The sequence below is a fragment of the Fulverythrobacter fulvus genome, from assembly GCF_037154085.1.
Taxonomy (GTDB): Bacteria; Pseudomonadota; Alphaproteobacteria; order Sphingomonadales; family Sphingomonadaceae; genus Andeanibacterium; species Andeanibacterium fulvum.
Map to the genome: position 1 here is coordinate 510,844 of NZ_JBANRM010000003.1, position 84,769 is coordinate 595,612.

At 64.1% G+C, this 84,769-nt stretch carries 59 protein-coding genes and 1 pseudogene (1 of these 60 cut by a window edge); 25 read left to right on the forward strand and 35 right to left on the reverse strand.

Annotated features, from left to right (window positions below):
• Positions 1 to 576, forward strand: partial view of an arylsulfatase gene (locus WFP36_RS11945; RefSeq protein WP_336980727.1) — the 3' portion only. The gene continues 1,767 nt to the left of window position 1, outside the view; only the last 576 of its 2,343 coding nucleotides appear in the window; its start codon lies beyond the left edge, outside the window; its stop codon occupies positions 574 to 576.
• A gap of 41 nt (positions 577 to 617) precedes the next feature.
• On the opposite strand, the gene WFP36_RS11950 is transcribed toward WFP36_RS11945, so the two are convergent.
• From WFP36_RS11950 to WFP36_RS11995, 10 genes are all read right to left on the reverse strand, one after another.
• Complete coding sequence (locus tag WFP36_RS11950; RefSeq protein WP_336980728.1) at positions 618 to 2,036, reverse strand: TolC family protein; 1,419 nt, start codon at positions 2,034 to 2,036, stop codon at positions 618 to 620.
• A 10-nt stretch (positions 2,037 to 2,046) separates the two neighbouring features.
• Positions 2,047 to 5,238 carry an efflux RND transporter permease subunit gene (locus WFP36_RS11955; protein ID WP_336980729.1) on the reverse strand — a complete coding sequence of 1,064 codons (3,192 nt, stop codon included), beginning with the start codon at positions 5,236 to 5,238 and terminating at the stop codon, positions 2,047 to 2,049.
• Between the two features lie 21 nt (positions 5,239 to 5,259).
• On the reverse strand, positions 5,260 to 6,516 hold the full coding sequence (locus WFP36_RS11960) for an efflux RND transporter periplasmic adaptor subunit (RefSeq protein ID WP_419716631.1): 1,257 nt from the start codon (positions 6,514 to 6,516) through the stop codon (positions 5,260 to 5,262).
• A 384-nt stretch (positions 6,517 to 6,900) separates the two neighbouring features.
• Entirely contained in the window at positions 6,901 to 7,509 is a 609-nt protein-coding gene (locus WFP36_RS11965; protein WP_336980730.1) for a TetR/AcrR family transcriptional regulator, read from the reverse strand.
• Between the two features lie 250 nt (positions 7,510 to 7,759).
• Positions 7,760 to 12,541 carry a beta strand repeat-containing protein gene (locus WFP36_RS11970; RefSeq protein ID WP_336980731.1) on the reverse strand — a complete coding sequence of 1,594 codons (4,782 nt, stop codon included), beginning with the start codon at positions 12,539 to 12,541 and terminating at the stop codon, positions 7,760 to 7,762.
• A 332-nt stretch (positions 12,542 to 12,873) separates the two neighbouring features.
• Complete coding sequence (gene phnX / locus WFP36_RS11975) at positions 12,874 to 13,674, reverse strand: phosphonoacetaldehyde hydrolase (RefSeq protein WP_336980732.1); 801 nt, start codon at positions 13,672 to 13,674, stop codon at positions 12,874 to 12,876.
• A gap of 10 nt (positions 13,675 to 13,684) precedes the next feature.
• Positions 13,685 to 14,806: a TIGR03364 family FAD-dependent oxidoreductase gene (locus WFP36_RS11980; protein WP_336980733.1), complete on the reverse strand. Its 1,122-nt coding sequence runs from the start codon at positions 14,804 to 14,806 to the stop codon at positions 13,685 to 13,687.
• Entirely contained in the window at positions 14,787 to 16,040 is a 1,254-nt protein-coding gene (locus tag WFP36_RS11985; protein WP_336980734.1) for a DUF5690 family protein, read from the reverse strand. The genes WFP36_RS11980 and WFP36_RS11985 overlap by 20 nt, the downstream gene beginning before the upstream one ends.
• A 104-nt stretch (positions 16,041 to 16,144) precedes the next feature.
• The gene (locus tag WFP36_RS11990; RefSeq protein WP_336980735.1) at positions 16,145 to 18,091 is read right to left on the reverse strand and encodes a metallophosphoesterase; all 1,947 of its coding nucleotides are present in this window, start codon (positions 18,089 to 18,091) and stop codon (positions 16,145 to 16,147) included.
• A 32-nt stretch (positions 18,092 to 18,123) separates the two neighbouring features.
• Positions 18,124 to 20,262: a phosphocholine-specific phospholipase C gene (locus tag WFP36_RS11995; protein WP_336980736.1), complete on the reverse strand. Its 2,139-nt coding sequence runs from the start codon at positions 20,260 to 20,262 to the stop codon at positions 18,124 to 18,126.
• Between the two features lie 140 nt (positions 20,263 to 20,402).
• On the opposite strand from WFP36_RS11995, the gene WFP36_RS12000 reads away from it, so the two are divergent.
• The 3 genes from WFP36_RS12000 to WFP36_RS12010 all read left to right on the forward strand — a co-directional run bounded on the left by WFP36_RS12000 (position 20,403) and on the right by WFP36_RS12010 (position 25,166).
• Positions 20,403 to 20,954, forward strand: coding sequence for an HD domain-containing protein (locus WFP36_RS12000; protein WP_336980737.1), 552 nt, complete (start codon positions 20,403 to 20,405; stop codon positions 20,952 to 20,954).
• 462 nt (positions 20,955 to 21,416) lie between these two features.
• Positions 21,417 to 24,209: a TonB-dependent receptor gene (locus WFP36_RS12005; protein ID WP_336980738.1), complete on the forward strand. Its 2,793-nt coding sequence runs from the start codon at positions 21,417 to 21,419 to the stop codon at positions 24,207 to 24,209.
• 252 nt (positions 24,210 to 24,461) lie between these two features.
• Positions 24,462 to 25,166 carry a UTRA domain-containing protein gene (locus WFP36_RS12010; RefSeq protein ID WP_336980739.1) on the forward strand — a complete coding sequence of 235 codons (705 nt, stop codon included), beginning with the start codon at positions 24,462 to 24,464 and terminating at the stop codon, positions 25,164 to 25,166.
• 12 nt (positions 25,167 to 25,178) lie between these two features.
• On the opposite strand, the gene WFP36_RS12015 is transcribed toward WFP36_RS12010, so the two are convergent.
• From WFP36_RS12015 to WFP36_RS12030, 4 genes are read right to left on the reverse strand one after another with little or no spacing between them, the layout of a single operon-like run.
• Positions 25,179 to 27,188, reverse strand: a complete 2,010-nt coding sequence (locus WFP36_RS12015) for a TonB-dependent receptor domain-containing protein (protein ID WP_336980740.1) — start codon at positions 27,186 to 27,188, stop codon at positions 25,179 to 25,181.
• Between the two features lie 5 nt (positions 27,189 to 27,193).
• Positions 27,194 to 27,763: a cytochrome b gene (locus WFP36_RS12020; protein WP_336980741.1), complete on the reverse strand. Its 570-nt coding sequence runs from the start codon at positions 27,761 to 27,763 to the stop codon at positions 27,194 to 27,196.
• Entirely contained in the window at positions 27,760 to 28,707 is a 948-nt protein-coding gene (locus tag WFP36_RS12025; protein ID WP_336980742.1) for a glycerophosphodiester phosphodiesterase family protein, read from the reverse strand. The genes WFP36_RS12020 and WFP36_RS12025 overlap by 4 nt, the downstream gene beginning before the upstream one ends.
• Positions 28,708 to 28,742: 35 nt before the next feature.
• Positions 28,743 to 30,755, reverse strand: a complete 2,013-nt coding sequence (locus WFP36_RS12030; RefSeq protein ID WP_336980743.1) for a TonB-dependent receptor plug domain-containing protein — start codon at positions 30,753 to 30,755, stop codon at positions 28,743 to 28,745.
• 80 nt (positions 30,756 to 30,835) lie between these two features.
• Here WFP36_RS12030 and WFP36_RS12035 point away from each other — a divergent pair, with 80 nt between their 5' ends.
• The gene (locus tag WFP36_RS12035) at positions 30,836 to 31,510 is read left to right on the forward strand and encodes a helix-turn-helix domain-containing protein (protein WP_336980744.1); all 675 of its coding nucleotides are present in this window, start codon (positions 30,836 to 30,838) and stop codon (positions 31,508 to 31,510) included.
• Positions 31,511 to 32,308: 798 nt separating this feature from the next.
• On the opposite strand, the gene WFP36_RS12040 is transcribed toward WFP36_RS12035, so the two are convergent.
• From WFP36_RS12040 to WFP36_RS12115, 16 genes and pseudogenes are all read right to left on the reverse strand, one after another.
• The gene (locus WFP36_RS12040; RefSeq protein WP_336980745.1) at positions 32,309 to 33,856 is read right to left on the reverse strand and encodes an alkaline phosphatase D family protein; all 1,548 of its coding nucleotides are present in this window, start codon (positions 33,854 to 33,856) and stop codon (positions 32,309 to 32,311) included.
• 72 nt (positions 33,857 to 33,928) lie between these two features.
• Complete coding sequence (locus tag WFP36_RS12045) at positions 33,929 to 37,126, reverse strand: TonB-dependent receptor (RefSeq protein ID WP_336980746.1); 3,198 nt, start codon at positions 37,124 to 37,126, stop codon at positions 33,929 to 33,931.
• Positions 37,127 to 37,208: 82 nt separating this feature from the next.
• Entirely contained in the window at positions 37,209 to 38,267 is a 1,059-nt protein-coding gene (locus tag WFP36_RS12050; RefSeq protein WP_336980795.1) for a FecR family protein, read from the reverse strand.
• Positions 38,264 to 38,881, reverse strand: coding sequence for an RNA polymerase sigma factor (locus tag WFP36_RS12055; protein WP_336980747.1), 618 nt, complete (start codon positions 38,879 to 38,881; stop codon positions 38,264 to 38,266). The genes WFP36_RS12050 and WFP36_RS12055 overlap by 4 nt, the downstream gene beginning before the upstream one ends.
• Before the next feature lie 97 nt (positions 38,882 to 38,978).
• Entirely contained in the window at positions 38,979 to 41,276 is a 2,298-nt protein-coding gene (locus WFP36_RS12060; RefSeq protein ID WP_336980748.1) for a TonB-dependent receptor, read from the reverse strand.
• Positions 41,245 to 42,204: a FecR family protein gene (locus tag WFP36_RS12065; RefSeq protein WP_336980749.1), complete on the reverse strand. Its 960-nt coding sequence runs from the start codon at positions 42,202 to 42,204 to the stop codon at positions 41,245 to 41,247. The genes WFP36_RS12060 and WFP36_RS12065 overlap by 32 nt, the downstream gene beginning before the upstream one ends.
• The gene (locus tag WFP36_RS12070) at positions 42,201 to 42,818 is read right to left on the reverse strand and encodes an RNA polymerase sigma factor (RefSeq protein ID WP_336980750.1); all 618 of its coding nucleotides are present in this window, start codon (positions 42,816 to 42,818) and stop codon (positions 42,201 to 42,203) included. Before WFP36_RS12070 ends, WFP36_RS12065 begins: the two co-directional genes overlap by 4 nt.
• A 23-nt stretch (positions 42,819 to 42,841) precedes the next feature.
• Positions 42,842 to 43,456, reverse strand: a complete 615-nt coding sequence (locus WFP36_RS12075; RefSeq protein ID WP_336980751.1) for a class I SAM-dependent methyltransferase — start codon at positions 43,454 to 43,456, stop codon at positions 42,842 to 42,844.
• 10 nt (positions 43,457 to 43,466) lie between these two features.
• The gene (locus WFP36_RS12080; RefSeq protein WP_336980752.1) at positions 43,467 to 44,114 is read right to left on the reverse strand and encodes a tetratricopeptide repeat protein; all 648 of its coding nucleotides are present in this window, start codon (positions 44,112 to 44,114) and stop codon (positions 43,467 to 43,469) included.
• Between the two features lie 32 nt (positions 44,115 to 44,146).
• Complete coding sequence (locus WFP36_RS12085) at positions 44,147 to 44,902, reverse strand: SDR family NAD(P)-dependent oxidoreductase (protein ID WP_336980753.1); 756 nt, start codon at positions 44,900 to 44,902, stop codon at positions 44,147 to 44,149.
• Positions 44,889 to 45,227: pseudogene (locus WFP36_RS12090) on the reverse strand (iron-containing redox enzyme family protein); the annotation flags it as partial. The gene WFP36_RS12085 and the pseudogene WFP36_RS12090, both read right to left, overlap by 14 nt.
• Before the next feature lie 15 nt (positions 45,228 to 45,242).
• Entirely contained in the window at positions 45,243 to 46,961 is a 1,719-nt protein-coding gene (locus WFP36_RS12095; RefSeq protein WP_336980754.1) for an AMP-binding protein, read from the reverse strand.
• On the reverse strand, positions 46,958 to 47,506 hold the full coding sequence (locus tag WFP36_RS12100; RefSeq protein WP_336980755.1) for a thermostable hemolysin: 549 nt from the start codon (positions 47,504 to 47,506) through the stop codon (positions 46,958 to 46,960). The genes WFP36_RS12095 and WFP36_RS12100 overlap by 4 nt, the downstream gene beginning before the upstream one ends.
• 105 nt (positions 47,507 to 47,611) lie before the next feature.
• The gene (locus WFP36_RS12105) at positions 47,612 to 49,174 is read right to left on the reverse strand and encodes a DHA2 family efflux MFS transporter permease subunit (protein WP_336980756.1); all 1,563 of its coding nucleotides are present in this window, start codon (positions 49,172 to 49,174) and stop codon (positions 47,612 to 47,614) included.
• A 10-nt stretch (positions 49,175 to 49,184) separates the two neighbouring features.
• Positions 49,185 to 50,351: an HlyD family secretion protein gene (locus tag WFP36_RS12110; protein ID WP_336980757.1), complete on the reverse strand. Its 1,167-nt coding sequence runs from the start codon at positions 50,349 to 50,351 to the stop codon at positions 49,185 to 49,187.
• Between the two features lie 13 nt (positions 50,352 to 50,364).
• On the reverse strand, positions 50,365 to 51,795 hold the full coding sequence (locus WFP36_RS12115; protein ID WP_336980758.1) for an efflux transporter outer membrane subunit: 1,431 nt from the start codon (positions 51,793 to 51,795) through the stop codon (positions 50,365 to 50,367).
• Between the two features lie 101 nt (positions 51,796 to 51,896).
• Between WFP36_RS12115 and WFP36_RS12120 the strand changes: the two genes are divergently transcribed.
• Entirely contained in the window at positions 51,897 to 52,496 is a 600-nt protein-coding gene (locus tag WFP36_RS12120; RefSeq protein ID WP_336980759.1) for a TetR/AcrR family transcriptional regulator, read from the forward strand.
• A 54-nt stretch (positions 52,497 to 52,550) separates the two neighbouring features.
• Here the strand turns inward: WFP36_RS12120 and WFP36_RS12125 are convergent, their stop codons facing one another.
• Together WFP36_RS12125 and WFP36_RS12130 are read right to left on the reverse strand one after the other, a co-directional pair.
• Positions 52,551 to 52,943: a c-type cytochrome gene (locus tag WFP36_RS12125; RefSeq protein ID WP_336980760.1), complete on the reverse strand. Its 393-nt coding sequence runs from the start codon at positions 52,941 to 52,943 to the stop codon at positions 52,551 to 52,553.
• Positions 52,944 to 52,962: 19 nt separating this feature from the next.
• Positions 52,963 to 54,306, reverse strand: a complete 1,344-nt coding sequence (locus WFP36_RS12130; RefSeq protein ID WP_336980761.1) for a hypothetical protein — start codon at positions 54,304 to 54,306, stop codon at positions 52,963 to 52,965.
• Between the two features lie 144 nt (positions 54,307 to 54,450).
• On the opposite strand from WFP36_RS12130, the gene WFP36_RS12135 reads away from it, so the two are divergent.
• From WFP36_RS12135 to WFP36_RS12155, 5 genes are all read left to right on the forward strand, one after another.
• Complete coding sequence (locus WFP36_RS12135; RefSeq protein ID WP_336980762.1) at positions 54,451 to 54,984, forward strand: cytochrome b; 534 nt, start codon at positions 54,451 to 54,453, stop codon at positions 54,982 to 54,984.
• A 102-nt stretch (positions 54,985 to 55,086) separates the two neighbouring features.
• A complete protein-coding gene (locus WFP36_RS12140; RefSeq protein WP_336980763.1) occupies positions 55,087 to 55,374 on the forward strand; it encodes a hypothetical protein in 288 nt (95 codons plus the stop codon).
• Between the two features lie 183 nt (positions 55,375 to 55,557).
• Positions 55,558 to 56,202 (forward strand): RBBP9/YdeN family alpha/beta hydrolase, encoded by a 645-nt coding sequence (locus tag WFP36_RS12145; RefSeq protein ID WP_336980764.1) that lies wholly within the window; start codon positions 55,558 to 55,560, stop codon positions 56,200 to 56,202.
• Positions 56,199 to 57,125: a cysteine synthase A gene (gene cysK / locus WFP36_RS12150; protein ID WP_336980765.1), complete on the forward strand. Its 927-nt coding sequence runs from the start codon at positions 56,199 to 56,201 to the stop codon at positions 57,123 to 57,125. The genes WFP36_RS12145 and cysK overlap by 4 nt, the downstream gene beginning before the upstream one ends.
• Positions 57,126 to 57,134: 9 nt before the next feature.
• Positions 57,135 to 57,839 (forward strand): glutamine amidotransferase, encoded by a 705-nt coding sequence (locus tag WFP36_RS12155; RefSeq protein ID WP_336980766.1) that lies wholly within the window; start codon positions 57,135 to 57,137, stop codon positions 57,837 to 57,839.
• A 9-nt stretch (positions 57,840 to 57,848) separates the two neighbouring features.
• On the opposite strand, the gene WFP36_RS12160 is transcribed toward WFP36_RS12155, so the two are convergent.
• Positions 57,849 to 58,286, reverse strand: coding sequence for an RrF2 family transcriptional regulator (locus WFP36_RS12160; protein WP_336980767.1), 438 nt, complete (start codon positions 58,284 to 58,286; stop codon positions 57,849 to 57,851).
• Positions 58,287 to 58,926: 640 nt separating this feature from the next.
• On the opposite strand from WFP36_RS12160, the gene WFP36_RS12165 reads away from it, so the two are divergent.
• From WFP36_RS12165 to WFP36_RS12190, 6 genes are all read left to right on the forward strand, one after another.
• A complete protein-coding gene (locus WFP36_RS12165) occupies positions 58,927 to 61,323 on the forward strand; it encodes a TonB-dependent receptor (protein WP_336980768.1) in 2,397 nt (798 codons plus the stop codon).
• A gap of 10 nt (positions 61,324 to 61,333) precedes the next feature.
• Positions 61,334 to 62,701 (forward strand): MFS transporter, encoded by a 1,368-nt coding sequence (locus WFP36_RS12170; protein WP_336980769.1) that lies wholly within the window; start codon positions 61,334 to 61,336, stop codon positions 62,699 to 62,701.
• 41 nt (positions 62,702 to 62,742) lie between these two features.
• A complete protein-coding gene (locus WFP36_RS12175; RefSeq protein WP_336980770.1) occupies positions 62,743 to 63,696 on the forward strand; it encodes a TauD/TfdA dioxygenase family protein in 954 nt (317 codons plus the stop codon).
• Between the two features lie 89 nt (positions 63,697 to 63,785).
• Positions 63,786 to 65,636 (forward strand): arylsulfatase, encoded by a 1,851-nt coding sequence (locus WFP36_RS12180; RefSeq protein ID WP_336980771.1) that lies wholly within the window; start codon positions 63,786 to 63,788, stop codon positions 65,634 to 65,636.
• Positions 65,637 to 65,798: 162 nt separating this feature from the next.
• Positions 65,799 to 67,067, forward strand: a complete 1,269-nt coding sequence (locus tag WFP36_RS12185; RefSeq protein ID WP_336980772.1) for a DUF1254 domain-containing protein — start codon at positions 65,799 to 65,801, stop codon at positions 67,065 to 67,067.
• Positions 67,068 to 67,078: 11 nt separating this feature from the next.
• Positions 67,079 to 68,350: an anaerobic sulfatase maturase gene (locus WFP36_RS12190; RefSeq protein WP_336980773.1), complete on the forward strand. Its 1,272-nt coding sequence runs from the start codon at positions 67,079 to 67,081 to the stop codon at positions 68,348 to 68,350.
• A gap of 19 nt (positions 68,351 to 68,369) precedes the next feature.
• On the opposite strand, the gene WFP36_RS12195 is transcribed toward WFP36_RS12190, so the two are convergent.
• Positions 68,370 to 69,959 (reverse strand): GMC family oxidoreductase, encoded by a 1,590-nt coding sequence (locus tag WFP36_RS12195; RefSeq protein WP_336980774.1) that lies wholly within the window; start codon positions 69,957 to 69,959, stop codon positions 68,370 to 68,372.
• A 655-nt stretch (positions 69,960 to 70,614) separates the two neighbouring features.
• Here WFP36_RS12195 and WFP36_RS12200 point away from each other — a divergent pair.
• Together WFP36_RS12200 and WFP36_RS12205 are read left to right on the forward strand one after the other, a co-directional pair.
• Positions 70,615 to 72,978 carry an arylsulfatase gene (locus WFP36_RS12200; RefSeq protein WP_336980775.1) on the forward strand — a complete coding sequence of 788 codons (2,364 nt, stop codon included), beginning with the start codon at positions 70,615 to 70,617 and terminating at the stop codon, positions 72,976 to 72,978.
• An 80-nt stretch (positions 72,979 to 73,058) separates the two neighbouring features.
• The gene (locus WFP36_RS12205) at positions 73,059 to 73,910 is read left to right on the forward strand and encodes a TauD/TfdA dioxygenase family protein (protein WP_336980776.1); all 852 of its coding nucleotides are present in this window, start codon (positions 73,059 to 73,061) and stop codon (positions 73,908 to 73,910) included.
• Between the two features lie 101 nt (positions 73,911 to 74,011).
• Here WFP36_RS12205 and WFP36_RS12210 read toward each other — a convergent pair whose 3' ends face one another.
• Positions 74,012 to 76,111, reverse strand: coding sequence for a phosphocholine-specific phospholipase C (locus WFP36_RS12210; RefSeq protein ID WP_336980777.1), 2,100 nt, complete (start codon positions 76,109 to 76,111; stop codon positions 74,012 to 74,014).
• A gap of 132 nt (positions 76,112 to 76,243) precedes the next feature.
• On the opposite strand from WFP36_RS12210, the gene WFP36_RS12215 reads away from it, so the two are divergent.
• From WFP36_RS12215 to WFP36_RS12240, 6 genes are all read left to right on the forward strand, one after another.
• Positions 76,244 to 77,452, forward strand: a complete 1,209-nt coding sequence (locus WFP36_RS12215; RefSeq protein ID WP_336980778.1) for a phosphatidylinositol-specific phospholipase C1-like protein — start codon at positions 76,244 to 76,246, stop codon at positions 77,450 to 77,452.
• Between the two features lie 111 nt (positions 77,453 to 77,563).
• On the forward strand, positions 77,564 to 80,323 hold the full coding sequence (locus WFP36_RS12220; protein WP_336980779.1) for a TonB-dependent receptor: 2,760 nt from the start codon (positions 77,564 to 77,566) through the stop codon (positions 80,321 to 80,323).
• 89 nt (positions 80,324 to 80,412) lie between these two features.
• Complete coding sequence (locus WFP36_RS12225) at positions 80,413 to 81,051, forward strand: sulfotransferase family 2 domain-containing protein (protein WP_336980780.1); 639 nt, start codon at positions 80,413 to 80,415, stop codon at positions 81,049 to 81,051.
• Complete coding sequence (locus tag WFP36_RS12230; RefSeq protein ID WP_336980781.1) at positions 81,048 to 81,689, forward strand: aspartyl/asparaginyl beta-hydroxylase domain-containing protein; 642 nt, start codon at positions 81,048 to 81,050, stop codon at positions 81,687 to 81,689. The genes WFP36_RS12225 and WFP36_RS12230 overlap by 4 nt, the downstream gene beginning before the upstream one ends.
• The gene (locus WFP36_RS12235; RefSeq protein ID WP_336980782.1) at positions 81,686 to 83,605 is read left to right on the forward strand and encodes a tetratricopeptide repeat-containing sulfotransferase family protein; all 1,920 of its coding nucleotides are present in this window, start codon (positions 81,686 to 81,688) and stop codon (positions 83,603 to 83,605) included. Before WFP36_RS12230 ends, WFP36_RS12235 begins: the two co-directional genes overlap by 4 nt.
• 3 nt (positions 83,606 to 83,608) lie before the next feature.
• Positions 83,609 to 84,559: an aspartyl/asparaginyl beta-hydroxylase domain-containing protein gene (locus WFP36_RS12240; protein ID WP_336980783.1), complete on the forward strand. Its 951-nt coding sequence runs from the start codon at positions 83,609 to 83,611 to the stop codon at positions 84,557 to 84,559.
• Positions 84,560 to 84,769: the final 210 nt, after the last annotated feature.

Consider the following 84,769-nt stretch of genomic DNA (forward strand, 5'->3'; position numbering starts at 1 on the left):
TATGACGCCCTGCCCATCGACAGCCGCGGCTTCGACCGGCTGCAGGACCCAAAGACGTACCGCCCCAAGCCGCGCACCCATTATGTGCTGGAACGCAACCCCTTCTGGTATGAAGGTGGGGCATGGCCCGATGTGAAGAACAAGTCCTGGACCATGGCGACCTCCATCACGGTAGAGAGCGGCGCTGCGCAGGGCATGATCGCCGGGCAAGGCGGCCGCTTCTGCGGTTGGGGCCTCTATCTGATCGAGGGCAAGCCAGTGTTCCTCTATCGCTATTCGCACAAGGATGCAGACGCCACGCGCATCGCGAGTGCGGCGGCCCTCGCCCCCGGCAAGCACCGGATCGAGCTGAAGTTCGCCTATGACGGCGGCTACGGCAAAGGCGGGGAAGCGACGATCCTTGTCGATGACCAGGCAGTCGCCAGCGGGCGCATCGCGGCGACCGTGCCTGCATGGATCGCCGAACCCGGCACAATCGGGCGGGACGTGGGCACATCCCTGTCGGACGAATATGCCCTGCCCTTCAGCTTCGAGGGCGAGATCGACGCGGTGGAGTTCGACCTCGCACCGCGCTGAGCGGCGCCGGACCGGTCAGGCCCGGCACCGCTCCATCGCGATCAGGAACTCCACCCACCCGCAAGCGCGCGGAACAGGTCGATCTGGCGGCGGGAGACTTCGGCATCCTGATTGGCGAGTGCCGCTTCGGTTTCGGCATAGGTCCGCTGCGCATCGAGCAGGCGCAGGGAATCGATCGTCCCTTCGCGCAATTGCGCATCGGTGATGTCCGCTGCGCGCTTTGCCTGATCGCGCGCCGATTGCAGCGCGCGCCGCCGGTCGAGCGACCGGGCATAGCCGGACAGGGCCGTTTCCGTCTCCTCCAGCGCGCCCAGCACTGTCCCGTCGAACTCCGCCAGCCGAGCCTGAGAATCCGCCTCCGCCCCGGCAATCCGGGCGCGGACCGGTTCCTGATTGGGGAAGGTCCAGTTGAGCAGCGGGCCAAGCAGCCAGCGCAGGGGGCCACCGCCAAAGATATCGCCAATGTCGGACCCGGTCGAACCGCCAGAGGCTCCCAGAGTGATGCGCGGATAGAGGTCTGCCGTGGCAACGCCGATGCGGGCCGTCGCCGCCGCCAACCTGCGCTCCGCCGCCCGCACGTCGGGCCGGCGGGCCAGCAGTGCCGTGCCATCGCCCACCGGGATCGGATCGTCGATTTCCAGGCTTACCGCCCGCTCCGCCGCGATGTGCGGCAGATCTGCCGGAGTGCGCCCGGTAAGCGTGGCGAGGCGGAACAGGGCCGCCTGCCGTTCCGCTTCGATGGCGGGAATTTCCGCTGCCCGCTGATCGCGCAGGGCGGCGATCTGGGCAACATCCAGCCCGGTGGCAAGGCCTGCCTCCTGCCGCTTGCGGGTGAGGTCCAGCGACTTGTCGAGCAGGCCGACGATGCGGTTGGCGACAGCCAGCCGCGCCGCGCCCGATGCTGCATCGGCATAGGCACGGGTGGTATCCGCCACCACGATCACGCGCACGGCATCCGCATCGGCTCGCGCCGCATCCAGATCGCCGCGAGATGCTTCGATATCGCGGCTCACCCGGCCGAACAGATCGACCTCGTAAGCGACGTCGATTCCGGCATCGATAGACCAGCTTTCCCGGTTCGCACCGGGGGCACGCTGGGATTCGGGCAGGCGGCCATAGGTCGCGCCCGTGCCGATCGTGGCGTTGGGCAGGCGCCCTGCACGCGATCCGCGCAGGCCCGCCCGTGCCCGCTCGATATTGGCAATCGCCACCCGGATATCGGTGTTCTTTGCCAGCGCATCGCCGACCAGCCCGTCAAGCACGGGATCGTCGTAAAGGTGCCACCAGTCCTTTGCGGCAGTGTCCTGCGCAAAGGCCGGCTCGGCGGCGGAGAGGAACGGGCCGGACGACGTCTGGGGGGGGACGGGTGCAACGTAGTCCGGCCCGGCCGCGCAGGCGGCAAGCGCCAGCGCGGAAAGGGATGCGAGCAGGCCGCGAGTGGAAGCGCGGAAGATAGGCATGGTGCGTCTCCTATTCGGCGGGGTGAAGGACGTGGCCACTATCGCCGCCATCCTCGGCGGGGCGGCGGCGCAGGCGCGCGAGCCGTTCGCCGAGATTGCGGCAGACCACATAGAAGGTGGGCGTGAACAGCAGACCGAAGCCGGTGACACCGGCCATGCCGAAGAACACGGCCGTACCCAGCGCCTGGCGCAGTTCCGCCCCTGCCCCACTCGCGATCACCAGCGGCAAGGTGCCGAGGATGAAGGCGAAGCTGGTCATCAGGATCGGGCGCAGGCGCTGCTCCGCGGCGTGGACCGCCGCTTCGGCAGGGCTATAGCCGTGATGTTCCTCTCCCTGGCGGGCGAATTCCACGATCAGGATCGCATTCTTCGCCGCAAGGGCAATCAGCACCACCAGCCCGATCTGGGTCAGGACATTATTATCCATTCCCCTGACATTGATCCCCAGCATCGCAGCCAGCAGGCACATGGGCACGATCAGGATGATCGAGAGCGGCATCACCAGGCTTTCATATTGCGCGGCCAGCACGAGGAAGACGAACAGCACCGCCATGGCGAAGACCAGCCCCGCCGTATTGCCGGCGAATTTTTGCTGATAGGCAATGCCTGTCCATTCATGCGTGAAACCGCGCGGCAGTTCGGCCTTGGCCAGCGCCTCCATCGTGTCGAGCGAGTGGCCCGAGGCGTAGCCCGGCGCCGTATCGCCATCCACGGCGACCGCCGGGGCAAGGTTGTAGCGCGTGACGCGATAAGGCCCTGCCTTGTCCTCGAAGGTTGCCACCGCGCCCAGCGGCACCATGGCGCCATTGTCGGAACGGGTCTGGAGATTGGCGATGTCGGCCTTGGACTGGCGGAACTGCTCGTCAGCCTGCGCGGTCACTCGATAGGTGCGGCCCAGCAGGTTGAAGTCGTTCACGAAGGCCGACCCCAGATAGACCTGCAGCGCCTCGAACACCCGTTCCGGCGGCACGCCCAGCATCTCCGCCTTCTCGCGGTCGATATCGGCATAGACGCGCGGCGTCGCCGTATCGAAGAAGGTGTAGACGCCGGAGAAGCCGGGGGTCTGGTTCGCCTTGGCGATCAGAGCATTGGAAGCCTGTTCCAGCGCCTTGTACCCCTGCCCATCGCGGTCCTCCACCATCAGGCGGAAGCCGCCCGCAGAACCGATACCGCGGATAAGTGGCGGCTTGACGATCATCAGGCGCGCCTCGGTGATATCGGCAGTGGCCTTGCGCGCTTCCTCCATCAGGCTGTCGATCGTCTGGCCATGCTTGGCGCGCTCCTCGAAATCGTCGAGCACCCAATAGGCGGCGGCGGAACTGGCGTTGCGGGTCTCGGAGGCCCCGTCAAAGCCGGACAGCATCACCGAATTGTTGATGCCGGGGATCGGCAGCATACGGTCGGCGACCTTCTTCATCACCTCGTCGGTGCGCGCCGTGGCGGAACCCGGAGGCAACTGGATAATGGTGAAGAAATAGCCCTGGTCCTGCGCCGGGATGAAGCCCGTGGGCGTCCACCACAGCGAACCCACGGTCAGCGCGATCAGGGCGCCATAGGCCGCCATCATCCGTTTGGGCATACGCACCAGCCGGGCGGTGAGGCGGGCATAGGAAGCACTGAAGCGCTCGAAGGCCCGGTTGAAGCTGTCACCCGCACGCTCGATCATCCGGTGCCAGCGAGCATGGTCCGGCGCACGGCGCGACGGACGCAGCAGCAGGGCCGCAAAGGCAGGCGAGAGCGTGAGCGACAGGATCAGCGAGATGATCGTCGCGGCCGAAATGGTCACGGCGAATTGCTGATAGAACGCGCCCGAAAGTCCGCCGATGAACAGGGTCGGCACGAATACGGCGCACAGCACCAGCACGATAGCGACAAGCGCCGCCGCCACTTCGTCCATCGAGGCGCGAGCGGCCGCATAGGGCGAGAGCCCTTCCTCGATATTGCGCTCCACATTCTCGACCACCACGATGGCGTCATCCACCACGATGCCGATCGCCAGCACGAGGCCGAAGAGCGAGAGGTTGTTGAGCGAATAGCCCAGCGCCGCCAGCACCGCGAAAGTGCCGATCAGCGATACGGGGATCGCCAGCACCGGGATCACCGCCGCGCGCCATTTCTGCAGGAAAACGATGATGACCAGCACCACCAGCACGATGGCTTCGAACAGCGTGTGCACCACTGCGTCCACCGACTTGGCGATGAATTCGGTGGGGTTGTAGACGATGCGATATTCCATCCCTTCCGGGAATTCCTTCGCCAGCTCGTCCATTTCGGCCTTGATGCCTTCCGCAGCGGCCAGCGCATTGGAGCCGGGACGCTGGAAGGTGGGGATGATCACGGAATCCTTGTCGCCCAGATAGGCGGAGGTGCCGTAATCCTCGGCGCCCAGCTCAACGCGCGCCACATCGGACACACGCACCTGGCGGCCTTCGGCATCGGTGCGGATCACCACATCGGCGAACTGTTCCGGCTCAGTAAAGCGGCCCTGCGTCTCGACATTAAGCTGGAAGGCGCTGCCACCCGAAGGAGGCTGCCCCAGCGTGCCGGCAGCGACCTGCACGTTCTGCGAGCGCAGCGCGTTGACGATCTCGCCCGCAGTCAGGCCATAGGCCGCCGCACGAGTGGGGTCGATCCAGACGCGCATGGACAGGTCGCGCGAGCCGAACAGCTGCACATCGCCCACGCCGTCAAGGCGCGCCAGCCGGTCCTTGATCCGGGTCTGGGCGTAATTGGAGAGATATTCCCGGTCCAGCGAACCGTCGGGCGAGATCAGGTTCACCACCAGCAGGAAGTCCGGCGAGGTCTTCTTGGTGACGATGCCCAGTCGCTGCACTTCGGCGGGCAGGCGGGGCGTCGCGATGGCGACGCGGTTCTGCACCAGCACCTGTGCCTCGTCGAGATCGGTGCCCTGCTGGAAAGTCACGGTGATGACCACGCGGCCGTCACCCGTGGACTGGGATGTCTGGTAGAGCATCCCTTCCACGCCGTTGATTTCCTGCTCGATCGGGTTCGCAACCGTCTCTGCAACAGTCTCGGCCGAAGCGCCGGGATAGATGGCCGACACGGTCACGGTCGGCGGGACGATTTCCGGATATTGGGAAACCGGGAGGAAGAAATAGGAGATCGCCCCTACCACGGTGATCAGCACTGCGATCACCGCAGCGAAGATCGGGCGGTCGATGAAGAAGCGGGATAGGCGCATGGCTGTGGCCCCCTGTCCTGATCAGTTTGCGAAAGTGGCTTTGCCGGACAGCGGCGCAGCGATTGCGGGCTTCGGCTCGGCCTTGAAGGGGGCAATGGTGCCCTGGCGGGTTTCTACCTTGCTGCCAGGCGCCGCGAACTGGGTGCCGACAATGACCACGCGGTCGGTCGGCAACAGGCCGGAGCGGATCACGCGCAGCCCGCCGATCAGCGGCCCCAGTTCCACGGGCTTCGCAGCGACAGTGCCGTCCTTCTTGACGACGAGCAGGATCTTGCGGGCCTGATCGGTCTGCACTGCGGTATCGGGCACCAGCAGGGCATTCGCCTTGCCGCCGGTGGCCAGATGCATGTTGCCGAACATGCCGGGGGTGAGGAACAGGTCTGGGTTGTCGAAGATGGCGCGGGCGCGGATCGTGCCCGAACGCGGATCAAGGCCGTTATCGGTGAAGTCCAGGCGGCCCTGATGAACGTAATCGCTCTCATCCTGCAGCCGCACGGCCACGGGCAGGCCCTCACCCGCACCGTTGCGCCGGGCCTTGAGATAGAGCGCCTCCGAGCCTTCGAAAGTGAAGTAGATCGGATCGACCGCCATCAGAGTGGTGAGCAGAGTGCCCGACCCGCCATCGCCGGCAGAAACGAGATTGCCGGGATCGACGCGGCGGTCGGAAATGCGGCCGCTCATCGGCGCGCGCACGGTGGCGAATTCCACGTCGAGCGCACGTGAATTCACCCGAGCCTGCGCGGCGGCCAGCGACGCGGAAGCAGCCCGTTCGCGGGCACGCAGACGGTCGATCTCGCTCTTGGAAACGCCGTCGAACTCCACCAGCCGGCTCGCCCGTTCCAGCTCGCTGCGCGCAAGAGCGAGTTCGCTGCTGGCGGATGAAACATCGGCCTGCGCTTCACGCAAGGCAGCCGTGAAGGGACGCGGATCGATCGTGAAGAGCGGCTGTCCCTTGCGCACTATCTGACCATCGCGGAAATGGACGGCCGTGACCGCCCCCGACACGCGCGGACGGATTTCTACCGATCTGCTCGCTTCGAACCGGCCGACGAATTCGTCCCACTCGGTAATTTCCCGCTGCAAAGGCATGGAAACCGTGACTGTCGACGGCCCTGCGGGAGGGGCATCCTGCCCTGCACCCGCAAAGAGGAACCACGCGGCGATCAGCGCCACGATCAACGCCAGAATGGCGAACAGGCGCCCACGGTTTTCGCCCAGCACGCCGGGCAAAACCGAGTCTCGGCCGTCACGAAGCTCAATGGAAGTCAGCTCGTTCATAATCCCTACCCTGTTTCTGGACGTGCAGCGGCGCCGGAAGCACGACGCGAGGCCGCACGGCATCGCTCCGGGAAGCGTGTTCCCGGCTGCACAGTCCTCACCCGTGATTTTGCGAAGAGGCTGAGCGCCTTCCGCACATGCGCCCCGCACACATGGATGCGTGAGAGGCAGAGACACCATGTGCCCCCGGCGGCGCCATGTGGCCGTGCGCCGCCGAGGTCTCGCTGTCCGATAATCCTAAGTGTTGTTTAGGGCCCTGCCATCCGCCCCGGAGGGAGGGAATCGCAACGCCTCAATTTCATACCGATTGGTATATAAAGAGGCGGGAAAGTGGTCAAGCGATATTTATACTGGGCGGTAATGAATGTCTAGCGCGCTGTCCGCTCAGGCTGTCGGCCAGGTAGAAAGGCAGGTTTCGACAAGCTGTTCGAGTTCGGCCCGGCTGGCCCCCGCGCCCGCCTGCACCGACATGCCCTGCAGCACGGCGGTGAGATAGGCCGCCAGTCCCTGAGCATCGATATGAGCGGGAAGATCGCCTTCCTGCCTGGCTCTTTCGAACCGTTCAAGCAGCGCCTGCTTGGCGGCAGCGCCGCGCGCCACCACCTGCTCGCGGATGCTCTCCGCCTCGTCCCCGCAGGCGCTGGCGCCGATTACGGTCAGGCAGCCGCGGCATTGCTGGCCGCCATAAATCTCCAGCGCACCGCGCAGGAAATGCTCGGCCACGCCGCGAGCAGTGGGGGCCTTCAGCCCTTCGCCCACGTAAGCGAGCTTTTCCCGCTGATAGAGGTCCAGCGCCTTGGTGAAGAGCGCTTCCTTGTTCCCGAAGGCGGCATAAAGGCTGGGCTTGGTGATGCCCATGGCCTCGGTAAGGTCCGCCATGGACGCACCTTCGTATCCCTTGGACCAGAACACGCCAAGAGCCGCCGCCAGAGCCTGGTCGGTATCGAATTCGCGCGGACGCCCACGCGCGACGCATGCCGTGGAACTTTTCATAACGCTTGGTATATAACGCCTGTCGCCGGAAAATCCACGCTCTAATGCGTTCTCGGGTCATCGGCCATACGGTCGCGACGAAGATTTTGACAAAATGTCGCCAAAAGCCGCCGATCTGGCCGGCTGCTTGCCGTCTTGGCTTTCCTTTGCGAGGTCCTTGCCGAGGCCCGTCGCAACAAAAGGGGCGGGAGAATCGCTTCCCCCGCCCCCCCTGTTCAACCATAGGTGGTTCAACCAAAGGCAGCCTGGATCAGAACCCGGCAGTGATCGCCGAGGCTGCGTTGTTGCCGATCGCTGTGGCGCTGACGGTATTTCCGGTCACCGACAGCGAGCTGCCGGTAATGGCGCCGACACCGCTCTGGATACCGACCGTAACCGTCGTGACCGAGGCAACGACCGAAGCCGAGTTGGTCTGACTGTTGCCAATTGCCGCAGTCGGCATGCCGGTGTTGAGCGCAGTCACCGTCAACAGATTGCTGGCAGTGTTGCCATAGGCCGCTGCCTGCACGCTGTTGCCGATCACGCCCACACTGGCGTTTGCCATCGCCGCGAAATCGAGGTCCACATTGAACGCGACAAGATAGCTGGCATCCGTGCTGGTAGCCGAAACACCGTCACCGGAGTTCGACTGGACGTTGAGGATGGCTGCACGTGCGGTCACCACCGCATCGACATCGCTACCGGCCGCGATCGAGCTACCCGACGTTCCGAAGAACGACACATCGCCGTAACCCGCGCCCGCCGAATAGTTGAGCACGTTGTTGGCCGCATTGCCCCGGGCAAGGACACTGGTCGTGTTCTCGCCCAGTGAAATGCTGCTCGTCTGCAAGGCCGCAACCACCGGATCGTTGCCGTTGAGCACAATGCCCGCGGACATGGTGCCCGAGGCGGAGACCGTGGCGGTGCTGGCCTGTACGTTCAGCATGCCGGCACTGGCGCCAAGGCTGGCCGTCCCTTCGATATCCATCGAGTTGAAAGCCCGGTTACCCGATGCTTCGGCCGAAGTCGCATTGCCGGTCACGGTGACCGAGCTGAGATCGATACTGTCGAACCCAGGCAACGTGTCGCCATTGTGGACGCTGGTCACCGCAGTGGCAGTCACCACATTGGAGGCCAGCTGGCGGTTGAGCAGGACATGATCGCCCACCGCCACTTCATCGGTATCGGCATCGAGCAGCACGTCCCGCGCAAAGGTGACCGGGCCGGCATTGGTGGCACTGACGACCACCGAATTGCTGGCATTATTGATCGTGGCCAGAGCGAGGTTCGAATTGCCCGACATGCTGATGCTGGAAGCCGTGGCGGCCCCCGGCGCAGTCACGTCGAGGTTCGACACCGCGACAACATCTGCGGCACTATCCTGGTTCGAAACCAGTGCGGCACCGGCAGCAGTGTTGACCGCATCCAGTTCCAAGCTGTTCGAGACGGTGTTGGCCACGGCCCGCGAGGCCTGACTGTTATCGTCCACGCTCAGCGTCGTTTCCCAGATGTCGGCGCTGTCGGCCACTTCGATGGAGAAGCGACCATAGACAAGGCTGGTCAGATCCCGGTCGCCCACGATCTGCGAATTGGCCAGCATGTAATCGCCCAGCGCCGTAGTGCTTGCCCCATCGGTGGTCGCCCAGGTCGCGAAGTGATCGCTGCCGTCGGGCACATCGGTGCCTTCGGCCGTCACCGTATTATTGGCACTGTTGCCGGTGACCGAACCCGAAATTGCGTTACCGTCGACCGCGATGGTCGAATAGGAAACGTTCTCGGCAACCGACACCGTCACTCCGCCCGGATCGGCGAAGGGGGCAATGTAATCAAGCTGGAAGCCGGGCCCGCCCAGGACGTAGCTGAGGAAAGCCGCATCGAACTCTGCGCCTTCCGCGACCGTGATCACGGACGGCACCGAAGTGTTTTCCCGGCGCAGCTCGGTTCCGGATACAAACCATCCGTTGGCCAGCAGATAGTCATATTCCTCTGGCGAAAGCCGTGAAATGCTGACGACATCATAGGCCGATCCAGGATTGACGCAGAGATCGGGAGCGCAAGGAAGGATGCTGAGCGTAGTCCAGTAATCCAGCGTCTGTTCGGCTACGCCAATGCTGGACGTAATGTCCGCATCGGCGATCTGGTAGTTCGTCAGCGCACCGGTGGTAGCGAGGCCATTGGCCGACAGATCGACGAGATTGTCCGCCCGGTTGGCAGTGGCGCCCGACATGATCGTATTGCCATTGCTGACAACAGAGGACTCAGTCACTTCGTTGGCCACCTCGGTCATCACCCTCACCGGGCTGCTGCCGGATGCGTCGATCAGCGACACGTCGATAGTGCCACGGGCCGACTGGGCGTTGTTGAGACCGAAGGAGGCATCGGTCCGCGCCTCGCCGCCTAGCACGGAGGCTTCGCCGCGCGTGCCGCCGGGGAAGGAATCCGCCTCTGTGTCGATATTGGTCGCTTCGACCGCCACGGAATTGGTCGCCCGGTTGCCATAGGCAAGCGCCTGTACCGCATTGTCCGAAGTGGAAACACTGGAAGTGCTCACCCCGCCACCGCTGTAAAAGCCGATCTGGGTTTCGACCGTGTTGAAGCCCCCGACCTGCACGGTGATCGTGGAAGCAGTTCCCAGCGCCTGGACGCTGGTGACATTCATGACGGTGGCAAAATCCGGCTCCCCGCCGATCGCGCCCTCACTCGCCGTCAAATTGCCGGCCGCCAGACTGGCTGCGTTGGTCGCATCGTTGCCATAGGCCGCACCGACCAGGACATTCTCGTCAGTCGCCAGCGATGAACCGGAGACATTGTCGACATAGATGCCGAAGGCCGCGTCCGTTCCAACATAACCGAAAGCCTGGGCACTGATCGCAGCCGAGCTGGCCTGATCGTTGAGCAATCCATAAGCTGCGTCGACCACAGGAAGCACGCTGTTGTCGAACACGAAGCCATCGGTCGCCCCCGTATCGAGAGTGACGAGCGAACCGAGCTGGCTCTCATCCGAGCTGACTTCAAGAACCTCGCCCTCGACCGACAGGCTGTTGCCGACGGAGTTGCCATAGGCAATCGCCCGGCCCAGATTGCCGGTCAGTTCAAGATCGCTCGTATTGACGCTATAGCCCGCGATCCAGACTTCACCGTCCGAACTTGCGGAAACCGCACTGTTATCGGCGATGATCTGGACATTCGCGACGCCCGCGCCGGTGGCAAGATCCGTACCCGCAACAGACGCGGCATTCGAGCCGCTGTTGCCCAACGCCACCGCTTCCAGCACATTGCCGGTGGCGGCCAGCGAACTGTTATCCGCACTATCGGCGGAATAGTTGATGAAGACGAACCCTTCCTGATCGGCGACGACGTCCGCCGTGTACTGGCTCTGGAGGCTGGTCACGAGAGCGTTGCCGTCGGCGGAGAGATTGCCATCGGGCCCCGTACCGCCCGTCAGCACCACGCCCGTCAGCGGCGCGTCGATATCCGTCGCCGCGAGCGACAGAAGCTGGCTCACTTGGTTGCCATAGGCAGAAGCTGCCGAACGGTTTCCGTCCACCGTCACATCGCTGCCGGGCAGGGAACCCTGGCCATAATAGGCAACGTCGGCAGAGAGCGTGCTGGCAACAACCTGCGCCGTTACGTCCGTGTGGACGTTGGTCTGCTGGCTGGCCACGGCGACCGTGCCGGAAAACGACGCGGCGCCTTCCCCGCTTTGGAAAGCACTGCTGGCAGTGTTGCCGCGAGCGGTCGCCAGCGCATCATTGCCGGAAACACTCACCGATCCGTTCTCGATCGCCTGCACCCAGGTGGAGACGATCGGATTTATGTTGCTGGCGAGGATGTCAGTCCGAGCGGAGTCGCCTGTGCCATTGTTGCCCTGGCTGTTGTGAATCACGAGATCGGCAGCAACCGTGCTCGTCAAAGTGACACCGCTATAGACGGTATCCACTGCCGCGCCGGAGGAGCCCGCCCCCTGGAACGACATCCCGTCATCGAGCACGATGCGGTTGCCCGCCACGCCGTCGCCCAAGGCTTCGTTCCCGGTGGCGCTGGCGCTGACCGTGTTGTCGGAGACGAGCATGCTGCCGGTCAGCAAATTGGTTGCGCCAACGCTGGAGGTCCCGATGGTCGAATAGATCGAACCCTGCGTAGTGGCCTCGATCGACCCCGTGCCGCCGGTGTCATTGTTGATCTGGCCATTGGTGACAACCGCGCTGCCGGTGAAGATCGGCGCCCCGCCCGCCTGGACGGCAATCAGGGATGTGGAGACATTGCCCTTGGCAGTCGATCCGATCAGATTGTCGCTGACCACCAGATCGGCCGACACAGTGTTGTCGCCCGTGCTTGCGAGGTCGAGATAGATATTGTTGCGGCTGTCCGCACCGGCATCGGCAAGAACCTGAGGGTCAATCTGCAACTGGACCGTGCTGGCGACCAGACTGCCGGTCGCATCGAGCCAGTCCGCGGCAACCCCGGCGGTAAGGGTCGACGACCCGGCAGTGCCGGATGCGTAATCGTTCGGAATCTCGCCGGAAAGCGAGGTACTGCCGATATTGCCCGAGGCGCTTGCAGCGATCCGGTTATCGGTCACAGTGACTGAGCCGTCCTGGAAATCGTCGAGTTCCGCGCGGATCGCGTTGCCGGATGCCTCTGCGATTACCGAACTGAAATTGGTCTCGAAGCCCAGCGCTGCCGCACCGTCCGCGTTGAAATCAATCTCGATCACCGAAAGATCGATCGAGTTCACGAAGTTGTTGGCGCGCGCCACTGCCTGAACGTCGTTACCGTCCACCAGAAGGTCGCTGGTTGTGATCGGAGTTTCGGTCTCGACGACCCCGCCCCTGGTATCGACGATCTGCGAGGAAACGGTCGCCACATTGCTCAGCACCGCGTCCACGACGTCATGCGCATTGGCGTCAGTATCGGTTGTCAGCGGCCCCGGCAGTGTGGGCGAGATGGTCGTTTCCGCGGCCTGCGCGCCGGTGACGATCAGCGACGCGGCCATGGCCGTGCCTACCGAGACCATATAATTAATACGGCCCCTATTGGTCGATTTGTTCATGATGTGCCCCTTTTGAAGTCGCGGCGACCCGGATCGAACTTGCGAAGCTTCGATCCGAATTTTCTGCGACACACCCGTTAACTATCTTTAGCGGGGGCAATCAAGCGAAACTCCCTCTTTCGGTCAAAGAGACCAATCGAAAAAACACTTTTGACACAATGTAATATTCGGCGATCCTTAAATCGCCCGCGACAGGAGGGCCCTTGCGCCCACGACAATTTCCCGGAGCAAGTAGGCAATTCCGATAGCCGGAAAATCACACAAGGAGACGGGCCGAATTTGCGGGAATTCGGCCCGTGAACGATAATGGAATTGCCTTCACAGCGGGGCCATCACTCCGCCAGCGGCAATCCTTCAAGCGCCCCCGGCAAGTCTGCCACGCTGTCGATCACAAGGTGCGCCCCGGCTTTAAGCAGCTTCTTGCGCGCGCGGGAAAGACGCTCTTCCCGGTCGGCAGGAGCCAGGGCAGCAAGCTCTTCCGGCGTCAGGCCGATCTCATTGCCGCTGGCGGCCACGCCTACGGTCCACAAGCCCGCCGCGCGCCCTTCGGCAATGCCCACTTCGGTATCGTCCACCTTCACGCAGGCACTGGCGGGCCACACGCCCAGTTCGACGAGGTTCTTCCACGCCATCAGCGGCGAAGGGCGGCCTTCCGCGGTCTCGCCCGCGCAGACCAGGCAATCGGGGACATAACCCTGATCGGCAGCGAGCGGCAGGATTTCGTCCATCATCTCCCGCGTGTAGCCCGTGCAGGACCCGATCTTGACGCCCGCCTGCCGCAGATCGCGCACCACATCGGCCGCGCCGGGGATCAGCACCGCGCATTCGCGCGCCGCAGCGATCATTGCAGGGCCGATCACATCGAACAGGCGATAGGCGTCATCCGGCTGGGGCGGCACGCCCTTGGCTGCTTCCCACGCCGCAGCGATCCGCGGCTTGGCCAGCAGGCAGGCAATGTGATCCCACTTGGCCCGGCCCATATCCTCATGCGCTTCGGCTTCGGTGATCGGCACGCCGTGCTCTTCGAACAGCTTGACCAGCGCCATCACCGGCGCACGGCTGCCGAAATCGATCATGGTACCCGCCCAATCGAAGATGACCGCCTTGAGCGCGGGAGGGAAATTTGCCTGCATGGGATGCCTTTCAATCTTCGAGGAATGAGGAAATCACGTCTTCAGCCAGTGCGAACGACGTGGATGCGCCAGTGCCGCTGGTGACCACTACCAGCCGCACGCCCGGCAAGGGGCTGCGCACGATGCTGTGTTCGGGGCCGCTGGCGTATGTGCCGGTCCAGCGCTCAATCACCAGGGGCGCATGGCCGAACAATTCGGCGAACTCGCGCAGCATCAGTTCGTCGATCGCGGCATGGCTGAAAGGTGTGGGCGTGGGGCCGTAGACATGGCTGTCCCCCACCACCAGCGAGCCATCCGCACTCTGCACCGCGATCAGGTGGATGCCGTGCTCCAGTTCTTCGGCAGCATCGCGCATCAGGCGGCGGCGGAGCGGACCGGTGGCGCAAAGCTCGCTATAGCCGAGATAGCGCACCATGCTGAGATCGCTCATCACCGGATTGGGCAGGCGCCAGCCCGGTGCGGCAAGGCGCAACATCTGCAACTGGCAGCGCGTGATCCCTTCAGCCGCATAATCCGCGGGGAACAGACCTGCCCAATCGTCCCCCGGGCAAGCGACGATCCGGGGGGCGGCGAGACGGGTGCCGTCCGCCAGCAGCACGCTGCCCGGCCCGATCCGGCTAACAGAGGCGCCGCGCAGGATTTCCACTCCCATTGCCTGTTCCAGCCAGCGCGCCAGAAGCGGAATGGCCGTGCGGGATTCCACCCGCAGGTCTGCAGTGGAGAGCAGCGCCCCGCCGAACTCTGCCCTCAATTGCGGGCAATGGGCGCGCGCTTCCGCACGCGAGAGCAGCCTGCACTCTTCCCCCATCTCAGTGGCGGCGAAAGCCTCGATCACGTCCACGGCCTCGGGCCGATGGGCAACAAGCAGCAGCCCCTCCTGCTCCACGGCAATGCCCGCCTGTGGCGCGATCTCACGCCAGATGGCAGCGCTGCGCCGGGCCAATTGCCACACTCGCCCGCGCTGTTGCCCGGTAACGGTGACGAAGCCAAAATTGCGGATCGAGGCCCCGTTGGCCTGCGCGTCACGGTCAACCACCAGCACGCGCAGCCCCCTGCGTGAGGCGGCAAGCGCATGGGCGAGGCCGACGATCCCCGCGCCGACGACGATCAGGTCAGGCTGCGGCGACGGCATGGGCGTGCCTCCGGCCAAGACGCAGATGGAAATAGAGCGCGGAACAGACCGTCAGCAGCGCCACGGCCCCCGCCGTCCAATATGCGCATTCGATATAGAAGGGCAGCCAGTCCATCGTCGGCGCGCCGAAGCTGCGATAGAGCAGCAGGGCAACGCTGCCGACATAGCCGGAACTGTCCGCGATATAGATCAGGAAGCCAGCATTGCCCGCATGGCCGATCGCCGCGATCATCCGGTCGAACAGCATCGCGTTGAACGGCGTATAGGCAAAATAGAGCCCTGCCCCGGTGAGGATCATATAGCCCAGCGGCCCCAGCAGGCCTGCCTGGAACGCCAGCGTGGACAGGCCCAGCAGCACCGCCCCGGCAAAGATGATCGCATGCATGGCCAGCAGGGCCCGCATATTGTCGCGGATCAGCATCAGCGCGCCAAGCGCGGCCAGTGCCACGACCGCGACAGGCAGTTCGCTGGCGGAAAAGACCGAGGCGACCCCGCCATAACCCATGGCGGTCCACAACTCGGCGGCGAAATTGTCGCGGAAGTCGCGCATAGCGGTCAGCAGCACATAGCCGGAAACCAGTAGCACCATCGCCACGCCGTAATTGCGCAGGAAGGCAGCGCGATCCTTCTTCAGCATCGGCACGCGCACTGTCCGCTCCGCCTCGTCGCGCTCGTCAGGCGACGGCATGCGTTCAAGCAGGAAGAGCGAGACGAACAGGAGCGGGAAGAACAGTGCGCCGGTAAAGGCAGGCATCCAGATCTCGCTGACGCCCCAGCCCATTACCAGTACGGCGACCGACTTCACAGCGCCGGAAGAGATGATGAAGCTGGCACAGAGCACCGCGCCCAGCACTTCGGAGACGCGCCGCCCCTCGACATAGCTGAACACCAGCCCCCAGATCATCCCCAGCGGCAGGCCGTTGAGGAACATGCAGGCGATGTTCCACGGCTCCGGGATCAGGGCGAACAGGATCAGGGCCAGCCAGGACGTGACGATCAGGCCCAATATGGCCAGTGCCCTGCCCCGGCGGCCGAATTCCGCGATCACGCGAATGCCGATCAGCTTGGACAGGGCATAGCCGAGCACCTGCGCGATCAGCAGCACCGTCTTGTAATCCAGCCCGCCAAGTATGGTCGCATGATCGGCAAAGGTCGCCGCAGCAAAGGGCTTCCGGAAGGCATACATGGCGAAATAGGCGCTGAAGGCGGCAACGCCGCCCAGGATAAGCGCCATCTTGCGCCCGCCGGGGGAGGATGTGGGATGGATCAAGGAAACACCGTCAAACAGAAATGCGACATTCGATGATGTCGGGGAATCTGGTATAGGCCAGATTCACTTCATTTACGTGACAGCGCTTCCATGCCGGGCGCCCGATCTTCGCCTATTGGCGCCGCGCAAGTCGTCATGGCGGTGTTGTGCGGCGAGAAGGCTGCGCTATCCCGCATCCGCCCGTCAGCATCATACATCTCCAGTTCCAGCCGGCCCTGCCAGACCCGAACCAGCACGAAGTGAAAGCCGCTGAAGAGCGCTGCGGCAGTAGCGCTGGCGACCGGCATGGCGCGTTCCGTATCGCCGCCTCCGCCGCCGGCCTGCACATAGGTCACGCCGCCGCATGCAGGCCTGCCATCGCGCAGCGGCCATGATCGCTCATAGCTGTGAATATGGCCGGAAAGGACCAGATCGACGCCATATCGCTGATACAGATCGACGAAATCTCGCTGGATCTCGGGATCGCCACCGCTGGCGGGCGCGGAATAGCTGTCGCCATAATCGTCATCGTCGGAGCTGAAGGCGGGCTGGTGATGAACCGCGATCTTCCACTGCGCGCTCGACTGGGCGAGCGCCTGTTCCAGCCAGGCCCGTTGCTGCGCGCGAAAGCCCGGTTCCTGCCTTTCACGCAGATCGAGATTTCCATCGAGTACGAAGAAGTCGATATCCCCGATCCGGTAGGAGTAATAGCCGCGCCCATTGTCTGGCTGGTTGTGATAGCGATCGAAATTGGTGAACAATCGCAGATCGCTGGCCGGATCGACGACGTCCACGTCACCATTGCCGCGGGCGGCCAGTACCGGGACGCGGGCTACCAATGGGCCCATGCCCACGAAGAACTCATCCGTCCAATGCCAGCGCCGCTCATCCTCCTCCCCGCCGACCAGATCGCCGGCCAGAAGAAGAAATTGCGGGCGCTGCTGCCAGATCAACTGGCTCAGCAGGGCATTCATGAAGGGCCGTTCCTGCGTATCGCCCATGACCGCAAAGACCAGCGGAGCATCCTGCGGCGGCATCGTGCGGAAGGTCAGGATGCCGCTATCCACATGCTCTCCAGCCGCGTCCGTGCCGGTCACGCGATAGAAATAGGGCGTGCCGGGTTCGAGCCCGGACAGAGTGGCCCGGTGCAACCTATCCCCCGTAGCGAAATCGAGCCGATGCCCGAACGCGGCAGTCTCACCCCATTCGACCTTACCCGATGCCGGCCGGTCCGTTTCCCAAAGCAGTTGCTGTTCCCGCGTGCCCGGAGGCGTGAGGTATGGCCCGGCCGTGAAACGCAGATTTGCGCCCGATCCTCTCGCGGCGGCGGCGATTTCCTTCTGCCGCGCGGCGAATGCCTCCGCCACGTCCTGCGCGCTCATCGCCCGTTCCATTATCCAGGCACCGCGCACCAGATCGGGCAGCTTCATATGAGGCTCCGCCCCAAGATAGCCCACCAGATTGACGGACCGGAACGCCTGCCCCTCGCCGCGTGCTTCCCCCACCAGCAGACCGTTATGATATAGCCGCCAGTAAGTGCCGTCGAAACTGCCGACAATGTGGTGCAGGTAACGGCGATAGGGCGCAAAGTGGCTTGTCGAAGCCTCCGGCAGCCATTCCACCGGGCCGAAGCGAAGCGCCAAACCATTCTCGAACTTGCCGTTGCCCAGCACACTGAAATAACCGAGATTCCAGGCGAGCTTACCGTCTTCGCCGACACCGGCGAGCATTGTACCTACCGGGCGGTTCACATGATCGGACAGCCACAATTCAACGCTGAATGGCCCGGTTGTCGGAGCGGGCAACGCCATCGCGCCCTGCCTGACCTCCGATGCTTCCTGACCGAACATCAGCGGCGCTTGCCACTCTGGCGCATCCATCATCGGCGGCGCGATGGGCAGGGCCGCGTCCTCGGGCGCATCAGGCGGTGCAATGAGCTGGTAGGCCGGGCCATCGGGCACCCAGGCGAGCTCGGCCGGCGAAGCCCCAACCGCGAATAGCGCGCCCAATGCCGCGACTATTCTGCCCAGGCGCATAGCTGTTCCTGCCGCCGGCAAGGGGGCCACCGTCACGCCGTGACCCGTAAAACCCCGATTCCGGGGTCTGTCAGCCCCGCAAGCCCATTGTCCACCTTGCCCGCGAAGCGCCGCAGGAAGCCCTCGGCGCCTCGCACGGTCACGGCGACGTCGTACCAGCCCTGCGTGGCATCGAGTGGCCAGACGAGGTTCTCCGTCTTGCCTGGCGCTACCGAAACCTCGCGCCGTGACGGGCCGGAACCGGCATAGGCAGCGTCGATTTCAAGAATGAAAGTCAACGGCTTGTCGCCAGAATTGGCAAGCCCGATCCGGATTGCTCCACCCTTGCCATCCTCTTCCAGCATAACTTCCGGCACGGCCGTTTCAGGCGATCCGGCATAGCGTCGCCAATAGCCATTAGGCCCACGCAGGGTGAGGTCGTAGGGCGCAAGCGCTGCACCTTCCTGCCAGTCTTCGGCCGTGTGGCGGTCGCCCGCCCCGATCGTGAAATGGCTCGGCTCCTGCCGGTCGAGATTGTCATGCACGGTGAAGGTGGCGCCGACCGGCCCGTCATTCACGAACTCGATCCGCAGACCTCGCTCCGGGCTCACACTGCCCTGCACGGCAAAGCGATAGGGCAGTGGACGATGCGGGCGGCGGCCCTCCATCTGGCGCGCGGGCTGCTGCACAGTGGGAATCTCATTAGCAATTCCGGCAGCGGACAGGGCGACACGCTGCTTGAAATCCGCCGTGCCGGGCAGGGCGATGCCCTTCAACGCCTCATCGGGCCGGGCGAAATCGAATGCCGAGGACAGATCGCCGCAGACCGAGCGCCGCCAGTGGCTGATATTGGGCTCTTTCACGCCGAAACGCTCTTCCATCAGCCGCAGGACCGAGGTGTGATCGAACAGTTGCGAGCAGACGAAGCCGCCCCGGCTCCAGGGCGAAATCACGATGGTCGGTGTGCGGATACCCAGCCCGATGGGGTGCGGCCCCTGCACCTTTTCCGCTTCGGGGCCCCAGACCTTGGTTTCCCCGTCGAGCGGCACGGTGCTGTGCCCACGATAATCGCCCACCGGCGGCACCGGGGGCGGCATATGGTCGTAAAAGCCCCCAGCCTCGTCGAAATTGAGGATGAAAGCGGTGCGGGCGAAGACTTCCGGATTATCGACCAGCGCCGCGATCAGCCCGGCAGTGACATGCTCGCCCTTGGCGGGCTCGGCCTGCGGGTGTTCGGAAAGGTCTGCTGCCGTCACGATCCAGCTGATTTGCGGCAGGTTCCCCGATTCCACATCCGCCCGGAAAGCCGCGACCAGCTGATCCCCGTCAGAGCGGGTCCGGTCATCCCCTTCCTTGTGCTCGCTCACCCAGGAACGACCCCGGCGATAGAGTTCGGATTCCGGATCGCAGGGGCGGAAAGCCGGGAAGACGGACAGCAGATTGTCGCCGAAATTATCGTATTCCTGATAGACCTTCCAGTTCACTCCCGCCTGCTGCAGGCGCTCGGCATAAGTGGTCCAGGTATAGGCATCCGGGTCGAGGGGCCGGTCCTGGCGCATGTCGGCGCTGGGCGTCTCGTCCTCGCCGTAATTATGCATCTGCGGGTCGCGCCCGACCGTGCCGCCGCCATTGCACCCGCTGAACAGGTGCAGGCGGTTGGGATAGGTCTGCGTCATGGTTGAGCAGTGATAGGCATCGCAGACGGTGAAGGCATCGGCCAGGGCGTAATAGAACGGCAGATCCCCGGCCGTGTAGTGGAGCATGCGATTATGCAGCTCGTCCGTATGGCCCCAGCGGTCGTACCGACCGCGATTGAAGATCACCATGTTCTCCTGATGGGACTGGTCCGCACCATCGACCTTGAAGGAACGGGTGGTCTTCGAATCCCCGTGATAGGGCAGGACGTATCCGTCAGGATGTTGGCCAGAGGGCTGCGCCCAGACCGACCGGCCGCCCGGAAGCCGAAGGGGCCGCGGATCGCCCAGCCCGCGCACGCCGTTGAGCATGCCGAAATAGTGATCGAACGAGCGATTTTCCTGCATATGGACCACGATGTGGTCGATATCCTGCAGCGTTCCGGTACGGCGGCGGGCGGGAATGGCCAGCGCACGCTCGATCAGGTTCGGGTAGAGCGAGGCAATTGCCGCGCCTCCAGTCATTCCGAGAAATCGGCGGCGCGAACTGCGAAACATCTTTTCTTGCTCCTGACCTTACGCTAGATGGGCACGCCAATTTTGGTATAGTCCAAAAACTACAATTCTGCGACAATCAAGGGCTCTTCGCTCACCATTCGACCAGCTTGTCAGCAACGGTACGGGACAGTGACAAACCGATGATCGATTCCATCTTCTCCCTGTTCGACACGTTCGGCAGCGAGCATTACGGCGAGAATGCAAACCAGCTTCAGCACGCACTGCAATGCGCCAAACTGGCGCAGGACCATGGCTGCGAACCCAGCCTGATTGCCGCCGCCCTCCTCCACGACATCGGCCAGTTCATCGACGATGCCGGCAACGCGGCCGAAAAGCTCAATCACGACGCGCGCCACGAAATCACCGGCGCGGCCTTCCTGGCGCGCAGCTTCAGCCCGGACGTGACCGAGCCGGTGCGGCTTCATGTCGATGCGAAGCGCTACCTCTGCGCCCTTGATCCCGCCTATGAGGCCGGTTTGAGCGGTGCATCCCTGCTGAGCCTGCGCCTTCAGGGCGGCCCGATGAACGAAGAAGAAGTGGCGGCGTTCCGGGCCGAGCCCTTCTTCGAACAGGCCGTGCAACTGCGCCATTTCGACGATGCGGGCAAGCGCCCCGACTGGGCCGTTCCCGGCCTCGAGTCCTATCGCGGCATGCTGCAATCCTTGCTCCGCGAGGAACAACTCTCGGCCTGAGCCCTTCGCCTGAACTCACTGACCCGGCACTGCGAGGCGCCATGCCTTGACCGGCCAGTCCAGTCCCATCCCGCAGATCGCCCGCCCTCGCCTGACCGCGTGGCGCGGGCGTTTTTTGCGTGACCGGAACCTGCAGATCACGCCCGCCGCTTGATCTGCCCACTCGCCCTGCCGGCGCCCCACTTTGCCGCAGCGCAACAATTTTTTCCCACTCTATTTCATATAGATAGTGAAAATCCGGTCCGGATTTCCGCCAAACCTCCCGTCACTGTCATGCACGTGTAATTCGAATCTGGCCTATACCAGTTTACCGGCAGTGACGACTCGCCGTGGCAGGGAACCGGGGAGAGATCGGGTGTGGAACACATTTCCGCACACGATGCCGTGCGCCCTCGCCTCACATCAAACATCTGATTTCTGAGATTTTCTCTGGGAAACATGAGGGCTATCATGGAACATCCTGTGTCTCGCCGTGCTCTGAAACGGTCGCTTTTCTATTCCGCCGGCCTTGTCGCTTTGCTCGCCGCCGGCTCCGCACATGCCGAGGATAACGAAGGCGGCGCGATTGTCGTGACCGGCCAGAAACTCAGCGTCGAAAGCGCGATCGCAGCCAAGCGCGACGCAGAGACGGTGATCGACGAAGTCTCCGCCGACGATCTGGGCAAGCTGCCCGATGCCAACGTGGCCGATGCCCTCGCTCGCCTTCCGGGCGTGAACGTGGTGGTCAATCAGGACACGGGCGAAGGCGAATATGTCACCATCCGTGGTTTTTCCGGCACCTACAATGCCGTCACCGTGAACGGCGTGCGCGTGGCGCAGACCGATCCGAGCAGCCGCGACGTCTCGCTCAGCGTGCTACCACCCAATGGCCTTGCCGCGATCCGCGTGACCAAGACGCTCACGCCCGATCAGGAAGGCGATGCCATTGCCGGCGTGATCGATTTCCGCACGCCCACTGCCTTCGACTTCATGAAGCCGACCACGGTGCGCGTCTATGCCAATGCCGGCCTAAACGGCCGTGCCGACAGCGCAGGCGAAGACGCCGCGATTTATCAGGGGCAGCTCGATCTAGCCCACCGCTTCGCCGATGACCGCTTCGGCGTGTTCCTCTCCGCCAATTATGGCGTTTCCCATGGCAATGGCCAGGAAACCGAGAATGACGGCGAGTGGGAACCGCATATCTGGCGCAAGAACTCCGAAGAGACGATCTCGGAACAGAACATGCACCTGCCGGGTATCGACCTCGATTATCGCCGCGTGAAACAGACCCGTTACGGCGGCAACCTCTCCTTCGACTATCACGGTGACACCACGGAGCTTTACCTGCGCGGCCAGTATGCCCGCCAGGAACTGGTCGGCACGAACGACTATACCGACTACCGCAACCGCCCCACTCCGCGCCTGACGCAGGTCAATCTGGAAGACACTAGCCTGTTGCAGCCCGAAGACATGGTCATCGGCCACGATGACACGCTCGGCAATATCTACGGCTACACCACGGCCCAGATCGTCGACACCGACGAGGACGGCAAGATCACCGATGCCGACCGGTCTTCGAGCAAATATTGGTCGCTCAACGGCCGTTCGGGCGTCTGGGATCCGGAAGCCTTCCAGTTCGCCCGCAGCTTCTCGACCATCGACGTCACCCAGACGCTCGGCACGGTGGAATTCGGCGGCAAGAGCAAGTTCGGCGCGCTGACGCTGAACTACAGCGCCAGCTATTCCGGCGGCGCGCGGGAGAACCCGGACAGCTATTCGATCGGGTACAATTGCGACAAGTGCACCTATCCGCTCAATTCCACCGGGATCGACTGGGTATCGAACGATCCGCGCTTCCCGCATGCCAGCCTGCCCGCCTATGCCGTGGCGGTCGAGACCGACAGCTCGCTGCTGCCCTTCGACGGTGCCAGCCATTCGCGTTCCAAGCAGACCGACAACCGCTTTGCGGCCAAGTTCGATGCCCGCTACGACGTCGGCAATACGCTGGATTACTTCCAGGCCGGTGCCAAGTGGCTGCGTTCCAAGCGCGAATATGACAACACGCCGATCTGGGACGGCGATTTCTCCGGCACGGCGCTCGACGGGCTGAGCCTTGCGGAGTCAGGCTTGGTGGACAAGGAAGTCACCAGCATGCTCGGCGGCCAGTATTATTATGGCGACGTGTTCAGCCGCGATGCCGTGGTCGCCGCGATCCACGCCGCAGAGGCCGCCAATCCCGACAGCGTGAGCGAGGAAGACCTGCTGCGCGACGACAAGCGCGGGACGGAAAGCGTCTATTCGGCCTATGCCCTTGCCGCCTTCAAGTGGGATCAGCTCAAACTGATCGCCGGCGCCCGCCTCGAACATCGCGACATCCACAACATCTTCTGGGTGGATGACGGCGACGATAGCGGCTTCGGCAGCTCGGACAGCAAATATACCGTCGTGCTGCCGAGCATCACCGCCACCTATCGCCCGAACGACAAGGTCGCCATTCGCGGCGCCCTGTGGACCGGCTATTCGCCGCCGGAATATGGCTATGTCTCGGCCGGCCAGTCGATCACGCGCGACGAGGTGACCAAGGAAATCGTCGCCATCAGCCGGGGCAATCCGGACCTGAAGCCGGCCAAGGCCTATAACGCCGACCTCTCGCTGGAAGTCTACCCCGACCGGTCGAGCGTCGTCTCGGTCTCGGGCTATTACAAGCACATCACGGACTTCATCTTCACCAACGGCAACCAGGTGGACGCCAACACCACCATCGGCACGATCGAAATCACTCAGCCGAAGAACGGCGAGACGGCGACAGTCTACGGCGTGGAAATGAACCTCATCAAGGGCTTCGACGGTCTGCCTGCACCGTTCGACGGCTTCGGTTTCGAAGGCAATCTGACGCTGCAGCACAGCGAGGCCGAGAGCGGGCTGGACTATCGCGCGGGCGATAAGACACGCCTCGTGAACACGCCCCACGTGCTCTACAACGTCGCACTGACGTTCCAGAAATACGGGTTCGAAGCGAAGCTGTCCTACAATTATCGCGGCAAGTTCATCGAAGACCTGCGCGACAATGCGGTGGACAAGTGGGTGCAGCACAATCGCAGCGTAGACCTGCACACGCGCTACAACTTCACCCGGAACCTCGCGCTCGATTTCGACGTGGGCAACCTGCTGAACGACTGGAAATACTACACCACCAAGGGCGACAATCCTTCGTATCAGAAGGATTATCTGGAGCCGGGCCGGACTTTCCTCGCCCGCCTGAGCTACAGCTACTGATCGTCTGATCTTCGATAGTGGAGCGGCAAGCTCCGCGACACGGGCGGATGGAAGCCGGGGATGGTCCCCCTCGCGCTTTCATCCGCTCTCTTGTCTTTGGCACGCTGCTCGGTTCTATAGCCGGGATGGAGCATTGCTCCGGTTCCGCAAATTCCCGCGAAAGCCTGCCCGACCATGCCCCCACGGCCTGAACAGACATCCAGCCCACTGGGCGAAAGCCGCGGCAAGCCCGCCCGGGCCGGGGAGCCGCCAATGCCGCAATATCTGGCCCTGCGCGACCAGATCGCCGAGGGGATCGAACTCGGCAAGCTGCCGGCCGGGGCACGCCTGCCCTCGGAACGCCGGCTGCAGACCGATAGCGGCGCAGCACGCGGCACGATCCGCGAGGCCCTGTTCCAGCTCGAAGCAGAAGGGCTGATCTATCGCCGGGAGCGCAGTGGCTGGTACGTTTCCCCGCCGCCCGTCACCTACGATCCGACCCGTTGGGCGGGCTTCATGACCTATGTTTCCGAACAGGGCCGCACTCCCACGACCGAGACCCTGTCCACGGAGGAGCTACCCGCCCCGCCCGCCGTCGCGGACATTTTCCGCGTGGCACCGGGCACGCGGCTCTACGTCGTTTCGCGCCGCCGTTCGATCGACGGGCGCCCCGTTCTGGTCGAGCGTATCACTGTCGATCCGAGGCTCGCGCCGGGCCTGTTCGAACATTCGCTGGATGGATCGCTGACCCAGATCCTCAGCAAGAACTATGGCCTGTCCGTGGCCCGCAACCGTGTGACCATGCGCCCCTGCGCCTTGGTGAAATCCGCGGCGGACGGGCTTGGCGTCAAGGCCGGGACACCAGGCCTGCTGGTAGTGCGCACCTGCTTCGACAAGACCGGCCGCGTAGTCGAATACGATCAGGAATATTGGCGCCACGACGCCATTCGCATTCACGTGGACCTGGACGTCAGCTGATCCCGCCCGGCGTCAGAGCTGGCGCCGCAGCGACAGAAACAGGCCGGTGGTGGAGCGATACCAGCGCTCTTCCTCGAACAGCACGCGCCCGTCTGCCCGTGTCCCGTCATAGACTTTCCGGTCCCGCTCACGCTTGCGGCCTAGGATGTTTTGCGCACTAGCCTCGATGGTCAGGCGCGGCGAGGCGGTGTAGGTCCATTTCAGGCTGACATAGGGCTCGTCCGAAGTCTGGCGCCATTCCGCCAGTCGGCGATAGGTCAGTTCCTGTCCGAAATAGACGTCGATCGCGAAGCTGGACCGCAAGGACGGCCGGTCGAGCGTGGCGTGGATTTCACCCACGAAGGGCGCCAGTGCCGTGATCGACCGACGCGAACCATCGACCGGGTCGCGCACCGCACTGGAACGCCATTCGCCCGAGAAGGACACCCGTCCGCCCGAAATGCCAAGGGGATCGAGCGGCCATGTCACCTGCGCGCCCAGCGCGTTGATATGGCCCCGGCCGATATTGCCCGGCGCATCAAGCCCCTCGACCGGTATGAGGTCCAGCACATTGTCGATCCGGTGATGGCGATAGGTCAGCGTGACCACCCCGTCCTTGCCGAAACGGCGTTCGGCCGCCGCCTCCCCGATCCAGGCCGTCTGCGGCCGCAGGTCGAGATTGCCGGCATTGACCGTTCCGTCGATCAGCGAGGCCGAGCTGGCAAAATCGGTGAAGTCCAGCTGCCCCACTTCCCGTTCCAGCCGCAAGCGGATCTGACTGCGTTTACCCGCATCCCAGCGCAGGAGCAGCTTGGGTTTGAAGAAGCCGAAACGAGTGGTGTAGTCGAAGTGGGTGACGCGGTTCGTCTGGCCAAGGCTGGAATATTCGCCCCGCGCAGTCGCCTCCGCAGTCAGGCGCGGGGACAGGGGAACGGTCAGCTTGGCGGATGCATCGCCGCGCCATTCGGCGATCCGCACATCCGAATTCGGCAGCGCGACAGGCACGCCGTCGATCTCGAACGCACTCTGGCTGTCGAGCGCATTATAAGCCACTTCGCCATTGATCTCCCACGCAATGCCGCTGGTGGGCGAGCGGGCAAGGGTAGCGCGCAGGATGCGCTCGTCGGCGATGCTGTCGGCGCGATAAAGGCTCGAGCCATCCGGGCCCTCGCCCGCCGAACGGGTCGACACATCCTTGCGCGTGGCCAGAACGAGCAGCTTGGCCGAGAGGTTCGAGGCAAAGCTGCGAGACCATTCCGCCCCGGCCTCGCCGCTATTGGTCCGGATTGCGTCATCGGTGCGAGCCATACTTCCCGCAAGCGCCCCTTCGAGAAAGTCGAGCACTTCGTGCGTTCGGTAATCCTGATGAGTGAAGGACAGATTGCCGCGAATGACCCCGCCCGCGAAGCCTGTGTCGCCTGCCAGCCGGGCCTCAGCCCCCCGGATCGGGGAATCGATAGCCACTTTCGCCCGGTCAAGCACGGTGCCATCGGGCAATCGGGTGATCCGTTCGCCCTCCCCGCTTTCATCCTGGTTCAGCGACAGGAGGAACGAGGCTTCCCAGCCGCCCTTCGCATTGCGCCGCGACATCTCGCCGCGCAGCGAAGGCAACAGGGCACTGCCCGCATAGGAATAATTGGAGAGCGTAAGGGCCTGGCTGCGCGATTCCTCCGCCACACGCACCACATTCACCAGCAATTGCGCGCCCTGCTGATCGAGGCCCGGACGCGGGGTGCGGATCAGTTCGATACGCAGCACCTGCGCGGCGGGGATAGCCGTCAGCACATCGTCGATCGTGCGGTTCTTGGTGGAAGGACGCACCCCGTCGACCAGCACATTGCCCGCCGCCCCGGCAAAGCCACGGACAGCATCCCCGGAATCGATCACGAAGCCGGGCACCCGGCGGACCATGTCCAGCGCGGTTACCGGAGCGGCCTCGGCGAAATAGGCAGGTTCGAAGACAAGATCGCCGGCGGGCGTAGCACTGGTCGTTACGGCAGATGCGCCCTGCACGAGGGCAGTGGCCAGAATGAGTGTATTCAAGGAAATTACTTTCTCTTGCCCGATCGAGGCAGCATTGCCCGCAACGTCCGGTCGCCGGGGCGCAGGCCGTGCCAGAGGGCAGCGGCGATATGGAGCGCGGCAATGCCCAGCAGGGCAAACCCGCCCCATTTGTGGATATAGCTGAGCGCTATGCTGAAGGTCTGGTGCCTGGGCAGCGGGCTCGGCAGGGAAACCCCGCCGGGCAGCTCAAGCGCGGGATTGATCAGGGCATCCATCAGATAGCCGCTCACCGGCAGGGCGATCAGCAAGGCGAGCATCAGCCCCTGCGCCAGAATGGCGGCCGCCTGCATATGCGGCCCGCCCGTGCGCGGTGGCCGTGGCTTCAGGCGCCGCAGCGCGATCCATCCCGCTGCCAGTAGCAGGACCGCCAGCCCGCCAAGGCGGTGCCAGCCGATCCATGCCATGTAGCGATCGATGTAGAACTGGCTCCATTCGGGAGGGGAGAGCAGAAAGACGGCCAGCCCTGCGACGGCCAGAGTCAGCCCCCCGGTCACCCAGTGGAGCAGGATGACCGGCAGGCTCCAGCCCGAACTTCCGCTCTCGTCTTCCGTCACTTCGGCTCCATTCCCACAGCCTTGCACTGACGCAGCGCCGCCTCGATCGGGCGGACCTGGGCGATCTCGGCCTGTGCCGCCACCGCCCGGTCGGTCGCGAGCAGTGCGACGCCATCCTGCGCCAGTTCGGCATAAATGCCCTTGAGATCGAGATTCTCGACTGCCCCGTCAATAAACCACAGCGTGCCGTAAGACACGGTAAGGCCCTGCGCGCGCAGATCGTTCCAATAGGCCCGGTCGCGCTTGCCGATACCGGTCCAGGCGATCACGCGCTTCATGTCGATGCCCGCCTCCTTGGCGCGTGCCAGCGCGGCCGCATCGGCCATTTCGAAAGTGATGCTGATCGTGGGATCGAGTTCCTGCACCCGTTTGGCATCTTCAAGGCTGTTGACCAGCAGCATGAAATTGGCCTGCGCCCCGGCCGCGCGGATTTCCCGGATCATCTGGGGCAACGCATCGCTGTCCTTCACTTCCGCCAGCACCAGTGCGCGATTATGCGCCCATTCGGCCATCGTGCTCAGCCTGGGAATGCGGAAAGTGGTGAGGTTGCCGTCATTATCCTCAAGATAGAGCTGCGACAGTGCCGACCAGGTCTGCGCCTCCACCGGGCCGGTGCCGGTGCTGGTGCGGTCGAGCGTGTCGTCATGCATCAGCACCAGCACGCCATCCTTGGTACGGCGCACGTCCACTTCCACCAGAACGGGGAACTGCGATAAAGTATGCGCTGCAGTCTCGATGGCGTTTTCCGGATAGCCGGGCGCGGCGCCGCCGCGATGGGCGCTCACCAGCGTGCCAGTGTCGCGGGTGCAATCGAAAAGGTCGTGAACCGAGGCAAAGGGATTGGCCACCGGGACCTTCGGCTCGGGGAGCTTGGCGTCGGGCGCCGCGAAACCCGTTGCCGGAAGCAGGGCTGCGGCGAGTACGCAGGGCAGAATCTTACGCATGGGCATGTTCCTGATGTGAGTGGGGGAGAGACGGGTCAGAACCGCGCCCGCGTGCCGATCTGCCAGCTGCGCGGTGCACCGCGATAGCTGTCCGGCTCTTCGTAAGTCTGGTCGAAGGCATTGCGCATATTGGCGAACAGCTCGACACTGTCGGTCACGCTGTAGCGAGCCGAGAAGCTGACCAGATCGTAAGCCGTGACCAGCCCGTTGCCGACATAGCCGCCACCCGGCCCCCATGCGCTGCTGTCGTCATAGACGACGTCCATGCGCTGGCCGCGGCGATACCAGTCGGCCGAAAGGGAAAGGCGCTCGATCGGGTTGAGCGTGAGGCTGGCCGACCAGCTGTGCTTGGGCCGGCGCAGCAACTGGTCGCCGGTCGCGTCGTTGAAGGCATTGGTGCGGCTGTAATTGACCCGCAAATCCGCGATCCGGCCGATCTTCGCCTGCACGCCCAGTTCGAACCCGTCGATGGCGGCCTTGCCGACATTGCGGTTGGCAAGCGCGGCATAATCATATTCGATCAGATCGGCGATCTTGGTGTCGAAATAGGTGACGTTGAGCCCCACCCAGCCCTGCGCACCCACTTCGGTGCCGACGTCGGCGCCTGCCTCGAAGGATTTGCCGTGTTCCGGCACGAGGTCGGGATTGCCCACGTTCCACGCGCTCTTGGTGAAGCGTTCGCTCAGGGTCGGCGCCTTGAACGAGGTACCATAGGAGACATAGGCCCGGCCGCCGACTTCGGGCAGGTGCAGGACACCGCCCGCATTCCAGGTCGTGACGGCATCGAAGCTTTCCGGATTATCGTGCCGCAGCGATCCGTTGAGATCGACCCGGTCGGCAATCGTCACCTGCGCAAGGCCATAGAAGGCAGTCTGTTCTTCCGAGCTGGACAGCGCATCGCTGTAGCCGTCAAAGGCGTCCACCTTGTCCTTCTGCCATTCGAGACCGGCGGAAATGGTCGCCTTGACCGCATCCGAAGGGCGGACTTCCAGCCGGTTGCGCCAGGCAGCGAATGTCCGCAGGCCACTTGCTTCCGTATCGGCGCCGCCGAAGCTGTCATTGGTGTCGGGGTGGTTCCATTCCGAGCGCTGATTGTCGACCTGCCCGAATTCCAGATCGCCCTGATAGCGGCCATCGAGAGCCGTAAGGCGCGGGGCGATCCGCCAGAGGAAATAGCGGTCACGCCCGCCGCGCCCTTCGCGGTCCAGCGCGGCATCGTCGAATTCCGACTTCGCCCGGCGATAGCGGGCCAGCCCGCGGATCGTGAGTCCATCGGTCAGCGTCAGTTCGCCATTGCCGGTGATAGTGAAGAACCGGCTGCCGTCGCGCTCGCCCAGATCGTCGGCAATGCGCGCGGCGACATTGTCGTAACCGCCCGTCTCGAAATATTCGGCAGTCACGCCATAGGCGAACATCCCCGCCGTGCCGCGCGCGCCGGCCAGCCCGCGATAAGTATCGAGATTGCCCGCTGCGATTTCCGCATAGGGCATGAAGGCGCGTTCGCCGCCGATGCGCGGGATGAAGTTGATGACCCCGCCGATCGCATCGGACCCGTAGACGGCCGAGGCAGGGCCGCGCAGCACCTCGATCCGTTCCAGATCGCCCAGCGTGTCGGAGCCGAAATTGAACTGGCCATTGGGGGTGGAGGCATCGTTGAGGCGAATGCCGTCATACAGGGCCAGCGTGTGCTTCGAATTGGTCCCGCGCGAGAAGACCGAGGTCAGCCCGCCGGCACCCCCGCTCTGGACCACGCTGAGGCCCGGCACCGATTTGAGCGCATCGGCCGCGGTGACGAGGCCCTTGCGCTCGATATCGTCGCGCGAGATCACTTCGGTACGCGCGGCGACGCTTTCGACAGCGGCATTGCCGCGCATGGCGGTGACGACGATCAGTTCGCCCTCGGGCCCGGAGGCGAGAGTCTCGGCCGCTACGGTCTCAGTGGCCACGGTCTCGGCAGCCATAGTCTCGGCATGGGCAGAGACGGCCAGGAAGGGGAGCGTCGCAATCGGGAGCGAGAGTATCACAATGTTGTAACGGGACACGGTCATGGAGGGGGCTACCTGCTGAGGACTTTCTCGCGTGCCCCTAGAGTGCCGCCATGACCGGTAGATTTCCCTTCGATGATCGCTTGAAGAATCTCGCGTATAAAAGCGTATCTTCGCGCCCCACGCAGAATGTTCGCAGTGTTCGCAACGAACCGCGCTGGCCGCGCCTGATCCGACAGGTCCGTCACCAGATGGGGCTGACGCAGGCTGCCTTCGCAGAAATGATGGGCGTGAAGCAGGCATCGGTTTCCCGCTGGGAGAACGGCCATGACACGCCCTCTCTCGCCCAGCGCCAGCGGATCACCGATCTCTGGCGCGCGGCCGATGCGCCCCGGTTGCGGCAACAGCTGAAGGCGCGCATGATCTATGCGCCCAATCCGATCAGCATCGTCGGCCGCGGGGCGCATTTCCTGGAATTCAGCAACAGCTTCGCGCGCGAGGCCGGCGTCACCACGGATCAGCTAAGGGGCTGCCCGGTCTATGGCCAGTTCGGCGACATCGTGGATCGCACCACGGAGGCGTGGGAGCAAAGCGGCATTTTCAAGGGCGACATCGCCTTTACGCTGACCGTCCTGACCCTGACCGACGTTGCCGGGCAAACCATCCACCTCAAGAATTTCGACACGCCCTACCATCTCGATGACGAGATCGTCTCGGTCTGCGAAGTGAAACGGATCGACGAGGCGGAGTATGAGCAGCACATGCGCGCTTATGGCGCCCCGGTATTCAGCCTGAGCTATGACGATCTGCCGCGTTAGCGGGCTGAGGGATTTCGATCTGTGGCGACAATGGTGACTAACCGGGATTTGGGCTCAAAGATTGCCAATCCGGATACGACAACATTGCGGACGATGAGCGTAAGACCGTATGTGATTACATGAATGCTGCATCTCGCACCTCTTGGAAGGCGCTACCCCTTCCTGCCAAGCGTGTGTCCTTAGTGCTCACTCGACAATTCTCTGATGCTGAGGGCGATCAATTGCGGTTGGGCCATGTGCCCGCCGATATGGATGATAAATGGTTCATTTTCTTTGAGAATGGCTGGCTCTATTTTCACAGGTCATGGACGGGGCATTGCATATATGGCGTCCGCCTCGACGGCTCACCGAATGGTGTGCGGATCACGGAGGCGTGGGTGAACGGGGATGAGGGCCAATATCGCTCACCCGGTCAGGAAGCTGACATACGGTTTGTGCAGCAGCTAATTGACACCCGTCTTCTCACTTAGGAACGTCCGCTCCCCACAACAAAGCTGCCAAATGCCGCCATTCCGGACACAACATGATTGCGGACATCCCCAATCTCCGCTCGTCCTGAGCCTGTCGAAGGACACGGGAAACCGCCAGCCCCACATCCCGTTGGCGGGGCAAGTGCCGCCGCGTGTCCTTCGACAGGCTCAGGATGAGCGGTTGTGGTGAGTGGGATTAGGCTTTTACTCGAGTACCTTCGTCATTCCCGTCATTCGCTCTACCCAACGAAGTTCGCCGATAGCGGGCGAGCATTCATGCCGGAGCTGAACACGCTGCTCCGCGTCGGCAGTTGCGGCGCATCACGCCCTAGGCGGGATCGAGGGCCACGCGGCCCCGGCTGACTGTGAAGCTGGCGAGAGTCGAAATGGCCCCGCCCGGTGTGCTCACCCGGTCCATCACCTTCACATCCGTGCGCCAGAGTTCGGGCGTGATCTCGAACAGCTGATATCCGCGCCGGTCGGTCATCAGCTTGATGTGCGGATTATTCGCCAGCTGGAACTCGGCATCGGGGATCTCCATCCCGTCGCCATTCGAGCTGATCGACGTCGCGAGGAATTCCACTGCGGCCATCTCGCCATCCAGCCGCTCGTCATCGAGCGGGACAGTGCCGGCGAAGTGGCGGTGGAAATCGCCCGAGGCAATCACCGTGTTGCCCTGCCCCTGCCGCGCGATGCTTTCCATCAGCCGCTTGCGCGCGGGGCGATAGCCGTCCCATGTGTCGAAGGCGTAATCGGGCGTAGCAGTGGCGGATGGGCGGCGATCGTAGGGCATCGTCAGCACCTGCTGGGCCAGCAGGTTCCAGCTTGCATCCCCGGCAAGGCCTGCGTCGAGCCAGGCTTCCTGCGCCTTGCCAAGCATGTCGGACGAGTTGTGGGCGTCGAACGAACAGGGAAGCGCCTTGCCATCCGCGCAGGGCTGGTCGGACCGGAAGCTGCGCGTATCGAGCACATGCATGCTCAGCAGCCGTCCGAAATTCAGGCGGCGGAAGACGAGCACCCCGCCCAGCGCGGGCATTTGCGCGCGGCGCAGGGGCATGTGTTCATACCACGCCTGAAGCGCGGCCAGCCGGCGCAGGGCGAAGATTTCGGGCGGCGTCCCGTCACGGTCGAACTCTCCCGCCCAATTATTGTCCACCTCGTGATCGTCGAAGGAGACGGCAAAGGCGCAGGCCGCATGAGCCGCCTGCAAATGCGGATCGGCCTTGTACTGGGCGTAGCGACGCCGATAATCGTCGAGGCTGTAGAGCTTGTCGCCCAGATGCTGACGCGGGATATAGGGGCCCAGCGGGGTCGGCGCCCCTTCATAGATGTAATCGCCGTAATGGAAGACCAGATCGAGGTCCGGTTCTGCCGCCAGATGCCCCCAGGCGTCGAAATAGCCATGTTCCCACTTTTGGCACCCGGCAACGCCGATCCGCAGCCTGTCAGGCATCTCACCCGCCGCAGGGGCCGTGCGGGCCATGCCCACGGGGCTGACATCGGCGGTCCCGGCCATGAAGCGATACCAATAGGGGCGGCGCGGCAGCAGGCCGTCCAGCTCGACATGGACGGAATGGGCAAGCTCGGGCCGCGCCAGTGCCTCGCCGCTGCGCACCACGCGGGCGAAGCCTTCATCCTCGGCCACTTCCCAGCGCACCGCGACAGGCGCCATCGGCATGCCGCCATGTTCGCCCAGTGGATCGGGCGCAAGCCGGGTCCAGATAACGAAGCCGTCCGGCCATGGATCGCCCGCCGCCACGCCCAGCGTGAAGGGATAGGCGCCCGGCATGGCCGCGAGGGCCCGCACAGGCGCAAGGGCGCCCATGATCGCCAGTTGCCCGGCACTGCGGATCAGGGTGCGGCGATCGAAACGCATGGCCGAATTCCAGTCTCAATGGCGAAAGCTCCACCGGCATGAGGGTCGCCGGTGGAGCCCCTCGCCCTACGCTTAGAAGCGAACCTTCGCGCCCAAGAAATATTCGGCGCCCAGCGCATCATAGGTCGAAGGATAGCTATTGGCCTGCTGCTGCGACGTGCCGATGGCCTGCGGCTGAGTGTCGAACAGATTGTTCACCCCGCCATAGAGTGTCAGCTTGCCATCGACGATCTCGTAGCTGGCCGAGAGATCGAAATAGTTGCGCGAGTGGAGCACCGGCACCGCGTAATCGGCCTCGTTGCCGCCGCCCACGACGATGCGGTCATCCGTCACCGGCCCGATATAGCGATGCTGCAGCGTGGCGGTGAACGCGCCGGAGTTCCAGCCCAGGCGGGTCACGGTCTTGAACTTGGGACGCACTTCATAACCGCACAGGGCGCCGAAAGTACCCGCGCAATTGTTCACTTCCTCCGGCAGGTCCTGCAAGGGCATTACGTCATAGCTGTGGAGCCAAGTGCCGCGCAGGTCCAGGCTCACCTCGCCGCCCGCCAGATCGTGGGCCCAGCCAAGCTGGAAATCGATGCCCGACGTGGCGATCTTGCCGATATTGGTGTTGAAGGCCTCCACGCTGTAGGGCGAACCGATGCTGCCATCTTCCGGATCGCGGCGGATCGCCTGACAGGCCGCGCTGGCAGCATCCTGCAGCACGTTATAGCACAGGTCGAAAATACCGGCGACCGAAGAGCCCAGCGGCGCGATCGCGTCCTTCACCTCGATGTTGAAGTAGTCCACCTTCAGAACGAACTCTGGCAGCACCTCGGGCCGCAGCGTGACGCCGAAGCTGATCGTGTTCGAGCTTTCCGGCTTCAGGTCCGGATTGGAGCCGTAGAGCACGTCCAGCCGCGAACTGGGTTGCAACGCGGCCTTGCCCACCATGCTCTCCGGCACGCCCGTGGCGATGCACAGGGCCCGCACCACCGGATCGGTCGCCGCCGAAGCCAGCGCGCAGGTATCCTGCGCGGATGGGCTGTCGGAATACTGGCCGCTGAACAGCTCGCCGATATTGGGAGCGCGCACGGCGTGCTGCCACTGGCCCCGCAGTTCCAGCCCCTCTACCGGCGACCATTCCAGCCCGCCCAGCCAGGTCCACACATTGCCGGCACCGCTGAGATTGTAATGCGAATAGCGCAAGGCCCCATTGGCCGTGACGCGCCCGATGGCGGAATCCTGCGACAGCAGCGGCAGGCGCGTTTCGCCGAACAGTTCGAACACTTCGATCCCGCCCGATGTGGGATAGAAGGGGTCCTGCCCGATGGCATCGCCGCTCTGCTGCGCCGGGTCCGGATTGGATTCGTCATAGGCCTTGCGCCATTCGGTACCCAGCGCCACGCTCAGCGGCCCGGCGGGCAGCGAGGCGACATCGGACGAGAACGTGCCCATCGCAGTGTGCAGGCTGCTGAAGTTCTCGTTATGCGTGTTGATGGTCAGCGCCTGGACAGCGGCATCCGACATGCCGAAGCCGAACGGGTTCACCAGCGGCGCGGCGCCGTTAACGCTGAGCAGGCCGGCCGTATAGGCAGAGCGGGAGACCATGCCGGTGAGGTCGGACGATCCCTTGGCCTCGCCATAGAAATAGGAAATGTCGAACCGGTTGTTGCGCAGGAAGCTGTCGCTCGCATCCGGCAGCGAACCCTTCAGGCCCCCACCGATGCGCAACGTATCGGTGTTGATGAAGACGTTGCGCGGGCCGATTTCCTCGAAGCGGCGGGCGAAGCGAACGCTGACCAGGCCATTATTGGCATTGGCCCCGGTTTCCAGCAGGTCCAGCTGATGGAACACTTCCTGCATTTCCGGCGAGACATAGGGATTGTCCACGTCGATCAGATAGGCGGTCACGCCGTGGGTCGTCGGCGCCAGCTGCATCGTCACCTGAGTGCGATACCACGAGCCTTCGCCATAGAGCGTGACATTGTCGCTGACGTCGAAATGAGCGAAGCCCGACACGCCTTTGCGCTCTTCGGGGACCTGCAGATAATTGTAGCCCGCGAAATTGTAGCGGTCCTCCGGATCGCGGAACAAGCGGGCATCCGAACCGGCGCCATCGAATGTGAAGCCCAGCGAAGTGAGGCCGGAAAGGCCCGCCGCATTCAGCGCCGAGGCAAGGCCGGCATAGGCGGGCGTACCCGACTGCAGCTTCGCTAGTTGCGCCGCGGTCAGCATGGGAAAGCTGCCATCCGGAGTGGAAGTCGCCGCGCGGCTGACCAGCCCCGGAGCGCCATCCACCATGCCATCGGCCAGCGGGACATTCGAATATTCGCGGTCAGCCTGCGTCACCGCGCCGCGCTTGTAGTAATTTCCCGTGAGCACGATGTTGCCGCGGCCATCCGCGAAATTGGTGCCGGCCGTCAGGTCCAGACTATAGCTGGTGGCATCGCCCGCCACATCGCCGCCATATTGGGCCTTGCCTTCCACGCCGTCGAAATCCGTGCGCAGGATGAAATTGGTAACGCCCGCAATGGCGTCGGAACCATAGACGGCGGACGAACCGCCCGTGACCACGTCCACGCGTTCAACCAATGCGGCGGGAATCGTGTTGATATCGGTCGTCTGGTAAGAGCCGGAGAAGACGTAGCGGCGGCCGTTCACCAGCACCAGATTGCGCCCGGTGCCGAGGCTGCGCAGATCGATCTCCGCTTTGCCCGTGCCGGGATTGTTCGAACGGCTGGTGCGGCCGCCCGCGAATTGCGGCTGGCGGATCAGGAAATCTTCCAGCGCCAGCGCACCGGTGCTCTCGATCTCCTCACGCCCGACGGACGAGACCGGCGTGGAGCTTTCCTCCGCCACGCGGGCAATGCGCGATCCGGTCACCACGATCGGCGCGGCCTCCACTACCGCCGCCTCGCTCACTTTCGCGGGCGACGCGGCAGGGGCTGGCGTGGAGGCCGCACCACGGGCAGCGCGCAGCATCACCGTGCCCGAACTGCCCTTCGTCACTTCCAGCCCGCTGCCCGCGATCAGGGTGCGCAGGGCCTGGCTGGCCTTCATCTCGCCCTTGATCGGAGTGGAGCGGATCGCGCTGATCTTCTCGCTGGGAAAGAATATCTGCACACCGGCCTGACGGGCGTAGAGATTCAAGGCATCAGGAAGCGCCTGCGCCGGAATATCGAAATAGACATTCTTCTCTTCCTTCGCCTCGGCCGCATATGGCGCAATTACGACAGGAATAAAGCAGGCATATTTCAGCGCGGAAATCAGCGACCTGTTCGACATGAAATTCTCCGTTGCCCCGGTGATGGAGGAATTTGGGCTTCAACCATCATGACGAGCGGGGCAGACCTCTCCGCCAAGCCGATCAGTTATTTTTTCGCGTGAGCAGGAAACCCTCGTCGGACGGCGAGGCCTGGATATCGAGCGTAGCATCGAGCGCTTCGAAGAAGATCGTGGGATCGGTGGAGGTGAAGCGCCCGCCAACGCGGATCGCCCCCAGCGCCGGATCGGCAATGACGATCTTGCGCTCGAGATAGCGGTTATATTCGCCGATCGCCGCGGAGAGCGGCTCGTCCTGAAAGAGGATTTCCCCGCTCTGCCAGGCAAGCGTGGCGGCGACCTGCAATTCGGAAGCCGGGCTGATGCGGGGCCCGGCATCGGTGAGGCTGAGCATGCGATAGGCGCCTGCCGCCTCGGGCCTGAGGTCGCTTCCATCCGCCTGCCCCGCGCTGCGAGCCACTCCCCGCAGCACCATCACGTCGATCCCGCCCGGCATCAGCCGCGCGTTGAACAGCCCGCTGGTCAGGCTGATCTTCACATCCTCCCCTTCCAGCAGGAGCGGCGGCCCCTTGGGCGAGACCTCCAGCGCCATTTCCCCCCGTTCGAGGCGGAGGATGCGCTTCCCGCCTTTCACGCGCCAAGCGACCGAACTGTCCGTGTTGAGCGCCAGCAGGCTGCCGTCGGGCAGGCGCAGCTTGCGCGTCTCTCCGATCCCGGTCTCGACCCGGTCCCACGCATAGGCTCGTGAAACCGCCATGCCGCCCCCGGCGAGCACGATCAGCCCCGCCGCACCGGCGGCCCGCATCATGGCGCGGCGCGAAAAGGAAAGGTCTGCGCGCGCAGCGCCCTGCTCCGCTTCCAGGCCAATCCCGGGACCGACCTTTTCCCATGCGGCATAGGCGCGCGCGAAGGCCAGCGCATGAGCCGGGCTGCGGCCTCGCCATTCTTCGAATGCGGCAGGATCTACCGTGCCCAGATCGTGCCGTGCCACCCATTCGGCGGCTTCCGTGGCAAGGCGATAGGGCTCGGATCGGCGTGGAAGATCTATGTTTCCGCTCCCATGCAGGGCGGGCTCCCCGCGAGCCCTTCTATAAGGGGACGAGCGGGAAGCGGTTTGCCGCCAACTGTCCGAAAAATATTTCAGCCTTGGGCGACTTCGTCCCGCTGCAGCGCGTCTTCGGCCTGGGGTTCCGCCGTGTCTCTGTCCATGTCTCTGCCAATGTCTCTGGCCGTGTCTCTGGCCGCGTCCGGGTTAAGCGCCCGGCCCAGCAGCACCACGGCCCGCGCAAGCCGCTTCTCCATGGTGGACAGGCTGATGCCCAGTTCACTGGCGATTTCACGGGGTGGCTGCTCGTCGAACCGGCGGCGGATGAACACCGTGCGGCAGCGTTCGGGCATGGAGCCGAGCGCGGCATTGACCCGCACCATCATTTCCCGGCCGGACAAGGTGCGGAACTGATCCGGCGCATCGTCTTCCACGTCGAAATCGTCGATCTCGGAAATACGCTGGAATTCGACGATTTTCGCCCGGCGCAGCCGCTCGATCGAAATGTTGCGCAACATGCGCAGGACATAATGGCGCGGATTGCCGATCGATGCCCAGCCATCCATGGCAAACAGCCGGACGAAGGCCTCCTGCACCAGATCGGAGGCGGCATCCGGATCGCGCTCGAGCCGCCGCGCGGCGTCCAGAAATGCGGGTTCGTGAGGCAGAACCTCGTCGATGAACCAGCGATCTATGGGGCGCAGAGCGGACATCGGGCCTGACGAAAGGATGGAGTTCCGCTGGCCGCTAGGGGGCGATTGTTGCCGCCCGGTGACAGGGGCTCGGCGAGGGGCTCGGCGCCCCCCGGCCTCAGAACTTGCAGTGCGCTGCCAGGCTCAGGCTGGTCGGTGCCTGCGGCGTATATTGCCGCATCGCCGAAAAGCGCAGGGGATTGCCGAATGCGAACTGGTCGGCACTGGAAGCGAACAGATTGTCGAGGTCCAGCGAGAAATCGACGCGGCCAAGATCAATCCGGGCCTGCAGGCCGCTTTCGAGATAATTGCCGATCGGGCGATCCACTGCCGGATCAAAGCTCAGCCTCGCCGGGCCGACATAGCGCAGCCTGACCCGCAGCGAGGCTTCCGCATCGCCCAGCGCGAAGGAATAGGCCAGCGCAGCGCGCAAGGTATATTCCGGGACCACGGGAAGCCGCCGATCCTCCAGAGCGATGCCCAGATCGTTCCGCACAAGGCGCGCGTCCTGATACGACCCGCCGGCAGTGAGCAGCCACGCTGCATCCAGCGGCAGGCTTAACGATCCTTCGAAGCCGATGATTTCCGCATTCCCCGCATTCTCGGTCTCGATCAGTCCGTCGGGTTGCAGCATGTCGGACTGAACGTCTTGCCAGCGCGTGAAATAGGCGCCCAGATCCAGATGCCCACGCCCGCCGATCTGCTGGCGCCAGCCGGCCTCGAAAGTTTCCAATTCGTCGCCCTTCAGGCGGTCGAGTTCTCCGGAACCATTGATGTCCAGCCCGCCCTGCCGGATCGCCGAACCATAGCGCAGATAGGCCAGATGGCTGCTGTCAGGTCGCCAGGACAGGGCAAAAGCGGGCGTCATGCCGCTCCGCCCCAGATCGCTCGTCTGTGGGCCGGATGCAAGCAGGCGCGTTTCCGAAACGCTGCTGTGGAACAGGCGGGCCCCCGCATCGACGGCAAACCCGGAACCGAGCGGCACGGAAAGGTCCCCAAAGGCGGAAAGGTCGGTCGTGATCCGGCGATCGTCGTCAATCGACAGGCGATCCGCGGCGGAGGCCAGGAACCAGATGTCGTGCTGGCGTGCCTCAAGGGCGGAAAGGCCCGCCAGCCACTTTACGCCGCCCAGCTCTCCGCTGATCCGCGCTTCATTGTCCCATACGCGATAGGTCCGCTCCATATTGAGCGTGAGCGGATCGGGAAGGCCGAACCCGGCCGCGCCCTGTGTCGCATCGTAAGTGTCGTTCACTTCGTGCCAGGTCATCGCGCTGCTGAATACGATGCTCGCCCTCTCGCCCTCGCGTGCGATCTTCAGCGAGACATGGCGCAGGTCATTATCGTGCGGTTCCGGCAACTGGGCCGGGCGCGAGCGGGCGTTGGGCCGATAGACATATTGGCTGTCCTGCGCCTCGCGCCATTGGCCGAAGCCCGTCAGATCGACTTGCCAGCCCCCGCCCGCATCCACTGCCAGCCCAAGCCGCGCACCCAATGTCCGGCCGGAATTGCTGTCCTTCCGGCTGCCCGTGTCGATCCAGCCGGCATCCTTGCGCGAATATCCCACCAGCCTGACACCCGCCACGCCGGGCTGCAGGGGCAGGTTCGCGACTGCCGCAATGTCGTAGCCAAGGCCTCCCCCGGCCAGCACCTCGGTTCCTCCGGAGAGCGAGAGAGACGCCTCGTCCAGATCAGGCTTGCGGGTGACGAGGTGATAGATGCCGCCCAGCGCGCCGGTGCCGTAGAGCGCGCCCTGCGGGCCCTTGAGCACTTCCGCGCGCTCCATATCCACCAGCAGGATATCCGGGTCCGGCGCGGCATAGGTCAGGCGTGCCTCGTCAAGGACGACGGCGACGGTCGACTGGCTCTCGCCATTGAAGGCGCTGTCTGAGACCCCGCGCAGAAACAGCCGGTTGCGGCCATGCCCCGAGGCGGTGAGCGTCATCCCGTCGATCTCGGAGGCCACGTCCGCCGTCTGGCCGCCCGCTCCCGGCGGGATCGCGGCACCATCGCCCAGCTCCACGACTGAGGCGGCCATGGGCAGGTCGAGCAGGCGGGAAGCGCGCTTGGTTGCCGTGACGATGATCGGCGCGCCGACGCCGTCCTCCGCGCGAGTGAGCCGTGGGGCGGGCTGGCGCGCGGGTGCGACGCGCGGCGCATCGCGCTCGATCCGCCAGGCTGTGGGGCCGACTTGCCGGGCATGATAGCCGGTGCCCTTGAGCAGCGCCTTGAGCGCGGCCTCCGGGCTCAAGCTGCCCTTCACGGGGCGGGTGCGGATATGCGGCAGAGTGCCGTCCGCCCCCACCGAGATGCCCGCCTCTCGCGAGAGCAGGGCTATTGCATCGCCGAGGGTGGCGGCGGGAATGTCGAGCCGGTGGCGCTCGCCCTCAGCGCTGGCCGGACTCCAGGCGATAGCCATCGCCACTGCGGCCAAGCTCAAGGTCCATGAGCTGGGAAAGATCGCGCAGCGCCGCCTCACCATCATGGATGACCAGGGTTCCCGTAAATCGCCGGGTGCGCACAGAATCCGCCACCGACACCTTGACCCCCGCATAGCGGCTGAGATCGGCCGCGACCAGCGGCAAGGGCGCGGCATCGAAAGACAATCTGCCCTGGCGCCATTCGCCCGCCTTGCCGGCGGGGATGGCCGCGACCTGCGCCGTGCCTCCGGCTGGATCGAACGTCACCCCATGGCCCGCGGCAAGCCGCAGCGGCTGGCCCAGCGCCTCGGACGAGACGCGCACTTCGCCCTCTGCCACCTGCACCCGCACCTGCCCGGCGGCGGACTGGACATCGAACTGAGTACCGATATCGCTGATTTCCAGCTCCCCGGCCGTGATCGCCAGAGAGCGCGAGGGATCGTGGCGAATGTCGAACCATGCACCGCCTTCCAGCGCGATGCGTTCCTCTTCGCGGCCTTCGATCCGGATGGTGCTGTGCGGCGCCAGTTCGATGCGCGAGCCATCCTCCAGCGCGATCAGCCGGGAATCCATCCCTGTCGCATAGGTCGCGGCCCCGCCGCCGCCGAACTGCCAGACAGCCAGCGCGGCCACGAGCGAGGCAGCAAGTGCGCCCCCAGCCCAGCGCATTGCGGAAAACCGCCGCACTGGCGCGGGGGGCGCATCCTCGCCCGCCCAATCGTCATTCGCGACAGCTTCTGCGGGAGCAAGCAGGTCCGCGTGATCCTCCAGCAAGGCATCGGCCAGCGCCACCTGGTCGAACGCCGTGCGATGGCGCGGATCTGCCTCGAGCCACTGAGTGAAGGCGTCCCAATCCATGGCATCGCCAAGGCTGGCCAGATGCCAGGCTGCCGCCTGTTCGATAATCGCCTGTTCCGTATCCGTCATGTCACTTGCCCCGCAGGCGGAACCTGTCCGCCGGGCGTCCCCGCTTTTCCAGACGCCGCCGCGCCATACAATCCACAGTCCGCCAGTGCATTGCGCAGATGTTTCATCGCCAGCGCCAGATGCTTTTCCACCCCGCTGCGGCTGATACCAAGGATTTGCGCGATTTCCCCCTGCGACTTGCCCTCGAAACGATAGAGCCGCAACGCCTCGCGAGCACCCGGCGGCAGGCTGGCCACGGCCTTGCGCACCAGTTCCGCCTCCTGCCGGCGGGACGCTTCCTCTTCCGCATTCGGCGTGGGATCGGGGCGGTCTTCCGGCACGGCGTCTGCCCCGGCTTCCTCCACGATCCACTTGCGGTCGCGAACCATTGCCCGGCGCCGCATCTTCAGCGCATCGAGCACGATATTGTTCGCCATGCGAAACAGATAGGCCCGCCCATCGCCGATCGGGCCGCTGGGCTGGCGCGAGGCCTTGATCCACAATTCCTGCAGGTGATCCTCCGCCTCGGCGGGATCGCCGCAACGCGCGGCAAGGAAACGCAGCAATTCCCCGCGATGCTGTTCCAGCACCCGGGCAAGGCCTGCTGCCTGTGCCGCGCTGTCATCGGGAACCATTGCTTCCCCCGGCCCAAATGGCTTCATCGCACCGCCCTGACCAGCAGTCCACGGACCGAGCGCGTTACCGGCACTTCCTGCACCCAAATACGTTCCGGCACAAATCCCCCCGCGACAAGGGCCGCCGCGAGTTCCTTCCGGTCGAACAGGCGGTGCCTGCCCGCGCGGGCGAATTGCCAGCGGGCCATGGTCTCGCGATGAGTGACATAGGCGACCAGCCGCCCGCCGGGCTTGAGGGCACGGTGGATGGCGCTGGCCATCCGCCCCTGCCGGTCCGCGAAATAGAGCACGTTGAGCAGTAGGGCCGCATCGAAGGATTCTTCGGCCAGGGGCGCAGTCTCGACCGCGCCCGAAATCAACAGCGCCCGGCCCCGCAGGCGGCGCGTGGCAGCTTCCAGCATCGTCACCGACGGGTCGATGCCGACGCCCCGGATATCGGCCCGGCGCAGCAGGCCTTCCAGCGCCGCGCCAGTGCCGCATCCGGCATCCAGAATCCGTTCCCCATCGCGTGGGGCCAGCAGATCGAGCGCCAGCCGGGTAGGCACCCGGTTGGCAATGTCCATCGCCCCGCCCAGCAAGCGGCCCATCATCCCCTGAGGCAGGGCCAGTTGCCCTGCCAGCCCTTCGGAAAATCCCACTCGCCGGGCCTTACTTCGCCTTGGCGAGCAATGACTGGACTTCGCGGCGGCGGCCCGCATCCCATGCCGGGCGCGCCGGATCGTGCGGGGCCTTCAGTGCCCTTTGCAGATAGGATCGCGCGCCTGCCTTGTCGCCCTGATCGAGCAAATAATCGGCATAGAAATAATTGGCATCCAGCCCGTTCGGATCGAGCGCCAGCGCTTCCTTGAGCAATTGCTGGGCGCGGCTCTTGTCACCGAAGCCGAGAGGCGAGCCGGGCACCTTGTAATACAGCACGCCCAGGCTCATCGCCGCGCCGCCATGGGCAGCCTTGGGATCGATCGCATAGGCCTTTGCCAGAATGTCATGCGCCTTCTTCGCCAGCCCCAGCTTGTGGAAGATGTTGGCGCGATTGGCCTGTTCGCTGGTGACGATGCCCTGCCACAGCAGCGGCTCCGCCTTGCCGGGATAGCGCGCCACGAGAGTGGCGGCATCCTTCGCGAGCTTGTCCAGCGCCTGCGTCTGCGTGCTGGAGCCGCGCACTTCATAGGCGATATGCGCCCAATTATCGTTCACGGCCTTCACGTCCTCCGTCATCCCGGCAAAGGCGGCGCCGGGCATGGACAGGGCCAGCGCCGCGGCCAATGCGGCAACCATGGTGGGGCGAGTGATCTTCATGCGGAAATTCCTTCTGCAACGGTCGGGAAGGGTCAGGAAAATTCGGCGCGGGCGCGCCTGATCTGCGAATTGAGGCCGCTGTCGACCAGCCTTGGAGCAAGCGCGTTGAGCGCCGCATAGAAGCGCTCCATCGCCCCGATATTCAGCGTGGGACGGCGTGAGAGGATCGCCGAAGCGATCCTCTGTGCGACCCATGCGGGCTCATCGGCTTTCATGCCGGTGATCTGGAGAAAGCGGGTAACCTCGCCATTGTTGAACGGCGTGCGCGCCGCGCGCGGATTGATATGCGTCACGGCAATTCCGCTGCCCTGCAATTCGCGGCGCAGGCTCTGGCTCAGTGCCGCAAGGCCCGCCTTGCTGGCGGAATAGGCCGCGAACCATGGATAGGGGATAGCACCGAGCACCGATCCGACATTGACGATCTGCCCGCCGCCGCGCCGGCGCATCGGGCCCGCGACCGCGCCGCACAGCACGGAAGGAACCAGCAGGTTCACCCGGTAGCATAGCGCAAGGGCATCGGCGGGCTGGCTTTCATGCAGGCCGAAACGCATCACGCCCGCGATGTTCACCAGAATGTCGGGCGGGCTTTCGGACAGGCGCCGCGCGAGCGCTTCGAGTGGCTCGTCGCCTGCCAGATCCACGATGATGGACTGATCGCAGGCCGGGCATTCCACCCGGTCGACCCCGACCGTGCAGGCACCCGCTTCGCGCAGCAGGCGCGCCACCGGGGCGCCGATCCCGCCTGCCGCGCCCGTGACCACCACGGTTTGCCCTTCAAGCGGCTTCATGGGCAGGCTCCAGCTCGATCGAGGCGAAGACGCCGCCGAACAGGCCGAACATCTCCCTTGCCATCCGCACGACCGCATCCCGGTCGGCCGGATCGGCGAAGGAATTCACCAGCCGGGCAAAGAAGGCCATGTGGTGCTGATCGAGCGCGCCGTGGGACGTGAGGTACGTGAAGGCCTGAGGCGGCAGGCCGAGATTTTCGGCCACCGCGCTTGCCCCGCGCTGCGCCAGTGCCACGCTGACGCTTTCCAGCACATAGACCGTGCCGAAGAAGGACACCGGATTGCCCTCGCGGATGGAGCGATAGGCATGGTTCACCATGGCGCGGGTGGCAGGTGCGGGCTAGCCGTGGCGCACGGCCTCGGCATTGCCGCCCGCAGCCGCGATATCGGAAAGTATCCACTCCTCGTGGCCTTCTTCCTCCTCGATATAATCGTCGAGCGCGGCAATCAGTTCGGGCCGGTGGCGCAGCCGCTCATGCGCGGCGCACATCAGCGGCACTGTGTGTTTCACATGGTGATAGGCCTGCGTCAGGTAATCGAGATAGGCCTGCCGGGTGATCGTACCGGTGAGCCCGGCCTGCAATTGCGGGATGGCAAGGAAGGCCAGCCTCTCGCGGACAGTGGCGGCTTCCAGCACAGTGAAGAAGTCGGGCTCGCCCGAGCAATAGGCGGCGAGGATTTCCTTGCGACGCAGGCGGCCATTGCCGGTCAGCCGTCCGTTTCCGGGCGTGAAATGCGCCGTCTCGCGCCAGCGGGCGATCCGGGCATAGGGCGGCAATTGGGCATTGACCGCCGCGACCGCCGCAGACAGGTCCGCAACCGGGCTGGCGGGCACCAGCAGCGCCTCGGGAGCGGGCAAGCCGTCGCCATAGACCATGGCCTGTGCGATCTCGGGGCGGGCAGCCAGGCTCGCCTCGATCCATTCGGGCGAGATGTTGCGGCCGAAGCTGGTGACGATCAGGCTGGACTTGCGCCCTTCGATCCATAGCCGCCCCATATCGTCGATCCGGCCGATATCGCCGGTGGCGAATGGCCCCGGCTGGCGGTCCTCGCCGCCCGTGCCACCCACTGTGCCAAGGCAGAGCGGACCATCGAGAACGATCTCGCCATCGTCGGCGATACGCACCTGCATGTGGCCGAGCGGCTTGCCGACGGAACCGGGCTCGCTTGCGCTCCCATCCTCCAGCGCGACGACCGAGGCGCATTCGGTGAGGCCATAGCCCTGCCGCACTGGCAGGCCGAGCGCCCTTGCCCGTGCGAGCAGGGCTGGCGGAACATGCGCCCCGCCCACTGCGACCAGCGTCAGCTGCGGCAGGCGCGTGCCGCTCCGCTCCATCGCGGCGACAAGCCCGGCGAGATATTCCGGCACCAGGATCAGCGATGTGATCCCGAACCGCCCGATCGCCCGCAGCATCTCCGCGAAATCGGGGCGGAAAGGATCGGCCAGCCCGACGTCGGCCTGTGGCGGGCAGACATAGGTGCCCCCGGCCAGCAGCGTGGCGAAGAAGCCCGCGACCGTTTCCAGCAGGATACCCGGCGGCAGCAGGGCCAGATGCCGGCCTGCATGGCGCATGCCGACCGCCTCGACCACCGAAGCGGCCACGGCAAGCATGTGATCGGCCGACAGGCAGACGCCCCTGGGCGTGCCGGTGGAGCCGGAGGTAAAGGTTATCCGCGCCGTCCCGGGGGGCAATGGGGGGGACGGCGCGGTCTCACGGTGCCCGGCGCGCTCACTGGGGACACGATCGGAGATCATCCGGGCACCGCAAGCCGTAATCGCGTGTCTGGTCTGCTCTGGCGTGAAGAACAAAGGCAGGGAGAGGACGGGAATGGCCGCCTCCAGCAAGGCAAGGTCGCTTATGGCCTGCCGCACGCCGTGATCGAGCTGCATCGCCGCCGGGACATCCGGGGCCATGTCGCGCGCCAGCACGCGGGCCGTATCCGCAACGATGCGGGCCAGTTCGGCATAAGTGACAGGCTCGCCCGCACCGGGATCGAGCGCGATGCGCCGGGGATCGGCGGCGGCATGGGCCGCCAGGGCTTCGAGCAGGATGGTCATGCCGCCTCCCGCCGATTGCGCCGCGCCATGAAGGCCGCGATGGCGCCCTGCCCTTCGCGGATAATCCCGGCGCAGACCTGCGGATCGGTCTGGTAATAGCGCCCCCATTCGGCCGCGGCGGCGCCCAGCCGTTCGGGCCGGGCGGGCGCGAGCACGATCAGCGGCACGCCGATGCGGGCGAAGATGCGGCGCAGCGGCGCGGTCAGGGTCGCGACGGCGATCTCGCTGCCTCCGGCAAGGTCGTTCGCGGCGGCGCCCCACAGCTCGATCATCGCCATGGCATTGTCTGCGGCGAAATTGCCGATCTCGACCACGTCGCTTCGCTCGATCCTGCGGCCGAGAGCGGCCTCGAGACAGGCCTCGACCGGGCAGTCCAGATAGGCTTCGAGAAACAGGCCAGCCTCATCGGCCCGCCGGTAGCCGAGCATCGCGCCCGTACCTCCGGAACCATGGGCGAGATAGTCGCGGAACGAGGGAGCCGGCCGGGCCCCGAAGACGTCCATATATCTGCGGCCGATTAGCGAAATGTCGGTGATCTGGGGCATCCATTGCTCCTCGCTGTCGAGGGCAAGACGCCGCCGCCGGACAACCTCCACAGTCCGGCGGGACGCAAAAATGCCGCGGGGCGACTTGGGGCCGCTTGGGGCCGCTTAGTGCCCGGAAGTCGTGTCGATCGGCCCTTTAGGCTTGGGAGCGAGCCAGATCAGGGTTGCGGATGCAAAGAACACAAGCGCAATGATCGCAAAGATATTAAGCGTCGCCAACATCAGGCTCTGCCCTTCGACCAGATAGGAAAGATTGGCCACCGCGGCTTCGGGCGGTGCGCCCCCGGCAACCATCCCATCCACCACATCCTGCGCATGCGGCATGGCACCGGCCAGCTCGGTCTGGTTCGTGCGTGCGGCATTGCTCCACCCGGTCTGGGCAAGAGCGGCGGCAAAGGCGCCCGCCAGCGTGCGCATGAAGTTCGATACGCCCGCCGCATTGGCGGCCTCCTCCGGGTCCACACTGGCCATGGCGAGCCCTGTAACGGGGATGAAGAACATCACCATGAACAGGCCCGAGGCCAGAGTGGGCCACGCCATCTGCCAGAAGGTGACATCGGGGGTAAAGCTCATGCGCCATACATGGATCGCGCCCAGCCCGATCAGGCCGAAACAGATAATCAGGCGAGCATCGATCCGCTCTACCGCCTTGCCCACCGCAGGCGCGCTCGCAATCGCCAGCAAGCCCATCATGCCTGTCGCCAGCCCGGCCCAGGTAGCGGTGTAGCCCATATTGGTCTGCAGCCAGAGCGGTATCAGCACCAGCGAGGCGAAGAAGGCCGCAAAGCCGGCGCTGTATGTGATCGCAGAAGCAGTGAAGCCGCGATGGCGGAAAATCCTCAGGTCGACGATGGGGTTGGGCTCGGTCAGTTCCCAGATCAGGAAGGCGAGGAAGCCGACCACCGCGACGATGGCGAGAATGACGATCTCGCTGGAGGCGAACCAGTCATGATTGCGCCCTTCGTCCAGCATGATCTGCAACGCGCCCACCCATACAATCAGCAGAACGAGGCCTACCACGTCGATCGAGGCACGCTCGCGCGGATCGGGCTGCCCGCGCAGCATCGACCAGGCAATGAAGCCCCCGACCAGCGCGATGGGTACCTTCATATGGAAGATCCACGGCCAGCCGATGCTATCGCTGATGATCCCCCCAAGGATCGGGCCCGCGACCGGGGCGATCAAAGTCGTCATGGCCCAGATGATGGCAGCGATGGTCGCCTTCTGCGGCGGGAATATGCGCAGCAGCAGCATCTGGGACAGCGGCATGAGCGGCCCGCCGACAAGGCCCAGCAGCACTCGCCCCGCCAGCAACATGCCCAGCGAATGGGCAAGTCCGCAGAGCAGGGAGATGACGCCGAACGCCAGGTAGCAGGTGATGAACACCCTTTGCGCGCCGAACCTTTTGGTCAGCCAGCCGGTCAGCGGAACCGTGATCGCCTCCGCCACGGCATAGGAAGTTATGACCCAGGTGCCCTGACTGGCCGAAACGCCCAGCGATCCAGCAATGTTCGGCACCGAGACATTGGCGATGGTCGTATCGAGGACGACGAGGAAATTGCCGAAACCGATGGCCAGCGCGGCGATCAGCAGCCGCAAGCCGGTAAGCGGAACCGGGCCGGCGGGGGCCTGCCCCGCCGCCGATGGAGTGATCGCGGTGCTGGCCATGGGACCGGACCTATTCGGAAACGTCGACGGTGACGTTCATGGACAGGCCGACCCGCAGCGGATGCCGGGCAAGTTCCTTGGGATCGAGCGCGATCCGGACAGGCAGCCGCTGGACCACCTTGATCCAGTTGCCGGTCGCGTTCTGCGCCGGGACGACGGAGAACGCAGCCCCGGTGCCACCCGAGAAACCCACGACCTTGCCGTGATATTCAACATCGCTGCCATAGAGGTCCGAATGAAGAGTCACTGCCTGGCCCGGACGGACCTTGGCCAGTTGCACTTCCTTGAAGTTGGCATCGACATAGGCCTGCTGCGTGGGGACAATCACCATCAGCACTGCACCCGGCTGGACGCGCTGCCCGATCTGGACCTGACGGCGCGTGACGACGCCATCCACTGCCGCGCGGATCACTGTCCGTTCCAGATCGACCTTCGCCCTGTCACGGCGCGCACGGGCTGCTGCCACTTCGGGATTGGTCTCGATGGTCGAATTCTCGATCAGCGCGGAATTGGCACGCTGCTGGCTTGCTGCCGCAGACTGGTTCGCCGCCGCCAGTGCCTGTTCGGCTTCCGCCGAGCGCAGATTGGCCGAGGCGATGTTGAACGCATTGCGGGCAATGGTCAGTTCCTCGCCCGATACCGAGCCGGAAGCGGCCAGAGCTTCGCGCCGTTCGAGATCGATCCGGGCCTTGTCGAGATCAGCCCGGCGGGAGGCGAGCCGGGCGGCTGCCTGAGCCCGCTCGGCACCGCGTGCAGCCACCTGCGAGGCAAGCCCGCTATCGGTAGCCACGATGCCGCGCACTCGGCGTTCTGCCGCCTGCAGGGCAGCCTCGGCTTCGGCCAGAGCCAGCCTTGCATCGGTGTCGTCGAGTCGGACGAGCACATCGCCCCGCTTGACCGCCTGCGTATCCTGCACCGTCACTGCGACCACCGGCCCGGCAACCAGCGGAGTAACCTGCGCCACATCCGCCCCGACATAGGCATTGTCGGTCGAAACATAGCGCGAGGCAAAAACGGAATCGTAAGCCAAGTAGAGCCCGCCCAACACCGCAACGCCCGCTGCAAGCGCCAAGAAGAGCCGCTTGCGCTTGCCCTTGCGCGCGGTTTCCTCAGCTGGGCTTTCTTCCTCGGTCGTGGTGTAGACGTCATGCTCGACGACATGGGTGATCTTGGTCATCTGCTTTCCCCAATCAGGAACGGTAGCCGCCGCCGAGCGCGCGGATCAGTGCGATATCGAGAGCGAAGGCACGGGTCTGGAGAACGGCCACTCCGCGCCGCGCCGCGATCAGCGCATCTTCCGCGGCAAGCACGTCGAGATAGGTCGCAAGACCCCCGCGATAACGATTGTTGGCAACGGTCCATGCGGCCTCTGCCGCCTGTTCCGCCTGGGCTGCGAGGCGCAGCCTTTCCTCTAGCGAGCGTTGGCTGGTGGCAGCATCGGCGACCTCGCGCAGCGCCTGCACCAAGGTCCCGTCGTACTGGGCGACAGCGGCCGAGTAATCGGCCTCCGCAGCGCGATACTGGCCATTAAGCCGCCCACCGTCGAAGATCGGCAGGCTGATCGCCGGGCCGGCGGTCCCGAATTCGGAGCCGGACTTGAACACGTCCCCGATGCCAAGTGCCTGAAAACCGATCAACCCGGCCAGATTGACGTTGGGATAAAAGGCGGCACGCGCGCTCTTGATCCGGCTAGCCGCCGCCTCTGCGCGCAAACGGGCCGCGACGATATCCGGCCGCCTGCCGATCAATTCAGCAGGCAGTTCGGCAGGCAGGGAGAAATCGCCATGCGCGGCAGGAGTGGTCCGCCCGATCGCAAGGCCGCGGTCCGGCCCGGCGCCCATGAGCGCGGCAATACGGTTGCATGTGATCGCCAGCGCCTCGTCGAGAGCGGCAAGATCGCCCTTTGCCCCGGCCAGGTTCGCCACTGCACGATCTACGGCGCCCTGATTTTCCAGCCCTTCCGCCTTGCGCTGACTCATCAGGTCCAGAGTGAGGGCCCGCACGGCGACCGCACGCTCGGCAGAAGCGCGTTCGGCTTCCAGCCCCGCCATATCGGCATAGGCAGAGGCGATGCCTGCCGAAACCGCGAGCCTTGCCGAAGCGGCTTCGGCCCCGGCAGCTTCCGCGTCAGAAAGTGCGGCCGCCAGCGCCGACCGGTTGCGGCCCCAGAAATCCAGTTCCCAGTTGAGCCCCAGACTGGCCTGTCCGTAATCCGGCCAGCCTTGAGGAGCGACTTCCTTCGGGAACAGGTAATTGTAGCTCTGCTTCGTAACGCCGCCCTCTGCGGCGAGCGTGGCGGTCGGCAGCATCCGGCTGCGCGCCTGCCGAACGAGCGCCTCCGCCCGGTCGAACCGGGCTTGGGCGACGCGCAGATCGGTGGCACCGGCCAGCCCTTCCTCGATCAGGGCCGAAAGCTGCGAATCCCCCAGCCCTTCCCACCAGCGATCCGAGGGCCATGCACCGGCCGGCGCGGCAAGACTGCGCGTGGCGGCCAGGCTGTCCGGCACGGCTGGCGCCGGCAGATCCGCTGCATGAGGCGGTGTGACGCAGCCCGCCAGCAGCAGGGCACCGGCAAGCACCCCGAGTTGCCGGCCCGGCGCGCAAAAATCCCATCGAATCATGATCGAGCTCACATAACTGAACCGTACAGTTCAATTATGGAAAGCGACTTGTCAGTCAAGTCAAAACTGTACATGCTGGTTCAGAAAAGGAGAGGCGCGAGATGCGTGTAAGGACGGACGATCGCCGCCGGGCGATCCTCGAAGCGGCAAAGGACATCTTTCGCGAAGTCGGGTTCGAGCGGGCAAGCATGGCGGCGATCTCGGCCAGGGTCGGCGGATCGAAGGCCACGCTGTACGGCTACTTCAAATCGAAGGAAGAACTGTTCGCGGCGGCCATGATCGACGCACTGGAGGAACAGGGCCAGGAATTGCTGGACCTGCTCAACACGTCCCGACCAGATGTGGAGGAAGTGCTCCACCGCTTCGGCATCGCCTATCTGCGACTGCTGACCTCGCCCGATGCACTTGCGATAACGCGCACTGCCCTTGCCGAAAGCCCGGGCCGGGAGAAACTGGGCGAGCATCTCTACGCGCTGGGCCCGCAGCGCGGTCTGGACGCGATCACCGATTACATGCGAACGCTGGGCGAGAGAGGCGAACTGGAGATCAGCGATCCTGTGATCGCCGCGCACCAGTTCAAGGCACTGCTGGAAGCCGGGATCATGGAGCCCCTTCTCTTCGGCGCCCCTCCTGCCTTCCCGGCAGACAAATGCATCTCGGCGGCGATCTCGACCTTCCTGAAGGCCTATCGCCGGAATTAGCGGCTTGGAGGGCGACGAGCCACACTGAGCCGCCAATGCCGGAGATCCCCCGCATCAATCGGGATTGACGAGATAAGCGATGACATTGGCGCGATCCGCCGGCTTCGCCAGCCCCTTGAACTTCATGATGCCGCCGGGAACCACCGCCTTGGGGTTGGCGAGATAGGCAGCGATCTTGTCCGGGGTCCACACGATGCCGGAGGCCTTCATCTGTGCCGAGTAGGAAAAGCCGGATATGGTCCCCGCCTTCCGCCCGATTACCCTGTAAAGCGAAGGCCCCTTCTTGTTCGTCCCCCTTGGCGAGACGGAATGACAATCCGAACAATAGCTGTCGAAGACATCGCCGCCGGCATCCGCATCGCCCGCCGGCTGGGACCGGGCGGGCATCGATATGCCGAACCCTGCCAGGACCAGAGCCAATGCCATGACTGTTGCTGTCTTTCGCATGGGAATTACCTCCATCGGCTCAGAACGCCGTCCACACGAAGGCCGTGAGGGTATTGTTGTCACTGGCAGCGCGGCCCGAGCCGTCATAGTCCTGACTGGCGCCATTGAACTTTGTGTAGCCACGATATTGCAGGCCCAGCCGCAGGTTGGCGAAGGTGGACTGGCCCTCGCCTCCCCAGGGGGAATAGTCGGCCTGGACAATATAGCCGGTCGTGTCAGGCTTGCCCGTGCGGCTGCCCTCTTCGGCGGCCGGAGCGAACAGATCCGCATCGCGCGTGCCGGTAGTGCTGAAACCGCCCAGCGTCAGGCCGAAGTGCTTCTTGTAATACCAGCTCACATCGCCCGAAATCGTGTCGAGACTGTGCTTCGCCAGGCTGGTTTCCCCCGCAAAGACGGCATGATCCAGCGTCTGGTTCTCGTGGATGTAGGAGGCATTGACGCTGACGATATTCTGGCGGTTACCCAGGAACTGGTAGGTCGCGTCGACGCCGACATCGCTATATTTGTCCGTCGGGCCACCATCGCGATCCGGATTGAGATGCGCGCTCATCCCGATCAGGCCGATCGACGCATTGGAACGGCCGAAATCCTTCGCATAGGCAAGGCGCCAATAGGGCGCGACGCCGCTGAGGCTGCCTGCTTCGGCTCCGATACCGAGGGAGCCGAGCAGCGAGGGTTGGAGCGACCTGTAGCCACCGGCCTCGGCATAGAGCCCGTCGGCAAGCGAGAGAAAGGCCGTGGCACCCACCGCCTGATGCTCGATCCCGCCCTGCAGCAGCGGTGCAGCGGCGCTTTCGAAACCGAGGTCCGAACTCGTGTAGGGGAAGCTCCAGGCGCCGACCGAATTGAACGGATCCGACAAGGTCGGGTTATTGTTGATATCGATGCCGATTACCGCATCCGCGCCCGCAATCTTCACCGGGTGGGCATAGCGGACCTCGGCATGGTCCAATGCAGTTGCGCGATCCACTTCCGAATAGGTCGTCTGGACGAAAGTCCCCAAGCCCTTGGCCAGGCGGCCGGCCAGGAAGACAGAGGCTTCCTGCAGGGCCACATTGTCATTGCGCCCGTCATGGCCGGAAATCACGTCCGCCCGATCTTTCGCGGTGTGAGTAAAATTGGCGACCGCCATGCCTGAAAGCGGGATCTTCGTAGTTCCGTCTGAGAAGCCATTGATCTTGAAATCGCGCCCGTGCGGGGTGAGTTGCGGCCCGAAGCCGCCGACATGGCAGGCAGCGCAGTCCTCGCCGGTCTGGCGTGCGTAAGAAGGCAGCGCACGAGCCGGATCGGGCGCTAGCCAGCCCGGGCTCATCAAGGCCGCAGCAAGCAGGGCACTGGCACCGCCAAGCAGATAATACCGCATATAATTCCCCTCATGAGAGCTCTCACTATTGCGGCAGACGCCGCCGGGTAGAGCCCTCCCCAGTCGCACGGAAAATTTTTTCGAGCGGCTGGGGAAGATGGAAAACGGCGGCGTCTGCCCATTGGAAAATCAGGGAGTATCCGAATGACGAAGGGGCATGCGCTGCGTGTGGCGTTTCACTGGATCAGCGCCGTGCTGATCGCCGCGGTTTTCGCAATCGGCTTTGCCCATGAAGGGATGGAGGATGCGGACAGTCGCCTGTTCTGGCTAGACATGCACAGGGCAATCGGCCTTGCCATCCTGGCATTCGCGGCGCTGCGCCTGCTGTTTCGCGTGGCAGTGCGTTTTGAGCGCCTACACGAAACCAGTCCACTGCTGCGCCTTACGGCGGGCGCTTCCCATATCGCGCTCTATGCGGCCATGCTGGCCATGCCTCTGCTCGGCTGGGCGCAATCGAGCGCCAAGATGCGCAAGTTCAAGCTGTTCGGCATCAAGCTGCCCGCACTGGTAAGGCATGACAGCGATCTGGCAGACAGGATCGGCGAGTGGCACGAGCAACTCGCCTGGGTATTGTTGGGGCTCATCTGTCTGCATGCAGCGGCAGCGCTTTATCACCACTTCATCCGGCGCGACGGCGTGCTCCTGAATATGCTGCGCTTCCGCCCGACGCTTCCCTGAGTGCGGAACATCGTACCTCGAACCCGCGCTCGGCGAACGATATTGCGCGTGTTGGCAGGCGGGCTCTGTGCGCTCGCCATATTCGCCGCCCTGCCTCACTGGATGGCGGAGCGCGCTGCCCTTGCCGCACGACAGGAAGGTCTGCTTGGCAGGATCGCAGGGGCGAAGCTGGTTTACCGCAATGCCACGCTTGGCGATGCCATTGACGATATCAACGGCTATTCCGAGCTTCGCCTGGTAACACCGCCGCAATTACGCCGCAGGGCCTATACGGGCGAACTGCCGGGTCCGCCCGAGGCGATGCCCGCCGCCCGCCAATTAGCCGGACAGACCGGACTAAAGCTTGTCCGGGCAGGCCCGCATTGGGCTCTCGTTCCACCGCCGGACTGACGCCCTCGAACAGCCTGACCAAAGGCCCAGGCAAGGGCATCCATTATCCCGCCAACTTTTCCTTCACCCTAAACTCTACCAATTTAATCGACAAAATCCCTCACCTCATCTAACTCTGATTTCCCTATCGACTCGATAGGGATAAATCGTCAGCCGTGAGGCCAGACTCAGAGGAGCTAGATTATGGCGGATTTGCATGATGGCAGCCCGGACAAGCCTCTGGTGCTGATTGTTCCGGGTCTCGACAATAGCGGGCCTGATCACTGGCAGACTCACTGGGAACGGGATCGCGACGATTGCCGCCGCGTCGATCTCGGCATGTGGAACCAGCCGCAACCGGCGATCTGGGCTGACCGCCTCGGTGCGGCCATCGAAGAGACTGCCCGGCCGGTCGTGCTCGTGGCCCACAGCCTCGGCTGCCACGCCGTTTCCTGGTGGAACGCGCTCAGGCGGCCGGTCGCCGACAATGTAATCGGCGCGCTGCTCGTGGCCCCGCCCGAAGTGGAAGATGCGCCGATCGATTCCCGACTGGCCCCTTTCGCGCCCCTCTCGCGTGGAAGGCTGCCTTTCCCGTCGATACTCGTGGCGAGCGGCAACGATCCCTATGCCAGCTTCGGCCGCGCCAAGCGCATGGCCCGGGTCTGGGGTAGCCGGCTAATAGATGCCGGGCCGCTGGGTCATATCAACGCGCAATCGAACATCCGGGACTGGCCTTATGGCCGCTTCCTGCTGCGCCGGCTGATTTCCGCGGCCACGCCGCCGCCAGCAGCGCTGATCGAGGGCGGATCCGTAGATACATTGTCCCGCGCTGGAGGAACCGGTCGATGAAAGCGAATTCAGTTCTGGAAACCATCGGCCGCACGCCGCACATCCGCCTGGGCCGGTTGTTCCCGCAGGCGGAAGTGTGGGTAAAGTCCGAGCGGACCAATCCCGGCGGCTCGATCAAGGATCGCATTGCGCTGGCCATGATCGAGGCGGCCGAGGCAAGCGGCCAGTTGCAGCCCGGCGGCACGATTATCGAGCCGACTTCCGGCAATACCGGCGTGGGCCTCGCCATGGTCGCGGCAGTGAAGGGCTATCAGCTCGTGCTGGTCATGCCTGAATCCATGTCGCTCGAAAGGCGGCGGCTGATGCTGGCCTATGGCGCCCGCTTCGAGCTGACTCCGCGCGAAAAAGGCATGGGCGGCGCATTGGCGCGGGCGCAGGAACTTGCGGCGGAAACACCCGGCGCTTGGATTCCCCAGCAATTCGAAAACCCCAACAATATCGACGCGCATGTGAAGACCACGGTCGTCGAGATCCTCGCGGATTTCAACGATCAGCCCTTCGACGCGCTGGTGACGGGTGTCGGCACGGGCGGGCATCTGACCGGCGTGGCCCGCGTGCTCAAGACGAAATGGCCGCAGCTCAAGGTCTTCGCGGTGGAACCCACTCTCTCTCCCGTCATCAGCGGCGGACAGCCTGGGCCGCACCCCATTCAGGGCATCGGCGCGGGCTTCATTCCCGCCAATCTCGACACTCGCCTGATCGACAAGGTCGTGCAGGTAGAGGCAGAAGACGCACGCGAATGGGCCCGGCGCTCGGCACGACGCGAAGGCTTGCTGGTGGGGATCTCTTCCGGCGCGACTTTGGCGGCAATCGACAAAGTTATCCCCGAATTGCCGGACGGCGCCCGCATTCTGGGCTTCAATTATGACACCGGGGAACGCTATCTCTCCGTGCCTGATTTCCTGCCTGAAGGGGATTCCTGAGGACGTGTGATGGGCGCAAAGCGTGCATTGATCATCCGCCATGTGCCATATGAAGGGCTCGCCGGTTATCGCGATCCCATCGAGGCGGCAGGCTATGATGTTGACCGGATCGACGTGGCCGATCCGGCCTTCTCCTCGCTCGATCTCAGCGAGCCGGACCTGCTCATCATGATGGGCGGGCCGATGGGCGTCTATGAACAGGACGTCTATCCGTGGATCGCCTGCCAGCTGCGTCGTCTTGCGCGCCGGCTCGAAGCCGACCGGCCCACGCTGGGCGTGTGCTTCGGCGCACAGATGATCGCGCAGGCGCTGGGCGGGCATGTCTATGCCGGCCCCCACAAGGAAGTGGGCTTCCACCCGGTGACCGTGCACGATCACGTCAATGATAACCCGCTCACCCCGATTGCGGGCCAGCCCATTCTGCACTGGCATGGCGACACCTTCACCCTGCCCGACGATGTCGAACTGCTGGCATCCAGCCATGTCTACGATCATCAGGCCTTCCGCCGGGGGCGCAATATCCTGGCGCTGCAGTTCCACGCCGAAATGGGGCTGGACCCGCGCTTCGACGCCTGGATCGAGGAATGGCCGGAATCCGTGATCGAGGCGGGTGGCTGCGAAGCCTCGCTGCGCGCCGCCCATGACGAGCATGGCCCCGGTGCGGTGGCGGCCGGCCAGTCCGTGATCACGAACTGGCTGGGTGGGCTGCGCTAAGCCGCGCCCTCAGTCCTCCAGCGCGAATTCCGGCACCGCAGCGATCGGATCGGCGAGCGTGATCGCGTCGAGGATCGCTGCCGTCTCGTCCCGCACTTTCAGCATCAGGGCGCGCAGGCGGCACTCGCTTTCCGGCAGGCAATGGTCGCAATGTTCATGCGCATAGCGACTGGCGCAGGGAACCAGCGCCAACGAGCCGCGAGTGATGCGAATGATGTCGCCATAGCGGATATCCACTGGCGACAGGGCCAGCTGATATCCCCCCTCGCGCCCGCGCTGGGACAGCACGATCCCTACCCGGACCAGCTCGGACAGGATGACTGTCAGGAATTTGGGCGGGATGTTCTGCGCCTTCGCGATCTCGCCCATCTGGGCACGGCCATCCGGATAGAGGTCGGCAAGGTGCTGAAGGGCGCGGATCGTATAACGGCTTTTCTGCGAGAGCATGAAACCAGCCTATCTGTTGTCACCACATTTTCAAGTGAAACGATTGAGATTTCCCCGCGCGCTCAGCCCGGCGCCCAGTTGCAACGGCCTATCCAGACTTTGCCAGGACAAACCAAAGCTTTCATTGACGGCATAATCTCTACCAACTAGATAGGGATTAAGCGAAGGATGTGATTCCGCCCCTCGCCGGAAAATCAGGAATCCGCGGCTTTTGATCGGGAAGCAGCTTGCTCCGCGTTACCAACAGCTAAAGCGCGCGATGCTGGGGCGACAGCGCCAGGCATCGTGTCCCTCTCGTAACGATGAGGTGAAGCGATGCGTATGCACAATCACGAGTTCTAGGGCAGTCCGGGCATCGGGGCGCTGAGCCCGGGCCTGCTGCCGTGCCGGTGGGACAATCCTTCTCCTTCCCGCTGGCGCGTCTGCCCGGCTTTCGTTCCCCATGACGCCTGCTCCGGCCGGCCGCGCCCTATGCGCGTGGCCGGCCACACAATCCCCGTCCGGCCACATGTGGCTGCGCCGGCTGAGATCGTGCGCCCGAACGGCGCGCCCTGTTCCCGGGCTCGGGAGCGGGAACGGTCCTCTGCGCCCGCCATCCGCGCCGGACCCCAATACATTTTCAAGGTTCAGGGAAATCCAGATGTCGCAGTTTCTTTCTTCCGTTGCCTTCCGCCGCGCCGCCCTTGGCACCACTGCCCTTGCCGGCCTGATCGCCGCCATCCCGGCCCATGCCGAGGAAGTGGCCGCGAGCGAGGTTTCCACCGCCGTCGAAGCCAGTGTTGCGGAAGGCCCAGCCATCATCGTCACGTCCTCGCGCCGCCGCGACGAAAACGCGCAGGACGTGCCGATCGCGCTCAGCGTTGTGAGCGCGGAAGCGCTTGAAAAGCGGGGCGACTACACGCTCGGCCAGATCCAGCAGCAGGTCCCCAGCCTGCAGGTGTTCAGCTTCAACCCGCGCAACACCAATGTGAACATTCGCGGCCTGGGCAGCAATGTGGCTCTGACCAATGACGGGCTGGAAAACGGCGTCGGCTTCTACATCGACAACGTCTATTACGGCCGCGTCGGCCTCTCGCAGTTCGACCTTGTGGACCTTGACCGGATCGAGGTGCTGCGGGGGCCGCAGGGCACGCTGTTCGGCAAGAACACCACGTCCGGCGTGATCAACATCACCAGCCGCGCGCCCAGCTTCACGCCCGAATTCTCCGGCGAACTGTCCTACGGCAATTACGGCTATGTCCAGGCTCGCGCCTCGGCTTCCACCGCGCTGGTGCCCGATCTGGTGGCCGTGCGCGTCAGTGGGGCGCTGACGAACCGCGACGGCTTCCTGTTCAACACCACCAAGAACACCGATGCGCAGGATTATTACAACGCGTCCGTGCGCGGGCAGGTGCTGATCACGCCGAGCGACAATCTCGAACTGAAGCTGATCGGCGACTATTCGCACCAGAAGCAGAAATTCGCGCTGACCGTATTCGTCGATCATCACGAGACCTACGAAAACGGCGCCGCCATCCCCAACAACTTCCTCGTCCGCGCAGCCCGCTTACCCGGCTACACCCTGCCCAGCTTCCAGCCCTTCGATCGCGAAGGCGAGGCCGACGGGCATTATCAGGCAAACATGGAAGGCTATGGCTTTTCCGGTCAGCTCGACTGGGATCTGGGCGGCGCCAAGCTGACTTCCATCACCGCCTATCGCTGGTGGGACTGGTATCCGGCCAATGATGGCGACGGCACATCGCTGCCCAACATCACGGCAGCCCAGCAGGAGAATTTCCAGCGCCAGTTCTCGCAGGAACTGCGCGTCGCTTCGGACAACGACGGCCCGCTCAACTACGTCGTCGGCGCCTATTACTTCTGGCAGACCGTGCGCGGCTATGGCTCGTTCGGCTATGGCGAGGCCGCCGGCTTGTGGAACCGCCCGCCAGCCTCGCAGCTCCCGCTCAGCACCTGGAACCGCGCGCTCGACGGGTTCACGGCCGCTTCTTACTCGGAACCGGTCACCAAGAGCCTGGCCGGGTTCGGTCAGCTCGACTGGGCGATTACGGACAACCTCAAGCTAACTACAGGTCTGCGATATACGCACGAAAAGAAGTCCGGCACCTACGAACAATGGTGGACCGGCGGCACCGATCTCGCCGATCCGACGCTGGCGGCAATCCGCGGTCAGTTCAACCCGATCACCAGCTACGAAACCAGCTTCACCGACAACAGCGTCTCGGGCCTTGCCTCGCTCAGCTGGAAGGTAGCGGACAATGCCCTGCTCTATGCCAGCTATTCGCGCGGCAACAAGTCGGGCGGCCTCAACCTTACCACCTTGCCCGTCGGCGTTTCGCCCGATGTCGCGCCGGAAAAGGTCGACGCCTATGAGCTGGGCTTCAAGTCCCAGGCCTTCGACCGCCGCCTGACCTTGAACGGCGCGTTCTACTGGACCGAAATCTCGGACTATCAGACCGCGATCACCGAACAGGTCCCCGATACGGTGACCTTCCGCCAATATATCGCCAACATCCCCAAGGTCCGCTCGCGCGGGTTCGAGGCAGATGCCGTCTTCGCCATCAGCGATCGTTTCAGCATCAATGGCTCGCTTGCCTACGCCGATGCGACCTATGTCGAATATACCAACGCCCCACAGGCGGTGGAACGGCTGAACATCTCGGCGATCCAGGACCTGTCGGGCGAACAGCTGCCCGGCATTCCGAAGTTCACCTACACGCTGGGTGCCGATGCCAATACGCCGCTGGGCGATTGGGGCGGACGCGGGCTGGAGCTTTATGCCCATGCCGACTGGTCGCACCGTTCGTCCTTCAACACCTCCTCGTCAAACTCGGCCTGGGCCGAAGTTCCCGGCTACGGCATCGCCAATGCCCGTATCGGCCTGCGCAGCGACGATGGCCTGTACGACATCTCGATCTGGGCCAAGAACCTGTTCGACAAGGAATATTTCAGCACGCTTTCGGCCGCCAATACCGGCGCGATCACCGGCCAACTCGGCGATCCGCGCACTTATGGCGTGACCTTGCGCACCAAGCTGTGAGGCACGGGCAATGACGGCTTCCCCCTTCTCGCTCCATGAGCCCACGCTGTCCGGTTGGCGGCTGGCACGTTTCTCGGCCATCGCCCTGCCGGTCTCGGCAGCCAGCCTTCCGCTGGCCGTCTATCTCCCGGCGATCTTCGCGCGCGATTTCGGGCTCTCGCTGGGTTCGATCGGCGCGGTGTTCCTGGCCGGGACCCTTTGGGGCGCGCTGCTCGATCCACTGATCGGCGCGCTCAGCGACCGCACGCGCACCCGGTTCGGGCGCCGCAAGCCGTGGATCGTGGGGGGGAGCCTGCTGTTCAGCCTGGCGTCGATCTTTCTGTTCTTTCCGCCTGTGAACGTTACACCTGTCTATCTCGCCGTGGTGCTGGTCGCCTTCTATCTCGGCTGGACGGCAGTGCAGATTCCGTTCCTGGCGTGGTCGGGCGAGATTTCGGGCCAGTATCACCAGCGCACCCGCATTGCGACTTACCAGACCGTGGCCGGATCGGCGGCCCTGTTCGTCACGCTGGTGCTGCCCACCATTGCCGACCAGTTCCGCCCCGGCGACGGACGGCTGCAGATGACGCTGATGGGCGGCCTGGTGCTGGCCACCGCGCTGCCCAGCGTCCTGCTGTCGCTCACGGCCTTCCGCGAGGAGCCGCCGGCCTATGAACCGGTTCCCTTCTCGCTGGGCCAGTCGCTGCGCGCCGTGTTCGCCAACCCGCTGCTGCTGCGCGTGCTCGGTTCCGACTTCGCGGTCTCGCTCGGTCAGGCGATCCGCTCAGCCCTGATCGTGTTCTTCGTGACCTTCTACATGGGCCGGCCGGACTGGGCGGCGGGGCTGTTCCTGTTCCAGTTCGTGTTCGGCATCCTGGCCGGCCCGATCTGGCTGCGCATCGGCCTGAAGCTGGGCAAGCACCGCACGGCCATCCTGGGCGAAGTGGTGCAGGTGGCAATCAATCTGGGCCTGCTGCTGGTCACGCCCGATCGCTTCGGCCTGCTGCTGGTGCTTACTTTCGCGCAGGGCCTCGCACAGGGTTCCGGCAATCTGATGCTGCGCGCCATCGTGGCCGACGTGGCGGACAAGCACCGGCTGGAAACGGGCGAGGAACGGACCGGGCTCTACTTCTCGGTCTTCGCCCTCGCCGGCAAGTCCGCAGGCGCCGCTGCGGTGGGCATCGCGCTGCCGCTGGTGGGCTGGCTGGGCTTCGACCCCAAGGTCGTCAACTCGCCCGAGGCGCTGACCGGCCTGCTCTACGTCTTCGCGCTGGGCCCTGCGCTGGCCCACGCAGTTTCCGCCGCGCTGCTCGCCCGCTTCCCGCTGGACGAGGCAACGCATTCCGAAATTCGCCGCCAGCTCGATGCCGGACCCACCGTGCTCGTGCCCGCCGAATAAACCCCGAACGGTCCCTCAACCCTCAATCGGAGTATTCCCCCATGGCTACCATCGTTCCTTCCTATCCGAACGCCAAAGACCCCTCCTCTCCGCTGGACATCGTGCCCCTGACCGGCCGCATCGGCGCCGAAATCCGCGGCGTAGTCCTCTCGGGCGATCTTGACGCCGCCACCGTGCAGGCCATCGAAGCCGCGCTGGTGCGCCACAAGGTCATCTTCTTCCGTGGCCAGCAGCATCTCGACAATGCCGAGCATGAAGCCTTCACCTCGCTGTTCGGCGATCCGGTGGCTCACCCCACCGTGCCGGTGGCCGAAGGCTCGAAATACCTGCTCGAGCTGGACAGCCAGGAAGGCTACGCCGCCTCCAGCTGGCACACCGATGTGACCTTCGTCGACGCCTATCCCAAAGGTTCGATCCTGCGCGGCATCACCATCCCCGAAGCGGGCGGCGATACCGTGTGGGCCAATGGCGAGACCGCCTATGACGAACTGCCCGAAGCCCTGCGCCAGCTGGTGAACAACCTCTGGGCAGTGCACAGCAACGATTACGATTATGCTGCCGTGCTGGGTGCCAACCGCGCCAGCGATGCCCAGCAGGAAGCGGTCAAGCAGCACAAGAACGTGTTCGCCTCGACCATCTATGAAACCGAGCATCCCGTGGTGCGCGTCCACCCCGTCTCGGGCCAGTGCAGCCTTCTGCTCGGCCATTTCGTGAAGCGCTTCGTCGGGCTGAACCAGTCGGATTCCCAGCGCCTGTTCAACCTGCTGCAGGATCACATCACCAAGCCGGAAAACGTGGTGCGCTGGCGCTGGCAGCCGGGCGATGTCGCCTTCTGGGACAACCGCTCCACCCAGCACCGCGCCGTGGCCGATTTCGCCCTGCAGCGCCGCACGCTGCGCCGCGCGACCATCCATGGCGAAGTGCCCGTGGCGATCGACGGCCGCACCAGCCGCACGGTCCGCAAGGAAAAGGCCCGCGAATACGAAGCGGCCTGACGCATTCAGGGGCCGGACCATGTGTCCGGCCCCTCCGCGACAATACCAGCCAATGGCCCGCGATGAGGCCGGGCAGCAGGGGTTCAATCATGCATAAACGAGTACTTCAGTCCGTCACCGCGCTGGTTTCGGTAGTATCGCTTGCGGGGCAGGTCCACGCACAGGAACAGACCTATCAGGGCAAGGTGGGCCGCACGCTGGCCGAATCCACCGAATGGTGGCCCGAACCGGCCAAGGCCCCGGCAGGCGCGCCGAACATCGTCTGGATTCTGCTGGACGATGTCGGCTTCGGCGCATCCAGCGCATTCGGTGGCGCCATCGCCACGCCTACGCTCGACCAGCTGGCGCAGCAGGGCCTGCGCTACACCAACTTCCACACCACGGCAGTCTGCGCCCCGACGCGCGCCTCGCTGTTGACGGGCAAGAACAGTTCCTCGGTCCATGTCGCCGGTTTTTCGCATACCATCCTTTCGGCGGGCTTCCCCGGCTGGGACGGGCGCATTCCGGCGGAAGACGGGACGATTGCCGAAATCCTGCGCGATCAGGGCTACAATACCTTCGCGGTCGGCAAATATGGCGTGACGCCTGACGAGGATTCCACCGATGCCGGCCCGTTCGACCGTTGGCCCACCGGCAAGGGTTTCGATCATTTCTTCGGCTTCCTCGGTTCGCAGACCGATCAGTACAAGCCCGATCTGGTGGAGGATCAGGTGCATGTGCAGCCTGACGGACGGCACCTGAGCGAGCAGATGACCGACAAGGCCATCGGCTATATCGAGCGGCAGCAGAAGGCCGCCCCCGGCAAGCCCTTCTTCCTCTATTACGCCCCCGGCGCCACGCACGCGCCGCATCAGGTCGCCGCCGAATGGAGCGACCAGTACAAGGGCAAGTTCGACGGTGGCTGGGATGCCTATCGCGAACAGGTGTTCGCGCAGCAGAAGAAGCTGGGCATCATCCCGGCCAATGCCGTGCTCCCTGACCGCGACCCCGGAGTGAAGGCCTGGAACTCCCTGCCCGCCGATCAGAAGAAGCTCTATGCCCGCTTCATGGAAGTCTATGCCGGCTTCCTGACCTATACCGATCACGAGATCGGCCGTCTGGTGGATCACCTCAAGCAGACCGGCCAGTATGACAACACGCTGTTCGTGGTGATCGTGGGCGATAACGGCGCCAGCAAGGAAGGCACCGCCTATGGCGATATCGACCGCAGCCTTGTTGCCCCCGCGCTGAGCGAGCAGGAAAACATCGCCTATAACCTCGCCCGCATCGACCAGCTGGGCAAGCCGAGCGCGATCGAGGGCAATTACCCCATCGGCTGGGCGCAGGCGACCAACACGCCGTTCCGGCGCTGGAAATCGGATGCGAACAGCGAAGGCGGCACGCGCAATCCGCTGATCGTTTCCTGGCCGCAGCAGATCAAGGATGGCGGCACGTTCCGCACGCAATATGGCCATGTGATCGACATCCTGCCGACCACGCTGGAACTGGCGAAGCTGAAGACCCCCACCAAGATCCGGGGTGTGGAGCAGCAGCCTGTCGAGGGCATTTCGCTGGCCTATTCGGTGAAGGACCCGGCCGCGGAATCCCGTCACAAGACCCAGCATTATTACATCTTCGGATCGCGGGCGATCTATCACGATGGCTGGAAGGCCGGGCTTGCCTTCCCCAACCGCTTCGTCACCGGCAGCCCCGGCGGCGACAAGCCGTTCGATGAAAATGCCTGGGAACTCTACCACGTCGACGAGGACTTCAACGAACGCTTCGACCTGGCCAAGAAGCATCCCGAAAAGCTGGCGGAACTGAAGGCCCTGTTCGAGCAGCAGGCCCAGAAATACGATCTCTATCCGCTGATCACCTGGGACGATATCGGCAAGATTCATCGCTCGCCGGACAGCGGGACGCTCGAGGAAGAGCTCCGCAAGATCAACCCCAACCACTGACCGGCATCGGCCTGGCGGCGTCATTGCCGTCAGGCCGATCCTGACAGCCATCGACCAGATTCGCACAGGATTCGTCCCATGCTCGATTTTGCCCCCTCCCGCCGTCAATTCCTCGGTGCCGTAGGCCTCGCAGGGGCCGGCGCCTTGCTTCCCCTGTCATCCTTGCGCGCTGCGGACAGCCTGTCGCAACTCGCCGAAGATGCGTTCATCTGGGGCCTGCCGCTGGTGCTGAGCGGGCGTTATATCGAAATCGCAAGAAAGGCCGGCCTGAGCTTCAACCAGTTCTATCTGAGTCCCGATCTTGCCACTCCCGCGACGCATGCGGCGGGACCGAACATCGACACGCTCTATGGTTTCGCCTGGCTCGACCTTACGGGCGGGCCGCAGGTGATTGCAGTGCCGGATACGCACGACCGCTACTATTCGATCCAGTTACTCGACACCTATGGCGATAGCTTCTCCTATATCGGCAGGCGGGTGACCGGCACCAAAGCGGGCGCCTACGCCATCACCGCACCGGGGTGGAACGGCACACTTCCGCCCGGCGTGACAGGAATTGCCGCACCGACCGGCAAGATTCTCGCGCTGGTGCGCACTCTGGTCAGCGGATCGACCGATCTCCCGGCAGCGCAGGCCATCCACGCCTCCTATTCCACAGGGCCGCTGTCCGCCTGGCCACAAGGGCGCCTGCCCGCCATTGCCCGTGCCAACTCGATCAACGTGATCCCTGCACTCGACCTGACGGCCTTCGATGCCGGCTTCTTCGACGAGCTCGACGCGCTGGTACACCAGTATCCTCCGGTACCGGAAGATACTGCCAACCTCGCACGTTTCGCACCGCTGGGTATCGGCAGCGGGACGCCGCGCGGACCCCAGTTGAGGGCGACACTCGCTGCCGCGATCCCCGCAGGCCTCGCACGCATCCAGGCGGCGCAGGCCGCATCGTCCACCGTGATCAACGGCTGGCGCAGCAACCTTTCGATCGTGCCATTTATTCGCGATCCTCTCGCGCGGGCAGCGATCAACACCTTCGGCCCCGGCGCGCACATTGCCAAGGAAGCGCTCTACTTCAGCGCGGCGCAAGGGCCTGACGGCAAACCGCTTGACGGCAACCGCCGTTACCGGCTGCACTTCGCGCCGGGCCAGACACCGCCGGTGGACGCGTTCTGGTCGCTGATCCTCTACGACAGGAACTTCTTCCTGTTCGACAATCCGGCGAACCGCTACGCATTCAACGACCGCAGCGAAGGCCTGATCTACGCGCCCGACGGGTCGCTGGAGATCGTGATCGGGGCCGACCAGCCGCAAGGCCGGATCAACTGGCTGCCCGCCCCGCGCGACAGCTTCCAGCTCATAACGCGGTTCTACCAGCCGCGCCCTTCGGTGTTCGACGGAAGCTACAAGCTGCCCGCCCTCGAACTGGTGGGCTGAGGGTCTCCGCGATGACACAAGCCTCGATCGATACCGCGCGCCCAAGCACGGCAGGCTTTCACGTCATGGCCAAGCCCAGCGGCCCGGCGTGCAATCTCGACTGCACCTATTGCTTCTATCTGGAGAAAGAGGCGCTGTTTCCGGGCAAGAAGATGCGCCGCATGTCGGACACGGTGCTGGAAGCCTATGTCCGCAACACTATCGCTTCGACCCCCGCCGGCCATCCGGTCCACTTCACCTGGCAGGGTGGCGAGCCGACCCTGCTGGGCCTCGATTTCTATCGTCGGGCAGTCGAACTGCAGCAGCTTTACGGGCCGGGCCGCCAGATCGAAAACAGCTTCCAGACCAACGGCACGCTGATCGACGAGGAATGGGCAGCCTTTCTGGCCGAGCACCGCTTCCTTGTCGGCCTCAGCCTCGATGGCCCGCGCGAGATACATGACCGTTATCGCCGCTATCGCTCAGGCGCGCCGACCTTCGATCTGGTGATGGCCGCGCTCGAACGGCTGCAGCGCCATGGGGTGGACTATAACGTCCTTGCCTGTGTCGACCGCCATTCCGCGCAACACCCGCTTCAGGTCTATCGTTTCCTCAAACGACAGGGCGTAAAGTTCATCCAGTTCACACCGGTGGTGGAGCGCCTTGCCGGCCCGCGCGAGAAGGAACTGGGGCTGGACCTTTCAGGGCCCGGCGCGGCTGAGGAAGGGGAAGCGGATAGTGGCATGGCGCCGTTCAGCGTGCGCCCGGCAGACTGGGGGCGCTTCCTCTCGGTCGTATTCGGCGAATGGTCGCGTCAGGATGTGGGCGACGTCTTCGTGATGAATTTCGAATGGACCCTTGCCTCTCTGGTGGGTGCGCCCGGCGTCGTCTGCGTCCACCAGCCGACCTGCGGCCGCGCGGTAGTGGCCGAGCATGACGGCACGGTCTATTCCTGCGACCATTTCGTCTATCCCGAATACCGCCTGGGCAATCTTGTCGAAACCAGCCTCACCGCAATGATCGACAGTTCGCAGCAGCAGGCGTTCGGACAGGCCAAGGCCGACACCCTGCCCGGACAATGCCGCACCTGCCCCTGGCTCAACCTGTGCTGGGGCGGATGCCCGAAGCACCGCTTCACCAGCACCGCCGATGGCGAAGCGGGCCTCAATTATCTGTGCGAGGGCTACGCCCGCTATTTCGCCAGCGCGACGCCTACGCTGCAACGCATCGCCGACCTGCTGGGCAGCGGCCGGGATGTGCGCGAAGTGATGGGCACAGGAACAACTGGGCCGGCCGGAGCCTGATCCCCCGCCCCGGGCCCGCTCAGCGCGCCCGGGCGATCAGATCCGCCGCCTTTTCCGCAATCATCACCGCAGGCGCGTGAGTATTGCCGCGAATGACGTCGGGCATCACCGAGGCATCCGCCACGCGCAGGTTTTCCGCGCCCAGCACGCGCAGCTGGCTATCGACCACACTGCCCATGGCGCAAGTGCTGGTGGGATGGCCCGCGCTGATCAGCGATGCGCGCAGCCATGCGTCGATCTGCTCATCGCTCTGCAAGTCGCCCCCCGGGGCGAGTTCGAATTCGGCAATATCCTTTGCCGGGGCAGTGGCGAAAAACTGGCGGATGAAGCGAAAACCCCGGCGCAGCCGTTCCCGGTCACCCTCGGCGCTCATGAAGTTGAACTGGACACGGGGGAGATCGAGCGGATTGGCAGATGCCAGCGTCACTTCGCCCCGGCTCTCGGGATCGAGCAGGATCGCCCCGCAGGAGAACATCGGCGTGGGCTGCTTGCGCCACAGGGGGAACCACAGCTGCGCATCGTAGCCGCTATGGACGATCTGGAACTGGATATCGGGCCGCTCCTGATCTTCCCCGGAACGAAGGAAGCCCTGGATCGACATCGGGCTCTGGCTCATCGGCCCCTGCCCGCTCAATTTCCACTGCAGGAAATTGAGCGCCACCCGATCGAGCCGGATATCCCGGTTGAAGCCGATCGGCACGGCCGATTTCCAGATGCCCATGGCAATGGGATGGTCCTGCAGGTTCTGCCCCACGCCCGGCAGATCGATCAAGGGATCGATCCCGGCAGCTTTCAGCGCCGCAGCGGGGCCGATGCCCGAATGCATCAGCAGATGCGGGCTGTTCAGCGCCCCTGCCGAAAGGATCACTTCCCCCCGGCATTCGAGCACACGGTGCGCACCGCCAGTCACGATCTCCACACCGGTCGCGCGCTTGCCCTCCAGCCGAACCCGCAGCGCGTTGCTATTGGCGATCACGTCCAGATTGGGCCGGTTCTTCACCGGATCGATGAAGGCCCGCACAGTGCTGGCCCGGCGCCCCTTGCGAATCGTGCAATCCGGCATGCCGAAACCTTCCGGCTGCGGGATCGTGAAATCAGGGCAGGCCTCATGCCCAAGCGCCTGTGCCGTCTGGAGGAAGGCAGGGAACAGTTGCGGGTCCGGCGCCATGGGGGTGACGTGCATCTCTCCACTGCCGCCATGGACCGCATTTTCGCCGCGCCAATTGGTTTCGGAGCGCTTGAAATAGGGCAGCACGTCCTCATAGCCCCAGCCTTCGTGGCCGGCATCGCGCCAGGCGTCATAATCCGCAGCGGCGCCGCGAATATACATGGTCCCGTTGATGGACGAACATCCGCCCAGCACCTTGCCGCGCGGGATCGGCTGCTGACGGCCGTCAAGACCGGGATCGGGCTCGCTCTCGTAACCCCAGATGAAGCGCGGATTTGCCGCAGCCTGCATCCAGGTGAGCGGCATGTCGATCAGGGGGTGGCGACATTCCCCGCCCGCCTCGATCAGCGCGACCCGGACGGACGGGTCGGCACTGAGCCGGTTGGCCAGAACGCAACCTGCGCTTCCCGCGCCCACAACGATGTAATCGTACACCTTCACCAGACATGCCCCTCGGATTCTGTTTGGCCGTGCCTAGCGCATAAGCGCGGCGACGGGGAAGGACGATCCGCCCTTTGCCCTCCGCTTGCGCCCCAATGGAAGCGGAGACTTTGGCCCTGGCGTAGCCCGTGAGCCACCGCCTGCCTTAGATTTTCCTGTATTGACGGCATAATCTCTACTAACTAGATAGGGATTAAGCGAAGGATGTGATTCCGCCCTCGCCGGAAAGTCAGGAATCCGCGGCTTTTGACCGGGAAGCAGCTTGCTCCGCGTTACCAACGGCTAAAGCGCGCGATGCTGGGGCGACAGCGCCAGGCATCGTGTTCCCTCACTGTTGTGACGGGGTGATACGATGTCAGTATACAAGACAGGTTGATCGGGCTCAGCCCAAGGAGCCGCTCCGGCTAGATGGGCGGCGCCTGCCGCCATCCGTGCGGCCTGGACATATCCGGAAGAACAAGCGGGTCCTGTCGTCCCCCACGGGTATGGCACTCTGCCCGCGTATCAGCAGCGCTCGCGCGATGCGGGATTGTGTCCGGAATCCCCAAGCCCCGCCAGGCGACCACCCCATGGGAGCGGAACGCATGCACACCCTTTCCTCGTCCCTCTGACCTCCTTTGCCGAGCCCGGCACATCACCTCACCGGAGACCATACATGAAGACTGTTATCGCGCGGACCGTGTTGCTGCTGGCGGGCACTACTCTCGCTTCGGGCCTTGCTTCGACGGCGACGGCCCAGACCGCGCCTGCAGGCGGCGGGTTTTCCCCGGCAGCGCTTGCGGCGCGGCTCGGCGCGCAACCCGGCTTTCCGCAGCAGCCCAAGGCGCCAAAGGGTGCTCCCAACGTCCTCATCGTGCTGCTCGACGATGTGGGGTTTGCGGCGTCTTCCGCCTTTGGCGGCCTGATCCCGACGCCGAATATCGACAAGCTGGCCGAACAAGGTGTGCGCTACAACCGCTTCCACACTACCGCAATCTGTTCGCCTACCCGTGCGGCCTTGCTGACCGGGCGCAATCACCATCAGGTCGGTTTCGGCAATCTTGCGGATATCGCGGCCGGCACTCCCGCCTATGACTCGGTCTGGAAGCCGGAAACAGCCTCCATCGCCCGCATCCTGCAGAGTAACGGCTATTCCACTGCCGCCTTCGGTAAATGGCACAATACGCCGCGCTGGGAAGTTTCGGCCGCCGGCCCGTTCGACCGCTGGCCCACCGGGCTGGGCTTCGACCATTTCTATGGCTTCCAGGGCGGCGAGGACAATCAGTGGGAGCCCCATCTCTACAACGACACCACCCCGATTGCCGCACCCGCCACGCCGGAACAGGGCTATCACCTCACGACAGACCTGGTGGATCGGACGATTGCCTGGGTCGACGATCATAACGCAGCGGCGGCCACCAAGCCATATTTCGCCTATTTCGCGCCGGGCGCCACGCATATGCCGCATCACGTGCTCGAAGAATGGATCGCGAAGAACAAGGGCAAGTTCGACAATGGCTGGGACAAATATCGCAAGCTCGCTTTCGCCCGGCAGAAGAAGCTGGGTATCGTGCCGCAGGATGCACAGCTCACCCCGCGCCCCGAGGGGCTGCCTGAATGGTCGAGCCTGAGCCAGGAAGAACGCCGTCTCTATGCCCGGCAGATGGAAGTCTATGCCGGATTCCTTGAACAGACCGATGCCGAGGTCGGCCGCCTGATCGACGAGTTGAAGGCCCGGCCCGGCGGCGACAACCTGCTGATCTTCTACATCATCGGCGACAATGGCGGCAGCAGCGAAGGCGGCTTGCAGGGCTCGATCGCAGGAGAGGCGGCTTCGGCCGCCGGCGCTCCGCATGACGTCGCCACGCAGACGCGCAACCTTGCCAGCTTCGGCGGACCCGATCTCGCCAACCACTATGCCGCAGGCTGGGCCTGGGCAACGACCACGCCCTTTCAGTGGATGAAGCAGGTCGCCTCGCATTTCGGCGGCACTCGCAATCCACTGGTCGTCAGCTGGACCGGCCACACCGCCGATCCCGGGCAGGTACGTACCCAGTTCGGCCATGTGAACGACATTGCCCCCACGATCCTCGACGCTGCGGGCATTCCCTTCCCCGCCGAAGTGGACGGCGTGCGGCAAACTCCGTTCGAAGGTCAGAGCCTGGTACCCACCTTCACCAATGCGAAGGCGCCGGATCGCCACACTACCCAATATTTCGAGATTTTCGGCAACCGCAGCATCTACAAGGATGGCTGGGTTGCCGCTGCCAAGCGCAAGTTCGCTCCCTGGACGCTGATCGACAATATCACGCAGGCATTCGCGGACGATACGGCCACCGATAATTGGGAACTCTACAACGTGGTTGAAGATTTCAGCGAGGCGCGGGACCTGGCCAAGGCCAATCCTGCCAAGCTGGAGGAACTCAAGGGGGCATTCGCCAGCGAAGGAAAGCGCAACGGCGTGTTCCCGCTGCTTCCCCTGCCCTTCGGGGCCCCGACGATCGTCGACGCGAACCAGAAGCTCTTCTCATGGCGCCCCGGCATCAGCACCCTGCCACAGAACGGAGTGCCCGAACTGACCGGCCGGAGTCACCGGGTCGAAATCGACATCAAGGGCGATTCCTCGAAGGGCACAGGCGCACTCGTTGCATTCGGCGGGCGTCTGGGCGGCTTTGTGCTCTATGCCGGGGACGGCCATCTGCAGTTCGAGAACAACGCCTTCGGCCAGCAGCGCGACCGTGTCACGTCTACCATCCCCTTGCCCGCAGGCCCGGCGACGGTCGGCTTCGAATTCATTCCGGACAGTGCCGACCAGCAACCCTTCGCCCTGCTGCGCAAGCTGGGCGGCGGCAAGGTTCGCCTGTTCGTGAACGGCAATGCTGCGGGCGAACTGGCCGTGCGCCAGTATCCGACAGCCGTCGGCTCGTTCAACGAAGGCTTCGATATCGGACGCGATACCGGATCGCCGGTAAGCGACGAGACAAGCGCGCAAGGCACCTATTCTCAGGCCCTGGGTGAAACCAGAATCCAGCTCAAGTGAGTTGAGGGGCGGCAGGCGGGCGGACGGCAAGGGGGCATGTGCCGTCCGTTCGCCTGTTGGGAAAGCGAGGAATGATAGAAATGAGTTTGGAAATCAGGACGGCCGGCAATGTCGGCGTCGAAATTCTCGGTGTGGACCTGTCTCGGGAGCTGGACGACGAGACCTTCGAGGCCATCCGCCGCGCCTTTGTGGAGCATGGCGTGGTCTTCTTCCGCGACCAGACGCTGGATGAAAAACAGCATATCGCCTTTGCCCGGCGATGGGGCCCCATCAATATCAACCGGTTCTTCGCCGCCCATCCGGCCTATCCGGAAATTGCCCTGGTGGTGAAGGAACCGGCGCAAACGCAGAATATCGGCGGCGGCTGGCACACCGATCACAGCTATGATCGCATCCCCGCCCTCGGTTCCATTCTGGTGGCGCGCGAAGTCCCGCTCAGCGGCGGAAACACGGCCTTCGCATCGATGTACGCCGCCTACGATGCCCTGCCAGCCGGGTTGAAGCGTGAAGTGGAAGGGCTGAAGGCCGTTCATTCCGCGCGCCATATCTTCGGCAGCAAGGCCGTCGAAGCGATCCGCGAGAGCGAAATGCGCAAGGATGGGCGGCTCGGCAATTCCTCTGCTGCCGACATGCTCGAGGACGTCGAACATCCGCTGATCCTCGTCCATCCACTGAGCGGGAAACGCGCCATCTACGTCAACCCGGCTTTCACGATCGGCATAGCGGGATGGGACAAGGAAGCGGCCGGGCAATTGCTCGTCGAGCTTTATGCCCATTGCATCAATCCCGATTTCATCGGGGAGTTCGTGTGGCAACCCGGATCGATCGCCTTCTGGGACAATCGTGCAACCTGGCACTTCGCCCGAAATGACTATCACGGGCACCGGCGCGAGATGCACCGCATCACGATCGAGGGAGAAGCATTGGCCTAGCTCGTGAACTCAAAGCACCAACACGGGGTCTCAAAGGGAGGACCTCGCGCCGGATCGGGGAGGCTGGAAAGCTTGCCTCCCCGGAAAAAACAGGATCGCGCCTAGGCGGTCAGGGTGAGCGGCCCCATCCCGCCCGCGGCGGGATCGGAATAGGAGCCTTCGCCATTCTCGACATGGCCCGCGATGCGCCAGACCTGACCGCCCGCCGCGAATTGGCGGTCGTACCAGCCATGGCTCTTTGCGAGATCGAGCGGGATGCTGCGAGATTTCCCGCCAGCCAGCTCGATTGTCTGGGGCGCGGCGCCATAGGCCTGGTCCGTCATGGCGATGGACAGTGGCTTTGCAGTGAGATTGACGAGTTTGAGCATGGGCCGGGAGGCCGAGGCTTCCTCGACGCTGACCGAGAAGATGCCCCCTCGCCCGATCAGGCGCCGGTGGAAACCGTTGGGGCCGAGGATGAAGAGATCGGTGCCCTCGTCCAAGCCGGCCAGCGAGTGGGCCAGTTCCTCGCCCGCGCCGACCGTATAGCGGGCAGGAACCTCGTCCAGCCGCTTCACGTCATAGACATGGAACACCGCCGCGCGTTCCGACGAGTGGTTGGCGAACAACACCGCCGCACCGCTTTCCCCGACCTGCAACCGGGCATCGAGCCTGTAGGGCGTGGCACGCCGCCGCCGCAGGCCGGTTTCCTGCACGGGCGCGGTGAGGTTTTCCGGAAGCGGCGGGGGAACTTCCTCCAGCTTCGACGCGCGTTCAGACAGGGCAGCAGTGGCCGGAAGCGTCGCCATGAATTCGACAGTGTCGGGCAGGCTGAAGTCGAAGCAGGACGTCAGGTCCCCGCATACCGCACGGCGCCAGGCGCTGATGTTGGGCTCGTAGACGCCGAAGCGCGCTTCGAGGAAGCGCAGGATGCTCGTATGGTCGAAGACCTCCGAAGAGACATATCCGCCCTTGCTCCAGGGCGATATCACATAGAGCGGCACTCGCGGCCCGAGACCATAGGGCCGGTCCAGATAGGCCGCATCTTCGGCCGCCTGCGAATGGACGTGATATTCGTCATCTGCCGGGATGCTCGTCGCGCCAATGACGCGCCCGGAAACGCGCGCGGGCGGAGCCGGAGGCGGCACATGGTCGAACAGGCCGTCATTCTCGTCAAAATTGATGAGCAGTACCGTGCGGGCCCAGACGTCCGGATTGGCGGTGAGCGCATCGAGCACCTGCGCCGTATAATCCCCACCCTGCAGCGGAGTGGAGGTGCCCGGATGTTCCGACAAGGCGGCGGGCGCGACTACCCATGAAACCTCCGGCAACCGGCCGGCAAGGACATCCTGCTTCAGATCGCCCAGCGCGCGCGTCGTGGTGGTCCGGCGGGCAAGAAGCCCCGCCTCGCCCTCGGACACGCCTTGCGCCTCGCGATAGCGCCGGAAGCCGACCACCGGATTGTCCGAAAAATTGTCGGCCATGTCCTGATATATCTGGAAGCCGATGCCGGCCGCCATCAGCCGTTCCGGATAGGTCGTCCAGAGATAGCCGCCATGGCCCAGCGGATCGGCGCCCAGCGTGTCATAGCCATTGTCGATGGCCGGGCCATTGCCGCGCGCCAGCGGATCATGCGTGCCGGTCCAGATGAAGAGCCGGTTCGGGTTCGTGCACAGGTGCAGCGCGCAATGATAGGCGTCGCACAGAGTGAAGGCTTCGGCCAAGGCATATTGGAACGGCAGATCTTCACGCGTGAAATGCGCCATCGCGTGATTGTGCTTGTGGAGCGGCCATGCGCCCATCCGGCCATTGTCCCACGCGGCCTGGCTATCGGTGAAGCCATGGGGCGTACCGAGCGGGCGATAGAGGCGGAAATCCGCCGAGGTGTCGAGCCGGAAGGGGGCGATCAGTGCCGGCTGCGCTCCGAGATGCTCGTTAGGCTGGACCAGTACCGTGCGATCAGGTGCGGAAGGAAGCGGCGGGGCGGGAATGGCGAAGCGGTCTCCGTAACCCCGAACGCCGCGCATCGTGCCGAAATAATGGTCGAACGAACGGTTCTCCTGCGTGAGGATCACCACATGGCCGACATCCTGCAACGTGCCTGTCCGGCGAGCGGCGGAAATCTCCAGCGCGCGGGCAATCGACGGAGTGAAGGCCGAGGCCGCCCCCGCAGTCGCCATCATGTTGCGGATGAAGCTCCGGCGATCCTGCATCGTCACCATGCTCGGCCTCCCGAAAGCGCATGGGGGAGGATAATCGGGAAGCACGCCCTGCAATCTGTCACTGTCATCTCCACGTCTTGGCGCCGTGGTCTAGACCATGGATATGGCGATTGGGTGACGGAGAGGCCTGGAATGTGGAAGATTGCGGCCGTTTTTCTGGCGCTTTGCGCTTTGCCCGGCGGTGCGCAGGCCACCGGAGGTGATTGCGACCTTGCCGCGCCGGATGCCGCCAGCGCAGGGGCTGGATGCCAGCGCGCATGGATGGACCGCAATCTCAAGCTCAACGATCTTCTGATGGTCGGCACGCATAACAGCTACAAGACCCAACTGCCCGAGGCTGTCCTCGCCTTGTTGCGGACGGCATCTCCCGGCGATGCAGTGGAACTCGACTATCGGCACCGCCCGCTGGTGGAGCAGTTGGATGCAGGCGTGCGCCAGCTCGAAATCGACATCTACTACGATCCCGAAGGCGGGCGCTTCCTCGATCCGGCCGGGCTGCGCACAGCGGGCATCGAGCTGGATGCCGAGCATAAGGCGGAACTTGCCGGCCCCGGCTTCAAGGTAATGCATGTACAGGACATCGACGTCCTCAGTTCCTGCGCGACGCTGAAGGCCTGTCTGCACATCGTACGGAACTGGTCGCTGGCTCACCCGGATCATGCGCCGATCCTGCTGATGGTGAACGCCAAGACCGACCCCGCACCACTGCCCGGCGGGGTGGACGCCCTGCCCTTCGATGCCGCCGCGTTCGACGCGCTGGATCGCGAGGTACACGCGGTTTTCCCGCCCGCAGCGCTGATAACGCCCGACGATGTGCAGGGGGCCTATCCGACATTGCGAGAGGCAGTGCTAGACAATGCCTGGCCAACCCTCGGCGAGGCGCGGGGTAAAGTCCTGTTCGCGCTCGACGAGGGCCCGGAGAAAGTCGAAGTCTATCGCGGCGGACGGCGCTCGCTGGAAGGCCGGGTGTTTTTCGTCAACACCGACGAAAGCTCTCCAGCCGCAGCCTATCTGACGCTCAACGATCCAATCGCGGACGGGGAGCGTATCCGCAAGGCCGTTGCGGCAGGCTTCATCGTCCGCACTCGCGCCGATGCGGGCACATTGGAAGCCCGCGCGAACGATACCGTGCGGCGCGATGCCGCGCTGGCATCCGGCGCGCAATACGTGTCGACCGACTATATCTGGCCGGAACCAAGGCTGCATAATGATTACCGGGTGCGCCTGCCCGGCGGCGCGGCGGCACTGTGCAATCCGGTGCGAGCAGCCGACCGCTGCGATGGGTCTGCCGTGGAGGCTGGGCCGCAGGAGGCGCTTCGGCCCGCAGAGGCTTCCGATTGAATATCGTTTCAGCCGACACTGTCACAGAGATGTAGCCGCAACCTGCTTAAGGCCCCTGGTCCAGACCAAACTCATGGGGTAATTACAATGCATGCACTTCCTGTTCGGGCAATGCACCCGAGCAAACGCGGCCTGTTGCTGGCTGGCGTTGCGACCATCATTGCAGGCGCCATCCCGGGCACGGCATTCGCACAAGAGGCCAGCGAACAGCCCGACGATGCCATCATCGTAACCGGCTTTCGCAAGTCGCTGAGCGAAGCGCGCGACATCAAGAAAGAGGAAGTGATCCAGAAGGACGTCATCGTCGCTGAAGACATGGCGAAGTTCCCGGAACTGAACCTGGCCGAATCGCTGCAGCGCCTGCCGGGCGTGCAGATCACCCGCGAAGCGGGCGAAGGCCGCCGGATTTCGCTGCGCGGCCTGGGTTCGGACTTCGCCCGCGTCCAGCTCAACGGCATGGAAGTGCTGGGCAACGTCGACTCCGCGCAGGACAGCCGCGGCCAGCGCACGCGTGACCGCGCGTTCGACTTCAACATCTTCGCCTCGGAACTGTTCTCGCGCGTGGAAGTCGAGAAGACCTTCCAGGCTGCCCAGAACGAAGGCGGCATGGCCGGTACGGTCGGCCTGTTCACTGGCAAGCCCCTCGAATATGGCGCGGGCACCAAGGGCGCGGTATCGCTCAAACTCGGCACGAACGAATATACCGAAGATGCGCAGCCGCGCATTGCCGCCATGCTGAGCCAGAACTGGGACGACAGGTTCGGCATTCTGCTCTCGGTCGCCTATTCCAAGCGCAAGACCACCGAGCAGGGCCACAATACCTATAATTACGACAACCCCGGCGCCGACACCATGCAGGAATTGGTCGACAAGGGTCTGGACATCTCCGGCCTGACCGCCGAGCAACAGGCAAAGTTCCTCTCGGGCGACCTGTATTTTGCTGACGGCAATCGCATTTCCTCATGGAATGCAGAGGCCGAACGTCTGGGCCTGACGGGTGCGATCCAATGGAAGCCCAGCGACGACGTGCTGCTGACGCTTGACGTGCTGCATGGCGAATTCACAACCCACCGCAACGAAATGCACCTCGCCACGCGACCGCTCGCATCGTCGGGCTCCATTGCATTCGACACGCCCGCCAGCGCGGTCTGGCCGGACATTTTCCAGACGGCATCGGTCATCAACGATCTGGCCTGGGACAGCGACAATTACGTCACCATGACCGACGTAACCGGCACGACCTTCGGCAGCGAACATCGTCGCTCGCTGAACAAGAGCCGTTTCGATCAGATCGCGCTGACCGGCAATTGGGAAGCCTCGGACAGCCTCACATTCGACGCGCATGTCGGGTACGAGAAGTCGACCTACAAAACCCCGTATGACGACAAGTTCTACATGCGTGCCAAGGGCAATCTGGTCGCCAATTACGGCGCCGATGGTCAGTCGGCTTCGTTCGAATATCCAAATTGGGACCCCACCGATCCGGCGAATTACGCGATGGACGATTTCTACTATCGCTCGTTCAACAATTCGTCGGAACTGCGCGAAGGCGTGGCGAACCTGCGCTACAAGCTGAACGATGCCCTGACACTGCGCGCGGGCGTTGCCTATCACCGCTTCTCGCAGGACGGCATCGACCTGTTCTATGACGGCAACGTCAACGGCACCCGCCCCAAGACCCGTGGCACCTCGGTCGGTGATATCACCACCGTATTTACCAACAGCTTCGGTTCGTGGCTGATCGGCGATTACGATCTGGGCTTCGCGAAATACGACGAATATCATCGTCTCGAGAAGAACAAGGATGGCTCGGGCGGCGACCTCCAGGACATCGAGAACGTCTATACCACCTCTGAAGAGACGATTTCCGAATACGCCCAGATGGATTGGGACAGCCAGCTGTTCGGTAAGCGCTTCCGCGGTAATATCGGTCTGCGCGGCTACCACACCAAGACCAACAGCACCGGCTGGATCCAGGGCGACAGCTACGCCTATCTCGGCACGACCGACGTGGATGGCAGCTATTCGGGCGTATTGCCCGCGATGAACGCTGTGCTGGAAATGACGCCTGACATGCTGCTGCGCTTTGCCGCGACGCAGAACATCAACCGTCCCGGCATGGGTTCCATGGCGGCCAAGGGCAGCGCCTTCAAGAACGAGGATTCCGGCGAGATCACTGCGTCGCGCGGCAACCCCGAACTCAAGCCCTACAAGGACACCACGCTGGACTTCTCGGCCGAATATTACTTCGGCAAGGTCGGCCTGATTTCGGCAAGCGTGTTCCACAAGTGGATCAAGAACTTCATCGGTTCCGAGACACTTGAGGACATTCCGTTCAGCGAAACCGGCGTGCCCTACAGCACGATCCCCGGCGCGACTGCCGACACGATCGTCTCCGAATTCTCGATGCCGGTAAACATCGCCGGTACGAGAAGCCTGACCGGCATCGAACTGGCCGCACAGGCGCAGTTCTCCTTCCTGCCGGCCCCCTTCGACAATCTGGGCGCGGTGGCGAACTTCACTTACGTGGACGCCGACGAGGATATCACCGGCATTTCGAAAACCAGCTACAACGCGACGATCTATTACGAGACGGACCGTTGGGGCCTGCGCGGTTCCATGAGCCATCGCAGCCGCTGGTATTCGGGCCGCAGCGACTCCGTGATGAGCGCCAGTACGAGGGGCTTCGAAGCCACCACCTATGTGGACGCCTCGGCCTTCTACAACATCTCCGATGCGTTCCAGATCTCGCTCAACGCGATCAATCTGACGAACGAGAAGGACACCCAGTTCTGGGGTCAGAACCGGTATCTCTACAACCAGACCCAGAGCGGCACGACCTACATGGCCGGCCTCAGCTACAAGTTCTAAGGCATCCGCCTGAACCACATCACGCGCCCCCTCCCTGCGAGGGGGCGCGTTCTTTCCCGGTGTTACGAAACATGCCTGCGTGAGGAACCATGATTGTCTCTCATCGCCACCGTTTCATCTTCGCGGCTGTGCCCAAGACCGGCACCCATGCCGTGCGGCAAGCATTGCGCGAGCAAATGGGGCACGAGGACGTCGAGCAGGTAGGCCTGTTCGTCAACAAGCGCTTCCCCTGGCCGGATCTGGCGGCGATCCAGCACGGTCACCTCTCCTTGCTGCAATTGCGCCCTTATCTCGGCGAGGAAGCCTTCGCCGGCTATTTCAAGTTCGCCTTCGTCCGCAATCCGTTTGCCCGCTTCGTGTCCTACTGCGCCTTCATGCTGCGCGGCAATGACATCTTCCAGCGGCAGCCGCGCGAGGCAATGTATCACTTCCTGTTCCGGGAACCGCCTGAGCTGCACATCCTGTTCCAGCCCCAGGCATCGCTGCTGGTGGACGAGGATGGCAAGACGCTGCTGGCCGACACGATTGGCCGGGTAGAGGACATGCAGGGCTCCTACGACGCCATCTGCGCGCAGATCGGCATCCCTTCCCGCCCGCTGGAGCGCGTGAATGGCAGCAGCCATGGCGATTATCGCAACTACTACGACCGCGCCCTGATCGAGGGTGTCACGGCCCGCTACGCTCAGGACCTGGATCTGTTCGGATATTCCTTCGAGGGCACGCGATGACCCTTCCCCAGCCCACTCCTCCTGTTCGCCCGACCGCCAATCCACGCAAGACCACCACGGTCCGCAAGCTCGGCCCGGTCGATATCGCTGCATTGCAAGAAGCCGTGCTGGCCATCCCGGAAAACGTCTGGGACGCCGCGAACGCCGCCAAGCCGAACAAGTTCGAAGTGCTGGACCAGACCCGCCACATCGTTTTCCGCTTCATCCACAGCCCCCGCGACTGGCGCGGTTCTTACGATTGTCCGGCATGGCCCGAATGGCAGGAGATACTGGAGCCGGTGCTGGCGCAGGCCGTCCAGCCCTATGGCTACAAGCGCGGGGCATTCCCGCGAGTGATGCTGGCCCGGCTTCCTGGCGGGGGACTTATTCACCCACACATCGATGCCAATCCCGCGGCGAAATGGCCGCACAAGATCCATGTACCGCTCGTCACCAATGCAACGGTCGTCTCCTGCTTCGGCGGCGCGGAACACTATTTCCCGGTGGGTGAGGCCGTTGAGGTGAACAACCTTGGCCCGCACTGGGTGCGCAATGGCGGGGACGCCGACCGCATTCACCTGATCTTCGAATATTACGACACCGATCAGCCGGAGCCGGATTGGTTGAAGCCTTTGCTACTTGCCGGCCAGTCGCGATGACATCCCCTGCTGATACCGGCGAACGCGACGCCCTGCTTCAGGAAGCCAGGAACCTGCGCGTCAACAAACGGGCTCACGACGCGCTCGCCGTGCTTGCAAGGCTTCAGGCGCTCTATCCCCGCTTCAGCCGGCTCTATCAGGAACGTGGGCATTGCCACATCCTGCTTCAGGATGCCCCGGCCGCCATGGCCGCCCTGCAGGACGCAGTGAGCCTCAACCCGACGCTGCCGGCCTGCTGGGATATGCTCGAACAGCTTTATCGCATGCTGGGCGACACTGCCCAGGCGACGAAGTCGGCGCAAAACCTATCCATGTTGCGGCAGCTGCCACCGGAAATCGTAGTAGCCAACAGCCTGTTTGCCGATGGCGACCTTGCGCCTGCCGAGGACGTGCTGCGCGATTATCTGCGCAAGGATGGCGACAACGTCGGCGCGCTGCGTCTGCTGGCGCGTATATGCAAGGATCGAGAGGCCCCCGGCGAGGCGGAAGCGCTCCTGGAGGAAGCGATCGAGTTGGCGCCCGACTATCACGAAGCGCGGCTCGACTACGCGATGGTTCTGTTGCAGCAGCAGAAGCACCTGCAGGCCCGCCAGCAGGCCGAATGCCTGCTGCGGCACGACCCCGGCCATCGCGAATATCTCAAGCAATATGGGGCGGCCTGTGTGGGGCTTGGCGATCATGAGCCGGTGATCGACCTCTATGCGGGGCTTTTGGAAGGCCAATCTCCCAATGGGCTCGAAACAGCCGAACTGCGCTTGTGGCGGGCGAATGCCCTGAAGATCACGGGCAGGCAGGAAGAAGCCATTGCGGATTATCGCGCCTCCCTCGCGGCCAGCCCTGACTATGGCGTGGCATGGTTCGGCCTTGCCAACCTCAAGACCTACCGCTTCACCGACGATGAGATCGCGCGCATGCGCGCGGCGGAAGCCCATCCTGACACACAGGACATGGACCGGATCTACCTGTGCTTCGCACTGGGCAAGGCCTTCGAAGACCGGGGCGAATATGCATCCTCATGGCACTATTACGAGCGCGGCAATGCGGCTCGGCACCTCTCCTCCCGTTTTAGCCCCGAAGTCGCGGAAACCTGCGTCGATAGACTGAAACAGACCTTCACCGCAGAATTCCTGGCCGACCGGTCAGGCTGGGGAGTGGACGACCCCGCCCCCATCTTCATTCTGGGCCTGCCGCGCTCGGGCTCGACCTTGATCGAGCAAATCCTCGCGTCCCATTCCCTTGTCGAAGGCACGCAGGAGCTGACCGAAATCGGCCGATATGCCCGTGAAATCTGTGGCAGCGATCCGGATTGCAACCTGCCGCTCAACCCACAGGCAATGCAGCGGATGACTGCCGGAGACGCCCGCGCGCTGGGCGAGCGCTTCCTTGCCGAAACCCGAACCTATCGCCGGCTCGGCCGGCCGTTCTTCATCGACAAGATGCCGAATAATTTCTGGAATATCGGCCTGATCCACTTGATCCTTCCTCGATCGACCATCATCGACATTCGGCGTGAGCCCATGGCGTGCGGTTTCAGCAATTTCAAACAGCTGTTCGGCACCAACAATCAGGAATTCACCTACGGGATCGACGACTTCGCCCGATATTACCGTGCCTATCTCGATCTCATGCGGCATTGGGACACAGTGCTGCCAAGGCGCGTACTGCGCGTGCAATATGAAGACGTGGTCGAGGACCTCGACGGCAGCGTGAAGCACATGCTGGACCATTGCGGATTGCCTTTCGATCCTGCCTGCCTTGCCTTTCATCGGACAAAGCGCAGCGTGCGCACGCCCAGTTCGGAGCAGGTCCGTCAGCCCCTTGGCCGCGAAAGTCTTACCCAATGGCAGAATTATGCGCCGTGGCTCGCCCCCCTCCGGGAGGCACTGGGCGACGCATTAACCGGCTACAGGAACTGACCGATGCGACTGTCACGCCCCTTCTACCAATTGCCCGTTCTTTTCGAGACCGCCCGCCTTCAGGCCGAGGTCGCGGGTCTGCCGCCCGAGGCATGGGTGCCGCACCCCGATGGAGTGCCCGGCAACAGCGCGGCGCGCCTGATCACCGCTGGTGGCGTCGAGACAGATTCAGTTCACGGCCAGATGCTGCCGACGCAGTGGCTTGCCGCCATGCCCTATCTGCGTCAGGTCCTCGCTGGTTTCGGCGTTGTTTGGGGACGTTCACGGTTGATGCGGCTGGCCCCGGGCGTGGGCGTACCAGAGCATGCGGACATCAATTATCACTGGCACACGCGGGTACGACTGCACATTCCGATCTTCACCTTGCCGGAAGTGCGGTTTCACTGCGACGGACAGTCCCTGCACATGGGCGTGGGAGAAGCCTGGATCTTCGATAATTGGCGCCGCCATCACGTGGAGAACAATGCCGAGGCGGAACGCATCCATCTCGTGGCAGACACCTCGGGTACTGCAGCCTTCTGGCGTCTCGCCTGCGGGCAGGCGCCGCCCAGGGATCAATGGCGAACCGTAGATTGGCACCAGAAGGGCGATCCCCAGTTGCTTACCGAGAGCAACCATCGATCACCGATAATGCCTGCAGCCGAAGTGCAATTCCTGATCGAGGACCTGTGTGAAGAACTGACGATTGCAACCGATGCTGACGGCGCGGAAGGACGGGCAGCTCGTTTCGTCATGCTGATGGAGAGCTTCGTGTTCGACTGGCGCCAATTATGCGCCTTGCACGGCGTGGGCGGGCGAGCCCGGCCGGACTTCCTGCGCCTGGCCGATGCGGTGCGCACGGCAGCAAGGCCGCTCGGCGACGGTCTTGTCATGCAGACAAACGACGTCAGTGCACTGCTGGTGCTTGAAAAACGCGTCTTGCAGCATCTCGTCGTAGATGAAGAAGCGCATTAAGCCCTGCCGCGCTGGACCGAATGTCTGCAGCTCAAACGACGATCAAGGTCTGTAAGTGGGAGCACCCATTGGCGGTCCGCGCGACTGCGAAAATTCATTCGTGCAGGCCACGAAGCAGGCGGAACACGCCTTCAAGCACGCACGCTATCGGATATAGCTGCGCTTGGTGTTGTATGGGTGTTTGGTATTGAGAGTTGGTTGCGGGGGTAG

Coding starts and splice junctions, on each gene's coding strand:
- WFP36_RS11965 (WP_336980730.1), bottom strand. CDS start 7,509: ATGAAAAGTTCCACGGCATGCGTCGCGCGTGGGCGTCCGCGCGAATTC.
- WFP36_RS12080 (WP_336980752.1), bottom strand. CDS start 44,114: ATGAAGATCACTCGCCCCACCATGGTTGCCGCATTGGCCGCGGCGCTG.
- WFP36_RS12100 (WP_336980755.1), bottom strand. CDS start 47,506: ATGCCCCAGATCACCGACATTTCGCTAATCGGCCGCAGATATATGGAC.
- WFP36_RS12180 (WP_336980771.1), top strand. CDS start 63,786: ATGCATAAACGAGTACTTCAGTCCGTCACCGCGCTGGTTTCGGTAGTA.
- WFP36_RS12065 (WP_336980749.1), bottom strand. CDS start 42,204: ATGACGGATACGGAACAGGCGATTATCGAACAGGCGGCAGCCTGGCAT.
- WFP36_RS12230 (WP_336980781.1), top strand. CDS start 81,048: ATGACCCTTCCCCAGCCCACTCCTCCTGTTCGCCCGACCGCCAATCCA.
- WFP36_RS12085 (WP_336980753.1), bottom strand. CDS start 44,902: ATGAAGCCGCTTGAAGGGCAAACCGTGGTGGTCACGGGCGCGGCAGGC.
- WFP36_RS12140 (WP_336980763.1), top strand. CDS start 55,087: ATGGCGGAGCGCGCTGCCCTTGCCGCACGACAGGAAGGTCTGCTTGGC.
- WFP36_RS12105 (WP_336980756.1), bottom strand. CDS start 49,174: ATGGCCAGCACCGCGATCACTCCATCGGCGGCGGGGCAGGCCCCCGCC.
- WFP36_RS11970 (WP_336980731.1), bottom strand. CDS start 12,541: ATGAACAAATCGACCAATAGGGGCCGTATTAATTATATGGTCTCGGTA.
- WFP36_RS12115 (WP_336980758.1), bottom strand. CDS start 51,795: ATGATTCGATGGGATTTTTGCGCGCCGGGCCGGCAACTCGGGGTGCTT.
- WFP36_RS11995 (WP_336980736.1), bottom strand. CDS start 20,262: ATGTTTCGCAGTTCGCGCCGCCGATTTCTCGGAATGACTGGAGGCGCG.
- phnX (WP_336980732.1), bottom strand. CDS start 13,674: ATGCAGGCAAATTTCCCTCCCGCGCTCAAGGCGGTCATCTTCGATTGG.
- WFP36_RS12040 (WP_336980745.1), bottom strand. CDS start 33,856: ATGCGTTTCGATCGCCGCACCCTGATCCGCAGTGCCGGGCAACTGGCG.
- WFP36_RS12125 (WP_336980760.1), bottom strand. CDS start 52,943: ATGCGAAAGACAGCAACAGTCATGGCATTGGCTCTGGTCCTGGCAGGG.
- WFP36_RS11980 (WP_336980733.1), bottom strand. CDS start 14,806: ATGCCGTCGCCGCAGCCTGACCTGATCGTCGTCGGCGCGGGGATCGTC.
- WFP36_RS12240 (WP_336980783.1), top strand. CDS start 83,609: ATGCGACTGTCACGCCCCTTCTACCAATTGCCCGTTCTTTTCGAGACC.
- WFP36_RS11990 (WP_336980735.1), bottom strand. CDS start 18,091: ATGCGCCTGGGCAGAATAGTCGCGGCATTGGGCGCGCTATTCGCGGTT.
- WFP36_RS12055 (WP_336980747.1), bottom strand. CDS start 38,881: ATGTCCGCTCTGCGCCCCATAGATCGCTGGTTCATCGACGAGGTTCTG.
- WFP36_RS11955 (WP_336980729.1), bottom strand. CDS start 5,238: ATGCGCCTATCCCGCTTCTTCATCGACCGCCCGATCTTCGCTGCGGTG.
- WFP36_RS11960 (WP_419716631.1), bottom strand. CDS start 6,516: ATGAACGAGCTGACTTCCATTGAGCTTCGTGACGGCCGAGACTCGGTT.
- WFP36_RS12010 (WP_336980739.1), top strand. CDS start 24,462: ATGCCGCAATATCTGGCCCTGCGCGACCAGATCGCCGAGGGGATCGAA.
- WFP36_RS12175 (WP_336980770.1), top strand. CDS start 62,743: ATGGCTACCATCGTTCCTTCCTATCCGAACGCCAAAGACCCCTCCTCT.
- WFP36_RS12220 (WP_336980779.1), top strand. CDS start 77,564: ATGCACCCGAGCAAACGCGGCCTGTTGCTGGCTGGCGTTGCGACCATC.
- WFP36_RS12030 (WP_336980743.1), bottom strand. CDS start 30,755: ATGACCGTGTCCCGTTACAACATTGTGATACTCTCGCTCCCGATTGCG.
- WFP36_RS12130 (WP_336980761.1), bottom strand. CDS start 54,306: ATGCGGTATTATCTGCTTGGCGGTGCCAGTGCCCTGCTTGCTGCGGCC.
- WFP36_RS12070 (WP_336980750.1), bottom strand. CDS start 42,818: ATGGTTCCCGATGACAGCGCGGCACAGGCAGCAGGCCTTGCCCGGGTG.
- WFP36_RS12060 (WP_336980748.1), bottom strand. CDS start 41,276: ATGGCTATCGCCTGGAGTCCGGCCAGCGCTGAGGGCGAGCGCCACCGG.
- WFP36_RS12205 (WP_336980776.1), top strand. CDS start 73,059: ATGAGTTTGGAAATCAGGACGGCCGGCAATGTCGGCGTCGAAATTCTC.
- WFP36_RS12095 (WP_336980754.1), bottom strand. CDS start 46,961: ATGACCATCCTGCTCGAAGCCCTGGCGGCCCATGCCGCCGCCGATCCC.
- WFP36_RS12190 (WP_336980773.1), top strand. CDS start 67,079: ATGACACAAGCCTCGATCGATACCGCGCGCCCAAGCACGGCAGGCTTT.
- cysK (WP_336980765.1), top strand. CDS start 56,199: ATGAAAGCGAATTCAGTTCTGGAAACCATCGGCCGCACGCCGCACATC.
- WFP36_RS12235 (WP_336980782.1), top strand. CDS start 81,686: ATGACATCCCCTGCTGATACCGGCGAACGCGACGCCCTGCTTCAGGAA.
- WFP36_RS12135 (WP_336980762.1), top strand. CDS start 54,451: ATGACGAAGGGGCATGCGCTGCGTGTGGCGTTTCACTGGATCAGCGCC.
- WFP36_RS12120 (WP_336980759.1), top strand. CDS start 51,897: ATGCGTGTAAGGACGGACGATCGCCGCCGGGCGATCCTCGAAGCGGCA.
- WFP36_RS12145 (WP_336980764.1), top strand. CDS start 55,558: ATGGCGGATTTGCATGATGGCAGCCCGGACAAGCCTCTGGTGCTGATT.
- WFP36_RS12025 (WP_336980742.1), bottom strand. CDS start 28,707: ATGCGTAAGATTCTGCCCTGCGTACTCGCCGCAGCCCTGCTTCCGGCA.
- WFP36_RS12045 (WP_336980746.1), bottom strand. CDS start 37,126: ATGTCGAACAGGTCGCTGATTTCCGCGCTGAAATATGCCTGCTTTATT.
- WFP36_RS12155 (WP_336980766.1), top strand. CDS start 57,135: ATGGGCGCAAAGCGTGCATTGATCATCCGCCATGTGCCATATGAAGGG.
- WFP36_RS12110 (WP_336980757.1), bottom strand. CDS start 50,351: ATGACCAAGATCACCCATGTCGTCGAGCATGACGTCTACACCACGACC.
- WFP36_RS12200 (WP_336980775.1), top strand. CDS start 70,615: ATGAAGACTGTTATCGCGCGGACCGTGTTGCTGCTGGCGGGCACTACT.
- WFP36_RS12225 (WP_336980780.1), top strand. CDS start 80,413: ATGATTGTCTCTCATCGCCACCGTTTCATCTTCGCGGCTGTGCCCAAG.
- WFP36_RS12215 (WP_336980778.1), top strand. CDS start 76,244: ATGTGGAAGATTGCGGCCGTTTTTCTGGCGCTTTGCGCTTTGCCCGGC.
- WFP36_RS12210 (WP_336980777.1), bottom strand. CDS start 76,111: ATGGTGACGATGCAGGATCGCCGGAGCTTCATCCGCAACATGATGGCG.
- WFP36_RS12170 (WP_336980769.1), top strand. CDS start 61,334: ATGACGGCTTCCCCCTTCTCGCTCCATGAGCCCACGCTGTCCGGTTGG.
- WFP36_RS12000 (WP_336980737.1), top strand. CDS start 20,403: ATGATCGATTCCATCTTCTCCCTGTTCGACACGTTCGGCAGCGAGCAT.
- WFP36_RS12165 (WP_336980768.1), top strand. CDS start 58,927: ATGTCGCAGTTTCTTTCTTCCGTTGCCTTCCGCCGCGCCGCCCTTGGC.
- WFP36_RS12160 (WP_336980767.1), bottom strand. CDS start 58,286: ATGCTCTCGCAGAAAAGCCGTTATACGATCCGCGCCCTTCAGCACCTT.
- WFP36_RS11950 (WP_336980728.1), bottom strand. CDS start 2,036: ATGCCTATCTTCCGCGCTTCCACTCGCGGCCTGCTCGCATCCCTTTCC.
- WFP36_RS11985 (WP_336980734.1), bottom strand. CDS start 16,040: ATGGCGCTTATCCTGGGCGGCGTTGCCGCCTTCAGCGCCTATTTCGCC.